This is a genomic window from Microbacterium sp. LWH3-1.2 (genome assembly GCF_040675855.1).
GTDB lineage: Bacteria > Actinomycetota > Actinomycetes > Actinomycetales > Microbacteriaceae > Microbacterium.
This window is the reverse complement of sequence record NZ_JBEGIK010000001.1, coordinates 338,526-451,879: the sequence shown is the minus strand read 5'-3', so window position 1 is coordinate 451,879 and position 113,354 is coordinate 338,526. Positions and strand designations below refer to the sequence as shown.

The window sequence follows — 113,354 nt, the reverse complement described above, 5'->3', positions numbered from 1 at the left end:
GCTGCGCGGAAAGGAGCGCGACGCCGAGATACGTCAGCCCACCGCATGCGGCGGTGAACCCGGCGAGCCAGGACCCCCCGACAGGCGAGCCGCCGCTGAGGAAGGCGGCGGCCACCAAGCCTCCGAGTACGAGGTTCGCGAGCACGCCATGAGCGATCGTCGCCACCGACGGCATCGTTCTTCCCGCGGTCGTCGCCGCGACGAGTTCGAGGCGCCCCGCCTCCTCGTCGCCGCGCGTGTGCCGCACCGCCAGGAACGTGCTCATGAACGCCGCCATCATCACGAGGAACGGCATGAGGAGGAAGACGATGAAAGCCTGCTCGCCCGGCCCGGACGGCAGCCCGCGGAACAGCAGGATCACGGGGTTGGCCATGACGGTGGCGAGGAGGGCCGTGCGCTCCTGCTCCGTGCCGTAGGTGCTCGCGGCACCGGAGAGGCCTGCAAGCGCGAGCGCCATCGTGCCGGCGATCCACAGAGTCAGCTGCAGCCAGTCCCGCCGCAGCCGCTGCCCGAGCAGCGTCGCGAGTCTGCTCATCGCCCGTTCCTCTCCAGCACGGCGAGGTCGTCGCCGTAGTGGCGCAGGAAGAGCTCCTCGAGCGACGGTGGCGCCACACGGAGCCCGGCGACGCCGAGGCGCGAGAGCTCGGGGAGCATGCCCGAGACCTGATCGCTGTCGACGGTGAAGCGCACGCGGCCGTCCTCGACGAGGGCGTCGTGCGCCGCCGCGAGTGCGGCGACAGGCGCGGCATCCGTCCCCTCGTACGAGACCTCAGTGCGGGTGAGGTGACGCATGTCGGTGAGCGTTCCGCTCTCGACGACGCGACCCGCGCGGATGATCGAGACCCGGTCGCACAGCTGCTCGACCTCGGACAGGATGTGGCTCGACAGCAGCACGGTGGCGCCGTCGGCATGGACCCGGGCGACCTCACGGCGGAACATCACGTCCATGAGCGGGTCGAGACCGCTCGTCGGCTCGTCGAGGATGTACAGGTCGGCCGGCACCGCGAAGGCCGCGATCAGCGCGACCTTCTGCCGATTGCCCTTCGAGTACGCCCGACCCTTCTTGCGGGGATCGAATTGGAACGCCTCCATCAGACGCGCCTTCTCGTCGGCGTATGCCCTCTCGTGCCGCGACGCACCGCGCAGGCGGGCGAGCAGGTCGATCGCCTCGCCACCTGACAGATTCGGCCACACGCTGACGTCGCCGGGGATGTACGCGACCCGTCGGTGGATCTTGACGGCGTCGTGCCACGGCTGAAGACCGAAGACGGATGCCTCGCCCCCTGTCTTCCGCGCGAGCCCGAGCAGGATCCGGATCGTGGTGGACTTGCCGGCCCCATTGGGTCCCAGGAACCCGTGCACCTGGCCCTCGTCGACGGTGAGGTCGAGCCCGTCGAGGGCGTGGACGCGGCCGTAGTGCTTCGTGAGGCCGGTCGTGCGGATGACTGTGGTCATGCCGCAGACGCTACGCCTGATTCACAAATTTCTGAATATTCCTCACGCTTTCCTCACGCTCCGCGCGAGCGTGAGCCGAGATGTATACCTAAAGCGCGTATTCTTCCCGCGTATGGCACCGCGACCGCTCTTATGTATACACTGGCCGAGGCGTCGAACGAGGGGGTGATCCGCATGCGGGCCAGTGACCGTGCGTACGCGACCCTCCTCGACGAGATCCAGTCCGGAGTCCTGCGGCCCGGGGCCGTGCTCGGCGAGGTCGAGCAGGCGGCGCGCCTCGGTGTCAGTCGCACGCCGCTGCGCGAAGCGCTCGGCCGGCTCGCCGCCGACGGGCTCGTGGCGCAGCAGTCGCCGCGCGTGACGGTGGTGACCGCCATCGACGCCGACGACATCCGCGAGATCTTCGAGGTGCGGCGCGCCCTCGAGGAGTCCGCCGCGAGGCTCGCCGCGGAGCGGGGCGATTCGGCCGCGTTCGCCGACCTCGCCCAGGAGTTCGCACAGGTCGACCTCGACGACGGCTGGGCGGCCGCCGACGGGCGCGACGCCTACTACGCCCTCATCGCGGACTTCGACCTCGCGCTCGACGCCGCCGTCGCGAACGACTACCTCACTGCAGCGCTGCGCACGGTGCGCACCCATCTCGTCCGGGTGCGGCGACTCGCGCGCGACAATCCCGCTCGGCTCGCAGCATCCGTCGCCGAACACCGCCTCATCGCGGCGGCGATCTCGGCGCGCGACGCGGATCTCGCCGCCCACGCCACGCATGTGCATCTGCACAATGCGCTCCACAGCATCCTCGAGTCGCTCACCGCGGCGGCTCCGGCGAACCCCCGCGACTCCGCGCTCGACCTGAAAGGCCAGCTATGACCGTCATCCACCACCTCCGCGTCCACCGCAGCGACGAGCACCTCGCGCGCGAGGGGCAGCTCGCGTGGCACATCGCCGAAGTCGCCGCCGACCCCGTCGAGGTCGACCAGGACGTCGTCGACATGATCATCAACCGCGTCATCGACAACGCGGCGGTGGCGGCAGCATCCCTCACCCGCCCGCCGGTGAGCGCTGCGCGCCAGCAGGCGCTCGATCACGCGGTGTCGGTCGGCGGCTCGGGCGCCACGGTGTTCGGCTGCGCGCTGGACCGCAGGACGAGCCCGGAGTGGGCGGCGTGGGCGAATGGCGTCGCCGTGCGCGAACTCGACTACCACGACACCTTCCTCGCGGCGGACTACTCGCACCCGGGCGACAACATCCCGCCGATCGTCGCCGTCGCGCAGCACGTCGGCGCCGACGGCCACGCGCTGGTGCGGGGTCTCGCGACCGGCTACGAGATCCAGATCGACCTGGTGCGTGCGATCAGCCTGCACAAGCACAAGATCGACCACGTCGCCCACCTCGGTCCGTCGGCCGCGGCAGGCATCGGCACCCTCCTCGGCCTCGACGTCGAGACGATCTACCAGGCCGTCGGCCAGGCTCTGCACACCACCACGGCGACGCGCCAGTCGCGCAAGGGCGAGATCTCGACGTGGAAGGCGCACGCTCCCGCGTTCGCCGGCAAGATGGCGGTCGAAGCCGTCGACCGTGCGATGCGCGGCGAGACGTCGCCGAGCCCCATCTACGAGGGCGAGGACGGCGTGATCGCATGGCTGCTCGACGGACCGGATGCCTCGTACGAGGTGCCGCTGCCGGGTCAGGGCGAGCCCAAGCGCGGCATCCTCGACTCCTACACGAAGGAGCACTCGGCCGAGTACCAGGCGCAGGCGTGGATCGACCTCGCCCGCAAGCTGCACGGCGAGCACCCCGAAGTCGCCGACCCGGCGAATGTCGAGGCGATCGTGCTGCACACGTCGCACCACACGCACTACGTGATCGGCTCGGGCGCGAACGACCCGCAGAAGTACGACCCGACCGCGTCGCGCGAGACGCTGGACCACTCGATCCCGTACATCTTCGCCGTCGCGCTGCAGGACGGCGGCTGGCACCACGTCGACTCGTACCTGCCGGCGCGGGCCGGGCGGGAGGACACTGTCGCGCTGTGGCACAAGATCACCACCGCCGAGGACGAGGAGTGGACCCGCCGGTACCACTCGGAGGACCCGGACGAGAAGGCATTCGGCGGTCGCGTCGAGATCCGCCTGACGAACGGCGAGACCATCGAGGACGAGATCGCCGTCGCCGACGCCCACCCCCTCGGCGCCCGGCCCTTCGTCCGCGAGGACTATGTGCGCAAGTTCCGCCTGCTCGCCGAGCCCGTGCTCACGGCTGACGAGATCGAGCGTTTCCTCGACCTCGCCCAGCGCCTGCCCGAGCTCACCGCCGAAGAGGTCCAGCAGCTCACGATCGTCGCGGACTTCGGCGTGCTCGCCGGCGCTCCGGCTCCGAAGGGGCTGTTCTGATGCTGTACTCCACCGTGCCGGCGCACGAGAAGCGGCGGCTGTTCCGCGAGCGGCTGGCATCGGGCGAGCTGCTGCGGTTCCCCGGTGCCTTCAACCCGCTGAGCGCCCGGCTCATCGAGCGCAAGGGGTTCGAGGGCGTGTACATCTCGGGCGCCGTGCTGAGCGCCGACCTGGGTCTACCCGACATCGGGCTGACGACCCTCACCGAGGTGGCCGCTCGCGGCCAGCAGATCGCGCGCATGACGGACCTGCCGGCGATCATCGACGCCGACACGGGCTTCGGCGAGCCGATGAACGTCGCCCGCACGATCCAGACGCTCGAGGACGCGGGCCTCGCGGGCACGCACATCGAGGACCAGATCAACCCGAAGCGCTGCGGTCACCTCGACGGCAAGGCCGTGGTCGACGAGGACACCGCGATCAAGCGCATCCGTGCCGCCGCCGACGCCCGTCGCGACCCGAACTTCCTCATCATGGCGCGCACCGACATCCGCGCCGTGGAGGGGATGGATGCCGCCGTCGACCGCGCGAAGGCGCTCGTCGACGCGGGTGCCGATGCGATCTTCCCGGAGGCGATGCGGACTCTCGACGAGTTCGCCGCGATCCGCGCCTCCGTGGACGTGCCGATCCTCGCCAACATGACCGAGTTCGGGAAGTCGGAGCTCTTCTCGGTCGACCAGCTGCAGAGCGTCGGCGTCAACATCGTGATCTGGCCCGTCTCGCTGCTGCGGATCGCGATGGGCGCAGCGTCCCGTGCCCTCGATACGCTCATCGATGAAGGACACCTCGCCTCCCGGCTCGGCGAGATGCAGCACCGCGCCGACCTCTACGACCTCATCGACTACGAGCATTACAACCATTTCGACCAGGACGTCTTCAACTTCCAGATCGTCGCTCACGATCGTTGAGCGAGGAGCGCAGCGACGAGACGAAGCGCGTTTCGACTCGCTACGCTCGCTCAACGACCGGTCCAAGCAAAGGAGCAAGGCTGTGACCGAACCCGACATCAAGAAGGGCCTCGCCGGCGTCGTCGTCGATTACACGGCGGTCTCGAAGGTGAATCCCGAGACGAATTCGCTGCTGTACCGCGGTTACCCGGTGCAGGAGCTCGCGGCGACGCAGCCGTTCGAGGCTGTCGCCTATCTGCTGTGGCACGGCGAGCTGCCGACCGACGTGCAGCTCGCGCAGCTGCGTGCGACCGAGCGCGCGTACCGGCACCTGCCCGCCGACGTGCGCGCCGTGATCGACCTCGTGCCGATCGACGCGCACCCGATGGACGAGGTGCGCACCGCGGTGAGCCTCATCGGCGCGAAAGATCTCGCGGGGACCGGCTCGGTGCTCGATGCAGCCGGGAGCGCCGAGGAGAACCTGGCGCGCAGCGTGCGTCTGTTCGCCGTCCTCCCCGCCATCGTCGCCTACGGTCAGCGCCGCCGCCGCGGCCTGCAGCCGGTCGCTCCGCGCGACGACCTCGACTACGCCGCGAACTTCCTGTGGATGACGTTCGACGAGACCGCCGACGACGTCGTCGTCGACGCGTTCAACCGATCGATGATCCTGTACGCCGAGCACTCGTTCAACGCCTCGACGTTCACGGCGCGGGTCGTGACGTCGACGCTCAGCGACCTGTACTCGGCGGTCGTCGCGGCGATCGGCGCGCTCAAGGGGCCGCTGCACGGCGGCGCGAACGAGGCCGTCCTGCACATCTTCGACGAGATCGGCGACGCCTCGAACGTCGGGCCGTGGCTCGATGAGGCGCTCGCGGCGAAGCGCAAGATCATGGGCTTCGGGCACCGCGTGTACAAGAAGGGCGACTCGCGCGTGCCGACGATGAAGGCGGCGCTCGACAGCCTCGTCGAGCACTACGACAGGCCCGACGTGGCCGCGCTGTACGAGACGCTCGAGAGCGAGTTCGTGAGCCGCAAGGGCATCTACCCGAACCTCGACTACCCGTCGGGCCCGGCGTACAACCTCATGGGCTTCGACACGCTGACCTTCACGCCGCTGTTCGTGGCGGCCCGCGTGACCGGCTGGACCGCGCACATCATGGAGCAGCTCGCCTCGAACGCGCTCATCCGCCCGCTGTCGGAGTACAACGGCCCGAACGAGCGCCACATCGAGGGCTACGTCGCGGATGCCGCGCACCAGGCCGCCGCCGACCGTGAAGAGGAAGCCGCGGGGTGAGGCCGTGAGCCTCTGGTTCGGCGACGTCGCCGCGATCGACCTCTCGGCGATGGCGCCGGGCACGCTCATCGAGAACCTCGGCATCGAGATCGTCGCGATCCGCGATGACGCGCTGGTCGGGCGGATGCCGGTGGACCGCCGCTCCGTGCAGCCCGCGGGGGTGCTCCACGGCGGGGCATCGGTCGCGCTCGCCGAGACGCTGGCGTCGTGGGCCGGCTACCTCGCGGTGGACCGCGAGCGGTTCCACGTAGTGGGCATGGAGATCAACGCCAACCACCTGCGCCCGATCTCGTCGGGCTGGGTCGTCGGCACGGTGACCGCGATCAACGTCGGGCGCCGCGTGCACGTGTGGGAGATCCGCATCGTCGACGAGGCCGGCCGCCTCGTCTGCATCTCTCGCTGCACTCTCGCGGTGATCGAGCAGCGCAGCACCTACGCGACCCCGGACGAGCGCGCCTGATCGACGGATGCCGCGGCCCGCAGCATCCGCCATCGTCTTAGGCTTCTGAGCAGGAGGTTCTCCATGCCCCACGCCGTCATCGTCGATGTGGTCCGCACCCCGTCCGGGCGTGGCAAACCCGGGGGAGCGCTGAGCGCGGTGCACCCGGTCGACCTCGCGGCGCACGTGCTCACGGCCCTGCTCGAACGCAGCGGTCTGGAGTCGCGACAGGTCGACGACGTCCTCATGGGCTGCGTGAGCCAGGTGGGCGACCAGGCCATGAACATCGCGCGTCACGCCGTGCTCGCCGCCGGCTTCGACGAGACGGTGCCCGCCGTCACCATCGACCGCCAGTGCGGCTCGAGCCAGCAGGCTGCGCACTTCGCGGCCCAGGGCGTGATCGCGGGCGCGTACGACATCGTGATCGCCGCGGGAGTCGAGTCGATGAGTCGCGTGCCGCTCGGCTCGTCACGTGTCGGCGGCACGAAGGCCCCCGGGCTCGTGCATCGGTACCCCGGGGGCCTTGTGAACCAGGGGGTCTCCGCCGAACTCATCGCCCAGAAGTGGGGCTTCACCCGCGAGCAGCTCGACGCATACTCTGCCGAGTCGCACCGGCGAGCAGCGGATGCGTGGAGCCGCGGTGCGTTCGACTCGCAGGTCCTACCCGTGCGGGGCGGCGCCGAGGCTGTCGCGTTCGACGAGACCGTGCGCACCGGCACGACCGTGGAATCGCTGGCCGGGCTGAAACCCGCGTTCCGCACCGACGAGCTCGCGGCCCGGTTCCCCGACCTCGATTGGCGCATCACCGCAGGCAATTCGTCGCCGCTCACGGATGCGGCATCCGCTGCCCTCATCATGAGCGAGGAGAAGGCGGCCGAGCTCGGCCTCACGCCCCGGGCGCGGTTCCACTCGTTCGCAGTGGTGGGGGACGACCCGATCATGATGCTGACAGGGCCGATTCCCGCGACGCGACGCATCCTCGAGCGCAGCGACCTGACGATCGCCGACCTCGACGCGTATGAGGTGAACGAGGCGTTCGCCTCGGTGCCGCTGGCCTGGCAGCAGGACCTCGATGCCGACCCGGCGAAGCTGAACCCGTGGGGCGGCGCGATCGCCCTCGGCCACGCGGTCGGGGCATCGGGCACACGGCTGCTCGGCACCCTCGTGTCCCACCTCGAGGCGACCGGCGGGCGTTATGGGCTGCAGACGATGTGCGAGGGCGGCGGCATGGCGAACGCGACGATCATCGAACGGCTCTAGGGGACAGGGCCACGATCGACGGGCTCCTGCACCCGGGCTTCGGGAGCGCCTGCGCGGTCGCGGGCGACTGACCCTACGGTGCCTGCAGGCCCGCCTGCCACCGGTGGTGCTCGCGCACCAGGAGCAGGGCGAGGATGCTCCACACGCCGAGGTCGTCGGTGAATCCGAGGGGGCCGAGCACGAGCTCGGGGATCAGGTCGATCGGCGAGACCGCGTAGACGACCGCGGCGGTCGCGGCGATCCACGTCGTCGGCGCGACGCGGTGCTCACCGCCCTTGAGTGCCTTGAGGAACCTCCACCACATGGATCAAGTGTGCGTTGTGGCGGGGCGACCGGGGGCGTCGGTATCAATTCGTGATACTCGGGCCTTCGCCTGGTCGGCGGCCGGATTGGCGCCCTGACGCCGGCGCTCCGCTGCGCGGGCCGCGCGCGGAGTTCAGCTGACGCTGCCGATGCGCACCAGATCGCCGCTGCGGTCGACGACTAATGCCGTTCCATCAGCTGCGGCCCGAACACCGCGACGGCCGCGACGGCGACACCGGCGACCGCGAGCGCGGCGATCGTGACGACGAGGATGTTGCCCCCGATGGTGAGAAGCAGCGCCGCGGCAGCGGAGAGCTCGCGGCGACGGGTGACCGGGATCGTGGACGTGGTGCTGACCATGCCTTCGACGCTACGGAGCGAGGCGCGCCACCGCGTCAGCCCGGAGTCTCATCCGGGTCCACCCGGAGGATGATTCCTCGGGCCACTTGACAGCCATCGCATTCTTCAACAAAGTCGGCGACGTGAGCCGGCTCGACGAACCCGAGGGCGTGGGGACCGTTCCCCGCTCCCGACGGATCCATCCCGCCTGGTTCGTCGCGGCGACCGCGCTCGTCGCGCTGATCGGAGCAGCGGGGTTCCGGGCGGCGCCCGGCGTGCTGATGCTGCCGCTCGAGGAGGAGTTCGGCTGGTCGCTCACCGAGATGTCGGTCGCGGTCACGCTGAACCTGCTGCTGTTCGGGCTCACCGCGCCGTTCGCGGCCGCCCTGATGCAGCGGTTCGGCATCCGGGCGGTCACGGCGACGGCGCTCCTGTTGATCGCCGCGGGAGCCGCGCTCACCGTGTTCGTCACCGCGCCGTGGATGCTGCTGCTCACGTGGGGGCTGCTGATCGGCCTCGGCACGGGCTCGATGGCGCTCGTGTTCGCCGCGACCGTGACCGACACATGGTTCGCGAAGCGACGGGGGCTCGTTTCGGGCGTTCTGACCGCCGGGAGCGCGACCGGTCAGCTCATCTTCCTGCCGATCATCGCCGTCGCGGCCGAGGACTACGGCTGGCGGATCGCCTCCCTCATCATCGCGAGCGGTGCGCTGCTCGTCGTGCCGCTCGTGCTCGCGCTGCTCCGGGACCGGCCGTCGGATCTGGGGGTGGGGCGCTACGGAGAGCCCGACGCTCCGATCGAGAAGGCGCCGGCCGTCCGAACGTCGCGGGGAGAGGGAGCGGCAGCACTCGCGCTGCGGGCGTTGCGCGACGCGTCGAAGGTGCGCGCGTTCTGGGCTCTCGTGGCCGGCTTCGCCATCTGCGGTGCCACGACGAACGGGCTCGTCGGCACCCACTTCATCCCCAGTGCACATGATCATGGGATGCCGCAGACCACCGCGGCCGGATTGCTCGCGGTCGTCGGCATCTTCGACATCGCCGGTACGGTGCTGTCGGGCTGGCTCACCGACCGGATCAATCCCCGCGTCCTGCTCGCGGTCTACTACGCGGGCCGCGGGATCAGCCTGCTGTTCCTGCCGAGCCTGCTGTCGTCGACCGTGGAGCCGAGCATCGTCGTCTTCATCGTCGTGTACGGGCTCGATTGGGTCGCGACGGTGCCGCCGACGATCGCCTTGTGCCGCGAGATCTTCGGCGACCGCGGGCCGCTGGTGTTCGGGTGGGTGTTCGCAGCGCACCAGATCGGTGCGGGCATCGCGTCGGTGCTCGCCGGGATCGTGCGCGATCAGACCGGGCAGTACACCGTCGCATGGTTCGCGGCGGCCGGGCTGTGCGCGGTCGCCGCGGTGATCAGCGGCGCGATCGCCCGCCGGCCGCACTCGCGCACCCTGCGGTGAGGACGCGTCGGAAAAGTTCTGTGCCGGAGTGTCGACTTCGCCGTCGGCCGCGCGACGACCGGAGTGAGGCTGGCGGACGGCCGCCCACAACCGGAAGGATCACCCCATGAAGTACATGATGTTCGTCGTCACGTCGCTCGAGCCCGACGCGGAGGCCGACGAGTCGGACGTCGACCTGTGGGTCGATCCGCTCGACGCCAGCGGCAAGCGGGTCATCGGCGAGGTGCTCGCGCCGCAGGCCGACTCCACGGTGGTGAAGGTGCGCGGCGGCAAGGTGCTCACGAGCCGCGGGCCGTTCGTCGAGACGGCCGAGGTGATCTGCGGCTTCGACATCCTCGAGGTCGAGAACCTGGAAGAGGCGATCGAGATCGCGTCGCGGCATCCGATGGCCCGCAACGGACAGCTGGAACTGCGCCCGTTCATGGTCTGGGACCAGTGACGCGCAGAGGCGGCCCCATCCGAAGTGGGGCCGCCTCGCTGTCGGTGCACGGATTACCGAACAATTACATGGATGTCCTAGTATTCTGGACGTCGTGACGAAGCCGTCACCCTGACTCACCGGAGAGACGTAATGGACGCCACCCCTGTCCCCGTGCTCGCTCCCGTCGCCATCAGCGAGGACGAGCGTGCAGCCATCATCGAAGCCGTGCGCGATTTCGCGCAGTCAGAACTGGCGCCGCACGCCCTGGAGTGGGACGCGACGTCGCATTTCCCCCGCGAGACACTGCACCTCGGCGGCGAGCTCGGCCTCGGCGGCATCTATGTCCGCGAGGACGTCGGCGGCTCGGGCCTTTCGCGCTCGGACACGGTGCTGATCTTCGAGGAGCTCGCGAAGGGCGACCCGGCGATCGCCGCGTACATCTCCATCCACAACATGGTCGCGTGGATGATCGACACCTACGCGACCGACACTCAGCGCCACGAGTGGCTTCCGCTCCTGACGTCGATGCAGGGGTTCGGCAGCTACTGTCTCACCGAGCCGGGTGCGGGCTCCGATGCCGCCGCGATCGCCACGAGCGCGATCAGGTCGGGCGACGAGTACGTGCTGACCGGCGTCAAGCAGTTCATCTCCGGCGGCGGCGAGGCATCCGTCTACATCGTCATGGCCCGCACGGATGCCGATGCCGGCGCTCGCGGCATCACCGCGTTCCTCGTGCCGGCTGACACCCCCGGGCTCTCGTTCGGTCAGCTCGAGCACAAGATGGGCTGGAACGCCCAGCCGACGCGGCAGGTGATCCTCGACGAGGTGCGGGTGCCCGCGGCGAACGTCCTCGGCGGTGAGGGGCAGGGCTTCAAGATCGCGATGTCGGCGCTCGACAGCGGCCGCATCAACATCGCTGCGTGCTCGCTGGGCGGCGCGCAGTGGGCGCTCGACCGCGCGGTGGCCTACGTGCACGAGCGGTTCACGTTCGGCGAGCCGCTCGCCGAGAAGCAGGCGGTCGTGTTCGCGCTCGCCGACATGGCCACCGAGCTGCGCGCGGCGCGCGCCCTCGTGCGGGACGCCGCCGCAGCCCTCGATGCGAAAGCACCCGGCGCTCCTGATGACGATGTCACCGCGCAATGCGCGATGGCCAAGCGGTTCGCCACGGACGCGGGCTTCACCGTCGCCAATCAGGCCCTCCAGTTGCACGGCGGATACGGTTACCTCCACGAGTACGGGATCGAGAAGGTGGTCCGCGACCTGCGCGTGCATCAGATCCTGGAGGGGACCAACGAGATCATGCGCGTGATCATCGGCCGCCAGCTGCTCGCGCACTGACGATCTCAGGACGAGGAGGTCCGACATGAAGATCGCATTCCTGGGGCTGGGCCACATGGGCCTGCCCATGGCGCGGAATCTCTCCGGCACCGGCCACGAGGTGGTCGGCTTCGACGTGTTCCCCGCCGCGGTCGATGCGGCACGGGACGCGGGGCTGGCCGTCGCGGATTCGGGAACGGATGCCGCCACCGCCGCGGACGTCGTCATCACGATGTTCCAGACCGGCGCGCAGGTGCTCGACGCGTATCGCGGAGACGCTGGAGCCGAGGGTCTGCTCGGGGTCGCGGCATCCGGTGCACTGTTCATCGACTGCTCGACGATCGCCGTGGATGAGGCACGCGCCGCGCACGCGCTCGCCGAGGCGGCCGGGCACCGCTCGCTCGACGCCCCGGTGTCTGGCGGTGTGGTCGGCGCCGAGAACGCCACGCTCGCGTTCATGGTGGGCGGGACGGACGACGACTTCGAGGCGGCCAGGCCGCTCCTCGAGGCGATGGGCCGACGGGTCGTGCACTGCGGCGGGGCAGGGCTCGGCCAGGCCGCGAAGGTCTGCAACAACATGATCCTCGCGGTGTCGCAGATCGCGGTCGCCGAGGCGTTCGTGCTGGGGGAGCGGCTGGGACTCTCACACCAGGCCCTCTTCGACGTGGCTTCGAACGCGTCCGGTCAGTGCTGGGCGCTGACGACGAACTGCCCCGTGCCCGGGCCGGTGCCCACGAGCCCTGCGAACCGGGAGTATCGCCCCGGCTTCGCGGGCGCCCTCATGAACAAGGACCTGGGTCTCGCCGAGCAGGCGGTCCAGCTCACCGGAGTGGACGCCCGCATGGGCATGCTCGCGCGCGAGATCTACGCGCACTACGCCGACGGACCCGGAGCGGTTCAGGACTTCTCGGGCATCATCAACTCGATCCGCGAGTTCTCCGACTGACCCGAGCTCCGCCCCGACCGCTCACCTGTGAGCAGCATCCCCTTGGCCCGGATTCCGTTCACCTGTCACGAACTGCTGCCGGGGGCGACACAATGTGACAGGCGAGCAGCAATCCGCAACCGAGGAGAGACATGACCGAATACGAGACGATCCTGGTCGAGACCCGCGGCCGGGTGGGGTGGATCACGCTCAACCGGCCGGAGGCGCTCAACGCGCTGAACTCACAGGTGTGCCGCGACGTCGTGGCCGCAGCATCCGTCTTCGATGCCGATGAGGCGATCGGCGCGATCGTCGTGACCGGCTCGGAGCGCGCGTTCGCCGCGGGCGCGGACATCAAGGAGATGGAGTCCAAGTCGGGGCTCGAGATGCTGATAGGCGACCACTTCGGCGGCTGGACGCAGTTCGCCGCCGTGCGCACGCCGGTGATCGCGGCCGTCTCGGGCTACGCCCTGGGCGGCGGGTGCGAGCTGGCGATGATGTGCGACATCATCCTCGCCGCCGACACCGCCAAGTTCGGCCAGCCCGAGATCAACCTCGGGGTCATCCCCGGCATGGGCGGTTCGCAGCGCCTTCTCCGCGCCGTCGGCTATTACAAGGCCGCCGAGCTCATCCTCACCGGTCGGATGATGGATGCTGCGGAAGCCGAGCGGTCCGGACTCGTCTCGCGGGTCGTCCCCGCCGCCGACCTTCTCACCGAGGCGCAGAAGACCGCCGAGACCATCGCGTCCAAGAGTCTCCCGTCGCTGTACGCCGCGAAGGCCGTGCTCGACGCCGCGCTCGAGACCCCCATGGCTGAGGGCCTGCGCCTCGAGAAGCACGTGTTCGCGAGCCTCTTCGACACCGAGGACCAGAAGGAGGGCATGGCCGCCTTCCGCGAGAAGCGCGCGCCCGACTTCACGGGCCGGTGACCGGGTCAGAGAGGGTCGGGCTGGGGCCTCGGCTCGGTGAAGTCGCCGGCGTCCTTGCGCAAGCGCGCGATGATGCGCACGAGTTCGGTCGTGTCGGCGTCCGACAGCCCCGGGTCCTCGAAGACCTCGGTGTTGAGCGCCGCGGTCGCGCGCTCCACGAGCTCGCGGCCGGAGTCGGTGAGGACGAGCATCGCCGCGCGCCCGTCTCCGGGGTGCGGCTCGCGCGAGACGAGGCCGTCCCGGGCGAGGCGGTCGACGGTGTTCGTCACGCTGGTCGGATGCACCTGCAGGCGGGCGATGGCGCTGGCCATCGGCATCCGTCCCTCTCTCGTGAAACCGAGGAGACGCAGCATCTCGTATCGCGCGAACGACAGGCCGAACGGCTTCAGCGCGGTGTCGATGCGCGCGAACAGCAGCTGCTGCGCGCGGATGATCGAGGTCACGGCGGTCATGCCCGCGGCGGCGTCCTCCCAGCCATGGGCGATCCACTGGCGTTTGGCTTCGGCGATCGGGTCGACCGGGAGACGCCGGGGTGCTGCCATGTCGACCTCCTCGTCCCCACCGTATCGGTCCGGTGGCGTCTCGATGGACGACGGATGCCGCGGATCGGTGCTCTATGTATACACACGGCGGCTCCGGGGTCGGTCGTGGTCGGTGCATTTCGCGGGATTGGGTACATTGCGGCGCGAGCCATAGACTCATGCCCAGCGTGAGGAGATCGTCATGAGGATCGTCGTCCTGGTCAAGGAAGTCCCGGATACGTACGGGGATCGCAAGCTGTCGCTGGAGACGGGGCTTGCGGATCGTGGCGCGAGCGAGACCGTGATCGATGAGATCGGCGAGCGGGCGCTTGAGGTGGCGTTGTCGTATGCGGACAGGACGCCGGGCACCGAGGTGGTGGTGTTGTCGATGACGCCGGGGTCGGCGGCGGGGACGGTGCGTAAGGGGCTCGCGATGGGTGCCGCGTCGGCGGTGCAGGTCGTTGACGATGGTCTTCTGGGGGCGGATGTGGGGTTGACGGCGGAGGTGCTGGCGGCGGCGTTGCAGCGTATCGGGTTCGATCTGGTGATCGGTGGGAACTTGTCGACGGACGGGGTGGGCGGGGTCGTTCCGGCGATGGTGGCTGAGATCCTTGATGTGCCGTCGGCGACGTATTTGAGCGCGGTCGAGATCGGCGAGGGTGGGGTGTCGGGCACGCGGGTTTCCGACGGGGCGGTGTTGCAGGTGGCGGCGGTGCTGCCGGCGGTGATCTCGGTCACTGAGGCGTTGCCTGATGCGCGGTTCCCGAATTTCAAGGGCATCATGGCGGCGAAGAAGAAGCCGTTCGAGATCCTGTCGCTCGCTGAGTTGGAGATCGATCCGCACGATCCGGGTGCGTCGCGGTCGATCGTGATCGGACTGAGTGAGAGGCCGCCGCGTGCGGCCGGTGTGAAGATCGTGGACGAGGGGGATGCGGGGCTGAGGCTCGCGGACTTCCTCATCCAGAACCGGCTCGCGTGAGGGGACGTGCACATGGCTTTTGCGGATGACTCGATCCTGGTGCTGCTCGACACCACGCCCTCGGGCGTGCTGGCGAAGTCGGCGGCTGAGCTTTTGGGTGCGGCCGCGCAGGTGGGTACGCCGGTCGCGGTGATCGTCGGCGATGCGGCGTTGGCGGCGGATGCTGCGGCTGTGGGTGCTGCGGTGGTGCTGGTCGCGCCGGCCGGTGACTCTCTGACGGTTCCGCGGGTGGACGCGCTGACGGAGGCTGCGGATCTGGTGCGGCCGGACGCGATCCTGGTGGCGAACTCGGTGGAGGGTCGTGAGGTCGCGGGCCGGTACGCCGCCCGCACCCGTTCGGGTGTCGCGGTCGATGCCGTCGGGGTGTCGCGCGATGCGGAGGGCGTGGTCGCGCACCACTCGGTCTACGGCGGGGCGTATAACGTCGATTCGGCGGTCACGTGGGGTGCGCCGGTGATCACGATCCGGCAGGGTTCGGTCGATGCTCGTGCCGAGGCGGTCGCGGGTGTGGAGGCTGAGCCGCTCGAGGTGCGCGCCTCCGGCCGGAAGGCGGCGACGGTGACGTCGGTGGATGAGGCCGTGGTGTCGTCGTCGCGTCCGGAGTTGCGGGGGGCGGCGAGGGTGGTGTCGGGCGGGCGGGGTCTGGGGTCGGGGGAGAAGTTCGTGCTTGTCGAGCAGCTGGCTGACGTGCTGGGTGCGGCGGTGGGCGCGTCGCGTGCCGCGGTCGATGCGGGCTTCGTGCCGTATTCGTATCAGGTGGGTCAGACCGGGGTGTCGGTGGCGCCGCAGCTGTATGTGGCGCTGGGCATCTCGGGTGCGATCCAGCACAAGGCCGGTATGCAGACCGCGAAGACGATCGTCGCGATCAACAAGGACGCGGACGCCCCGATCTTCGAGATCGCGGACTTCGGCGTCGTCGGCGATCTGTTCACGGTGGTGCCGCAGCTGATCGCCGCGCTCGAGGCGAAGAAGGCGTAGCCCGTTATGGCGACGTTCGGTTCCTCGGTGCGGCGGGGTCTGCCGCGTGTGCCGGGCGGTGAGCCCTGGCCTCCGGCGGGCGCCGCGCCCGGCACGAACGGCAACGGTGTCGCGCCCGCGGAGGCGCCCCTCGTCGAGGTGGTGGCACGACCCGCGGGAGCCGACGCGTCGACCCCGCGCCTCGCGACCCCCGAGGTCGCTGGGGTGGCGTCGGCTGGGCGCGCGATTCGCCGTGGCCTGCCGCGGGTGTCGGGGGGTGAGCCGTGGCCGCCGGCGGGCGTTGTCCCGGCCGCTGCGGCCGGTGCCACCACGGACGTGGCAGCCGTCGTCGCCACCGAGACCGCCACGCGAACAGAAGCGACACCTTCGGAGGCGGTGACCCCCGTCAAGGTGCCACCTGTGGTCGCCGCGGGCGCGGAGGCCGGGCAACAGGTGACACCTTCGGCTGCGGGTGAGGGTGCGAAGGCGCTCCGCCGCGGGCTTCCGCGGGTCGCCGGTGGTGAGCCGTGGCCGCCGGCTGGGTTCGCGCCGACCGCGACCGCCGCTGCGGTGACGGATGCTGCGCCCGCGCCGGCTGCGGAAGCGCCGGCGGAGCGCGTGGTGCGCGCCGGTCTTCCGCGCCCGGCCACTGCCGCGCCGACTCCCGTCGTCGCGGCCGCGGTCGAGGCATCCGTCGAGACAGCCCGGACTCGCGCCATTGCGGAGACCCGAATTGCCGAGGTCGTCGCCCCCGCTGCGCCCGCCACCGCCACCGGAGTCCCGCTGTCTCAGCCGCTGCCGTTTCACCGCACCGTGTGGGCGGGCAGGGCCGCGCGCACCCGACCGGCGGCCAGGCCGGAGCCGAAGCGCATCGGCCCGTTCACCCGTGGCCAGTGGGTCGGGGCGGTGATCGTGGGTGGCGCCGGGGTGCTGTACGCGGCGGGCATGGCGGTGTTCGCGGTGCGCTGGCTGCTGTCGACCGAGTGGGGTGTGGACTTCCTCGCCGCCTACCCGGGCGAGTATCACCTGCCCGAAGGGGCCCCGGTCGGTGTCCCCGCGTGGCTCGGGTGGCAGCACTTCTTCAACGTGTTCCTGATGGTGCTGATCATCCGCACCGGTCTGCAGGTCCGCACCGACAAGCGGCCGAGCGTGTTCTGGTCGCCGCGCAGCAACGGCCGGCGCAAGATGAGCCTGAGCCTGTGGTTCCACCAGTCGCTCGACATCCTGTGGATCGTGAACGGCGTGATCTTCGTGGTGCTGCTGTTCGTGACCGGGCAGTGGATGAAGATCGTGCCCACGTCGTGGGAGGTGTTCCCCAACGCGGTCTCGGCGGGGCTGCAGTACGTGTCGCTGGACTGGCCCACCGAGAACGGCTGGGTGAACTACAACTCGCTGCAGCAGCTCGCGTACTTCGCGACCGTGTTCCTGGCCGCGCCGCTCGCGATCGCGACCGGCGTGCGGATGAGCCACGTGTGGCCGAAGAACGCGGCCGGGCTGAACAGGGCGTACCCGCTCGAGTGGGCCCGCGCGGTGCACTTCCCGGTGATGCTGTACTTCGTCGCGTTCATCGCCGTGCACGTGTTCCTGGTGTTCGCGACCGGGGCGCTGCGCAACCTGAACCACATGTACGCCGCGCAGGGCTCGATCGACCCGGACGCGTACACCGACAACTGGACCGGCTTCTGGTTCTTCGCCGCCTCGCTCATCGTGATCGCCGCCGCCTGGGTCGCCGCGCGCCCGCTCGTGCTGGCGCCGATCGCCCGCCTGTTCGGCAAAGTGACCGGCCGCTGACGCGACCGGCCTACTCGACGACGATCCCGGCGAGGCCCGCGAGGGCCGGTGCCATGAGCTGCAGCTGATCGGGTGAGATGGTCGCGCCGCGAAGCCCGTCCATCCCGATCACCTCGCCGAGGTCGGCGCCGCGCAGATCGACGTCGGTGAGCCGGGCGCCGCTCGCGTTCAGCGTGCCGATGCGGACGCCGTCGAACGCGACGCGGCGGGCCGCAGCATCCAACAGGTCCAGCTCGTCGATGGTGCAGTCGACGAAGGCGACGTCGAGCAGCTCGGCTCCGCGGAGATTCACGTAGCCGAGCTTGCAGCGGGTGAAGCGGATGCCGCGCCACGCCGCGTCGAAGGCCTCGAGCGAGCCGAGCCTGCTGCCCTGGAACTCCAGGTCGCGCCAGCCACCGCGCGCCGCCGAGACGGCGGGCACGTTCGCTGCGGCGAACACGGACTCGACGAGGTGGGCGCCGCGCAGCGTCCAGGTGCTGAGGTCGAGGCCGTCGAACCGGCAGGCCTCTACTGTGGCGCCCGACTCGAGCTGCCAGGTGTCGCGGGTGATGCCCGCGTACGCGACGCCGTCGAGGCGGCCGGCGTCGAGCATGTCGTCATCGCCGGCGTCGAGCGCGCCGAGCGCCGATGCGTCGAAGTCGAAGGAGGGCGGCTGCGTGCCCTGGGTCTTGCGGGATCTGGCGGCTGGCATCGTCGACACCGTAGCGCGAGGAACCGACGTCCCGCGCCCGGGCGTTCCGGTTTGGGGCGCGCCCCGTGCATTCGGGGCGCACGGCACGCGCCCCAAGCGAGCGGGGCGCGCCCCAAACCGCGACAAGACCCTCAGGGGAGGAGCAGGGGAGGGGGATAACCCGAAGCGAAGTCTCCGGATGCCTCGGGCGCGCGGCGCCGCGCACGCGCCTAGCTTTGGTGACATGACCTCCTCGGACTCCCCTCCCGTCCGCCCAGTGACGCGGCCCGCCCAGGTGGCGGGCGCCATCGCGCAGCTCGCAGCGCTCGGCGTTCTCGGCGCAGCGGCCTTCTCCCTCCTCTTCACGCTGCTCGGCGTCGGCATCGGCCTCGTGTTCGTGCTGGGCATCGGCCTCGTGGTGCTCGTCGGGCTCGTCTACGTGCTCTTCGCGCTCGGCTGGCTCGAGACCGAGCGCGTCGAGGGCCTCTACCGTTTCGGGCTTGTGCGGCTGCATCCGCGATCGAGCGGTCGCCCCGGATTCGGCGGCTTCCTCCGCACGCTCTGGATGCAGACGATCGATCCCGGCACATGGCGCGCCATCGCGAACCTGGCGATCGCGACGATCCTCGGCTGGGTCGTCGTGGCCCTCGCCGGAATCCTCGTGTCGGGCGCGGTGCTGGCGTTCGCGCCGCTCTTCGCCGACGCGAGCGCCGTGCGTCTCGCCCGCACCGGCATCGAGGTGCCGCTCGCGTGGGCCGTCCCCGTCGGCATCTTCGCCGCGCTCTTCTCGGCCGCCGCGCTCATCGGACTCGGCGTGCTCCACGGCATCATCGCGCGGGCGATCATGGTCCCCTCGCGGGAGGCGCAGCTCGCCGCCGCTGCCCGCATGTCGAGCCAGCAGCACGCCGGTGCCGTGCGTGCCGCCGACGTCGAGCGCACGCGCATCGAGCGCGACCTCCACGACGGCGTCCAGCCGCGGCTCGTCTCCGTCGGCATGACCCTCGGGCTCGCGCAGCAGAAGATCGACGCCGACCCCGAGGCCGCGAAGGCCCTCATCACCGAGGCCCATACCTCGACGAAGGCGGCCATCACGGAGTTGCGGCAGCTGGCACGAGGCATCCACACCTCTGTCCTCGATGATCGCGGACTCGACGCGGCCATCTCGGCGCTCGTCGCACGTTCGGTCGTGCCGGTGCACACCGACGTCCGCCTGGACGGCCGATGCAGCCGCGACACCGAGGCCGCCGCGTACTTCGTGATCGCCGAGGCGCTCACCAACGCCGCCAAGCACTCGCGGGCGACCGAGGTACGCGTGGTCGCGCGGCTGCGCGAGCCCGGCACGCTGTGGGCGCGCGTCGAAGACAACGGCATCGGCGGCGCACGGGTCATCCCCGGCGGCGGCCTGGACGGCATCGTCAACCGCGTGCTCGCGGCCGGCGGCGAGGCGCGCATCGACAGCCCGGCCGGCGGACCCACGAGCGTGGAGGTGAGCATCCCGTGCGCGTCCTGATCTGCGAGGACTCGGCGCTGCTGCGCGCCGGCCTGGTGCGGGTGCTCGAGGACGCCGGCCACGATGTGGTCGCGGCCCTTCCCGACGCATCGCGTCTCGACCACACCGTGGACGAGACGGCGCCGGACCTCTGCATCCTCGACGTGCGGCTGCCCCCGACCTGGGTCGACGAGGGCATCCGCGCAGCGCTGTCGCTGCGGGCGCGGCTGCCCCAGCTCGCGGTGCTGGTGCTCTCGCAGTACGTCGAGGAGCGGTACGCCGCCGACCTCATCTCCTCCAGCGGCGGGGCGCTCGGCTACCTCCTGAAGGACCGTGTCGCCGACGTCGCCGACTTCCTCGAGGCGATCGAGCGCATCGCGGCGGGTGCCACGGTGCTCGATCCCGAGGTCGTCGCGCAGTTGCTCAGCCGGAGGACGAGGGACGAACGGATGCTGCGCCTCACCGACCGCGAGGCCTCGGTGCTCGCGCTCATCGCCGAGGGCCGGTCCAACCAGGCCATCGCCAAGGCACTGCATGTCACGGAGGGCAGTGTGGAGAAGCACATCACCGCGGTCTTCCAGAAGCTGGACCTCGAACCCGACGAGTCGGGCAACCGGCGTGTGCTCGCCGCGATCGCCCACCTCGAGCACGGCGGCCCGACGCCGCCGGCTCCCCCGACACCCAGCGGCCGTGGGCCGCAGACAGGAACGAACCGATGAGCACGACCCTGACCCCTCCTCCCGTGACCCCCGACAACCCCGTCGAACCGCCGCGGCCCTCCTCCGGCGGATCGCGCGCCGTCGCGATCGTCGTGATCGTAGTGGGCGGGATCGTTCTCCTCGGCGCGACGATCTCGGCGGCCGTCGGGACGATCGCCTCGGCGTCGGTGCACACCTCCACCCGCACGGTCGACGCCGCCGGCGTCGAAGAGCTGGACGTCGATGCCGCCGCCGGCACGCTGCGCGTCGAGTTCACCGATGTGCGGGAGGCAGAGCTCGAGGTGACGAGTTCGTGGGACGCCGACGCCTGGCAGCTCGAGCGCGACGGCGACTCGCTCCAGGTCTCGTCGCCCGATCGATTCGGCTGGTTCGTCTGGCGCGGCTGGTTCGGCGACGGGAGAGCAGACGCCGTGCTGCGGCTGCCGTCCTCGCTCGACGGCCTCGACGCGGACGTATCGCTCGCGGCCGGCGAGTTCGTGACCGACGGCGAGTTCGGCGATCTCGCGCTGTCGCTGGCCGCCGGGTCGTTCGATGTCACGGGTTCGGCGGAGTCTCTCAGCGCCGACGTGAGCGCCGGACGGGGCACGCTCGAGCTCGAAGGTGTGCGCCAGGCCGACCTCACGGTGAGCGCCGGCTCCCTCGATGCGACGCTCACGGGCACACAGCCGGATGCGATGGATCTCGACGTGAGCGCCGGCTCGCTGCGGCTCACGGTCCCCGAGGGGGAGTACGACGTGCGCTCCCAGGTCTCGGCCGGCCGGTTCGACAACAACGTCGGGTCCACGCCCGGTGCGTCGAGCGCCATCAGCGTGCAGGTGTCGGCTGGCGAGGCCGTACTCTCGTCCGGGCGCTGAGCCGCCTCAAGCTCCCACCCGCCCAAACCACCCCTTTTCGCCGAAGCCACCCGTCCTGGCCCGTCCGGGATGGGTGGGCTCGGCGAAAAGGGGTGGTTTGGGTGAGAGAACAGTCAGGGAGCGAGGGATGCTGCGCCCGCGGCGAATCCTTCGGCGTAGGCCTCGTCGGCACCGAGGCGGAACATGTCCTTCTCGAGGGGGCGCACGATCGAGCGGGCGCCGGGCAGGTCCAGAGCGCCGACGAGGTCGGCGCGCCCGCGCACGACAGCGACGGGGCGCCGGGCCGCCTTGCCCTTGACGAGGTCCGCCGCGGCGGCGAGCTCGTCCCCGACGCACGGCATGGTGACGACGAGCGGGCGGCCCTCGGCATCCGTGCCCCCGCGGAGGTCCTCGAAGACGTGCACGCCGCCGGCGCCGATCGCGTGATCGGTCTGGCCTTCGCGCCAGGCGCGGCCGAGCGTGTCCGACACGATGACGCCGACCTCGACGCCGAGGCGCTCGCGCAGGCCCGCGGCGATCGCGCGGGCGGAGGCGTCGGGATCGACCGGCAGCAGCAGCACGGTGCCCTCGGGCGTGTTCGACGCGTCGACGCCCGCGGCAGCGGAGACCATGCCGAGGCGGTTCTGGACGATGCGCGTGGTCGCGCCGTTGGGCGTGCTGCGGGATGCCACGACCCGCACCGTCTCGGACGTGATGGCGTCTTCGCGGTCGTCGGCGACGACGAAGCGTCCCTCGGCCTTCGAGACGATCTTCGAGGTCACGACGAGGATGTCGCCGTCCGCCAGGTCGTCCTCCACCGCGCGGGCGATGATGTCGACGAGGTCGGCACCCGCCTCGATCTCGGGGATGCCCTCGAGAGGCCAGACGGTGAGCGCGGTGCGAGGCGGCATGCGTCCAGTCTTCCGGATGCGCGACGGGTCGGCGCACGCGTGGCGAGATGCCGAGGGGCGTGCCCGGTGAACCGGACACGCCCCTCGGGACAACGTGGATCAGCGCACGAAGCGCACCTCGGTCAGGGTCTCGCCGAGGAAGGGCTCGGTGTGCGTCGCGCCGTCGAGCGTGAAGCCGTTGCGCGTGTAGAAGCGGTGCGCACGCGGGTTGTCGTCGGCGACCCAGAGGTACAGCCCCTCGGCCGGCTCGACGACGGCGTCGAAGAGCCTCTGGCCGATGCCGGTGCCGTGGTAGGCGTCGAGGAGATAGATGAAGTACAGCTCGCGGAAACGCGGAGCATCCTTGTCGCGGGCGGGGCCGGAGCCGGCGAATCCGACGATGTCGCCGTTCACGAGGGCGGCGAACATCTTGAACTCGGGACCCTGGACGGCCCAGTGCGTCCAGAGCTCCGCGAGGCGCTTGGGGGAGACGGCCTCGAGGGCGGCCTTGCTGATGAGGTGGTCGTACGTCTCGTGCCAGGCGGTCGCGTGGACGCGACCGAGGGCCTCCGCGTCGACGTCGCGCACCGGACGGACGACGATGTCGGTCTGGGTTTCGGCTTCCATGGCCAGACTCTACGCGCGTCGGCGCGAGACCCGAAATCGGGGGAACGCACGGTGAACAGGCAGTGGCGAGCGGATGCTGCGGCCCTGGCTGTCGGGATCCGACAAGCGAATCTGCATGGCGATCGAGGGTCGCTACGATCGCACCTCGTGAACGTGATGTGGCGCACCCTGATCGTGATGGTGACCGCGCGGCGGCGGCTGCGGCGAGGCGGGCGACTCGGCCCTGACGAGATCAGCCGCATCCGGCTCACCACGCTCCTCACCGACATCGACCTGCTGCGTCACATGAACAACGGGCGATATCTGTCGCTGTTCGACCTCGGCCGGTGGGACCTGCTCGTGCGGACGGGCCTCTGGGATGTCATGAAGACGTACGGCTGGTACGCCGTCGTCTCGAGCGAGACCGTGACGTTCCGCAAGTCGCTGAACCTCTGGCAGAAGTTCGACGTCGAGTCGCGCCTGATCGGGCACGACGACAAGGCCGTCTACCTCGAGCATCGCGCCGTCGTGGGCGGCGAGGTCTATGCCCGCGCGATCATCCGCGCCCGAATGATGAAGCGCTCCGGAGGAACGCTGTCGCACGAGGAGCTGTTCGCGGCGATAGGCCGCCCCGAGGGCGTTCCCGAAGTGGATGCATGGGTTCACGACTGGGCGGCAGCATCCGCTCTCCCTCCCACGCGTGCGGAAGCACCCAGCGTCTGGAACTGACGCGTCAGCCTATTGCGGAGCTGAGGGGTTCTCGGGCTCGGGCACGATCGTGAGGCCCGCGGGGGAGTTCGCCGCCTTCGCGAGAGCGTCCACCCATGCGGGGTTGAGCCGCGGCTGGCGGCCGCCGAAGTACTCGAACGCGAGCGAGACGTTCGGACTCAGCCACACCGACGTGCGTCCGAGACCGGCTCGGGTCGGGTCGCTCCAGGTGAACGGGAAGGACTCGCCGCGCCGCAGCTTGGCCCAGATCACCGCCTGCAGATGCGCGAGGATCCGATCGTCGATCGACGTCGTGACGCGGGTGTCGTAGGTGAGCGTGCCCATCGACCCCACCTTAGCCCCGCGGCGCCGGATCCCGGCGATTCGCGTGGGGCCGGAGGGACGGCGCGCGCATTATACGCAGTTCCTCCGTCCGTGTCTGGTGTTGCGCCTGGTTGCGAACGTCGTCGACTCTGGTGGCATGCCCCGCACTCCCCCACTCACCCGTGATCTGCGCGCTGCGCTTTCGACCGGGGAGCTGTGGATCGCCTTCCAGCCGCAGTACGATCTGTCGCCGCTGTGGTCTCCCGATGCCACGTCGTCGATCCAACCTGTCGCCGTCGAGGCTCTCTGCCGCTGGAATCACGCGCTCCTCGGCGCCGTTCCGCCGGACAGGTTCATCCCCCTCGCCGAGGAGGGCCATTTCCTCGATGAGGTCGACCTGCACGTGTTCAGTGTCGCGGTGGACCAGGTGACGCAGTGGCGTGAGGCGGGTCATCCGCTCGGGCTGGCGGTGAATGCGTCACCGGCGCACTTCTCGCAGCGCTACGCAGACCATGTCGTCGCGCGCTTGGACGGGCTCGGGATCGACCCGGTGGGAGTGACGGTCGAGATCACCGAGGCGCCGACGCCGCAGCTGCGTCCGGAGATGCTGACGGCGATGGAGTCGCTCCGATCGGCGGGGATGTCGATCTCGGTCGACGACTACGCGGGCGGCGACACCACGGTGAGCATGCTGGAATACCTGCCGATCGACGAGGTCAAGATCGACCGATCGCTCACGCAGCGCAACGACGCCGGAGCCGACGACGCGATCGCGGCAGTGGTGGAGAGCAGCGCCGCGCACGGCTGGCGGGTCGTGGCCGAGGGCATCGAGACCATCGCGGACCTCGAGCGTTCCCGGCGGCGCGGCTGCGACCGCGGACAGGGCTACCTCTGGGGTGTGCCGATGCCTTCCGAGGAGATGGATGCGCTGTTGGCAGCGGGCTGACACTCGTGGGATCGAGCGCCGGGGTGTGACCCTCGTGGCCGGCGTCAGAGCTCGTAGTCGGCGAGTTCGTCGTCGGGCTCGTCGATCGGAGCCGGCGCCTCGCCGACCTCGAACTGCGACCACGTCACCGGCATGCCGGGGGAGAAGAGGATGTCGACTCCCGGACCGCCGCGCAGCGGCGGGATGTTCACATAACCGCCCCCCGCCTTGATCGCCTCGAGGATGTTGGTCTTCAACTCCGCCACAGGGTCGGGCAGGAAGTAGTCGCGTCCATCCACGGTGAGCCGGTTCACGATCGCCATCGCCCCAGCGTACCTGCGCCCAGCCGCCCGTAGGATCGAGGAGTGGGCAAACTTCACTACGGCGCGCCGCCGGCGTCTTTCACGATCGACGATCGCACGCTCGCTCACCTCGAGCTGGTCATCATGGCGAAGCTGCGGCGTCGGGAGAACCTCTCGTTCGCGCACATCGACGAGGACACGTCTCTGCGTCAAGCCGTCTGGATCTCGCCGGTGACCCCCCTCAGGTTCGAGTACGAGGGGCCCATGCCCGAGATCAACCGGCTCTGGCTTCAGGATCTGGTCGACGCGGCGAACTCGTCCGCGGGGCTGAGGGTCCTTCCGGAGCCCGACCTTCCGTCACGCTGAGACGCGGCCGCCGCCCCCGCGCTTCGCGCGGTACATCGCCGCGTCGGCGGCGTTCAGCAGTCCTCCGGGTGAGACACCGCGCTCGGCAGCCACGACGCCGGCCGAGGCGTTGACGGTGACCTCGACGCCCCGCACGATGATCGGCTCGGTGATCGCGGCCAGCGCGCGCCCCGCGATCGCGGCGGCCTCCTCCGGCCCCGCGCTGACGCACACGATCACGAATTCGTCACCGCCCAGCCGCACGACGACGTCGGAGCTGCGGGCCACCCCGCTCAGTCTGCGGCCGATGGCGGCCAGGACCGCGTCGCCCATCTCATGGCCGTAGGTGTCGTTGATGAGCTTGAAGTCGTCGAGGTCGAGGAACACGACCGCCACCGCGGCTTCTGAGCCGTGCAGCAGCTCATCCAGCCGGTCGTCGAGGAAACGCCGGTTGTGCAGACCCGTGAGGGCGTCGCGCAGCGCGAGCTCGGCGAGCTCGGCCTGCGTGCGGGCGATCATGGCAGACCTGATCTCCTCGCCGAGGTCGAACGCGTCCTGCGCATGCTCGCCCCAGGGGAGGCTGCGGCCAGTGACGCTCTCGCGCCAGGCCGAGAAGGATCGGCGAGGAGACAGCGGGGTGTCGCGGTTCTCCGGCCGCTGGTCGCCGAGCCAGTCCACCGTGCGAGACACCTCGCTGCGCACGAAGGCGAGTGCATCGCCGTCGCCGCCGAGGGGTACGACGAGCAGGCCGGTCACGCCCGGCACCTCGACAGCGAACTCCGGTCGTTCGATCGGCAGCGCCTCCCACAGCAGCCTTCCCGGACCGAGCTCGTCGACGACCGCGAACAGGCGGGCCGGAGCAGGCACGACGCCCACGGTGTGGACGGCGTCGCCCATCCGCAGCAGGGCGCCGTCGGCCGGGATCACATCGAGCACGGTCCGCTCGCCGCTCATGAGGACGGCGCCGACATCGCCGCGCCCGTACAGCGGTGCGATGAGGGCGATCCGCCGCTCGCGCGCCTCGAGCTGCCGGCGCAGGCGCCGGATCTGATCGGCGGCAGCGAGCTGCGTGACGATCTGGGTCGCCATGACCTCGAGGGCCCGACGCAGCAGCACCGGGATGCGTCGGGGGGTGCGGTGAGCACACGTGAACATGCCCACGAGGCGGTCCTCGATGACGAGGCCGAACGACACCGTCGACGCCTGCCCCATGTTCCGCATGAACTGAAGGTGGTGCGGCGACACGGCGCGCAGCTCGGTTCCCCCGAGGTCGAGGCGCGCCTCCTCGGAGAGGAGCGTGTGCAGGGCCAGTCCCGGGTCCTCCGTGTCGGCGATCGCCCGTGAGCGCTTCTCGATGTACAGGGCGCGCGCTTGCGCGGGGATGTCCGACGCGGGGAAGTGCAGCCCGAAGTACGGCTCCATGTCGGGTTCTCGCTCGTCGGCGACGACCTGTCCGTGCCCGTCATCGTGGAACTCGTAGCACATGACCCGGTCGTAGCCCGTGATGGCCTTGATCTCGCGAGCCGCCAGCTGGCGCAGCTCGTCGGGGTCGGTGACTCCCGCCAGCCGCTGGATCGCGCCGACGACCCCGGTGCGTACGTAGTCCAGCTCGGGCACGACGGGCTCGAGCTCGACGACGAGCGGCACGGTGCCGCGATGCGCGATCACGTCGTAGACCGAGCCCTCGAACTCCGCCCGCACGGGATCGACGGCGAGCCCCTGGCCGATCGCCCAGGACAGGGTGTCGCTGCCGGCGTCCCGCAGATCACGTCCGAGCCAGTGCTCGACGTTCTCGCTCGCGACGACCACGACGCCCGTCGCCTCGTCGATGCCGAAGAGCACGCCATGCGCCTGGATGCGCCCGATCGTGCGGATCTGCTCCTGCGAGCATTCCTGCAGCCGGAGCGCCTCCGCGTCATCGCGGGGACGGTCGGGGTCGAAGAGGAGTGCGGGGGAGTCTGTCAACGCGAGTCCTTCGGAGGCGTGGCGGATGGAGGGGAACTGCGTTGGCGAGAGCCTCATCCTATGCGCGCAGGCATCGGCAGCCTAAGCGCCCACGGTGCCAGGCGTAGCGCAGCGACAGCGCCCGCGCAATGGGTTTGCGGCCGAGGGGCGTGCGGAGTTGCCTGACAGCGGTGGCGTCGGTACCCCGCCGGCGTCGGAGGGAGAAGGAGGAGCCGTGGATACGACCACCCTCATCTGGATCATCGTCGGCATCGTCGTCGTGCTCGCCATCGTCGTCGTCGCGCTGCTGCTCACCGCACGCGGGCGTCGCGAGCGCCGTCGACGGCACCAGCACGATCGTGCCGAGAAGCTGCGCGAAGACGCGCGCCAGACGGAGCTGCAGGCCCGGCAGCACGAGGCCGAGGCTGCCCGTGCGCAGGCGGATGCCGCCGCCGCGGCGGCGGCCGCGGAAGACGCCAAGGCCCGCGCCGCCGAAGCCTCGATCGACGCGGAACGCCGTGCGGGACGCGTCGACGACCACCGCGCCGAAGCCGAAGACCTGCGCCGGCAGCACGCGGAGGCGATGCGCAAGGCCGACGACGTCGACCCCTACGTCGACGGTTCCGGGAGCGGCGACGGCGCGAACCCCTCGGCCGCCGCCGACGCCCGAACGACCGCGCGGGCTGACACCGGCCGGCCGGCCGATGCCCGCGACGTCGTCGCCGACGCCCGTCATGACGGCCACGCCGACACGCGCGACGAGGTCGCGAGCGACGAGATCACCCGGCCGCCTGCCCCGCCGGAGCGCCGCGAGCGCACCGAGCGTGCCTGAACGGGAGACGCCTGAACGGGAGACGGATGCTGCAGCCCGCCGCTGCGCGATCGCCGGCGGTTCAGCCGACCAGGGCCGCAGCATCCGTCTTCCGCGGGGGGAACGCGTCGTGCAATGCGCGTCTCACCTCGAGGATGCCCGCACGAGCGTGTGAGGCCGTGCGCTGAGCCGTGAAGATCTCGCGCGCCGGTCGACCGGGCAGCTCGAGCAGTGACACCGGGATCGCCGATCCGTCCCACAGCAGATCGGGAAGCACGGCGACCGCCTGCCCCGCTGCGACGAGGCGCGCATGGGCCGAAAGGTCCGCGAGCTCATACCGCACATCGGGCTCGAACCCTGCTGCCCGGCACTGCTGGACGGCCCACAGGCGGGCGGCGGTGCCGGCGGGCTCCATGACCCACGGGCGCTCCCGCAGAGCGTCGAGTGAGCGAGCGGGATCGACGGATGCCACGGCCAGATGGATCGGGTCGGTGCCGAGCCGGTCGCGCTCCAGGCCTTTCGCGTGGGCGCGTGTGTGGCCGGGGTACTGCTCTGCGATGACGAGGTCCACGCCGCGCGCCGAGAGTTCGAACAGCCCGAGCTCCGGCGGCATCTCGACGAGCTCGACGCGCAGGTCGGGGGCGCGCTCCGCGAGGAGCGCGAGCGCCGCGGGAACGATCGCGAGCGCGGCCGTCTGCATGACCGCGACGCGCACCGGCGCGAGACCGGGGTGCAGCGACTCGAGCTCGCCGCGCGCCTGCTCGACGAGATCGAGCGCTCGCGCCGCGTGCGCCGCGAGGACGCGGCCGTGCTCGGTGAGGCGAACGCGGCGTCCTTCCGGGGCCAGCAGGGCGACGCCGGCCTCCTTCTCGAGCTGCGCGAGCTGCTGCGAGATCGTGGACGGACTGTACGAGAGCGCCTCGGCGACCGCCGCAAGCGTGCCGCGCAGGGCGAGCTCGTGGAGCAATCGCAGGCGTCGCAGCTCGAACATCGGCATCCCATCGAGAATCTCGAATGATATCGATCGTAGATGATCGCTTTTCATGAATGAATGGATGCCTCACCCTTGACCTCATGCAGCATGTGAGGCCGATGACGCACGATGGGGTGCAGGCTGGAAGCACGGAGTCCGACGAGGTGACAGCTGGAGTGCGAATGGAAGACCGATCCGACGAGCGCCTGGCCGGCGAGGCCGTCGCCCTGGCGCAGCGGTGGATCGCCGAGAGCGCCGAGGCCGAGGTCGACCCGGCCGCCGAGCGACTGGCCGGTGTGCTGAAGGACCCGAACGGCCTGCCGTTCACCATCGGGTTCGTCGACGGCGTGATGCGTCCCGAGAGCCTGTCGGCCGCGGCATCCCATCTGCATCGCGTCGCGCCTCTCGTGCCCGAGTTCCTGCCGTGGTACCTGCGCGGCGCGGTCCGCGTGGGCGGCGCGGTCGCACCGGTGCTGCCGTCGCCCGTGGTGCCGATCGCGCGCCGGGTGCTGCGCGAGATGGTCGGGCACCTCGTCGTCGACGCGCGCCCTGACAAGCTCGGCCCGGCCATCGCGGCGCTGCGCGAGAGAGGCGCGCGACTCAACCTCAACCTGCTGGGCGAGGCGGTGCTCGGCGAAAAGGAGGCGCTGCGGCGGCTCGAGGGGATCCACGAGCTCATCCGCCGCCCCGACGTCGACTACGTCTCGGTGAAGGTGTCGGCGATCGCGAGCCACATCTCGATGTGGGCGTTCGACGAGGTGGTCGACAAGGTCGTCGAGCGGCTGCGCCCGCTGTACCTGACCGCGGCTTCGCCGACGAGCTCGGTGAGCGGCCCGACGTTCATCAACCTCGACATGGAGGAGTACCGCGACCTCGACCTCACCATCGCGGTCTTCACGCGCCTCCTCGAAGACCCGCGGCTGCGGGGCCTCGAGGCGGGCATCGTGCTGCAGGCGTACCTCCCCGACGCGCTGCCGGCGCTCGAGCGGCTCACCGCATGGGCGCAGGAGCGCGTGGCGGCGGGCGGCGCGCGCATCAAGGTGCGCCTCGTGAAGGGGGCGAACCTCGCGATGGAGCGCGTGGACGCCGTCATGCACGACTGGAGCCTCGCCACCTACGGCGAGAAGGTCGACTCCGACGCCAACTACGTGCGCTGTCTCCGTCTCGCTCTCGACCCGGCGCGCACCCGAGCGGTGCGGATCGGCGTCGCCGGGCACAACCTCTTCGACATCGCGTACGCCTGGCTGCTCGCCGGCACGGCTGGGGTCCGGCCGGATGTCGAGTTCGAGATGCTGCTCGGCATGGCGCAGGGCCAGGTCGAGGCCGTCACACGCGAGGTCGGCCACGTGCTGCTGTACGTGCCGGTCGTCCGCCCGGACGAGTTCGATGTGGCCATCAGCTACCTCGTGCGACGCCTCGAGGAGAACGCCTCGAGCGACAACTTCCTCTCGGCGGCCTTCGACCTCGCGGACGATCCGGCGATGTTCGGCCGCGAGCGCGACCGGTTCCTCGCCTCGCTCGCCCGCGCCGACGACCCCGCCCTCGCGACGGGCCCGAACCGGGACCAGGACCGCGCCGCCGAGGCGACCGCCACCACGGAAGCCGCCTGCGCCGGGGCCCCGCGGGCTCAGGCGCGTCTTCGGCGGGCCGCCGGGGCTTCCGACGAGGCCGGCCTCACGCAGGCCGTGATCGGCATCGCGCGCTCGGCCGTGCCGGGCGACACGGCTCCGCTCGAGCGGTCCGTCCCCGAGCAGGTCTTCGGCGCCGAAGCGTTCGTCGAGACGGCCGTCTTCTCGCCGCGCGAGTCCGGTGTCCGGGTTGCCGGCGCCCCGGGCTTCCGCAACGCCCAGGACAGCGATCCCTCCCTGCCGGCGAACCGGACGTGGGCGCGCAGCATCCTGTCGCGCATCGAGACTTCGCGCGCGGGGGATGCCACTGTCGAGGCGGCCCGCGTCACCGACGAGCCCGCGCTGCAGGGCATCGTGGCGCGCGTGCGCGACGCGGCACCGGCGTGGGGCGCGCTCCCCGCGGCGGAGCGCAGCCTCGTGCTGACCGCCGCCGCCCGCGCGCTCGAGGCGCGCCGCGGCGAGCTCATCGAGGTCGCCGCTTCCGAGACGGGCAAGGTCTTCGCCGAGGCCGACGTCGAGGTGAGCGAGGCCGTGGACTTCGCGAACTACTACGCCGCCACCGCGCGCGAGCTCGACCGCGTGAGCGGTGCGGTGTTCGAGCCGGCGCGGCTCACCGTCGTCACGCCGCCGTGGAACTTCCCCATCGCGATCCCCGCCGGCGGCGTGCTCGCGGCCCTCGCCGCGGGATCCGGCGTCGTCTTCAAGCCCGCTCCCCAGGCGCGCCGCTGCGCCGCGGTCGTCGCCGAGGCGCTGTGGGAGGCGGGCGTGCCGCGCGACGTGCTCGCTCTCGTCGACATCGACGAGGGGGCCCTCGGGCAGACTCTGCTCTCGCACCCTGACGTCGACCGCGTGATCCTCACCGGTGCGTGGGAGACGGCGGCGATGTTCCGCTCGTGGCGTCCCGACCTGCCGCTCCTCGCCGAGACCAGCGGCAAGAACGCGATGATCGTCACGCCGACGGCCGACCTCGACCTCGCGGCATCCGATCTCATCAAGAGCGCGTTCGGCCACGCCGGCCAGAAGTGCTCCGCCGCGTCGCTCGCGATCCTCGTGGGTCCGGTCGGCCACTCGCAGCGCTTCGCGCGTCAGCTGGTGGATGCTGCGACCTCCCTGCGCGTCGGACCGCCATCGAACCCGCTCAGCGAGGTGGGCCCGGTCGTCGAGGTGCCGCGCGGCAAGCTCGAGTGGGCGCTCACCACCCTGGAGGAGGGGGAGTCCTGGCTCGTCGAGCCGCGGCGCCTGGACGCGGCCCCCGAGTACGACGGACGGCTCTGGACTCCCGGCATCCGCACCGGGGTGCAGCCCGGCTCGCGCTTCCACCGCGAAGAGTTCTTCGGGCCCGTGCTCGGGATCATGCACGCGTCCTCGCTCGCGCGGGCGATCGAGCTGCAGAACGCCGTGGCCTACGGGCTCACCGCAGGCCTCTACACGCAGAACCCGGACGACCTCGCGCTGTGGCTCGACCGCGTCGAGGCGGGCAATCTCTACGTCAACCGCGGCATCACCGGCGCCATCGTGCAGCGCCAGCCGTTCGGCGGCTGGAAGCGCTCGTCGGTCGGCGCCGGCGCCAAGGCCGGCGGCCCGAACTACCTTGTGGGTCTCGGTCGCTGGCGCGCCACCTCGGGCGCCCCGGCGTCGGCGACCCTGCACCTGCGCGGTCTCGACACCCGGATCGCCGCCCTGATCGAGGCCGCGCAGCCGTCGCTCGACTACGAGGCGTTCGAGTGGCTCCGTCGCGGCGCCCTGTCGGACGCGATCGCGTGGGACCGCGAGTTCGGGCAGGTGAAGGATGTCTCGGGCCTCGGCGTCGAGCGCAACCTCTTCCGCTACCGCCCGATCTCCGCGGTCGCGCTGCGCGCCACCGCGGACGCGTCGTGGCAGGCCGTGCTCCGGGTCGTCATCGCGGGCCTTCGTGCCGGCTCGCGACTGACGCTGAGCGCGCCCGTCGGATTGCCCGCGGCGGTGCGCCGCGTGCTCGCGGAGGAGGACGTCGCCGTCTTCGTCGAGACCGACGAGCAGTGGCTCGAGCGGCTTACCGCCGTCGACATCGTCGCGGCGGCCGCCGATGCCGACCCCGAGCCGCGGCCCCCGCGCGCGCGACTCATCGGCCAGGCCGAGTCGGTCGCGGCGCTGCACGCTGTCGTCGCGCAGGCGATGGGCGGCGACCCCGATCTCGCGGTCTACGACAACGAGGTCACCACCGCCGGCCGGCTCGAGTTGCTGCCGTTCCTCCATGAGCAGTCCGTCACGATCACCGCACATCGATTCGGCAACCCCGACCCGTGGTCGGAGGAAGTGATCTGACGGACGGACGAGGGAGTGCACGCATCGCAGGCGAACCCACGCCGGTCATCCTCGCACCCCGTCTGACACGGTGGCGCGACTCCTCGACCCGGAGCCCGCATCATCCATTACAACGTTGAAAATTCCTCTTGACACACGTCTCACCCGTTGGCCACGATGGTTCTCGGAATTTACGACGTTGTAAATCGCAGCCACACCGTGCGAATCGCACACGTCGTGACCGTCCACAGCGATGAGGGGCGACCCTCTGCAATGCGAGTCCACCGCGCATGTCAATGTGCACGACGCAGTGAGGAACCAATCGAATGAGTGTGAAGGAACAGCGGCGACGGGGCCGCCAGGGGCGGCGCCGGGCGTTGCCCGCAGTGCTCGCCGCGGCGGTCGTGGTCGGAGGAACTCTGGTCGCTGCCACGCCCGCGGCCGGAGCCGGAAGCGACCAGTGGGTGTCGTTACCGCCGAACGCCCCCGGGGTCGAAGACGTCTACCGCTTCACGGTGCCCAGCTCGGCCATCCAGCCGGCGACGGGCATCAACGGCGGCGTCGTCGCGGTGGAGGGCAACTTCGCCCCCGGCAAGACATGGACCACGCTGAACATGGGGTTGAGCGGCGGTAACTGGACCTCGACGATCGGACCCCTCGAGCCCGGCCTGTACTACTACCAGTACTCGGCCAGGTCGGCCTGGAACCAGGATGCGTTCCCGTTCCGCAACCCGGCGAGCCCCCAGGAGGTGACCTCGAAGCCCGCGTGGAACACGCTGTTCGTCGACGGCCCTGGCGCCGAATGGTTGGCTGACGTCCCCGACGGGGGGGCGCTGGAGGATCTCACCTACCAGAGCTCCGTCACCGGCGCGGAGCGTTCGGCGCTGGTGTGGACCCCACCGGGCTATGACGAGAGCCGTGCCGAGCCTTACCCGGTGCTCTACCTCCTGCAGGACGCGGGCCAGAGCTATCGCGAATGGGTGGAGCTCGGGCGACTGAAGCAGATCCTCGACAATCTCGCGGTCGAGGGCGACGCAGAGCCGATGGTCGTCGTGATGGGCGACGGCGAGTCCGATGAGATCCGCGGTGAGGTCGTCAAGAATCTCCTCCCCGCCGCGGAGGGAGCGTTCAACGTCTCCAGAGACGGCGACGATCGCGCGATCGCCGGTATCGGGAGAGGAGCCGAGCAGGCGCTCAGCCTTCTTGTCAGCGCCACGGGAGAGTTCTCGAGCGTCGGCTCGTTCTCGGGTGACCTCGAGCAGAACGTCGGCAAGGGCAAGGCGCGGCAGATCAACGACGCGACCGACCTCATCCGTCTCTACGTCGGCAACGTCACCGACCCGAGCTACGACTCGACGGTGAACCTCGCCGCCTCGCTCAGCGCAGCGGGCGTCGAGTTCCAGTCGGACGGATCCGACCCCGAGACGGGCGGCACGTGGGACACGTGGCAGAAGAACCTGCATGATTTCGCGCAGCGCGTGTTCCGGACGCCGGGTGACACCGGGCCGAGTGAGGGGCACCTCGCGCTCGAGCCGCACTCGCTCCCGGCCGCCGGCACCACGCCGACGCCGTGGATCGACGGGAACGGTGTCGTGACCTTCGAGACCGGCACGGAGTTCGCCGGCGCGAACAATGTCACGGTGTGGGGCAACTTCGGCCCGGCGGGCAGCTGGCCGCGCACGCCCATGACCAAGCAGGATGACGGGCGCTGGCGTCTGACGATGCCGGTCGAGGCGGGTTCGTACTACTACAAGTTCGTCGTGGAGGGGTCGGACCGCAAGGACACCACCAACCCGACGACCGTGCTCTCGGAGCCGAACTGGAGCACGTTCCAGGTGCCCGGCGATGACACGCTCCGTGGCGAGTACACGACGCCGGTCGCCCCCGAGGCTCGCGGCAACGTCGAGGTCATGGACTACACGAGCGGCGCGAACGGCAACCCCACTCGCTCCGCCTACGTGTGGACGCCCCCGGACTACGACCCCGATCGCGCCGAGGCCTACCCGGTCTTCTACCTCCAGCACGGCGGCGGACAGACGTGGACGGACTGGATCGAGGTCGGCTTCGCCGCCCAGATCCTGGACAAGCACTACGCCGAGGGAGACATCGTTCCCATGGTCGTCGTGATGGCCAACGGCAACGGCGTGAACTTCCCCAACGAGATCACGCAGCGAATCACGGTGGCCGCCGAGGCGCAGTACAACGTCAGCAACGACCCCGAAGAGCGAGCCCTCGCGGGCCTCTCGATGGGATCGCAGGCGGCATTGAGCACCTTGTACACGTTCCCTGGCCAGTTCGCCTACATCGGGGCCATGTCGGCGTTCACCAACCCCCCAGCCAACGCGAACGTGGCGGCGATCAACGAGGGCACGAAGCTCCTGCGCATCTACTCGGGTGACATGCAGGACTTCACCTACCAGAACACGTTGAGTCTCGTCAGCGCGCTGAACAACCGCGGGATCGAACACGAGTTCGCTCCGATCATCCCCGGTCCGCACAGCTGGGACGTCTGGCAGAAGGCGTTGATCGATCTGCTGCCGCATCTGTTCAACGGCTGACGCCTCAACCGGCGCTCCCGCGGAGTGACACCGTCGTCGACTTCGGCGACGGTGTCACTCCGCCGGCACGTGAGAGCCGGCCTCCGGCCGTGGCCGAGCGCTGACGCCGGGGTCTCCTCAGTCGCCTGCGCTGGTGAAACCGGTCGACTCGCGCTTGATGATGCGGAAGTCGGGCTTGAAGGTCTCAGGCGGCCGGCGCTCGTGCTTCTCGTTGATGCGCTCGATGAGCCGGTCGACCGCGATCGCGGCGATCTCGTCGCGGCCCGGATCGACCGTCGTCATGGAGGGCACCGACCACTTGCTCTCGTCGATGTTGTCGAAGCCGATCACCGCGACGTCGTCGGGGACGCGCAGTCCCTCTTCGCCGAGCGCTCGCAGCACACCGAGTCCGAGGGTGTCGCTCAACGCGAAGACGGCGTCGAACTCCACGCCCTCGCGAACCAGCAGATGTGCGGCGGCCGCGCCTCCGGGCCGGTTCCATCGGGACAACCTACTTCACCCCCCTACAAACTTGGTATCAATATACCACAAAATACACTAACACACACACCAACACTCAATTACACACCAACAACCCAAAACCACACAACACACATACAACCCCCACAACCACCACCCCAACAAACCACAATTATTAATAACACACACACCCCCCAACAAACACCACAACAAACCCCAAACCACCCAACATTAACTACACAAACAAACCAACCAACAACCACCCCAAAATCCAAAAAAACACCTACACAACACACACCCCCACACCACACAACAACAACCACCCACACCCCAAACAAACCAAACCACAACCAAACACAAACCACACCCCACCCAAAAAAAACCAACACCACCACATCACCACCCAAACCAAACACCCCCCCACCCACCCCACCCCCACCCCCCACAACCCCCACCACAAACCAACAACCCACCCACCCAACCACCAACACACAACCCCCCACCCCCAAACACACACCACCCACCCCACCCCCCAACAACAAAACACACCCCCATAACCACCCAACAACAACCAACCCCCCCACCCCCCCACCCCCCCCCCCCCAACCCCCCCCCCCCCCCCCCCCCCCCCCCCCCCCCCCCCCCCCCCCCCCCCCCCCCCCCCCCCCCCCCCCCCCCCCCCCCCCCCCCCCCACCCCCCCCCCCCCCCCCCCCCCCCACCCCCCCCCCCCCCACCCCCCCCCACCACCCAACAAAACACAACCACACAAACCTTGCCCCACCTTCTCCCTCATCTATTTCATCCTAAACCCCATTTCCCCCCCCCACACTCCTCCCCCACCACATCCCCCCCCCACCCCTCCCTCCCACTTCTCCTTTCTCTCTTTTATATATAATATCTCATACCTTCCCCCCAACATTTCCTTCCCCCCCCCACCAAACCACAACACTCCTCCCCTCCATAATTTCCTACACTTCCCCCCCCACATATCCCACAAACCCACCCACACATACATTTTTCTCACTCGTTCTTCTCCAATCCCAACTCCCAACATTACTATCATCACACCTTCTCTCAATATCATCTTACATACCACTCTACCTCTACTCATATATTTTACCACACCACAACTCCTCCTTATACCTCACTTCAATCTTCATAAACCCTTTTACACATATATTCTCACCTTTTACTACATTATCTTATCTCTCCCCTCCAACAACCACCCCCCACCCTCCCTATCAATAACCCCTCTTTATCTACAATCCCCCCCTCCCCCTCTCTCTCATCTATTCTCCTACTTTTCTCTATTCTTTATCCTCTTTTCTCTACATTTCCTCCTCCCCTCCCCCCCCCCCCCCCCCCCCCCCTTAAATACTCCTCCTCCACCTCTCAAATCTCTCGCCACTCGTCGATTATAAACCACCACATATTACCCTATTTTCTCCCCCTATCACCTCTCTATCACTTACGCGTTCTTATCCTTATTCCTTACTTTTCCCACCCCTTCAACCTCCCTTAAAGAGGGGACGGGCCTGGCGGCAGGCGCCGTGTGCGGCAACGTCTTCACCTCGCCGTCGACTGCTCAGGCGCTGCGCGTGGCACATGCCGCCGACGCGGGCGGCGGCATCCTGTTCACCTACGGCCGGTATGCGGGCGACGTGATCCATTTCGGTGAGGCCGAGCGGCGCCTGCGCGACGAAGGGATCGATGCGCGCACGGTGCTCATCACCGACGACGTCGCGAGTGCCCCGCAGGAAGCGGCCGACGAGCGGCGCGGGATCGCCGGGATCGTGTGCGTCTTCCATATCGCCGGTGCCGCAGCCGAGCGCGGGGACCCGCTCGACGAGGTGGAGCGTCTCGCCGCGCGCGCCAACAGCCGCACCCGCAGCCACGGCGTCGCCTTCGCCGGCTGCACGCTCCCCGGCGCGGATCACGCCCTGTTCGAGGTTCCCGCGGGGCAGATGTCGATCGGCCTCGGAATCCACGGTGAGCCCGGCGTGCGCGACGTGCCCCTGCAGTCAGCGTCCGAACTGGCCGTCACGCTCGCGGCGCCCCTCCTGGAGGAGCGGCCCCATGGCGGGCGCCGCGCCGCGGTGATCGTCAACGGACTCGGCTCGGTCAAGTACGAGGAGCTGTTCGTGCTCTTCGGGAACGTCGTGGAACACCTCGAGGCGCAAGGCGTGGAGGTCGTGGAACCGCTGTGCGGCGAATTCGTCACCAGCCTCGACATGGCGGGCGTCTCGCTCAGCCTGCTCTGGCTCGACGACGAGCTCGAAGAGCTGTGGCGGGCTCCGGCCTCCTCGCCGGCCTTCCGGAAGGGGCGCGTTTCTGCGGATGCGCCGTCCGCGAGAGCGACCGCCGCCGGCAGACCGGGCGCAGCCGACTCGCGGCCCGCTGGCGGGCAGACCTCGGCACCGGGGATCCCGGCACCGGCCACCCCCGCCGCGCGGAGGGCCGCCGCGATCGCGCGGCGCTCGCTCGTCAGCGCGCGGGAGGCGATCGCGGCGGAAGCGGACCGCCTGGGCGAACTCGACGCGATCGCCGGCGACGGCGATCACGGCATTGGGATGACACGAGGCCTCACTGCCGCCGTCGAGGCGGCGGAGTCCGCGGACGAGTCGATCGGTGTGAAAGAGCTGCTCGAGCGCGCCGGCGACGCGTGGTCCGAGACGGCGGGCGGGACGTCGGGGGCCCTGTGGGGCACTGCGCTCGCGCAGGTCGGGCGCTCGCTCGGGTCGCCCGAAGCCTTCACCGCCGCCGATGTCGCGGCGGCGGTCGCGGCAGCGCACGCCGCAGTGGCGGCCCTCGGCGGGGCGGAGCCGGGCGACAAGACCATGCTCGATGCGATGGCACCCTTCGACCAGACGCTCACGGAACGGGTGTTGGCGGGGACCGGCATCGCGGCGGCGCTCGCCGCCGCAGCGGCCGCGGCCCGCTCAGGCGCCGACGCGACATCGGCCATGACGCCCCGACGTGGGCGGGCGCGTCCACTCGCCGAACGCAGCATCGGGCATCCCGACCCCGGTGCCGTGTCGTTCTCAATCATCGCCGCCGACCTCGCGCGGTGGGTCGCGGACTTCGAAGGATCGGAGTGATCAATGGGCTGGAGAATCGTGATCGGCGCCGACGACGCCGGCTTCGCATACAAGGAGGAGCTGCGAGAGCTGCTCGCCGCCGACTCGCGAGTGGACAGCGTCGTGGATATCGGGGTGGCGAGCGCGGAGGCGACGCCGTACCCGCGGGTGGCGGTGAAAGCGGCGTCGATCGTCGCGAGAGGTGACGCCGACCGCGCGCTGCTCATCTGCGGCACGGGGCTCGGGGTCGCGATCACCGCGAACAAGGTGCGCGGGATCCGCGCCGTGACCGCCCACGACAGCTACTCCGTGGAGCGGTCGGTCAAGAGCAACAACGCGCAGGTTCTCACCCTGGGGGCGCGGGTTGTCGGCCTGGAGCTCGCCAAGAAGCTCGTCGACGAATGGCTGGAGCACCGCTTCGACCCCGGCTCGGCATCCGCGGCGAAGGTCCGCCTGATCGACGAATACGAGGAGGAAGCATGATGATCTCGACGGTGGCCGTCGTCGGCTCCGGCTACATGGGCGGCGGGATCGCCCAGGTCCTGGCGCTCGCGGGCAGGGATGTCGTTCTGGCCGATGCCAGCGCCGAGCTCGCCCACTCGAACCGAGAGCGCCTCATCCGCGAGGCGGACGACTACGGCCGGCGTGGGATCTTCCCCCCGGACGCCGCCGACCGGGTCGCGGAGCGCGTCTCGGCGTCGACGTCGATCGAGGAGGCGGTGGCCGACGTCGACCTCGTCGAAGAGGCCGTGCCCGAGATCCTCGAACTCAAGCACGAGACGCTGCGGCGCATCAGCGAGAGCTGTCGCGCCGACACGCTCATCGGGAGCAACACCTCCACGATCTCGATCGGCACACTCGCGCAGGCCGTCGAGGACCCGACACGGTTCCTCGGCGTGCACTTCAGCAACCCCGCCACCTTCATCCCCGGAGTCGAGGTCATCCCGCACGCGGAGACCGACCCGAGCGCCGTGGAGAGGATCGTCGAGCTCCTCGGCGAGTGCGGCAAGGTGGGAGTGCCCATCTCCGACGTGACGGGTTTCGTGCTGAACCGCCTGCAGTACGCGCTCTTCAGTGAGGCGGCGCGCCTCGTCGACGAAGGGGTGGCGACTCCGGAGGCGGTGGATCTGATCGCGCGGACGACCTTCGGGTTCCGGCTGCCCTTCTTCGGCCCGTTCGCGATCGCGGACATCGCGGGACTGGATGTCTACGAGTTCTGCTATAGATCGCTCCACGAGGCGTATCCGGAGCGGTTCACCTCGCCCGGAATCCTCAACGAGCGCGTCGAGCGCGGCGAGAAGGGGGTGAAGTCCGGCCGTGGGTTCCTCGCCACTGCGCCGGACCGCGCCCCCGCGCTCGCCGCCTACCGGGACGAGGCCTACGCCGCGCTGTCGGCTCTCCTCCGCGAGCTGGGACGCGCTCCCGTCGACTACTGAGGCGTAAGTTTCGCCCGCAGGGCAGAAATTGCCGCCGCTCTCTTGACACTCCCGTGCCGCGATGGGAAAGTGTCTACAACGTTGCTCTACAACGTTGTAGACCACGCGGAGAAAGAGTTGCTCCCGAGTGACCCTGAGCACCCGCAACGGTCGCGCACCGACGAAGAAGTCCCGCAAAACCGAAAGGAACTCCAGTGAAGACGAAGCCTGTCCTTGCTGCGATCACGATGCTCGCAGTGGCCGGTGCCCTCGCAGCCTGCACCGCCGGCGGTGACGGTGGCGACAACGGAGGCGGTGGCGACGCATCCAACTGCTCCAACGAGATCAAGAACCCCGACGCCCCCGTCGTCACCCTGTGGGCGTGGTACCCGAACTCCGAGACCGTCGTCGACAACTTCAACGAGGCGAACGACGACGTTCAGGTGTGCTGGACCAACGCCGGTGCGGGCGGAGACGCCTACGACAAGTTCCAGACGGCGATCTCGGGCGGCAGCGGTGCTCCTGACGTCATGATGGTCGAGGCCGACCGCATCGCGGTCTTCCAGGCCCAGGACGCCCTCGTCGACCTGAGCGACCTCGGTTATGAGGACGTCAAGGCCAACTTCAGCGACGGCGCGTGGAAGGACGTCTCCGTCGGCGACGGCGTCTACGGCGCTCCGATCGACGGCGGGCCGATGGGCATGATCTACCGCACCGACATCTTCGAGCAGTACGGCATCACGCCGCCCACCACGTGGGAGGAGTTCGAGGCGACCGCGCAGCAGGTCAAGGACGCCGGAGGTCCGGTCTTCGCGAGCTTCGCTGCGAACCAGCCCGCAGCGGTGACGGCGTACATGTACCAGACCGGCGCCGAGCCGTTCACGTACGACCCCGCCAACGAGGGTCAGATCGGGATCAACCTCAACAGCCCGGAGATCAAGGAAGTCCTCGACTACTGGGCGGGCCTCGTCGAGAAGGGCCTCGTGGGCACGGAGGACCAGTTCACTCCCGAGTACATCGCCGGTGTCATCGGCGGCGATTACGCCACCTACCTCTCGGCGGCCTGGGCTCCCGGCTACCTCCAGGGCGCGGGCGTCGGCGAGGGTGCGGACGAAGGCGTGTGGGCGACCGCTCCGCTGCCGCAGTGGGATCCGGCCAACCCCGTCGCGATCAACTGGGGCGGCTCGGCGTTCTCGGTGAGCAGCCAGGCGGACGACCCTGAGCTGGCGGCGAAGGTGGCCTTCGGGGTCTACGCCGACCAGGCGTCGCTCGATCAGGGCTGGCAGGAGCAGATCATCTTCCCGCTCAACGTGGACGTGCTGGAGGACCCGGCGTTCCAGGACTACGAGGTGCCCTTCTTCAGCGGCCAGCAGGCCAACAAGGAGGTGTACGTCCCGGCGGCGAATGCCTACAAGGGCATGGTCTACACGCCGCTCCAGCAGTTCTACTATTCGACCCTCACCGAGCAGATCCAGAACATCAACGACGGATCCGCTACGGGTTCTGAAGCCGCGGACGCGCTCCAGGAGGCTGTCGTGGCCTACGCGGAGGAGCAGGGCTTCACCGTCGAGTGACATGGCACGGGGGGCCGGTCCGTGCTCGCGCGGACCGGCCCCCCGGTCATTCCCTTCTGACCCGGAGAAATCATGACCACCTCAACCGCAAGTCCCCCAACGAAGAAGGGGTCGAGCCCCTTCACGAAGAAGGGCGGTCGTCGCTCGACCGCCGCTCGTCAGAACCTCTTCGGATGGCTCTTCGTCGGACCGTTCGGGATCGTCTTCCTGGCTCTGCTCGTGCTGCCGATCGGCTACGCGCTCTACTTGAGCCTCTTCCAGAAGTCGCTCATCGGCGGCACCCGGTTCGTCCTCTTCGGCAACTACACCAAGGCGTTCACAGACCCGAACTTCCTCGACGGCGTCTGGTTCGTCATCCGGTTCTCGCTGGTGCTCATTCCGCTGCAGATGGCGATCTCGCTGGCCATCGCCCTGATGCTCGACATCATCGTGACCCGGTTCGCCCGGTTCTCGCGGCTCATGATCTTCATGCCGTATGCGATCCCGACGGTGATCGGCGCGCTGATGTGGGGGTTCCTCTACAGCGAGAACTTCGGCCCGCTCGCGGACATTTTCGGAATTTTCGGAGCTGAGGCTCCTGATTTCCTGAGCAAGAGCCTGATCTTCTACGGCCTCCTCAACATCGTCACGTGGCAATGGGCCGGCTATTACATGATCATCCTCTATGCAGCGCTGCAGGGGATCGACCCGACATTGTACGAGGCGGCACGCATCGACGGCGCCTCGCAGTGGCAGATCATCCTGCGGATCAAGATCCCCCTCCTCTCGCCGGCACTCCTGCTCATTCTCGTGTTCGCCCTCATCGGAACCCTGCAATTCTTCAATGAGCCGAAGATCCTCCAGGAGCTGGCGGCAGGATCCATCCCGAACGACTTCACGCCCAACATCTACGCCTTCTACCAGGCGTTCTCACTGGCGAACTACAACTACGGCGCGGCGATCTCGTTCGCCCTCGGTGCCGTCGTCTTCGTCTGCGTCTACATCTTCCTGTTCGCAACCCGCAAGCGAGGGAGCTTCTTCGAATGAGTGCCACGCCTATCGAGATCACCGAGACCCGCGGCAAGCCGCGAAAGCTCGTCGAGCGACGGTCGGCCCCGCGCCCCCGCGGGCGTGCGTCGCTGAACATCGTGCTGGCGCTGCTCGTGGTCTACTTCCTGGTGCCGTTCTGGTGGCTGATCGTCAACAGCTCCAAGACCGCGGCCGGCCTGTTCGGTGGCGACAATGCCCTGTGGTTCGCGGACGACATCAACTACCTCGGCAACCTCGTCGACCTGTTCACCTACGGCGGCGGGATCTACGCGCGATGGCTGGCGAACACCGCCCTCTATGCCGTCCTGGGCGGGGTGGGCGCCACGGTGCTCGCGGTCCTCGCGGGGTACGGCTTCGCGAAGTACCGGTTCGCGGGGCGCCGGGCCGCCTTCGCGATCCTGCTCGGCGCCGTCATGGTGCCGACGACCGCGCTCGTGATCCCCACCTTCGTCCTGTTCGCGCAGGTGGGCTGGACGAATACGATCTGGGCCGTGATCTTCCCCTCGCTGCTCAACCCCTTCGGTGTCTACCTCATGAACGTGTACGCACGCGATGCCGTGCCCGACGAGCTCCTCGACGCCGCCCGCGTGGATGGCGCGGGGGAGTTCCGCACGTTCTTCCGGGTCGCACTGCCGATGCTGCGGCCCGCGATCGTGACCGTGCTGCTGCTGTCGGTCGTGGCCGTGTGGAACAATTACTTCCTTCCGCTCGTGATGCTCTCCGACAACCGGCTGTTCCCCGTCACCGTCGGCATCGGCGTCTGGCAGTCGACAGCGTCCACGTACGGCGCGGCGGGCGGGCAGACGCTGTGGAGCATCATCATCCTCGGCTCGCTGGTGTCGGTCATCCCGCTGATCATCGCGTTCCTGGCCCTGCAGAAGTACTGGCGAGGCGGACTCGCCATCGGAAGCCTCAAGTGATCTGACGAGCCGTGCGTCCCTGGCGCCGGTTCGCCCCTGCCCTGAAAGAGAAGAATGATCCGCGCACACCTCACCGTCGACCCCCATTTCGTGGTCGGACCGATCAACCGACGTCTCTTCGGCTCGTTCGTCGAGCACCTTGGCCGATGCGTGTACGACGGGATCTACGAGCCTTCGCACCCGACGGCCGACGAGGACGGGTTCCGCTACGACGTGATCGAGCTGGTTCGTGAGCTCGGTGTCTCGACGGTCCGCTATCCCGGTGGCAACTTCGTGTCGGGTTACCGGTGGGAGGACGGCATCGGCCCGCGCGAGGAGCGTCCGCGGCGACTGGACCTCGCCTGGCACTCCACCGAGACCAACGAGATCGGGCTGGACGAGTTCGCGACCTGGATGGAGAAGGTCGACGGCGAGCTCATGTACGCCATCAACCTCGGCACCCGGGGCGTCCTCGAGGCGCTCGACGTGCTCGAGTACGCGAACCTGAGGTCGGGAACGTTCTGGGCCGACAAGCGCGTCGCGAACGGACGCCGGGAACCGCATGACATCCGCATGTGGTGCCTGGGCAACGAGATGGATGGCCCGTGGCAGCTCGGCCACAGCACCGCCGCGGAGTACGCGCAGCTCGCGGCGACGACCGCCGCAGCCATGCGGCAGGTCGATCCCGACCTCGAGCTCGTGGTGTGCGGCAGCTCGGGTGCGCAGATGCCGACGTTCGGCGAGTGGGAGCGGGTCGTGCTGGAGAAGACGTATGACGACGTCGACTTCATCTCCTGCCATGCCTACTACGAACCGGTCGACGGCGACTACGCCAGCTTCCTCGCGTCGGGCGTCAACATGGACCGCTTCATCGAGGCGGTCGTCGCGACGGCCGACTCCGTGAAGGCGGTCGTTCGCAGCGACAAGAACATCAACATCTCGTTCGACGAGTGGAACGTGTGGTACCAGTCCCGCTACAACGACGTCGATCGGATCACGGACGTCCAGACGTGGCCCGTCGCGCCACGCCTGCTCGAGGACTCGTACTCGGTGCTCGACGCGGTCGTGTTCGGCAGCCTCATGATCTCGCTCATCCGTCACGCGGACCGCGTGACCTCGGCGAGCCTCGCGCAGCTGGTGAACGTCATCGCGCCCATCATGACCGAGCCGGGCGGGGCGGCGTGGCGGCAGACCACCTTCTACCCGTTCTCGCTCACGTCGAAGCTCGCCCGCGGCACCGCGCTCGAGCTGCGTCTGGACAGCCCCACATATCAGACCGAGCAGTACGGCGAGGTGAGCGTCGTCGACGCCGTCGCGACGCACGACGCAGGTGGTGGGACGACGATCTTCGCCGTCAACCGCAGCCTGACCGACGAGGTGACCCTCGAGATCGACACCCGCGCACTCGGCGGCGTCAGCGTGGGCGAAGCGATCTCTCTCTTCGACGACGACATCCACGCCGCGAACACGCTGGCGCACCAGGATCGTGTGACGCCCACGGCGAACGCCTCCGTCGAGATCGGGGAGGCGACCGTGACGATCACCCTGCCACCGGTGTCGTGGACGGTTCTCACCCTGGCCTGAGCCGCCGCAGACCCGATACGCTGCGGCGCACTCTCGAGAGGACTCCATGACACACCGGGGCCCCCTTCGCGTCGACGGGACGCGCATCGTCGCGGGGGACACTCCCGTCATCCTCCGAGGCTTCGGTCTCGGAGGGTGGATGAACATGGAGAGCGTCATCACCCGCTACGCCGGGTCGGAGGCGCCGCAGCGGCGGGCGCTGCGGCGCGTCTGGGGCGACGAGGGGCACGAGCGCCTCTTCGCGGACGAGTTCCCGAAGGGGCTCGCGACGCTCCTGCGACGCGCGGCGGATTGAACCACGGGAGGCGGGATGGCGCAGACCAAACGGGTGACCCTCCACGAGATCGCTGCCCAGACCGGCGTCTCGGTGACGACGATCTCGAAGGTGCTCAACGGGGCGGCCGACGTGTCGTCGGCGACGCGCGAACTCGTCGAGGACCACCTCCGCACGAGCGGCTATCGGCGCAGGGGCAGCGCGCAGCGCCGGGAGTACATCGAGGTGGTGCTCCACGCGCTCGGCGGGGACTGGGCGCTCGCGGTCATCGAGGGGGTGCGCGAGAGCGCGGCGCGGGTGGGCATGGCGGTCTCTCTCTCGGTGAGCGGCGACCGGCATTCCCCCGGTCCCGAATGGCTGGATGCCGTCATCCGACGCCGACCGACGGGGATCATCCTGCTGTTCGCCGACGTTCCCGCAGAGGGTCGCGCGGCACTGAAGGCGCGAGGCATCCCGTTCGTCATCATCGACCCGGCCGGCGACCCCGCCCCGGGGATCCCCGCCGTCGGCTCCGCGAACTGGTCGGGGGGCGTCGCCGCCACCAGGCATCTGCTGGAGCTGGGACATCGGCGCATCGCCGCGATCACGGGCCCGGAGCAGGTGATGTGCTCGCTCGCCCGGCTGGACGGCTACCGCGCGGCCATGATGTCGGCCCGGACGGCCGTCGAGCCGGAGTGGATCCGCTTCGGCGACTTCCAGCGCGACGGCGGCGAGCGGCACGCTGCGGCGCTGCTTCGCCTGGCGGTCCCTCCGACGGCGATCTTCGCCGGGAACGACCTCCAGGCCCTCGGTGTGCTGCATGCGGCCGCCGCAGCGGGCGTGGCGGTGCCTCGCGATCTGTCGGTCGTGGGATTCGACGATCTGCCGATCGCGGAACTGGCCAGTCCGCGACTGACGACGATTCGCCAACCGCTGCGTGAGATGGCCGAGCAGGCGACCCGCCTGGTGCTCGAATCGCTCGAGAGCCCGCAGCCGAACGTGACGCGCGTGGAACTCGCGACGTCGCTCGTCGTCCGGGACTCGACAGCCGCTCCTGCGCAATCCTCCTGAGGGCGGCGTCCCGTCGAGCGGGTCGGCCGGGAGGTTCCGACACGCACGGAGGACGGGTGCGTGTAAAAAATTCTTGACATCGGCGATACGCGCCCATATCTTTGATGTCAAGAATTTTTTACACACACCCCTGGGAGGGGTCATGGTCTACGAAGAGCGCAACATCTGGGCGAGCCTCATCGTCAGCGTGATCGGCATGATCGTCTACGTCGTGATCGTGCTGCAGCAGGCTGCGGGTGGCCCGCTCACCGACGTGGACTGGGTCCCGATCATGCTGTGGATCATCGGCGCGAGCATCGTCGGGGCCATCCTGGTGAGCATCGTGTGGGGCATCCTCGCGGGCATGCGCGACCCCGATGGCGTGGGCAGGTCCGATCAGCGCGACCGCGACATCGCGCACCTGTCGACGCGGGTCGGCCAGGCGTTCCTCGTGATCGCGGGGCTCGGTGTCATCCTCCTGTGCGCGTTCGAGGCGGACTGGTTCTGGATCGCCAACACCATGTTCTTCGGCTTCGCGCTGTCGTCGATCGTCGGCGGCATCGCGAGCGTCGTCGCGTACCGCCGCGGGCTCGTCTGATGGTCAAGCCCACCAAGGTCACGAACTCCATCCGCGCAGTGCGCGAGGCGGCGGGGGTCACGCAGGCCGAGCTCGCGCGCCGGGTCGGCGTCACCCGGCAGACCCTCATCGCCATCGAGCAAGGCCGCTACTCGCCGACCCTCGAACTCGCCTTCCAGCTCGCCCGCGCCTTCGGCGTCGGCCTCGACGACCTCTTCGACTACCCGGAGGAATGACATGTCCGAGACACGTCACGGATCCGCGTCCCTGCGCACGGACTCGATGCCCGCATGGACGCAGCACCGATACGGCGAGGCCGACACGGTCGCACTCGAGAACATCGACGTGCCGGCGCCGCGCCGTGGCGAGGTACTCCTGCGCCTGCGAGCGACCGCGCTGAACAACGGCGACATCCGCGTCATGCGCGGCGAGCCCCTCCTGGTGCGCCTCGCGTTCGGCCTCCGCCGCCCACGCCAGGCGGTGAGGGGGATGGATGCCGTCGCCACCGTCGTCGCGCTGGGCGAGGGCGTCAGCGGGCTCGCGGTCGGCGACGAGGTCGTCGGCGAGCTGCCCGCCGGCGGCGGGCTGGCGAGGTATGCGGTGTGCCCGGCGTCGCGGCTCGTGGCTCGGCCCGCAGCGCTCGACCCGGTGATCGCCGCGACCCTGCCGGTGGCGGCCGGGACGGCCTGGCAGGCGCTGGAGCTCGGAGGAGTCACGGATGCTGCGGTACCGGGTGCGTCGCCGCAGCGGGTGCTCGTGATCGGTGCGTCGGGCGGCGTCGGCACGTTCGCCGTGCAGCTCGCGGCGGGGCGCGGCGCCGAGGTGTGGGCACTGTGCGGCGAGCGCAACCGCGCGCTCGTCGAGGGCCTCGGGGCGTCGCGAACCTTCGACTACCGCGGGGTGCAGCCGGGATCGCCCGAGCTCGGGGAGGGACGGTTCGATGCCGTCCTCGACATCGCCGGCACCGCGCCGCTGCGGGTGCTGCACGGGCTGGTGCGGGGCGGCGGCCGCGTCGTGCTGGTGTCGGGGGAGGGTGGGCGCGTCCTCGGTCCGATCGGGCGCATCGCCGGAGCATCCGTCCGATCGATCGGCTCGAAGCGGCCGCTGCGGCCGCTCGCCGCCGTCGCCAAGCCGGACGTGCTCGCCGAACTGGTCCGGCTCGCGGCCGACGGAAGCCTCCGCCCCGTCATCGCGGCGCGCTACCCGTTCGCCGAGGCGGGTGCCGCGCTGGCACGCGTGGCCGACGGCCACGTGGCGGGCAAGGTGGTCGTGCTCGCGGAGTGATCAGGTGGCAGCATCCGGTGTCCGCATTTCCCGGCCGTGTGCAGCGTCCGTGAGACAATGGACGTGGCGTGCCCGGTTGACGGCTTCCCCAGCCCCGCCGGGCCTCTGGACAGCGTCCGCCGCGCCTCTACAGGAGCAAGATGTCCACGCAGAACACCGCGCCGGCCACCGCCCCGGCCACCGGATCCGCCTCCGGCCGGATCCAGCAGATCCGCCGCTACCTCATGTGCCGCCCCGAGCACTTCACGGTGAGCTACACCATCAACCCCTGGATGGAGCCCGCCAACCCGACCGACACCGCACTCGCGGTGCGCCAGTGGGAGACGCTCTACGACACGTACGTCGCACTGGGACACGAGGTGCATCTCATCGATCCGATCGACGGTCTTCCCGACATGGTCTACACGGCCAACGGCGGCTTCGTCATCGACAACGTCGCGTACGGTGCGAAGTTCCGCTTCCAGGAGCGGGTACCCGAGGGCCCCGCCTTCATGGACTGGTTCCGTGCGAACGGCTTCGAGGTCGCCGAGCCGGTCGAGGTCAACGAGGGCGAGGGGGACTTCCTCCTCGTCGGCGACACGATCCTCGCGGGCACGGGCTTCCGCTCGACCGGCGACAGCCACCGCGAGCTCGGCGACGTGTTCGGCAGGGAGGTCGTGAGCCTCACCCTCGTCGACCCGCGGTTCTACCACCTCGACACCGCGATCTCGGTACTCGACCCGGTCGAGGGCCCCGGCGGCGTCGAGAAGGCCAACATCGCCTACCTCGAGCACGCGTTCGACGAGCGCAGCCAGGCGATCCTCGCCGAACGCTATCCCGACGCCATCCGCGTGGCCGACGCCGACGGCGCCGTGTTCGGTCTCAACTCGGCCAGCGACGGGTTCAACGTGATCATCTCGCCGCGTGCGACGGGCTTCGAGGCGCAGCTGCGCGAGCGCGGCTACAACCCGGTGCTCGTCGATCTGTCCGAGCTGCTGCTCGGCGGCGGCGGCATCAAGTGCTGCACGCTCGAGCTGCGACGCTGACCCGCGCGAAAGAGGAGTCCCTGATGACCGCCGCCTCCACCTCACTCGATGCCGCGATGAGCCAGATCATCGCCGCCGAAGAGGAGCACGTCGCCCACAACTACCGCCCGCTCCCGGTCGTGATCTCGCGCGGCGAGGGAGCGTGGGTGACGGATGTCGAGGGCAAGCGCTACCTCGACCTGCTCTCGGCCTACTCGGCCCTCAACTTCGGGCACGGGCATCCCGCGATCCTCGCCGCCGCGCAGGAGCAGCTGAACCGACTGACGCTCACGAGCCGCGCGTATCACAACGACCGCCTCGGGCCCTTCGCCGCCGCCCTCGCCGAGCTGTGCGGAAAGGACCTCGTGCTGCCGATGAACACCGGCGCCGAGGCCGTCGAGACCGGGATCAAGCTCGCCCGCGCGTGGGGCTACCGCGTGAAGGGCGTCGCTCCCGACGCCGCGAAGATCGTCGTCGCGCACGGCAACTTCCACGGGCGCACCACGACGATCGTCGGCTTCAGCGACGACCCGCAGGCGCGCGCCGACTTCGGCCCGTTCACACCCGGCTTCATCTCCGTGCCGTTCGGCGACGCCGCGGTCATCGACGCCGCGATCACCGCCGACACGGTGGCCGTGCTCATCGAGCCGATCCAGGGCGAGGCCGGTGTCATCCTCCCGCCCGAGGGCTACCTCAAGAGGGTGCGCGAGATCTGCACCCGGCGCGGCGTGCTGTTCATCGCCGACGAGATCCAGTCCGGCCTCGGCCGCGTCGGCGAGACGTTCGCGTGCGATCGCGAGGGCGTCGTGCCCGACGTCTACCTCCTCGGCAAGGCGCTGGGCGGCGGCATCCTTCCGCTCTCGGCCGTCGTCGCCGACCGCGATGTGCTCGGGGTCATCCGGCCGGGCGAGCACGGTTCGACGTTCGGCGGCAACCCGCTCGCCGCCGCCGTCGGGCTGCGGGTCGTCGAGATGCTGCAGACCGGCGAGTTCCAGAGCCGCGCGAAGCTCCTCGGCGAGCACCTCGAGGCGAAGCTGCAGGAGCTCGTGGGACAGGGCGTCACGGCGGTGCGCGTCGCGGGCCTCTGGGCCGGCGTCGACATCGACCCCGAGGTGGGCAGCGGCCGCGAGATCGCCGAACGCCTCATCGCGCGCGGCGTGCTCGTGAAGGACACGCAGGGTCAGACCATCCGCATCGCACCGCCGCTCGTCGTGCGTGTGACGGAGCTGGACTGGGCGGTCGAGCAGCTGCGCTTCGTGCTCGCAGGCTGACGGAGCGCGGGCCCGGCAGGGTGCAGGCCGGCGGTGCGGACTCAGGCCACGTCGACGTTGAGCTGCTGCCAGCCCGTGGCGCCGTCGGGTGCAGGCCACGCGTCGGTCTCGATCTGCAGCTCGCCCTTCGTGTTCGTGGCGCGGCACCGGATCGTGTGGGAGCCGGTCTCCGCCTTCCAGGGGATCGACCACTGCACCCAGGTGTCGTCCGAGATCGCTGTCGCGAGGGTGGCCTCGCGCCACGGACCGCCGTCGATCTGCACCTCGACCTTCGCGATCCCGACGTGCTGGTGCCACGCGACCCCGGCGATCGTGGTGTCGCCGGGCGCGAAGCCGTGGCCACGGCGCGGAAGGTCGATGCGCGACTGCAGCTTGATCGGCCCCTTGGCGGACCAGCCGCGCGTCGTCCAGTACGCGTTCGCCCGGTCGAACCGCGTCACCTCGAGTTCGGTGACCCATTTGGTCGCCGACACATAGCCGTACAGCCCCGGCACGACCATTCGCGCCGGGAAGCCGTGCTCGGGCGGCAGCGGCTCGTCGTTCATGCCGATCGCGAGGATCGCGTCGCGGGTGGTCTCCTGCAGCACCTCGAGCGGGGTGCTCGCGGTGAAGCCGTCGATCGATCGGGACAGCACCATGTCGGCCTCTGCCGTCGGTCGTGCCCGTTCGAGGAGCAGCCGGATCGGATAGCCGAGCCACTTCGCGTTGCCGATGAGATCGCCGCCGACAGGGTTGGACACGCACGCGAGCGTGGTCCAGCTCTCCTCCAGGGGGAGGGCGAGCAGTTCGTCCCACCCGATCTCGACCTCGCTCTCGACGAGGCCGTGGATGCGCAGCGTCCAGTCCGCCGGGTCTATCTGCGGCACGACGAGGGCCGTGTCGATGCGGTAGAAGCTCGCGTTCGGGGTGACGACGGGCGTCATCCCGGTGAGCTCCAGCTGAGCCCCGGCAGGGACCGGCGGTGCCGCGATGGCGGGCGCGGGCAGTCGAAGCGCCTCGCGCACGGCTGTGACGGTGCGCGAACCCGCCTGCAGCGCCGTCCCCGCGATCGCCGCGATCACGCCTGCGGCGGTCGCGACGCCGGCCCACACGAGGAAACGGCGGCGCGACGGGTCTTCGTCGCCGGGGCGGTCGTCGCCTCCCTCTGCCGCCGGCGTCGGGGACGAGGCATCCGTGGTCCCTGTCGCGAGCCGGGTCAGCAGCCGCACGGCGCCCGCGGCGACGACCCCTGCAGCGAGCGAAGGCAGCCACGCCAGTCCGGTCGACCCGGCGCGGGTCATCGCGAGCACGGCCACGGCCGCACCGAGCGCGGTGAACACCGCGGCGCCGAACCAGGGGCGCCGCAGCTCCAGGACGCCGACGCCGGCAGCCGCCGCCAGGAGGACGACGGCGATCCCGACGAGCAGGGCGAGCTTGTCGGCCGTGCCGAACAGCGAGATCGCGGCATCCTTCGCCCATGACGGCGCGAGGTCGATCAGCACTCCGCCGACGACGGAGATGGGGCTCGACGACGGCGCGACCACCGCGGCGACCAGCTCGCCGATGCCCGCCCCGAGCACGACGGATGCCACGCCCGCGGCCGCACCGGAGAGGGCCGAGGCCTCCGCGGCGACAGGCGTCGCGGCACTCGCCTCACGCGTCATAGCGCGAGCATACGTCCGATCCGCCGCGGCGTGGTCCAGGAGAACAGCTCGGAAACACGAGCGCAACGAAGGCCGCATTAGGCTCTTCGCATGGGTGATCTGTTCGACGGCTACGGCTCCACGTTGGCGCCCCGCAAGACGCCCTCGGGGGTTCCCGCGTTCGACGAGATGTTCGGGGGCCCGGCTCATCCGGGTGCGCCCGCCGAGTCGCGCGAGGCCTATCGAGAGCTGTACCAGGCGCTCGCGCAGATGACCCAGGAGGAGCTGCGCGGCCGCACCGATTCGCTCGCGAGCTCGTACCTCGCGCAGGGCGTGACGTTCGACTTCGCGGGCGAGGAGAGACCCTTCCCGCTGGACGCCGTGCCCCGCGTGATCACGTACGACGAATGGTCGCGCATCGAGTCCGGCGTCAAACAGCGCGTGCGGGCGCTCGAGGCCTTCCTCGACGACGCGTACGGGCACCAGTTCTGCGTGCGCGACGAGATGCTGCCCGCCGGACTCATCGCGAGCTCCCAGTACTTCTATCGCCAGGCCGCGGGCATCCATTCCGCCAACGGGGTGCGCATCCAGGTGTCGGGCATCGACCTGATCCGCGACGAGCACGGCGAGATGCGCGTGCTCGAAGACAACGTGCGCGTGCCGTCCGGCGTCAGCTACGTCATCTCGAACCGCCGCGTCATGGCGCAGACCCTCCCCGAGCTGTTCGTCTCGATGCGGGTGCGTCCCGTCGGCGACTACCCGAACAAGCTCCTCGCGGCGCTGCGCGCCTCGGCGCCGGCGGGGATCGAGGACCCCAACGTCGTCGTGCTGACGCCGGGCGTCTACAACTCCGCGTACTTCGAGCACACGCTGCTGGCGCGCCTCATGGGCGTCGAGCTCGTCGAGGGCCGCGACCTGCTGTGCATCGGCGGCAAGGTCTTCATGCGCACCACGCGCGGGCCGAAGCGCGTCGACGTCATCTACCGCCGCGTCGACGACGAGTTCCTCGACCCGCTGCAGTTCCGGGCCGACTCCATGCTCGGGGCCCCCGGCCTCATGCTCGCGGCGCGCCTGGGAAACGTGACGATCGCGAACGCCGTCGGCAACGGCGTCGCCGACGACAAGCTGCTGTACACGTACGTGCCCGACCTCATCCGGTACTACCTCGCGGAGGAGCCGATCCTCAAGAACGTTGACACGTGGCGCCTCGAGGATCCGGGCGCGCTCGAGGAGGTGCTCGACCGGCTCGACGAGCTCGTGGTGAAGCCGGTCGACGGGTCGGGCGGCAAGGGACTGGTCGTGGGGCCGGATGCCTCGCCCGCCGAACTCGAGAAGCTCCGCCGGCGTCTGCTCGCCGACCCGCGCGGCTGGATCGCGCAACCCGTGGTCATGCTGTCGACCATCCCCACGCTCGTGGAGGACGGGATGCGGCCGCGCCACGCCGACCTGCGACCGTTCGCGGTCAACGACGGCGAGGACGTGTGGGTGCTCCCGGGTGGCCTCACCCGCGTCGCGCTGCCCGAGGGGCAGCTCGTCGTCAACTCCAGCCAGGGCGGCGGCTCCAAAGACACCTGGATCGTCGGCGGTGCCGCACCCGGGCAGGTCGAGTACGGCCAGGGCCACAGCGTGGCCGGCCTCGTCGCCGACCAGGCCGCCACCGTGACCGCGGCGATCCCCATCATCTACGACGCACAGACCGAGCCCACGCACTCACCGCAGGACCGCCCGCGCTCGCGCGTCGAGCAGCAGGAGCAGCAGCAGCAGCAGGCCGCCGAGCAGAACGGGGGTGTGACGTGCTGAGCCGCATCGCCGAGAGCCTGTTCTGGATCGGGCGCTACATCGAGCGCAGCGACGGCACCGCCCGCATCCTCGACGTGCACCTGCAGCTGCTCCTCGAGGACCCGTGGATCGATGAGGACACGGCGTGCCGGTCCCTCCTCAGCGTCATGGGGTCAGCGCCACCGACGGGCGTCGACCAGGTGCGGCGCGAAGACGTGCTCGCGCGGCTCGCCGTCGACCGTACGAACCCGTCGAGCATCGCCTACGCCCTCACCGCCGCGCGCGAGAACGCCCGCCGTGCCCGCGAGATCGTCTCGACGGAGCTGTGGGAGACCCTCAACACGACGAGCGCACGCATGCCGCGCCGCCTGCAGAACGACCGCGTTCACGAGTTCTTCCAGTGGGTGCGGGAGCGCGCTGCGCTCGCCGTCGGCATCGTGGACTCGTCGACGAGCCGCGACGAGGCCTGGCAGTTCTTCACGCTGGGGCGCAGCATCGAGCGCACCGACATGACCGCGCGCCTGCTTGCGACGAGGTCGCTGACGGAGGCATCCGGTCCGTCGTGGACGACCATCCTGCGTTCGTGCGGCGCGTACGAGGCGTACCTGCGCACCTACCGCGGCATGCCGAGCGCGCGCAATGCCGCCGAGTTCCTGCTGCTCGATCGCCTCTTCCCGCGCTCGATCATCTACTCGATCCAGCGCGCCGAGGAGTGCATGAGCGCCATCGATCCCCGCGCCGACCGCGTGGGACACTCCAACACGGTGCTCCGGGCGCTCGGCCAGATCCGCAACGACCTCGAGTACCGGCCGATCTCCGAGATCCTCGGCGAACTGCCGACGCACATGGACCGTGTCCAGACCGTCACGCGCGAGGCATCCGAAGCCATTCGCGGCCGGTTCTTCCCGACGCAGGCCGAGCCCAGCTGGATCGGAGAGATCTCATGAAGCGCCTCCGGATCGAGCACCAGACCGGCTTCCGCTACCAGGGCGACGTGAGCGCGTCGTACAACGAGGCGCGCATGCTGCCGGGCTCCACCGACAGCCAGTTCGTGCTCAACTCGTCGCTCGACATCGAGCCGTCGACCTCCGTCAACCAGTACGTCGACTACTTCGGCACTCGGGTCGCCGCGTTCGATGTGCTGTCACCGCACTCCTCGCTCACCCTCACCGCGCGCTCGCTGGTGGAGGTGCGCCCGCGGCCGCTGGAGCACGTCGACGTCACGTGGGAGGGTCTCGCACGCGAGGCGGGCCGCTCGCTGGAGACCGTCGAGCAGATGTCGCAGACCCGGCGCACGCGGCCTCACGAGGAGGTCGCCGAGCTCGCCCGCTCGATCGCCGCTCAGCACGATCACCCCGGTCGGGCCGCGCACGCGATCGCCGTCGCGATCGGTGACGCCGTCGAGTACATGCACGGCATCACGGGTGTGCATTCGACCGCGGCCGACGCATGGGAAGCGCGCAAGGGCGTCTGCCAGGACATGGCCCACATCGCCCTCGGCGCGCTGCGCGAGGTGGGGATCCCGGCGCGATACGTGTCGGGCTACCTGCACCCGCGGCCCTCGGCCGAGGTCGGCGTGGCGGTCGCCGGCGAGTCCCACGCGTGGATCGAATGGTTCGCAGGGGAGTGGCAGGGTTTCGACCCCACGAACAACATCGAGATCGGCGATCGCCACGTCCTGGTCGGCCGCGGCCGGGACTACGGCGATGTCCCACCGCTGCGCGGCGTCTATGCCGGTCCGTTCAAGAGCAACCTGCACGTGAAGGTGACGATCACCCGCGAGGCCTGACCTCGGCAGAGCGGGCGGCAGCACGCCTGCCGCGCTGCCGCCAGGCCGCGCAATGGCACGGTGTCCGGCTCAGGCCGGAGGGTTGTCGGGGTCGAGCGTCTCGAGCGTGTCCTCTTCGACCGGGTTGTCGGCCTCGAGCTGCTCCTCGGTGGTCTCGTCGCCGCCGACCGGGTCGTCCTGGTTCAGGGGCTGGTCTTCTGCGCTGCGCTCGTCCATGCGCCCCACGGTAGGCCGACGCGCGCACGGAACGACAGGGGTTGACTCCGGTGGAGGAAGCGGGGACGGATGCCGCAGCATCCGTCCCCTCGTGGACTCAGAGCGCAGTGATCACCGCGTTGTCGAGCTCGTCGATGTTCACGGGCCGATCGACCCGATTGGTCAGCAGCACCCAGGCCACGCCCGCGGTCGGATGGATCCAGAGCTCGGTGCCGGCCCAGCCACCGTGTCCGTAGGCGTCGCGATCGATCAGGCTGGGCGCCCGCGTGCGCAAGTTCCAGGTGAAGCCCCAGTCCTGCCCGACCGCCGCAGGATAGGGTTCGAGCCGCGGGATGTCGCCCGTCAACGGGCGGAGCATCATCTCCAGCGTGCGCGGGTGCACCACACCGCCGGTCTCGCCGCGGCCGATCCGCAGCAGCGCCGAGGCGAGCGCGAGCAGATCGCCCGCACGCCCGATCAGTCCGGCGCCGGGGTGGCGGAGCGCCGCGAACGCCTCGATGTCGAGGCCGTTGGCCGCCGCATCCGTCACCACATGCGGGTCGGAGGCCTCGTCGAGGGTCAGCCCGCCGGCGCCGAGCGCGGACGCCCATTCGGCGAGGTCCGCCTCCCACGTCCTTCCCGTGGCGTACTCGGTGAGGGCTGCGATGCCCTCGAACGCGATCGTCGAGTAGCGCGACATCGTGCCGGCGACGAAGTCCCTGCCGCCGCTCACGAGTCGGTCGCGAAGGCCCGGCGCGTCCATCGCCGGTTCGGCGATGCCCGAGGTGTGACTCGCGAGGTGGCGCAGCCGCACGAGGTCGTCGCGGTGCTGCCCGAAGTCGGGCACTGCGGCCGCGAGCGGCGTGCCGGGAACGAGCAGCCCCCGCTCGATCGCGCGCGCCGCGACGAGTCCGACGAGGGGCTTCGTGATCGAGAAGAGCCGGTAATGGTCGTCGACCTTCGCGGCACGGCGACCGGTCGCTCCGAACGCGTCGAGTGCGACGACCCCCTCGGCTGTCGCGATCCCCAGCACGGCGGTCGGCAGGCGGTCGGCCTCGACCGCACGACGGGCCCAGTCGAACGCGGCGGCGTATTCGGTCATGCGGAGTCCTCTCGAGCGTGAGGTTCTATCCTGCCCGGGGTTCGAACCGTTCGGGCGGGAACACCGCCGCGACCGCCATCCGGAGCGTCTCGAGCGAGGCGTCCCCTCCGAACCAGCCGTGCGCGCGCGCCTGCACCAGGACGTTGCCGAGGGCGGTCGCCTCGACCGGGCCGGCGAGCACCGGCAGCCCGGAGCGGTCCGCCGTCGCCTGACACAGCAGCCGGTTGAGCGCGCCGCCGCCGACGATGTGGATCACGTCGATGTCGCGGTCGGTGAGCCCGCCGGCGGTCGCCACGGCGTCGGCGAACGCCTGCGCGATGCTCTCCACGATCGTGCGCGCGAGCGCCTCACGCGTGGCAGGTACCGGCGCGCCCGCTTCTGCGAGTGCGGCCGCGATGCGAGCGGGCATGCCGCCGGGCGCCGACAGGCGCGGATCGTTCGCGTCGAACAGCGGGATGTCGCCGGAGACGGATGCTGCCGACTCCAGCAGGCCCGGGAGGTCGATCGTTGCGCCGTCCTCGGCCTCCCAGGTGCGCACGGCCTCGCTCAGGAGCCACAGGCCGGTGACGTTGTGGAGGAAGCGCACGCGTCCGTCGACGCCGCCCTCGTTCGTGAAGTTCGCCTCGCGCGCCGCGTCGCTCACGACGGGCTCGTCCAGCTCGACGCCGACGAGGCCCCACGTGCCGCAAGAGATGTACGCCGCGTCCGGAGTGCTGAGCGGCACCGCGACGACGGCCGAGGCGGTGTCGTGCGAGCCGACCGCGATCACGGCGAGGGGTGCGCCGATGCGCTCGCGCGCCTCGCCCTGCAGTGCACCCAGCCGGTCGCCCGGATCCACGAGCGGGGGGAGCACGGTTGCCGGGATCCCGAGTCGCGCCGCCAGCTCGACGTCCCACTCACCGGTGCGGACATCGACAAGTCCCGTCGTGGAGGCGTTCGTGCGCTCGGCGGAACACGCACCGGTGAGGAGGAACGCGACCAGGTCGGGGATCAGGAGCGAGACGTCGGCGTCGGCGAGACGCTGCTCGACCGCGTACTGGTACAGCGTGGTGAAAGGCAGGAACTGCAGGCCGTTGCGCCGGTAGAGCTCGTCGAACGGCGCGGCGCCGTGCACCGACTCCACGCCGCGCGCGGTGCGCTCGTCGCGGTAGTGGAACGGCTCGCCGAGCAGCTCGTCGCCGTGCACCAGGCCGTAGTCCACGGCCCACGAGTCGATGCCGATGCTCGCGATAGCGGGCTCTCGGCGGAGCGCCTCGGTGAGGCCGTCCACGATGTGCCGGTACAGCGCCGTGAAGTCCCAGTGGAGGCCGTCGGGCCCGGGGACCGGTCCGTTCGGGAATCGGGACACCTGCTCGAGGCGCAGCATCCCGTCGTCCACGTAGCCGAGCATGACGCGGCCGCTGGTCGCGCCGAGATCGACGGCGGCGACGACCCCGCCGGTGGGGGGCGTCATCGGAGGAACGCCGCCGCCACCCCGGAGTCCACCGGGATGTGCAGGCCGGTGGTGCGAGAGAGCTCGGGACCCGTCAGCACGAAGACCGCGTCGGCGACGTTCTCGGGCACGACCTCGCGCTTGAGGATGGTGCGGTTGGCGTAGTACTGGCCGAGGTCCTCTTCCTTGACGCCGTAGGTCGCGGCGCGGTTCGCGCCCCAGCCGGCGGCGAAGATGCCCGAGCCGCGCACGACGCCGTCGGGGTTGATGCCGTTCACGCGCACGCCGTGCTCGCCGAGCTCGACGGCGAGCAGGCGCACCTGGTGGGCCTGGTCGGCCTTGGTCGCCGAGTACGCGATGTTGTTCGGTCCGGCGAAGACCGAGTTCTTCGACGAGATGTAGACGACGTCGCCGCCGAGCTTCTGCTCGATGAGGATCTTCGCGGCGGCCTTCGACACCAGGAAGGAGCCCTTCGCCATGACGTCGTGCTGCAGGTCCCAGTCGTTCTCGGTGGTCTCCAGCAGTGGCTTCGACAGCGACAGGCCGGCGTTGTTGACCACGAGGTCGACCCCGCCGAATGCGAGCACCGCGGCATCGAACGCGGCCTGGATCTGGTCGGCGTCGGCGACGTTCGCGGCGACGCCGATGGCGACGTCCGTGTTGCCGAGCTCGGCCGCGGCAGCCTGCGCCTTCCCGAGGTCGAGGTCGGCGATCACGACGCAGGCGCCCTCGGCGGCGAGGCGGGTCGCGATGGCTTTGCCGATGCCGGATGCCGCGCCCGTGACGAGGGCGATCCGGCCCTGGTGCGTCTTGGGCGTGGGCATCCGCTGCAGCTTCGCCTCTTCGAGGGCCCAGTACTCGATGCGGAACTTCTCGGCGTCGGAGATGGGCGTGTAGGTCGAGAGCGCCTCAGCGCCGCGCATCACGTTGATGGCGTTGACGTAGAACTCGCCCGCGACCCGGGCGGTCTGCTTGTTCGCGCCGTACGAGAACATGCCGACGCCGGGGATGAGCACGATGAGCGGGTCGGCGCCGCGGATGGCGGGCGAGTCGGCCGTCGCGTGCGCGTCGTAGTACGCCTGGTAGTCGGCGCGGTACTCCTCGTGCAGCTCCTGCAGGCGCGCGATGCTGTCCTCCACCGACGCGGAGGCCGGCAGGTCGAGGATCAGCGGCCTCACCTTGGTGCGCAGGAAGTGGTCGGGGCAGCTGGTGCCGAGCGCCGCCAGCTCGGGGGCCCTCTCGGAGGCGAGGAAGTCCAGGACGACGTCGGAGTCGGTGAAGTGGCCCACCATCGGCTTGTCGGTCGATGCCAGCCCACGGATGGTCGGCGCCAGCGCGGCGGCCTTGGCGCGGCGCTCGGTCTCGGGCAGGGCGTCGAAGCCGGCGCGGACACCGCCGAACGGGTCCGCCTTGCCGTTGGCGTCGATGTACGTCTGCGCGGTCTCGATGATCCACAGCGAGTTCTGCTCCGCCTCCTCCGACGTGCCGCCCCACGCGGTGATGCCGTGGCCGCCGAGGATCGTGCCCAACGCCAGCGGGTTCTGCTTCTTGATCTCGGAGATGTCGAGACCCAGCTGGAAGCCGGGGCGGCGCCACGGCACCCACACGACCTTGTCGCCGAAGATCTTCGCGGTCAGCTCCTCGCCGTCCGCGGCGGTCGCGATCGCGATGCCCGAGTCGGGGTGCAGGTGGTCCACGTGCGCGGCGTCCACGAGACCGTGCATCGCGGTGTCGATCGACGGGGCGGCGCCGCCCTTGCCGTGCAGGCAGTAGTCGAACGCGGCGACCATCTCGTCCTCGCGCTCCACGCCCGGGTAGACCCTGACGAGGGCGCGCATGCGGTCCAGGCGCAGCACCGCGAGCCCGGGCTCGGTCAGCGTGCCGAGGTCTCCTCCCGAGCCCTTCACCCATAGAAGCTCGACGGGCTCGCCCGTGACCGGGTCTGTCTCGGTGCCCTTCGCGGAGGTGTTGCCGCCGGCGTAGTTGGTGTTCTTCGGGTCGGCGCCGAGGCGGTTCGACCGCGCGATGAGGTCGGTGACGGCCTGGTTGGTCATGATGCGTTCCTTCGTTCGGTTTGTTCACCTGTCACGATGTGCCGGTCGCGGCGGCCTTCTGCGACAGGGGAGCGGAGTACTTTCGGCTCGCCTGTCACGATGTGCCGGGTGTGCTGGCAAGTCGTGACAGGGGAGCAGGGGGAGGAGGGGAATCGGCATCCCCCGCCCCGGTGGGTCCGGATGCCCGGGGCTACGCGCCCCAGCCGGCCAGCGTGCCGCCGACACGGTCCGCAGCGATCTGCTGCTGGTAGCCGGATGCCGCGTACGCGGCCATCGGGTCGGCCGCGAGTCCGCGCGACTCACGCCACTCGGCGAGGGCCGGACGCACGTCGGTGTAGAACGCGTCCATGAAGACGGCGTTGGCGGCCAGCACGTCGTTCTGCTGCTGGGCTGCGGCGAGGGCGTCGCGGTCGACGAGCAGGGCACGGGCGGTCATCTCCTGGACGTTCAGCACCGAGCGGATCTGGCCGGGGATCTTGTCCTCGACGTTGTGGCACTGGTCGAGCATGAAGGCCACGTCGGGGTTGTTGAGCCCGCCGCCGCGCACCACCTCGAAGACGATGCGGAAGAGCTGGAACGGATCGGCGGCGCCCACGATGAGGTCGTCGTCGGCGTAGAAGCGGGAGTTGAAGTCGAACGAGCCGAGCTTTCCGAGGCGCAGCAGCTGCATCACGATGAACTCGATGTTGGTGCCCGGCGCGTGGTGGCCGGTGTCGAGGCAGACCATCGCCTTGTCGCCGAGCGACGCGACCTGCGCGTAGGACGTGCCCCAGTCCGGAACGTCGGTGTGGTAGAACGCCGGCTCGAAGAACTTGTACTCGAGCACGAGGCGCTGTTCGTCGGACAGACGGTCGTAGATCTTCTGCAACGAATCCTGCAGGCGGTCCTGACGGGCACGGATGTCGGCCTGCCCCGGGTAGTTCGAGCCCTCGGCGAGCCAGATCTTCAGGTCGCGCGAGCCGGTGGCCTCCATGATGTCGATGCACTCGAAGTGGTGGTCGATCGCCTTCTGGCGGATCCGGTCGTCGTGGTGCGTGAGCGCACCGAACTTGTAGTCCTCGTCCTGGAACGTGTTCGAGTTGATGGTGCCGAGGCTCACGCCCAGGTCCTCGGCGTGGCGCCGCAGGTCGGCGTAGTCCTCCACCTTGTCCCACGGGATGTGCAGCGCCACGCTGGGAGCGAGCTTCGTGTAGGCGTTGACCTGAGCGGCGTCGGCGATCTTCTCGTACGGGTTGCGCGGGGTGCCGGGTGTCGTGAACACGCGGAAGCGCGTGCCGGAGTTGCCGAACGCCCAGCTGGGCAGTTCGATGCTCTGGCCTTCGAGCGCGGACCGGATGTCGGGTGACAGCGTCGTCATGATGCGGTGCCTTCTTCGGTGGTATCGGTCGCCGTGTCCCTGGTGGCGGCGAGTTGGTCGTGGAGGTTGAAGACTTCGGCGAGGGGAGTGGCGGCCTGATCGGGGCGGCCGTCGAGGCCGACGAAGAAGCGCGCCATCTCGGCCTCCCAGCGTGCGGCGACCTCGGAGTTCGCGAGATAGGCCTGAGCGGCCGCGTCGTCGTCCGTCTCGTAGTAGCCGATCAGTCGACCCGCTTCGCCGAGGAAGAGCGTGTAGTTGCGGCGGCCGGAGGCGGCGATCTCGTCGAGCATCTCCGTCCACACCGGGGTGTGACGGGCGATGTATTCGTCCAGCAGATCGGGCCGCACCATCAGCTGGAAGCAGACTCTCGTCATCGAAGTCCTCGCAGGGAGTGTATGAATCGTTTCAAAGCGTAGCCTCTCTGTATCGTTTCATGCAACAGCGACCGGGAGGGGCGATGGTGGTGAGTGTGCGGGATGTCGCGGCTGCGGCATCCGTCTCGGTCGGAACCGTCTCGAACGTGCTCAACAGGCCCGAGAAGGTGGCGGCGGCTACCGTCGCGCGGGTCACACAGGCGATCGAAGAGCTGGGCTTCGTGCGCAACGACGCCGCGCGGCAGCTCAGGGCCGGACGCAGCCGCAGCATCGCCCTCATCGTGCTCGACGCCGGGAACCCGTTCTTCGCCGAGGTCGCCCGCGGCGCCGAGGACCGTGCGGCGGAATCCGGCATGAGCGTGCTGCTCGGAAGCAGCGATCAGCGCTCCGATCGAGAGGACGCCTACCTCGAGCTGTTCCGCGAGCAGCGGGTCAACGGCGTGCTCGTCACTCCCGTGGACCGCGATCTCGACAGACTCGCTCGTCTGCACGCCGCCGGCGTGCCGGTGGTACTCGTCGACCACGAGGACGCCGAGCGGTCTCTCGGCTCGGTCTCGGTCGACGACGTCGAGGGCGGCTACCTGGCGGTCTCCCATCTGTTGTCGACGGGGCGTCGTCGCATCGCCTTCATCGGGGGGCCGCACACGATCCGTCAGGTCGCCGAGCGCCTCGAGGGGGCGCGCCGCGCCGTCGCCGCGGTCGACGGGGCGACGCTCGAGGTCGTCGAGATGTCGGCGCTGTCGGTGCTCCAGGGGCGCGCGGCCGGCGAGTTGCTGCGCGAGCGCGCCGCCGCGGAACGGCCCGACGGGGTGTTCGCGGCGAACGACCTGCTCGCTGTCGGCGCGCTGCAGGCATTCACCCTCATGGCCGATCTGCAGGTGCCGCGCGACATCGCTCTGATCGGGTACGACGACATCGACTTCGCCTCGGCGACCGTCGTTCCGCTCAGCTCGATCCGCCAGCCCGCGCACCTCATCGGCTACACGGCGGTCGACCTGCTCCTCAAGGACCTGGAGGAGCCGGAGGGCGACCACGAGCGCACGGTGCGCTTCCACCCGGAGCTCGTCGTGCGCGAGTCGACCGGCGGCTGACGCGCCACGCGCCGGCGACGGATCAGCGCGCGGGGAACCCGTGGCGCAGCAGTGTCGCGGACGCGCCCGCCCGCAGGGCGGTGAGCGCCTCCCGCTCGTACGCGGGCATCCGCTCCGGGAGGGAGTCAAGGTCGAACCACGCGAGCTCTGCGCACTTGCGGGGCTCGAGGATCCGCGGCTCGCCCACCCACTCGTCGCACACGAAGAACCAGTCCACGCGCTGCTCGATCGGGTCGTCCGTGCCGTCCGTGCGCTGCATGACGGCGACCGGCGTCAGCGCGGTGGGTGCGAGCGACAGCCCGAGCTCCTCGCGCACTTCGCGGATCGCGGCGTCCACCGCGGTCTCGCCGAGCTCGACGTGCCCCGCGGCGCCGGCTGCCCAGCATCCGTCCATGTATCCGGTGTTCTGCCGCAGCTGCAGCATCACCGAGTCGCCGCGGCGGAGATAGACATACGACGAGGGGACGACGAAGAAGCTGGTCACGGCGACCCAACCTACCGCGGGCGTCGCTCAGACCCGCATGAACGTGCCCGGTGCGAGCTCGACGTGACGGACGGTGCCGTCCGGGAGGCCGATCTCCACGCGGCGGGCGCGGCGGTCGAGGCTGGCCACGAGCACGACATCGTCGTCGGCCCTGCGGGCGCCCAGCGCCCACACGAGGCCGTCGGGGGAGTCGCCGCGCAGGCCGGGCTCGCCCGTGAGGGCGGCGAGCGCCTCGACGGCGTCGAGGGCGGGCAGGGCCGCGCCGTCGGCCGTGCGCAGGCCGCGGGGTCCCCATTCCTCGAAGTAGGCGAGGGTCGTCACGCCGGGCACGGCGAGGGCGGCCGCGCTCGCGATCGTCCACGCGGCGAGCTCGGGCGCTGACTGGCGCGGGTCGGAGCCCTCCGCCAGCGCCGGACCGTACCCGTCGCGGAGGTCGTCGTGCTCGGGCATCGGCGGCGGCGAGGTGGCCGCGCTGTTGAAGTGCGGGCGCAGCGAGATCGGCCCGATGTGCAGTGGCCGCCCGCCGGCGAGGCGGACGCCCTGGTTCGCGACGAGACGCTGCATCGCGATCGACTCGATGAGCTGAGCCGAGCTCAGGCTGTGGAACAGCGGCGTGATGCTGAACACGATGCCGTCGAGCCCGCGGGGCAGGCGGTGGTGCTCGCGGTTGAGCTCGGTGAAGTGCGAGCGCACGCCGCCGACGACCTCGGCCGCGATCCCCGCCTCGGTGAGAGCGTGGCGCAGGTGGCCGATGGCCGCGAGATCCGAGACGTGCTGCGCCGGGCCCGTCGGCGGGAACGCCGTCGCCCGGGCGACGGGCAGATCGCGGAGAGCGAGCGCGGCCTGATCGATCGCCGCCGGGTCGTCGTCGGCGAGCACGAACCTGACGTCGAGCAGGAGACCGGATGCCGCCGCCCGGTCGAGGGCGGCGCGCCAGTTGCGGGTCGCGAGGTCGAGTTCCACGAGCACCGCAGCACCCACCGGGGCGAAGCCTGGAGCGGGATCGGGCGCCGTCGACGCCGACACCGCGATCGCGGGAAGCGGCGGCCCTTCCTCGAGCCGGATGCGCGTGAGCGGGTCCTCGGCCGCAGGTGTCGGCGTTCCCGACACGGCGATCTCGATCGACTGCACGACCCGCTCGTCAGGGGCGAGCGCGTACGGGAACTGCAGCGCGAGGGGACGGCTGTAGGTCTTGTACGAGGCATCCGTCCAGTTGCGCTGGTCCTCCATCTCGAACACGTCACCGGCGAAGCGCACGTCGACCGCGACGCCATCGTGCGACCACGACAGGCCGGCGATGTCGAACGCGGGCTGGTGCGGACTGATGTCGGCGGGGAACCGCGAGCGCGTCACGCCGCCGTCGGGGTGGCGGACGTCCATCGCGGTGCCCGCGAGCGCGGGCGGGTGCAGCGCGACGAGACCGGTGCGGTTCGTCTCGAACTCGGAAGCGGACTCGAGGTCGGCGAGGACGCGCAGGCGCCGGGCGCCTCGAACCTCGGCGCGGACGATGCCGCGGAGGGCGGAACCGAGCCCGGTCGAGTGGACGTGCAGCGTCAGGGCGATGCCGGACGAATCGACGCGGTCGACCACGAGGCGCGCGGTGTCCCAATTGCGGTCGCGCACGACGGCGCGGATCGAGCGAAGCACGACGCTGCCCTCGTACGCGATATCGGCGAACTCGTCGTCGCGCAGCTCGAGCGACCACGGCCCGCTCGTCCACTCACGGGCGGGTTCGCCGTTCCACAGGTCCGTCATCGTCCCATCCTCGCCTCGCCTGTCGCGATGCGCCACAGATGGCGGCAGTTCGTGACAGGCGAGCGGGGCGCAGGAACGGTCGACCGGACTTCTTCGCTGCCCGTGCGCACAGGATAGGTTGTTCCCACACCCGCAGCCTCCGCGATGGCGTTGCACATGGCGACCGCCTCGCAACGGCTCGCCGCCGAAGGCGCGCACTGGACCGCATATCCGAAAAGGAGGCGCGATGCCGCGCAATTGGGCTGGAACCTACGAGTACACAGCGCCCCGGATCGTCGAGGCGACCGCTGTCGACGACGTCGTGCGGGTGCTGCGCGACCCCGGACGGGTGCGCGCGCTCGGCACCCGGCATTCGTTCACCGACCTCCCCGACACCCCCGGCACGCTCGTGGACGTGACGGGGTTCGCGGCCGAGTTCGAGCTCGACGAGACGGCGCAGACCGTCACCGTGCCTGCCGGCATCCGCTACGGCGTGCTCGCCGTCTGGCTCGATGACCGCGGGTGGGCCCTGCGCAACATGGGATCCCTCCCGCACATCAACGTCGGTGGCGCGACGGCCACGGGAACGCACGGCTCGGGCGATGCGAATCCGGTGCTGTCGGCATCGGTCCGGGCGCTGCGCTACGTCGGGGCGGATGCCGAGGTGCACGAGGTGCGCCGCGGCGACCCCGACTTCGACGCGCTCGTGGTGGGCCTCGGCGCCTACGGCGTCGTGGTCTCGCTGACGCTCGACGTCGTGCCCGCGTTCCGCGCCCGGCAGGACATCTACTCCGGCGTCTCGTGGGAGGCCGCGCTGGCCGACTGGAACGCGCTCACCTCCGTCGGGTACAGCGTCTCGGTGTTCTCGCGCTGGGAGGAGCCGTCGCTCGGCTTCGTGTGGGTGAAGTCGCGGCTGGACACGGACGAGGACGCCGTGCCCGACACGATCCTCGATGGAGTGCGCGCTCAGGTGGAGGAGTCGCCCCTCGGGGTGGGGGACAACGTGACGGAACTGGCCGTGCCGGGACCCTGGATGCTGCGGCTCCCGCACTTCCGCCTCGACGCCGAGCCGTCGTTCGGCGACGAGATCCAGAGCGAGTACTTCGTCGCCCGCGCCGACGCGCCCGCGGCGCTGAACGCGGTGCGGACGCTGGGTGACAGCATCCGTCCGCATCTCATCTGGACCGAGCTGCGCACCGCCGCCGCCGACGAACTGTGGCTGAGTCCGGCTTATCGGCGCGACGTCGTGATCATCCACTTCACGTGGCACAACCACCCCGACGACGTCGCCGCCGCGGTCGCCCGCGTCGAGGCCGCGCTCGAGCCGTTCGAGGCACGCCCGCACTGGGGGAAGCTCCACGGGTTCGACCGCGCGGGGATCGAGCGCGTGCACCCGCGCCTGGCCGACGCCCGCGCCGTGTTCGAGCGCCTCGATCCCGAGGGGCGCTTCTCGAACGCCCACCTCGAGCGTCTGGGAGTGCGCGAGCGCCGGTGATCTGCCACGGGAACGCGCCGGGACGGATGCTGCGTCCCCGGGCGTTCTCGCATGTGAGGGTCAGTCGGCGACGCGGATGGCTCGCACGGCCATGAACTGGCGACCCGGCAGCGGCACGCGGACCGTGGCGCGGAAGGTGTCGTCGAGGCGCTCCACCGTCATGTTCCAGGTGTCGATGACGTCGATCGTCCACTCGCCGTCGCCGAGCACGACGTTGCGGAAGCGCGGGCGGTTGAAGCCGAAGTAGCCGACCCGGTGGGTGTCGGTGCCGCCCCACGGGACGTCCCAGTCCGAGGGGAGCGGGTCCCACACGCCCTCGGGCGCGTCGGCGAGCAGCTTCTCGAGGAACCCGATGCGGTCGGGTGACGTGCCGTGCAGCGCCCCGCCCTTCGCCCACCACAGCACCTCGTCGTCGAGTCCGAGCGCCGAGGGGAGGTAGGTCTCGCCGTGGCCGACGTAGCCGCCGCGCACCGCGCCCTCCCAGAACCGGCGCACCATCTCCTCGCCGGTGATGTTGCCCCAGCCCTGGTCGATGTCGCCCTCGTAGGCGCACTCGTCGATCACGACGGGCTTGCCCCACCTCTCACGCCACTCGTCGGTGTTCTCGGCCGTGCGGTAGACGTCGACGCGCTGGATGCTGACGTGTGTGATCCACGGCTTCGCGTAGTCATAGGGCGGGCGGCAGTTGTGGATCGAGTTGAGGTGGCCGAAGGGGTCCTCCTCGCCGACGACCGCGGCCAGGCGCTCCCAGTCGGCGCCGGTCTTCGACCACAGCAGGTCGTACTCGTTCGCCATCGACCACCACACGTTCGAGAACGCGGCGAGACGGCGCACCGCGTAGCGCAGGTAGCGCTCGTCGACGGCCGGACCGAGGTCGGCGAATCCCCACCGGTCGTATGCGTGGAACAGGATGAGGTCGGCCTCGATGCCCAGCTCGCCCAGCTGCGCGATGCGCTGCTCCAGTCGGCGGAAGTGCCCCGGGTCGAACCGCTCGAGGTCGAAGCCGTCCTCGAGGGAGCCGGGGAACACGAAGTCGGCCGGCTCGTTCGCGTTGAAGAGGTACGACTTGGGGAACAGGCACATCCGGATCTTCATGAACGGCGCTTCGGCGAGCGTGTGCAGGGTCTGCTCCTGCAGCTCGTCGCTCTGGTGCGTCCACCCATACGCCGTGGTGCCGAGGGGGCGGTGGCGGGTGCCGTCGGCGTGCCGGAAGTGGAAGCCGTCGACCCGCACCGGCCCGTGGGCGCCCTCGCGCGCCGCCGTCACGGTGACCGTGCCGCCGAGACCGTCGAGCGACCGCGCCGTCGAGCGCGTGACGAAGGTCCAGTCGCCCTCCGCGTCGGCGAGGGCGCGCACGAGATACCGGCCGTCGCCGTCGTAGAAGCCGCCGACCCGCACGGTTGACCCGTCGGGCCGCGCGAATACGGCGTCGAGCTCGACGTCGACGAACGGATTGCCGTGGTTCGGCCCGTCGAAGCGCACCTCGAGCACGTCCCACTTCGGCGTCGCGGAGGGAAGGAGGACGGATGCCGAGCCCCGAGCGACCTCGTCGCCCTCGTAGGCGAGGTCGGGGCTGATCGCCGGCGCGTACGGGGCACGCGCGTCATCGCCATCGTCGAGGGCGGCGAGGGCATTCCAGAGACGCTCTTGCGCATCGGGGTCCTCCAGTTCGGGCACGAGCGCCACGAGCTGGCCGAGTCGCGCGCCGCGGAACTGCGCCGCCATCGGCGACGCGGCGATGCCGGGGAGGTGGGTCTCGAGCACGGCGCGGCCGCCGGGGCTGTCGAGGGTGTCTCCGAAGGTGGAGGCGCGGTCGAACATCGTGGGTCGTTCCTTCTGTGTCGTGTGCGGATCGGCGGCGTCAGCGGGCCGTGGCGGAGCGGATGGCGGTGTCCACAGCGTCGAGCAGCGCCGGCGGCGTGAACATGAGGACGGTCGATACCGGGCGTCCTGTGGCCCAGCGGGTCTCGGTGCGCACGGTGCGCGCGAGATCCCCGTCGGCCTCGTCGAGCGTGTCCAGCAGTGCCTGATAGGCGCGCGGGTCGTCGATCACGTCCGCGAGGGAGGCGGTGACGCCGGGCAGGGGCTGCGGAGCGGGCGCCGGCTCCGTCGGGACGCGCCATTCGTGCCATCCCGAACCCACGTCCGCGAGACGCGAGCCCCGGGGCAGGTCCACCTGGGCCGTGGTGTTCGGCGGAACCACCGCGGTCACGACGACGTCGTCGCCGTCGCGGTGCCACGAGACGGATGCCTCGCCGTACGGCGTCACGTGCCGTGCCGACGCGTGGTCGAGCCCTGCGAGCGGCCGGGGCGCGATCCGCAGCCGGCGGTACCCCGGCTCGGCGGCCGCGAGGCCCGCCACCGAACGGTGCAGCCAGTCGGCGACCGCGCCCAGGGCGTAGTGGTTGAACGAGGTCATCTCGCCGGGGTTCACCGAGCCGTCGGGCAGGAGGCTGTCCCAGCGCTCCCACACGGTGGTCGCGCCCATCGTGACGGGGTAGAGCCACGATGGGCACTCGGTCTGCAGGAGCAGGCGCTCCGCCGCGGCGAGCCGGCCGGCGCGGGTGAGGGCGTCTGCGACCAGCGGTGTTCCGACGAAGCCGGTGCCGATCCGATAGCCGCCCTCGCGCACGAGTGCCGCGAGACGTCCGGCGAGGGCGTCGCGCACACCCGGGTCGGTGACGAGGTCGAACTCCAGTGCCAGCGCGTAGGCGGTCGGGGCGTCGCTCATCATGCGACCGGCAGGGGTGACGTACTCGGCGACGAAGGCGGCGCGGCTGCGTTCTGCGAGTGCTGCGTAGTCCGCGGCATCCGTGTCCTCTCCGAGAACTGATGCGGCGTCGGCCACCTGGCGCAGCGACCGGGCGAGGTACGCCGTCGCGACGATGTCGCCGTCGACCTTCGCCTGCCCGGGCTTGTCGGGCGGGGCCGCCGGGTCGAGCCAGTCGCCGAGCTGCATCCGGCCGGCCCACAGGCCGCCGTCGCCCGCGTCGCGGAGCACGGCGTCGACCCAGGCCTTCATGCTCGGGTACTGCGCGGCCAGCAAGCCGGTGTCGCCGAAGCGCTCGTGCAGCACCGTGGGTACGACGGTGGCCGCGTCGCCCCATGCCGCGGTGGGCCCGAGCCCGCCGGACGAGGGGAGCGCGGCGGGGACGACGACGGGCACGGTGCCGTCGTTGCGGGCCTGCTCGAACGAGAGGTCGCGCAGCCACGACGTCAGGAAGCCGTCGACGTCGTAGAGGAAGCTCGCCGTCGGCGAGAACACCTGGATGTCGCCCGTCCAGCCCAGCCGCTCGTCGCGCTGCGGGCAGTCCGTCGGAATCGACAGGAAGTTGCCGCGCATGCCCCACACCACGTTCTCGTGCAGCCGGTCCAGCTGGGCGTGCGATGAGGCGAACCAGCCGGTGCGGACGAGGTCGGTGTGCAGCACGATGGCCTCGACCTGGGACGGTTCGACCTCGAGCCCGGTCACCTCGGCGTAGCGGAAGCCGTAGAACGAGAACCGGGACTCGAGCACGTCGTCCGCGCCCGAGAGGTCGAACATGGCGGTCGCGCGCGCATTGCGGAGGGGACGGATGCCGAGCTCGCCGTCCTCGAGGACCTCGGCGTGACGCACCACCGCGCGTGTGCCGGCGGCGCCCGTCACCCGCACCCGCAGCCGGCCGACGAGGTTCTGTCCGAAGTCGAGGATTCGCCCGCCGGACGGGGTCTCGATGACATCGACGACCGGCAGCGTGTCGATCCGCCGCACGGGCGGTGCGATGCGCGCTTCGGGCACGGGCACGTTCTCGTACCCGCCGAGCGCGGCCGCGCCGACCCGGACGGGATTCCACGTGGCCGCCGGCACGTCGATGCCGTCCGGTGTGGACCACCCCGGGATCTGCCGCCCGAGATCCTGATGCTCGCCGGCGTAGATGCCGCTGTCGACGACGGGACCGTCGCCGGTCGCGGTCCAGGTGTCACCTGTCGCCGCCACGGTCTCGATCGTGCCGTCCGCATACGTGACGCGTAGCTGCGCCAGGAACGACGGCTGCGTGCCGTAGAGGCGGTTCGTGAAGGTGAAGAAACCGTACTTCTCGGTGTACCAGGCGCCGGCGATCGACGCGCCGATCACGTTCTCGCCCTCGCGGACCAGGGCGGTCACGTCCACGGTCTCGTGTACGACGCGGTCGCGGTAGGCGGTCCACCCGGGGGAGAGCACGTCGTCCGAGACGGGCGCGCCGTTCAGCTCGGGCTCGGCGACGCCGAGCGCCGTCCAGAACAGCAGGGCGCGTTGGACGCGACGGTCGAGGGTGAACCGGGTGCGCACCAACGCGGGCTGCGCGTCGCGCGCCGGTGCGCCCAGCCCGATGGGCTGCGCGACCCACTCGCCATCGGCGAGGAAGCCCGCCGAGACCTCGAGCGGCGCACTCCAGTCCGTCGAGCGGCCGTCGCCGGCGTGCACCCGCACCTGGACCTCGCGGGCCTCACCGGCGGTCAGCGGCGCGAACGGCCACGCGACGAGCACCGAGTCGGGTCCGTCGAGCGACACCGTCTCGATGCCGTCGGTGACCTCGGCGCGGTCCTGGAGCCAGCCGGCCGCGGCGGAGACGGTCCAGGTAAGCCGGGGTGTCGGAGTCGCGACGAACGCGGTGTCGTCACGCAGCTCGGCGCGCAGCGTCGCGACGCGCGAGCCCGCGTGGTCGATCGTGGTCAGGGGCGCAGCATCCGTCATTCGTCGTCTCCCTCCGCCGTCCAGCGCAGCACGGCGACGTCGCCTTCGACGGCGTACACGCCGATGACCCGGCCGGTGAACGAAATGATGAGGGGGTTGGAGAGCGTGGTCACGAAGCTCCTTCGGAGGCGAGCATCAGGACGAGAGACGGATGCCGAGTTCCCGGGCGAGTGCCACGGCGCGCGGGTCCGCGCCGCCCGGCCACGGGCCGCGCGCGATCGTCCACGCGAACGCCAGCCCGGTGTCGGGGTCGACGCAGGCGAGCGCTCCGGCGGCGCCGTCGTGACCGAACGCACGCGGGCCGCCGAACGCGAGCTGCTGCGACGGCTTCTGGAACACGATCGCGTGCGCGCGGTCCTGCTGGTGCAGCACCTCGTCATAGCCGCGGATCTGCTGCTGGCCGATCTCGGCCACCGTGTCGGCGCTGAGGAACGGATCGGCGCCGTCGACCCCGGTGACCGCCGCGGCGAAGAGGCGCGCGAGGCCCCGCGCGGTGCCGGTGCCGGAGGTGGCAGGGTGCCCGTACCCCCAGCTGCGTCGCGAGTTGGCGAGGTCGACCCCGCCGCCCATCGATCCGAAGACGACCGGGCCGAGCGCTGAGAAGGTCGGCGTGGAAGTGTCGGACACCGGCTTGATCATCGGCAGCACGTCGACGCGGCGGGACTCCTGGTCGTCGGGGAGCCCGAGGAAGAAGTCGATGCCGTGGGGTGCGCGGATCTCCTGCTCGTAGAACTCGTGCAGCGTGCGGCCGGTCACCCGGAAGACGAGCTCGTCGCCGAGGTTCCCGATCGTGACGGCATGGTAGCCGAAGGCGCTCCCCGGGTGCCAGAACGGGCGGCTCGTGGCGAGCCGCTCGGCCGCCGCGTGGTGGTCGAGCAGCTCGTCCCAGGTGAGCGCGGGCGCGGTCTGCGGCAGACCCGCCTGGTGCGACAGCAGCTGGCGCACCGTGACGTGCTGCTTGCCCTTGGCGGCGAACTCGGGCCAGTAGGTCGCGACGCGCTCGTCGAGGTCGAGCTCGCCCCGCTCGACGAGAAGGCCGATCGCGAGCCCGATCGTGTTCTTAGTGACCGAGTACGGCACGATGACCGAGTCCTCCACCATGTGCGGCCCGCCCCACGCATCGAGCACGGGGTGACCGTCATGGAACGCGGCGACCTGGAACGAGAGGTCGGGATCGGCGGCGAGAAAGGCGTCGAGGCGCTCTGTGACCTGCTCGAGTCGGGTGTCCGCCCTCCCATGGAGGCGTTCGGTGATCAATTCGTTCATGGCGTTCGTCTCCGTTGCTGCCACGGGTGTCATCGGGGCTCGACGGTCCAGTCGATCGACAGCGGCAGGTCGGCCACCGAGGCGCCGGCGCGGAGCGTGAACGCGCCGGGCTCGACGACCCATTCGCCCGCCCAGTGCGCGAGGCGGCGCGCCGGGACCGGCACCGCCGCGGTCACGGTCTCTCCGGGAGCCGCGTGCACCGTCGCGAAGCCCACGAGCCACCGCTCGGGTCGCTCCACCGCCGAGTCCGGGCGCTCGGCGTAGACCTGCACGACCTGCTTTCCGGCGCGGTCGCCGGTGTTGGCCAGCGTCACCTCGACCGTGTCACCCTCGCGTTTCGCGGCGCCCCACGACCACGTCGTGTAGCCGAGGCCGTGGCCGAACGGGAACGCCGGCTCGACCTGCGCCTTCAGCCACGCGCGGTAGCCGATGTGCAGTCCTTCGCGGTACTCGAGGCGGCCGTCTGCGGGCGCTACCTCGGTGACCGGCACGTCGGCGAGGGCGGCCGGCCATGTCGTGGGGAGACGCCCGCCGGGCTCGGCGGCGCCCGTGAGGACGTCGGCGATCGCGTGCCCGAACTCCTGCCCACCGAAGTACCCCTGCACGACCGCGGCGACCTCGTCCGCCCAGGGCAGCACGACCGGCGAGCCTGCGTTGACGACGACGATCGTCGGGGTGCCGGTGGCGGCGACGGCGCGGACCAGGTCGTCCTGGCGGCCGGGGAGGTCCAGGCTGGTGCGGTCGTACCCCTCCGACTCGACCTTCGAGTTGGTGCCGACGACGACGATGGCGATTTCGGATGCGGCGGCCTGTGCGGCGGCGCGGGCGATGAGTTCGTCGGGGTCGGTGCGTTCGGGCGCGATCCCCAGTGTGGCGCTCAGGGCGCCCGACTGTGCGCTGGCGCCTCCGCGCGTGAACTCGACGCGCACTGCTGTCGGGCGGCCGGCCTCGACGGCGATGGTCGCCGAGACCGACTGCGGGTGCAGGAGCGCCGCGCCGAGGTCGGTGCCTTCGACGACGGGGGCGTCGTCGAGCACTAGTCGGCCGTCGACGTAGAGTTTGCCGGGGTTCGCGCCGGAGAAGCCGAGTCCGATCTCGCCGGTCTCCTGGGGCGTGTACAGCGTTTCGAACACCACGGTGGCGCTCGCGGCGATGGGTGCGTCACCGCCGAACCAGACCAGAGCAGTGGAGCGACGGTTCTCGGCGAACAGCTCGGTGCTGTCGCCGTCGAAGAACGCCACACGGATGCCGGCCTCACCGGTGGCGGGGTTGGTGAGCTGGGCGAGCGGGATCTCGGCGACTCCTTCTTGTACGACGGCGCCGATCTCGAAGCGCACGTCGGCGCCGGGGATCGCGGCGCGGATCGCCTCCAGCGGCGAGACGACGGCCTCGGGGATCACGGTGGCGCTGCCGCCGCCCTGGGTGCGGGCTTCGCGGGCGTTGTGGCCGATCACCGCGATGCGACTCACAGACGAGGCATTCAGTGGCAGGACGCCGGTGTTGCGCAGCAGCACGGTGCCGGCGATGGCGGCCTGGCGTGCGAAGGCGGGCCCGTCGACGGGAGAGGGTTCGAGGGGGGTGGCGTCGGCGAGGGCGCCGACGCGTTCGGCGAGCAGCAGCAGGCGCAGGACCTTGCGGTCGAGGTCGGCTTCGTTCACGCGGCCGTCGCGGACGGCGTCGACGAGGTGGGTGTAGGCGGGTGCGGGGCCGGGCATGGCGAGGTCCTGTGCGGCCGCGATGGCGTCGAGGGAGCGCACGGCGGTCCAGTCGCTGATGACGACGCCGTCGAAGCCCCACTCGGTGTTGAGCGGGGTGTCGAGGAGGGCGTTCTCGGTCATGGTGGTGCCGTCGACGGCGTTGTAGGCGCTCATGATCGCCCAGGCTCCGGCTTCGACGGCGCGTTCGAACGGGGCGAGGTACAGCTCGCGCAATGCGCGGTCCTCGACGTGCACGTCGACGGTGAAGCGGTCGGTCTCGGAGTCGTTGGCGACGTAGTGCTTCGGAGTCGCGGCGATGCCGTTGTCTTGCAGGCCCCGCACGTACGCGGCGGCGAGCTCGGCGCTCAGCTCGGGGTCTTCGCTGAAGCATTCGAAGTGCCGGCCGCCGAGGGGCGAGCGGTGCAAGTTGATGGTGGGGCCGAGGACGACGTCGACGCCCTTGCGGCGGGCTTCGGATGCGGCGGCCGCCCCGTACCGGTAGGCGAGGTCGGTGTCCCATGACGCGGCCAGTGCCGACCCCGAGGGGAGGTTGAGGGACGGTTCGCGTTCGTCCCAGCGGGGGCCGCGGACGCCGGCGGGTCCGTCCGAGAGGGTCATCGCCCGCAGCCCGATCTCGGGGAGGGGGATGGTGCTCCAGAAGTCGGCGCCCTGCACCAGGGCGGCCTTCTGCTCGAGGGTGATGCGCTCCAGCAGCGGCAGCAGGTGCAGCACCGAGTCGGGATGGGTGGAGGTGGCGGTGGCGGTGTCGGTCATCGAGGGAGGTTCCTTCTCACGGGAAGTTTCAGGGGACGGGTGCAGGGCCCGGTGTCCCGTGGGAGCGGGCCGGGCCGCAGCATCCGGTTTCGTCAGGCGACGCTCGCGGACGCTTCGGCATCGAGGAGGGCGCGCCGGGCGATGCGGCGCTCCTCCTGCTTGTCGGGGTCGGGGACCGGCGCGGCCATGAAGAGACGCTGGGTGTACGGGTGCTGGGGCTCGGAGGTCACCCGGTCGCCGTCGCCCGCCTCGACGATCTCGCCGCGGTACATCACGGCGACGCGGTGGCTGATGTGGCGCACCACTGCGAGGTCGTGGGTCACGAAGAGGTATGCGACGCCGGTGCGGTTCTGGATGTCGATGAAGAGGTCCAGGACGCGGGCCTGGGTCGACAGGTCGAGCGCCGACACCGGTTCGTCGCACACGATGAGTCGCGGCTGCAGGGCGAGCGCCCGGGCGATCGCGACGCGCTGGCGCTGCCCGCCCGAGAACTCGCGGGGCAGGCGTCCCCGCGCGTCAGCGGGCAGGCCCACCTGGTCGAGCAGGTCGCGCACGCGCCCTTTCGCCTCGCTCGTCGACACGCCTGCGGCGGTGAGTGGCTCGGTGAGGATCTGCTCGATCGTCATCGACGGGTTCAGCGAGGAGTACGGGTCTTGGAAGACGACCTGGATCTCGGAGCTGAGCGCGCGGCGCTCCTGACGCTTGAGGTGAGAGATGTCCTTGCCGTCGTAGACGATCGACCCCTCGGTCACGGGGGCGAGGCCGAGGGCCGCGCGGCCGAGCGTCGTCTTGCCCGACCCGGACTCGCCGACGAGGCCCACCGTCTCGCCCGGCAGGATGTCGAGCGAAACGCCCTGGAGGGCCCGGAACGGCTGCGCGCGGAACCCCTTGCCCGGGTACTCGACGACGAGGTTCCTGATATCCAGCAGCGCAGTGCCCGGCGCCTGGGTGTTCAGCGGGGTGCTCATGCTCGTGCTCCGTTCGTGACGAGCGGGCCGCGGGCGGGACCCTCGTCGAGGATCGCGTCCAGCAGTGCCTGCGTGTAGGGGTGCTGTGCGTCGTTGAAGATCGCGCGCACCGGGCCCTGCTCGACGAACCGGCCGCTCTGCATGACGGTGACCCGGTCGCACAGGTCGGCGACGACGCCGAAGTTGTGCGTGACCAGGAGCATCGCCATGTGGCGTTCGGCCTGCAGGTCGCGCAGCAGCTCGAGCACCTCGGCCTGCACCGTGACGTCCAGGGCCGTGGTCGGCTCGTCGGCGATGATCAGGTCGGGGTCGGTGGAGACCGCGCCGGCGATCAGCACGCGCTGCGCCATGCCGCCGGACACCTCGAACGGGTACGCGTCGAAGGTGCGCTTCGGATTCGGGATGCCGACGCGTGCCAGCAGCTCCAGCGAATGGTCGGTGGCGGCCTTCTTCGACAGGTTGAGGTTCTTGCGCAGTGGCTCGACCAGCTGGCTGCCGATCGTGAACGACGGGTCGAGGTTCGACATCGGCTCCTGCGGGATGTAGCCGATGCGCTTGCCGCGCAGGCCCGCGTAGCCGCGGTCGTCCGCGCCCGCGAGCTCGGTGCCCTCGTACAGGATCGAGCCGCCCGTGACGTGGCCGCCGCGGGGGAGCAGCCCCAGCACGGCGAACGCGGTCTGCGTCTTGCCCGATCCGGACTCGCCGATCAGGCCGTGGATCTCGCCCTTGCGGATGTCGAGCGAGACGCCGTGGACGACCTCGATATGCGAGCCGTCCGGCTGGTCGTAGCCGACGTGCAGGTCGCGGACGTCGAGCACCTTTTCGGTGGCCTTGGTGCGCGCGTCGCCCTTGTGGACGATGACGCCGTCGCTCTCGAAGATCGGCGGCTCGTCGAGGTCGACGACGTCGCCGCCGCTGAGGCCGACGGAGGTCGTCACCGCGGCCACGGAGCCGCTCGCGGTCGCGACCGCGCGGCGGCGCTTGCGGCGCATGCGGCGCACCGACACAGTGCGCTCGATCTCGTCGCGCATCACGTTGGCCAGGAGGGTCAGCGCGATGCACGTGAGGGCGATCGCGAGCGACGGCCAGAGCATGAGGAGGGGCTCTTTGTAGATGTTCTTGAAGCCGTCGTTGAGCATCTGGCCCCAGGTCGGCACGGCGATGTCGCCGAGGCCCAGGAACTCGAGTCCCGACTGGATCGCGATGGCGATACCCGCGATGATCGCGGACTGGATGATGATCGGGGCTCGCACCACCGAGAGCACGTGGCGTCCGATGATGCGCGTGTCGCTGAGACCCGACACGCGGGCCGCGTCGACGTACAGCTCGGTGCGCACGGCCGTCACCGACGCGTACACCAGCCGATAGAAGGCCGGGGCGAGCAGGATGCCGAAGATGAACATCGAGATCCACACCGACGGGCCGAGCACGGCGCGGGCCGCGAGGAGCACCACGATGCCGGGCAGGGCCATGGTGAGCTCGGTCACCCAGGTGGCGGTGCTGTTGAACCAGCCCTGGTAGTACCCCGCGATGAGGCCGCTCACGACACCGAGGACGAGCGCGACGACGAGCGCGAGGAGGGCGGCCACCACCGTCGTCTGGGTCGCGACGAGGAGGCGCGAGAAGACGTCGCGCCCGCTGCCGTCGGTACCGAGCAGATGCGCTGCGCTGGGCGGGGCGAGCACATTGCGGATGTCTGCGTAGTTCGGATCCTGCGGTGCGATCAGCGGGCCGAAGATCGCGATCACCGCGAGGAAGACGAGGAAGATCAGCGAACCGAGGCCGACGGGGCGTCGCAGCAGGCGGCGCCAGAGCGAGACGCGTACCGGGGCGACCGGTACCGCGAGGGGGACGTCGATGGCGGTCATGAGAGTCGCACCTTCGGGTTCAGCGCCGCCTGGGCGAGATCGATCAGGAGGTTCACGATGAGGACGATGATCGCGTAGGCCATCACCAGCCCCATCACGACGGGGATGTCGCCGAGCGTGGTCGCGCGGACGGTGAGCTGGCCCATGCCGGGAATGGCGAAGACCTGCTCGACGATCACCGCGCCGCCGAGCAGGCCGATGAACTGGACGGCGAGGACGGCGAGCGCGGGGCCCCCGGCGTTGCGCAGCACGTGGCGGTAGACGACCGAGTTGGTGCCGAGGCCGCGGGAGCGCAGCGTGCGCACGTAGTCGCGGGACATCGCATCGATGACCGAGCCGCGCACCTGCTGCGATACGGCCGCGATCGCGCCCAGCGACAGGGCGACGATCGGCAGGGTGACCGACGAGAGCCACCCCGACACGGAGGTGGTGAGGGGGACGTACCCGGTGGCCTTGAACCAGCCCAGGTTGATCGCGAAGACGAGCACGAGGCCGAGCGCGATGAGGAAGCCGGGGATCGCGAAGCCGATCAGCGAGATCAGCTGGACCGTGCCGTCGACACCCCCGCCGCGGCGCGCGGCGAGAACGCCGAGCACGACGGCGAGCACCGCCGAGACGATCGTGGTGCCGATGACGATGGAGAGCGACACCGCGACGCGGTTGGAGACGCTCACCGAGACAAGCTCGCCGGTGAACCAGCTGCGGCCGAGGCTGCCGGTGAGCGCCGAGGTCACCCAGTCCCAGTACTGCACGAGGACGGGGCGGTCCAGGCCGAGCTGCTCGGCCTTCTTCGCGACGGTCTCTGCGGTCGCGTTCTCGCCCAGGATGCGGCGGGCGATGTCGCCGCCCGACGCGTAGAGGAGCACGAACGCGAGGAATGAGATCACCGCGATCAGGACGACGCCCGACAGCAGGCGCCGGAGGATGAATGTGAGCATGTCGCTTTCCCGTAGGTGGTGTCTCCCCGTCCGCCCGCGGAGCGCGGGCGGACGGGGAGAGGATTCAGTTCTTCGGGGAGAAGTCGAAGATCGACGGGTAGGCGTTGGTGGGCCAGAACTCGAGGTTCGTGTTCGCGTCGGTCGCGTACGTGCCCTGGACCCGGAAGAACGGTGCGAACCAGGCGTTCTCGACGATCCACGCGTTGAGGTCCTTGGTCGCCTGCTCGGCCTCCTCCTGCGTGCCGTTCTGGATCGTCGAGATGTACTCGTCGACCTGCGGGTCCTGCGAGTGGAACGGGTTGAACGTGGCCTCGGGGGCGATCATGAAGTTGATCAGCTGCCAGTCGGGGTTCTGCTCCAGGCCCATCCACGTCGCCGGGTACTTCGGCGCGAGCATGTCGGTGATGAAGTTGGCGGCGCCGGGGTCGGTGTAGTTGACGGTGATGCCGATGTCGGCAAGCTGCTGTGCGACGAGGTCGAAGGTGCTCTGGAGTATCGGCATCGAAATCATGTCGATCGAGAACCCGTCGGGGTAGCCGGCCTCGGCGAGCAGCTTCTTGGCGCCTTCCGGGTCGTACCCGTATGTGCTGTCGAGGGCGTCGTCGTAACCGACGGACGACGTCGGGAACACCTGCTCGGTGACGGTGCCATAGCCGGCCTGCAGCGCCTCCAGCAGTGCCTCGCGGTCGAACGCCATGTTGATCGCCTGGCGGACCCGGACGTCGGCCAGCTCGGGAGCCATCGTGCCGTTGCGGTCGAAGAGCAGCAGGCCGTGGAAGTCGAGCTCGTTGGACTCGATCGTCCAGCCGGTTGCCTCGATCTCGGGGATGGTGTCGTTGTTCACGATCTTCGCGCCGTTGGCCTCGCCGGCCTTCATGGCGTTGAGCGTCGCCGTCGGGTCTTCGATGACGTTGATGGTGAGGTTGTCGTACTTGACGGCATCCGCGTTCCAGTAGTCGGGGTTGGCCGTGTAGACGTAGGTCGTTCCGGTGACCGTCGACGCGGTGTCGAGAACGTACGGGCCTGAGCCGATCGGCTCAGTGGCCGAGTCGGGGTCGTCGAAGGTCGACGGGGCCTGGATGAGGCCGGGGGCGATCGACAGGAGGTCGATCAGCGACGGGTCGGGTGCCGTCTGAGTGATGGTGACGGTGGTGGCATCGACCGCCGCGAATTCCTTGCCGGCGAAGGTCGCGGCCTGCGGCGACGTACCGTCGCGGAAGCGCTCGAAGCTGGCGACGACGGCGTCCGCGTCGAGCGGGGTGCCGTCGGTGAACTCGACGTCGTCGCGGAGGGTCAATGTCAGGACCGTGTTGCCCTCGTTGTACTCCCACTCGGTTGCGAGCCACGGCTCGATCTCGCCCGCGGGGTTCTTCTGCAGCACGGTGTCGAAGACCGCCTGGAAGAAGGGGCTGCGGTTGCCGTACTCGGCGCCCTGGCCGATGTCGTAGCTCGTGGGGGCGGTGACCGCGGTGAGCGTGAGCCGGTCGGCTCGACCGGACTCGCTCCCGTCTGACCCGTCATCTGCTGCGCTGGCACAGCCGGTGAGAGCGAGAGCGGCGATCGCGAGGGTGGCTGCTGTGGCCTTCCAACGGAACATCCATGTTCCCTTCATCTGTGGCGATGCCCCTGCGGATCGCCTACTGCCGGGAGACGCTAACAGCAATATCTAGTAAGCGCTAGGTTTTAGAGCTAAAAGACTAGCGATCATTAGGAATTCGTTATAGAACGGGAGCGAAGGATCCCGGCGCCCATCGACCGAGGTGAACGAGATGACACGGGGATACGGTGTGAGGATGACCGAGACGACTTCCGCTGCAGCACAGGCGGGGACCGCTCGCAGGAAGGCGCGCAAGCCGCGCGGCGAGTACGCCAAGTCGAGCCAGACACGCACGGCGATCCTCGACGCCGCCCTCGAGGTGTTCTCGCAGTCGGGATATCGCGCGGGCTCGCTCCGCGAGGTCGCTGAGAGGGTCGGTATGAGCGAGGCGGGGCTGCTGCACCACTTCCGCAGCAAGAGCGCGCTGCTGCTCGCCCTGCTCGACTACCGCGACAACCTCTCGCGCGCCCGCGTGGACTTCGATCTGCCCGACGGCGTCGAGGTGCTGCGCGCGCTCGCTGAACTCGCCCGCTTCAACGCGGCGCAACCTGGCATCGTCGAGCTCTATACGACGCTCTCGGCGGAGGCGACATCGCCCGCCCACCCCGCGCACCAGTACTTCATTGGCCGCTACAACTACGGGCGCAACGGCGTGACCGGTGCGTTCGAGCGCGTCGCCGCGGCCGGACGCCTCGTCGCCGGCGTCGACCCCGGCCGGGCCGCGGTCGCGACCATCGCGCTGATGGACGGCCTGCAGGTGCAGTGGCTGCTCGACCCCGAGTCGACCGATATGGCCGAGGCGCTCCATGAGGTCTTCCGCAGTCTGATCCGAGGGTACGACCTCGTCTCGATCGAGAACGCGCTCGACGCGCCGGCGGCGGGGGGTGAGCCGGCGGGCGACGAGGCATGATCCGCGAGCCCTTCCTCGAAGGCTGGGCCACGGGCGCGAAGGTCGGCGCCTTCGAGACGCCCACCTCGGAGTCCGTCCCGCGCCCGGTGCGGCTCCCCCACGACGCCGTGCTGAACCTCCCTCTCCACGGGGAGCGATCAGGGCGTGCACACCGGCTACTCGGTAACGACCACGACGGCCGCGCACTGGCGATCGTGCGACCCGACCCGGCCCGGCGTCGCAACAGTGACGGTCGCCGCCGCCGGCCTGGCCGCGGCATCCGTCTCGCTCGCCGTCACCTGACGTCGGGGAATCGGCAGTTCAGCTCGCGCGAGCGCGGTCTCGGAGCTTGTCGACCTCGTCGCGCGGGAGCACGCGGATCGGCGTGGTTCCGGCGACCTCGTCGCTGAACTCCTCGGGAGCGACGATCGCGAGCGGGCGCGTCTCATCGAGGGTGAGGCGGAACCGCTTCTGCTCGTGGCGGTGCAGACGGCCCGACCACAGCAGCCATGTGGCGCCGATCGCGAAGGCGACGAAGGCGGCGACGGCGCCGACGAGGATCGCCATGCGGGGGCCGAACTCGGCGGCGACCCAGCCGACGATGGGCGCGCCGATGGGCGTGCCGCCCATGAGGATCGCCATGTACAGCGCGAGCACGCGGCCGCGCAGCACCGGGTCGGTCGTCGTCTGCACGTACCCGTTCGCCGTGGTCATCATCGTGACGACCGCGAATCCGGTGAACATGAGCGTGATGGCGTAGAGCCAGTACGTCGGCATGAACGCCGACACCACTGCGGCGACGCCGAACATCGCGGTGCCGATGATGAGGACGCGCAGGCGTGCGCGGTCGCGGCGGGCGGCCATCAGCGCACCCGCGACCGAGCCGATCGCGAGGATCGAGCTCAGCAGGCCGAAGCCGTCGGCCTCCTTGCCGAACTCGACCGCCATCGTCGAGGCGAGGATCGGGAAGTTCATCCCGAACGCGCCGATGAGGAACACCATCGCGCAGGTCACGATGAGGTCGGGGCGGCCGGCGACGTACCGGAAGCCGTCGGCGAGGCGGGATGACTGCGGCGCCTTGACGCGGGGCACGAGCTCCCGCGTGCGGATCAGCAGGAGGGCCGCGAGCATCGCGAGGAACGTCACCGCGTTGGCGACGAACACCCATCCGGTGCCGACCGCGACGATGACGATGCCGGCGACGGCCGGACCGATCATGCGGGCGCCGTTGAACGACGCCGCGTTGAGCGCGACCGCGTTCGAGGCGTTCTCGCGGGCGACGAGGTCGGAGACGAAGGCCTGGCGCGCCGGGTTGTCGAACGCGGCGACGACGCCGAGCGCGAGAGCGAAGAGGTACATGACGGGCAGCGTCATCATGCCGGCGAAGATGAGCACGCCGATCGCGACGCCGAGCAGAAGCAGCAGGCCCTGGGTGACGAACAGGATCCGCCGGCGGTCGAAGCGGTCGGCCACGAGCCCGGTGACGCCGACGAGGAGGAGGGGCGGCGCGAACTGCAGCGCCATCGTGACGCCCATCGCGGCGGCGTCGTTGTCGGTGAGCTCGGTGAGCACCACCCAGCTGATCGCGGTCGACTGCATCCACGCGCCGATGTTCGACACCAGCGCGCCGATGAACCAGACGCGGTAGTTGAAGGCCGAGAAGGACCGGAACATCGCGCTCACCTCGCCACCATCCGCTCCATGATCTCGGCGGCGGCGGCCAAGGTCTCGCGTTCGGCCGGCGTCAGTTCGGCGAGCGACGCCTCGACCCACGCATCGCGGCGACGGGCGGTCTCTTCGACGACCGCGACGCCCTCGGGGGTGAGCGCGATCACGACCTTGCGGCCGTCGCGCTCGTCGGCGCCGCGCACGATGTAGCCCGAGTCCTGCAGGCAGTTGACGGTGCGGTTCATCGATGGGGCCGAGACGCGCTCCCGCTCGGCGAGATCGCCGAGCGTGTGAGGGCCGTGCACCTTGAGCGCCGCCAGCACGGCGAACTGCCCGTCGCTCATCGAGTCGACGGCGCGCTGCGTGCGCATGCGTCGAGCGAGCCGGAAGGTCGCGATGCGCAACTGGGAGGCGGCTGGGGAGAGGTCTGCGTGAGTTCCGGCGTCGGGGCCGGTGTCTGTATCTGAAGTCTCGTTGCTGCTCATCCGATTAGTTAGCATAGCTCATTAGTCTTGCTAAAGAAAGTTCGTACGGGACGGATGCTGCGTCCCCGCGTCGGGCCGGGGTGAGATGTTCCGCGCCCATAGACTTCTCGGCATGCCCGAGTTCATCGACGCGCATGACATCACGATCCACTACGACGTCCACCCTGCCCAGGCGTCGCCGCGGGCGATCGTGCAGCTGCTGCACGGCATCGGCGAGCACGCCGGACGATACGGCGCGCTGATCGCTGCCCTCGTCGCCGAGGGGTACACCGTCTACGCGGCCGATCACCGCGGCCACGGCCGCACCGGCATGGCCCAGCACGGCGGCGACGTGACGCGTCTCGGGCGTCCGGGCAAGGGCGGGCTGCGCGGCGCCCTCGCCGCCATGTGGCAGTTCACCCAGCAGATCCGCGGGCAGAATCCCTCGCTGCCCCTCGTGCTGCTGGGGCACTCGGGCGGTTCGGTGCTCGCCCAGATGCTCGTCAACGAGCACCCCGATGCGTACGACGCGGTCGTGCTGACGGGCACGGCGCTGCGCATGCCGGGATCGATCCACACCAAGAACCTCAACAAGCGCTGGGACGGTCCCGGTGCGATGGGCACCGAGTGGCTCTCGAGCGACCTGTCGGTGGGCCGGGCCTTCCTCGACGATCCGCTCACCACGAGCGAAGACCCGATCAAGCTCATCGGGGTGGTCGACTCCATCCGCATGTACGGACTGCCGCGCAAGAACCTCGGCCGCGACATCCCGACCCTCCTCATGATCGGCCGCGACGACACCGTGGGAGGACCCCGCAGCGTGCACCGTCTGGCCGACGCGTACCGCACGCGCTCGGGCTTCACCGACGTGACGACCCTCATCTACCCCGATGCGCGCCACGAGATCTTCAACGAGGTCATGCAGGCCGAGGTGCGCGCCGACCTTCTCGCCTGGCTCGACAGGCACATCGCGGACCGCACCTGACAGCGGCGGCCGTCTGGTCGCCAGGTGGGGCTACGCCGTCCACGGCGGTGCCCTCCGTTCAGGCGTGGCGCGTTTGACTGCAGGTCGATGCGTACGCCATCCTGGCGGCAGTGATCACGGTGGGAGCGCTCCCATAGCATTGTGCGCCCGCCGATGAGGCTCCCCGGGCGATGGCGCCCGGCGGCCGAGAAGTCCAAGGAGGACATATGACTCTGGCACCCGCTCGACTCCGTGGCGGTCCGCCGACCAGACGGGCCCTCGCCCTCGGTGCGGCGGCCGCACTGGTGGCCGCTCTCGCCGTCCCGCTGACGGCGACCGCGGCGATCGCCGATGACGACACCGGCCTCGCGGGCTCGGAGCTGTACGTCGATCCGTGGAGCACGACGCTCGAAGCGGCGCAGTCGCTCAGCGGCCAGGCGCGCGATGACGCCCAGCTGCTCGGATCGATCGCCTCGGCGACGTGGTTCACCGACGGCACCCCGGCCGACGTGGAGGCCGAGGTCGACGCCGTCGTGACGGCGGCCGCCGCTCAGGGGCGCATGCCCGTGCTCGTCGCGTACAACCTCCCCTTCCGCGACTGCGCCCAGTACTCCGCGGGTGGTGCGGCAGACACCGCTGCGTACGAGGCATGGATCGACGGGTTCGCCGCAGGCATCGCCGGGCGCGACGCGACCATCATCCTCGAGCCCGACGGACTCGGTGTCATCCCGCACTACGTCACGATCGACGGGCAGACCGAGTGGTGTCAGCCGGCCGAGGTGCCCGCCAGCACCGCCACGGCGGAGCGCTTCGCCCAGCTGAACCACGCCGTCGACGCCTTCGCCGCACTTCCGGCGACCTCGGTCTACCTCGACGGCACCAACGCGGCGTGGCTCAACATCGGCGAGATCTCCGACCGCCTGATCAAGGCCGGCGTGCAGCGCGCCGACGGGTTCTTCCTCAACACGTCGAACTACCAGTTCACCGCCAACTCGACCGCCTACGGCACGTGGGTGTCGCAGTGCATCGCGTACGTCACCGAGGTGAACCCCGGCGACTTCGGCTCGTGCGGGAACCAGTACTGGAACGGCGGCCCCGCCACGAACTGGCAGGGCGTCGGCATGTCGCAGCACGGCCAATGGAGCGCGGATGCCGCCGACCCGGCCCTCAACACCTCCGGGGTGGACTCGCGCTACGCCTCGATCCTGGGTGCCACCCAGCCGACGACGCACTTCGTGATCGATACGAGCCGCAACGGGCTCGGGCCGTGGAACCACGAAGGAGCGTACGGCGACACGCACGAAGACTGGTGCAACCCCCCGGACCGAGGCCTCGGTGCGCGTCCGGACACGACCATCGACGTGCCGCTCGTCGACGCGTACCTCTGGATCAAGGTGCCCGGCGAGTCCGACGGCAAGTGCTACCGCGGCACGGCCGGTCCGAACGATCCCGAGCGCGGGTACGAGGACCCCGCGGCCGGACAATGGTTCACACAGCAGGCGCGTGAGCTCATCGCGTTCGCCGAGCCCGGCATCGCACCGCTGGACTGCCACGTGGAGTGGACGCCGAGCCTCGACGGCGAGTCGGCCGCCGTGCGGCTCTCCGGTGAGGTCGGCTCGCCCTTCGCGCTCGGCTTCGCGGTGCCCGACGGGCAACAGATCACGAAGGCGACGCGCGCGACGGTCGCGCAGGCCGACGGGATCGTCACGGTGACCGGCGCCGCCAAGCGCACGGGCAACGCCCCCGACACGGTCGTTCACGCGGACGGCGCGGTGAGCACGCCGTGGCAGTTCCTGCTCGACGGGCGTGCGTGCACCTCGTGACACGCAGCGCGACGGCGTAACAGGCGCACGCCCGACGACCGGGACGACGGCTTCCGGTCGTCGGGCGGAGCGCGGTCCCGCCGCGCGCGCCAATAGGCTGAAGCCCATGCACGGCGAATACAAGGTGCCCGGCGGCAAGCTCGTGGTCGTCGACCTCGAAGAGCGCGAGGGTCGCATCGCGGACTTCCACCTCGCGGGGGACTTCTTCCTCGAACCCGACGACGCCCTCGCCGACATCGACGCCGCCGTCAACGGACTGCCGGTGGAGGCGGATGTCGCGACCATCGCCGCCGCCGTGCGCACGGCGCTTCCCGAGGGCGCGCAGCTGCTCGGCTTCACGCCCGAAGCAGTGGGGACGGCGGTGCGGCGGGCGCTCGTCACGGCTCCCGGGTGGCGCGACTTCGACTGGGAGATCGTGCACGAGAAGCCGGTCTCGCCGCGCATGAACCTGGCGCTCGACGAGGTCCTCACCGGCCGCGTCGGCGACGGCCGCCGACGCCCGACGCTGCGTATCTGGGAGTGGGACGAGAACGCCGTGGTCATCGGCTCGTTCCAGTCCCTCCGCAACGAGGTCGACCCAGAGGGCGCCGCGACGCACGGCTATGACGTCGTCCGCCGCATCTCCGGCGGCGGCGCCATGCTCATGGGAGCGAACTCGATCGTCACCTACTCGCTGTACGTGCCGGCATCCCTCGTCGCCGGACTCACGTTCGCCGACTCGTACGCGTTCCTCGACGACTGGGTGCTGCAGGCGCTGCGCGCCCTCGGCATCCAGGCGACCTACCAGCCGCTCAACGACATCGCCTCGCCTCAGGGCAAGATCGGCGGCGCGGCGCAGAAGCGCCTCGCCAACGGCGGAGTTCTGCACCACGCGACGCTGAGCTACGACATGGACGGAGACGTCATGACCGAGGTGCTGCGGATCGGCCGCGAGAAGCTCAGCGACAAGGGCACCGCGTCGGCGGCGAAGCGCGTCGACCCTCTCCGCCGCCAGACGGGCCTGCCGCGCGAGGCCATCATCGCCACGCTCGAGGAGACGTTCACGAACCTCTACGGCGCGGTTCCCGGGCACATCACCGACGACGAATACGCCGAGGCAGAGGCCCTCGTGGAGTCGAAGTTCGCGACGGACGCATGGCTTCGCCGGGTTCCATGACCGGGGCGACGGATGCCGGCGCCCCGGGGTCCGTCGAGATCCACCACGGCGACAACCTCGTGGTCTCGCGCACGCTGCCCGATGCGTCGTTCACGCTCATCTATCTCGACCCGCCCTTCAACACCGGTCGCCCGCAGGAGCGGTCCATCGAGACTGCGCGGTCTGCGGCATCCGTCCCCCCTCCCGGTGAGGCGATCGTGCGGCGTGGGTTCCATGGGCGCGAGTACGAGCGGATCCGCGGCGACCTGCGGGCGTACGACGACACCTTCGACGACTACTGGGGCTTCCTCGAGCCGCGATTGCTCGAGGCGTGGCGCCTTCTCGCGGACGACGGCACGCTGTACCTGCACCTGGACTACCGCGAGGCGCACTACGCCAAGGTGCTCATGGACGCGCTCGTCGGGCGCGGGCGGTTCCTCAACGAGCTCATCTGGGCCTACGACTACGGGGCGAAGACCCGCAAGCGATGGCCCACGAAGCACGACACGATCCTGGTGTACGTGAAGGATCCGAAGGCCTACTGGTTCGACTCGGACGCGGTCGACCGCGAGCCGTACATGGCGCCGGGGCTGGTCACGCCCGAGAAGGCCGAGCGCGGCAAGCTCCCGACCGACGTGTGGTGGCACACCATCGTGCCGACGACGGGCCGAGAGAAGACGGGGTACCCGACGCAGAAGCCGGAGGGCGTCCTTCGGCGCATCGTCCAGGCCTCGTCGCGCCCGGGTGACCGCGTGCTCGACTTCTTCGCCGGCAGTGGCACGACCGGCGCGGTCGCCTCCGCTCTCGGCCGCGACGCCGTCCTCGTGGACCACAACCCTGCCGCGATCGCCGTGATGCGCGAACGGATGCCGCACGCCCGGGTCGTGGAGAACGTTCCCTGAACGGCGGATCCAGGCCCGTCGCGCGCCCCTAGGCTGGGGCCCATGCGCTTCGGAACCTTCATCCCCCAGGGCTGGCGATTCGACCTCGTCGGCATCGATCCGTCAGAACACTGGGCGGTGATGAAGGGGCTCGCGCAGCACGCCGACGCCGGTCCGTGGGAGTCGCTCTGGGTCTACGACCACTTCCACACCACGCCCGTGCACTCGGACGAGGCCACCCACGAGGCCTGGACGCTGATGGCGGCCTTCGCAGCCTCGACCGAGCGCATCCGTCTCGGCCAGATGTGCACGTGCATGGGTTACCGCAACCCCGCCTACCTCGCCAAGGTCGCCGCGACGGTCGACATCGTCTCGGGCGGACGCACCGAGATGGGCATCGGCGGCGGGTGGTACGAGCACGAGTGGGAGGCGTACGGCTACGGCTTCCCGCCGGTGCCGGAGCGGCTCCGGATGCTGCGGGAGGGCGTCGACATCATGCAGCAGGCGTGGACCACCGGGCGTGCGACCCTCGACGGCACGCACTACCAGGTCGACGGCGCCATCGTGCAGCCGCTTCCGCTGCAGGACGGCGGCATCCCCATCTGGGTCGCCGGCGGCGGCGAGAAGGTCACGCTCAAGATCGCGGCGAAGTACGCGTCGTACACGAACTACGCCGGCTCGCTCGACGACATCGACCGCAAGAGCGCGATCCTCCGCGACCACTGCGACGCGCTCGGCCGCGACTTCTCGGAGATCACGCGCACCTCGAACTTCAACACGATCGTCGGTGCGACCGAGGCCGAGGCCCGCGACCGCCTGGCTGCGGTGAAGGCGCGCCTGCTCCCGCACGTCGGGCAGGAGCGTGCCGACCACATCGAGCACGACTACCTGACCTCGCCGGCCTTCGGCACGCCCGAGCAGGTGGCGGAGCGGCTCGCCGAGCGCGAACACCACGGCATCGCCTACGCGATCCACTACTTCCCCGAGGCCGCCTACGACCTGTCGGGCGTCGAGCTGTTCGAGCGCGAGGTCATCGCCGCACTCAGCTGATCCGGCGGGGTCAGCGCCCGGCTCCTCGAGCCGGACGCGACCCGAGGTGCCGGTGACACGAGCGCGCGGACGCTCGCGTAGCCGTCGGGCAGCACGTCGACGACGGATGCCTCGCCGCCGAAGATCCGGGTGGTGCCGGGCGCTTCGGACCACGGGCGCCAACCCGGGTCGTCGCCGCGCACGAGCGCCACTGCGCTGCCGTGCACGGCGGCTGCGAGACTGCGGGGCGGGGCGTCCCCGGCGATCGCGGCGACGTGCTCGTCGTCGAGGCAGTCGAACCAGAACGGCACGTCGAGGCAGTGCAGCGCCCAGCGGCGGGTGGGAGAGGGCCACATGAATCGGTACACCCACGTGGGCGCGGCGCCGCGCGCCTCAGCGACCCGAACGACGGTGGAGCGGAACACGACATCGGTGACGTAGCGCCCGAGGACTGCGGCCGTTCCCTTGCGCCGCTGCGCCGCGTTGTCGGCAAGGTACTCGCGCCGCCGCGCTCGGGACACCCCGAGCCGGCTGAGGGCGACGCTCGCGGGTACGAGCCTCAGCGCCCGCTTCGCGCCGTCGGTCACCATCGTGAACTCGTCGTCGGTCGTGCCGAGGACGAGGGGCTTGTCCGCGCCGACTCCGGCGCGAAGCGAGTCGATGGTCGGTTGCGGCAGCAGGTCGCCGTCGATCGCGGGACCCCACGAGAGCCCCTCCTCCAGCAGTGAGCGAGCGCCGGCCAGCCGGTCCGACGACTCCGGCTCGCCGGCCTTCGTCTGCAGCGCGTGGAGGGCCTCCTCCGCCACCGAGGCGAAGCCTTCGCGCGTCGGGGCGACGCCGGCGAGACGTGCGAGCCTCGCCGACGCGGACCGGGAGCGTTCGACCGAGACGTCGGCAAGAGCACCGGAGAGCGACCACGCCGCGTGGAAGAGGTGCTGCGCGACGGGCATGCCAAGCAGCGTCAGCACTGCGCCCCCGCCTGCGGACTGCCCGGCGATCGTCACGCGGGACGGATCGCCGCCGAATTGCGCGATGTTCTCCTGCATCCACTCGAGGGCGGCCAGCCAGTCGCGCACGCCGCGGTTCGGCGGGGCGCCATCGATGTGTCCGAAGCCGTCGAAGCCGAGCCGGTACGAGATCGTCGCCGTGACCACGCCGTCGCGGTTGAATGCGCGGCCGTCGTACCAGGGGCTGGCGGGTGAGCCCGAGATGAAGCCGCCGCCGTGGATCCAGACGAGAACGGGGAGCGCAGCATCCGTCTGTCCCGGAACGGGCGTGAAGACGTTGACGTTCAGCGTCGACTCGCCCGCGACCGACGGCTCGGGGATGAGGGTGATGCCGGTGTCGCCGCGCTGCGCCGTCGCGCCGTGCTCGAGCGCGTCGCGCACGCCGTCCCACGGCTCCGGCGGCTCGGGCGCCGCGAACCGCCGTTCGCCGACCGGCGGCTTCGCGAAGGGGATGCCGAGGAACGCTGCCGATCCGCCGGCTCCGGGTTCGCCCCGCCACCGGCCCCGCACCCGGCCGGCAGAAGTGCTCACCTCGATGAACGTTGTTGCGGTGGTCTCGGTCATGAACTCTCCTTCGGCGCGAACAGCCCGAACACGGCACTCGCGCCCGCCGCCCTGTCGAAGGGACCCGTGGGCGGGGTGCTCGGGCTCGGCTGCGTCGATGGACAGCCGGGCGAAGGGGTGAACGAGAGCGGCGACATCCGCGTTGTGACGCAAGACGTCGAGGTGGCCGGAGCGGATGCCGTGACCCGTCGCCCCGTGCCGCTGTACTCTCGCGGTCCGGGGATGGGTCTCAGCTGTGCAGGAAGGCGAGCAGCGCCTCGTTGACCTCGGCGCCGTGCGTCCACAGCAGGCCGTGCGGCGCACCCTCGATCTCGACGTACGTGGCGTCGGGGAGCAGGTCCTTGAAGCGGCGGGCCGTCTTGTCGATGGGGAGGATGTTGTCGGCGGTCCCGTGGAGGATGAGTGCGGGCACGTCGACGGCGGGGATGTCGGCGCGGAAGTCCGTGGGCCACGTCAGCGGCGCCGCGGCGAGCGCGGTGTTGCCGGCGTACGTCGCGACCTGCACGCTCGCATCGACCGCCTCCTGCGAGATGCGGGAGCCGAGGTTGTCGTCGAGGTTGTAGAAGTCCTTGTAGAACCCGGCGATGAAGGCATAGCGGTCGTCGCGCACCGACTGCGCGATCCCGTCGAAGAACTCCTGCGGCCCGGCGCCGTCGGGGTTGTCGTCCGTGATCAGCAGGAACGGCTCGAGCGATCCGAGGAACGCCGCCTTCGCCACGCGGCCGCTGCCGTAGCGCGAAAGGTAGCGGGCGATCTCGCCGGTGCCCATCGAGAAGCCCACGAGCACCACGTCGTGGAGGTCGAGGTCTTCGATCAGGGCGTGGAGATCACCGGCGAACGTGTCGTAGTCGTACCCGGAGCCCACCTTGCTCGACTGCCCGAAGCCGCGGCGGTCGTATGCGATCACGCGGTAGCCGGCGTCGAGCAGCGCGGCCTGCTGCTTGCCCCACGACTCGCCGTCGAGGGGGAAGCCGTGGATCAGCACGACCGGCTGGGCATCCGACGGGCCCTGGTCGGTGTAGTAGAGGTCGATGTCCACCGAGTTCTCGGTCCCGACGGTGATGTACGCCACGATCGCTCCTTCCGGATCGCGGGCGGATGCCGCGACCCTGCGTACGACGCTAGGCCGCGGCATCCGTCATCGCCAGTGGCCTGCCGCGCGCGGCACGAGCGTTCACGCGGCGTTCAGCCCCGCTCGGGGTCTTCGACGTCGGCGAAGGGCACTGAGGCGCCCGCAGTCGGACGGCGCGGACCCGCGAGCGAGGCAGGTGCGAGAACGTCAGTCGCGCGCTGCTCCCGCGGACGGAGTCACCGTGAAGATGGTGGGAGCCGCGAAGCCGGCGGCCGCGAAGGCGGCGGTGGCGGCATCTGTCACCGCCGGCACGAGATCATGCGCGACGAGTGCGATCGCGGCGCCGCCGAAGCCGCCGCCTGTCATGCGGGCGCCCACTGCGCCGGCCGACAGCGCGGCCTCGACCGCGGTGTCGAGCTCGGGGACCGAGATCTCGAAGTCGTCGCGCATCGACACGTGCGAGGCGACGAGGAGGCCGCCGATCGCGCGGGGCCCCTCCTCGCGGAGGGTGCGCACCGTGTCGAGCACGCGCTGATTCTCGGTGACGACATGGCGGACGCGGCGGAAGGTGACCTCGTCCACGAGCTCCGCGAGGCGCGGGAGGTCGTCGACGCTCACGTCGCGCAGCGCCGGTACGCCCAGCGCCGCAGCTCCCCTCTCACAGGCCGCCCGGCGCTCGCCGTAGCCGCCGGTGGCGTGGGAATGCTTCACGCCGGTGTCGATGACGACGAGCTCGAGGCCCGCGTCCGCGAAGCCGAGGTCGACGACCTGAGCGTCGAGTGACCGGCAGTCCAGGAATATGGCCGCGTCAGCCCGGCCGAGGAGCGACGCCATCTGGTCCATGATGCCCGTGGGCGCGCCGACGGCCTCGTTCTCGGCGCGACGGCCGACCTTCGCCAGCGCGATGCGGTCGAGATCGATTCCCCAGATGTCGGCGAGGGCGACGGCGGTCGCGCCCTCGATCGCGGCGGACGACGACAATCCGGCGCCCACCGGGACGTCCGACGCGAAGGCGAGATCGACCCCCGACACCGCGGACGGATCGGTTCCGGATGCCGCGAGCAGCGCCCACGCGACTCCCAGGGGGTAGCGCGCCCACTCGGGGACGTCGTCACGCTGCTCGGGGAAGAGCGCGTCGAGCTCGTCGAGGGCGACCTCGACGGTCGCGTCGTCGAACGTCGAGGCCACGCGCACGCGGAAGACGCCGTCGGCGCGCGGGGCGAGGGCGGCATGGGTGCGGTGCTGGATCGCGAACGGCAGCACGAAGCCGTCGTTGTAGTCGGTGTGCTCGCCGATCAGGTTCACGCGTCCGGGCGCAGACCACGTGCCGGTGGCGTCGGCGCCGAACCGGGCGGCGAAGAGCGCACGCGCGATGGCGGCGGTACGGATGTCGGTGGCGGTCACAGGGTCTCCTCGGGGATGGATGCGACGGCGTCGCGCAGCTTCGCCGCTGCCGTCTCGGGCGGGATGTCGCCGATCCAGGCACCCATGGCGGCCTCGGATCCGGCGAGGAACTTGAGCTTGTCGGCCGCGCGGCGGGGCGACGTGAGCTGCAGGTGCAGGCGCGCGGTGTCGCGGCCACGGTGCACCGGCGCCTGGTGCCATGCGGCGATGTACGGCGTGGGGGAGTCGTAGAGCGCGTCCACGCCGCGGAGCAGCCGCAGGTACAGGGGCGCCAGCTCGTCGCGTTCGGCCGCCGTCGTCTCGGCGAAGTCCGCGACGTGGCGGTGCGGCAGCAGGTGGATCTCGATCGGCCAGCGCGCTGCGAACGGCACGAACGCCGTCCAGTGCTCGCCCTCGAGGATCACGCGCTCACCGGCGCGCTCGAAGTCGAGGATGCGCCCGAACAGGTCCGGATCCTCGCGATCGATCGACGCGAGCAGGCTCGTCGTGCGCGGCGTGATGTACGGGTAGGCGTAGATCTGGCCGTGCGGGTGGGGCAGCGTGACGCCGATCGCCTCGCCGCGATTCTCGAACGGGAAGACCTGCTCGATGCCGGGCAGCGCCGAGAGCGCGGCGGTGCGGTCGGCCCACGCCTCGATCACGGTGCGGGCACGGGTGGCCGACAGCGATCCGAACGAGCCGGAGTGCTCGGGGCTGAAGCACACGACCTCGCATCGGCCGACGCTCGTGCGGGTTCGGCCGAGGCCGGGGGCGGCGAGGTCCTCGAGATCGCGCGCCGCGTCGATCCCCGCGGGTGCGTCGCCGTGGGCGACCGTGAGAGCGGGGCCGAAAGACGGCGACTTGTTCTCGAACACCGCCACGTCGTACAGCGACGGGATCTCCGACGGATTCGAAGGCGTCTGCGGGGCGAGCGGATCGAGGTGCGCCGGCGGGAGGAACGCGCGGTTCTGGCGGGCCGCTGCGATCGACACCCAGTCGCCCGTCAGCACGTCGCGCCTCATGGTCGCGGTCTCGGGCCGGGGTGCGAGGTCGCGCGCGTCGAGGGCGCGTTCGGCGCCGAGCGTCGTGCCGGGGTCGTCGTAATAGATCAGCTCGCGCCCGTCGGCGAGGCGGGTCGGGCGCTTCACGACGCCGGCGCCGAGGGTCTCGGCGGGCAGATCGCGGGCGGACACCACGGTGTCGTCTGGGGGCGTGTTCACGTCAACACGATAGCAAGTCGGCTATGTTATCGTCAACACGGATGCCGCAAGCCGACCTCACGTCGACGGCTCCGGCGGATCGGGGTGGGGATGACGGCAAGACGCGTGTCGATGGCGGACGTCGCGGAGCGCGCGGGCGTCTCGGGCCAGACCGTGTCGCGGGTGGTCAACGCCAGCCCCCGTGTCGACCCCGAGACGCGGGCCCGCGTCGAGGCGGTGATGAGGGAACTCGGCTATCGTCCGCATCGCGCCGCGCGCGCTCTGCGCACCGGCCGCACCCAGACCATCGGGCTCGTGGTGTCGACCCTCGCTTCGGTGGGCAACTCCCGCATGCTGCAGGCGGTGGCGGATGCCGCGGCCGCCCGCGGCTACGCGCTCACGGTCGTGACGCTCGGCGCGGCGGGCGACGTGGCCGCGGCCTTCGAGCGGCTGGTCGAGCAGGGCGTGGATGGCGCGATCGTGCTGAACGAGGCCACAGCGCGGGTGCGCGGTGCCGACGTCGGCGCCCCCGGGCTGCGCCTCGTGGTCGTCGACTCTCCGCGTGACGACCGTTTCGGCGTGGTCGAGACCGATCACGCGGCAGGCGCGAGGTCAGCGGTCGAGCACCTGCTCGGGCTCGGGCACGCGACCGTCCAGCACCTGTCCGGCCCCGAGGGCTCGTTCGCCGCGGCGGAGCGCGAGCGCGGATGGCGCGACGCTCTGGGGGCCGCCCACGCCGCGGTGCCGCCCGTGGTGCGCGGTGACTGGACCTCCGCGTCGGGCTTCGCCGCAGCATCCGCTCTTCTCGGACCGGGCGCGACCGCTGTCTTCGCCGCCAACGATCAGATGGCGCTGGGGGTGCTCCGCGCCGTCGCGGAGTCAGGCCGCGCGGTGCCGGGCGACGTCAGTGTGGTCGGCTTCGACGACGTGGCGGATGCCGCGGACTACCGCCCGCCCCTCACCACCGTGCGGCAGGACTTCGACGCGCTCGGCTCCCGCGCGGTCGCGGCGCTCATCGACGGCATCGAGGCCGGCGCGCCCGCGGCGTTCGAGACCGTGCCGACACGCCTCGTCGTCCGCGAGAGCACCGGGCCCGCACGCTGAGAAGACCCCGCTCTGGGGGCGGATCGCCGGATCGCCGGATCGGCGGATCCGAGATCCGGACTCTGCCTGTGTGTGCGGACTCAGTGGCGCCGCCGCGTCCGGAACGGTGCGAACGTCCGAATCCGGAACCGCTCGGGGGTGGGACGGATGCCTCAGCCGGCGGCCCGGCGGGCCTCCCAGCCGGTGCGGACCATCTCGTCGACGGTGTAGCGGTTCTTCCAGTCCAGGTCGCGCGCCGCGAGCTCGCCGGTCGCGACGATGCGGTCGGGGTCGCCGGGGCGTCGGGGGGCGATCTCGGGCGTGAAGTCGATGCCCGTGACGCGGGCCATCGCGTCCATGATCTCGCGAACGCTCAGGCCGTTCTGCGAGCCGAGGTTGTAGGCGGGCTCGATCGGGCGGTTCGCGAGCAGGCGCTGAGCGGCCGCGACATGGGCCGCGGCGATGTCGGCCACGTGCACGTAGTCGCGCACGTTCGTGCCATCGGGGGTGTCGTAGTCGTCGCCGTTGATGCGCGGCGTCTTACCCGCGAGCAGGGCCTCGAACACGAGGGGGAAGAGGTTGTGCGGGCTGGTGTCGTACACCGACGGGTCGCCCGAGCCCACCACGTTGAAGTAGCGCAGGGCGGTGTAGCGAAGGGCGTGGTCCGATTCGGCGGTCGCGATCGCCTGGTCGCGGATGATCCACTCGCCGATCAGCTTCGACTCCCCGTAGGGCGAGGCGGGGCGCTTGGGCAGGTCCTCGGTGACGAGCGGCACGTCGGGTGTGCCGTACACGGCGGCCGACGACGAGAAGACGAGGTTCGAGACCTCCGCCGCCTGCATCGCGGCGAGGAGGGCGCACGTGCCCTCGACGTTCTGCGCGTAGGTGTGCAGCGGGCGCTGCACCGACACGCCCGCGTACTTGAACCCGGCGAGGTGGATGACGCCCTCGATGCGGTGCTCGCGGAGCGTGCGCTCGACGAGCTCGCCGTCGAGGATGGAGCCCCGCACGAGGGGGACGCTCTCGGGCACGAACGACGCGTGCCCGCTCGAGAGGTCGTCGATGACGACAGAGTTCAGGCCCGCGTCTGCGAGCGCACGGACGATGTGGGCGCCGATGTAGCCGGCACCTCCGGTCACGAGCCAGGACATGTCACTCCGGATTCAGGTGGGGGCGGGTACGCCGGGCGGCGCCGCATCCATTCTGCCCGGTCGGACGGATGCCCCGTTCCCGACCGCGATCGCACGCTCGCCGGGCGGTGCGCGCTGCCTCAGGTGCGCGCCGCCCAGCGCGCAGCGCGCTGCAGCAGAGTCACGTGCGCGGGGGAGTCGTACGAGCGTTCGTCGTGGCCGAGCGCGGAGGCCACGGCGCGCGTCGGATGCTCCCGCACCCACACCGCGGCGTGCTCGGCGCCGTCGACATCGTGCACCGCGAGGACGCGCGCGCCCGCGTCGACCACCAGGTCGCTGTAGCGCTCGTCGAAGACGTCGAGGGGCGGCATCCCTTCGCTCACCGGATGTTCACCGTCGACGACCCTCACCCGCGCGTGTCCGACCGGCGGGTGCCACGAGAATCCCGGCTGCCATTCGCCGCCGATGGCCGCGCGCCAGGCCGGGTGGTCGCGCAGGCTCGAGAGCGCGGCGTGCACCGCGACGAGCCCGATTCCGCGGGCGATCGCCGCCCGCAGGCCCGCGTCGGCGGCGGGGTCGGAGCGATGGCCGATCTCGGTCGCGCCGTCGCGCCACGGATCGCCGGCGTTCACGACGAGCAGGTCGAACCCGTCGAGGTGCGCGAGCGCGCGATCGACGTCACCATCGACCGTGACCTCCCACCCGTCGGCGCGCAGAGCGTCCGCGATGCGGGCCGACGTGGCGGGGAACGGATGCCACGGGTCGGCATACCGGCCGGTGCCGCTGGCGATCACCGCACGGGGTGGATTGGGCTCGGCTGGCAGGTGGTCCATGGATAACATACTCTGCAGGATAACGCTTTCCCGTAAGGAACGAGCCGGAGACGACGAGAACTCGCCCGCCCGAGGAGAATGACGCCATGGCCCATACCGTCGTGATCGCGCCCGATTCGTTCAAAGGAACGATCGGCGCGGCGGCAGCCGCCGAGGCGCTCGCCGCAGGCTGGCGCCGCCAGCGCCCTGACGGCGAACTCCGACTGATGCCCATGGCCGACGGCGGCGAGGGCACGGTCGACGCCTTCGCGGCCGCCGTACCGGGTGCCCGGCGCATGCCGGTGACGGTCACCGGTCCCGAGGACGCACCCGTCGAGGCGTCGTGGGTGCTGCTGCCGGCGACGCCCGACGCACCCCACGGCACCGCCGTCGTCGAACTCGCGAACACGAGCGGCATCGAGCTGCTCGGCACGCCGCCGCGCCTCCGCGCCTTCGATGCGCACACGCGCGGCTTCGGCGAGGCGATCGCCGATGCGCTCGCGCACGGGGTGTCGTGCCTCGTGCTCGGGATCGGCTCGAGCTCGTCGACGGACGGCGGCACCGGCATGCTGACGGCGCTCGGCGCCCGATTCACGGATGCTGCGGCCCGGCCGGTCGCCGGCGGCGCACGCGGTCTCGGCACGCTGACGGCGGCCGACGTGTCGGGACTCTCCCCTCTTCCGTCCGGTGGCGTGACGGTGCTGAGCGATGTGACCAACCCCCTCCTCGGACCCCGGGGAGCTGCGGCGATCTTCGGCCCGCAGAAGGGCGCCGGCCACGAGGACATCGCGGTGCTCGACGCCGGCCTCGCGCGACTCGCCGCGCTGGTCGACGCCGACCCCGAGGCCGCGGGGGCCGGCGCCGCCGGTGGTACCGGGTTCGGCCTACTGGTGTGGGGCGCGCGGCTGGTGCCGGGCTCAGCGGCGGTCGCGGAGCTCGTGGGACTCGACGCGGCAGTGGCCGCAGCATCCGTCGTCGTCACCGGCGAAGGGTCGTACGACGGCCAGTCCGCGGCGGGCAAGGTGCCCGCGCACGTCGGCGCTGTGGCCGCGGCCGCCGACGTGCCGGTGGCGCTGGTCGCAGGCCGCATCGCGGCGGATGCCGACACCTCGGGCTTCGCCGCGACGGCCTCGCTCACCGAGCTCGCAGGCTCCGGCGAGGCCGCGATGGCCGACACCGCGCGGTGGCTCGAGGAGGCAGGGGCGCGGCTGGCGCGCGAGCTCGCTCGCGGCTGAACTGTCTCTTCGGCTCAGTCGTTTCGGCTGCGGGCAATGCAGCGCTCGTTCGCTCAACGACCGGTGGGAGAAGGGCCGCCCCGCGCCGCCGCGTCCAGGCGCGGTTCAGTGCGACGTGTCGCGCTGCCAGGTGATGGTGACTTTGAAGTTCGCCTGCACCGCCGTCGACGCGATCACGGCGCCGAGGTCCGCCGACATCGCGATCCCGAACTCGACGGTGACCTCGCTCGGCGGGTGCGGGCCCGAGCGGGCCGCATCGAGGACGGCGGCCGCCGCGGGCTGGACCCGCTGCACCACCGTCTCGAACGACTCGCTCGCCTGAGTGACCACGGCCTCGGAGACGCGCCCGCGCAGGACCGGCCCATACGGGTCCTGACCACCGCCCGGCCCGCCGGAGGCGACCACCACCGACCCGCCATCGCCCAACGGGAACTCCACCAGATTCGCGACCATGCCCACCCTCCCTACTGATTCAGCGTCACGACAGCGCCGAACTCGCCGCTGTTGTTCTCGAGGTCGGTGTCGTTGATTCCGAGCATCAGGCCACCCTGCGCCGGACACACGTAGGTGGTGCCGGTCCCGACGGGGAACCGCTCCGGTGTCGTGTCGAGCCTTCCGATGACCGACCCCGTGTTGGCGTCGGGGAGGACGCGGGCCTCGGGCCGCTCTTCGGCGGGCAGGCCGTCCGGGCCGATCTGCGAGTCGGCCGTCTCGTCGAGCCAGCCGCGCCCGCTCACCTCGATCACGAACTCGTCGCCGAGGGTGCAGTAGAGCCCGACGTCGACCCAGTCGACGTCGAGAGGGACGGCGAGCTCGGCGGTGCTCGGCTGATCGCCTGACCCGCCGGCTCCGCCCGGGTCGGGGCCGAACGGAATCAGGAGGAGAGCGGTGACGACGGCGCCGATCGCGACCACCGCCGCCCCGCCCGCGAGCGCCCAGCGCCGCCACGTCGGCCGACGCGTCGCGCGTTCCCCGGCGGGGGTGGGGGCCCGCGATCCCGGCACCGACGCGTCGGTCGATGTCCGTGCGGACGCCGCCTGCGTGCGCGGGGGAGCGGCGCCCGGGGGGCGACCGGTCGCGTCGGCGGGAGCGGGCGAACGCGGCTCGGCGCTGTGGTCCGTCGGCACCGATCCCAGATCGAACAGTTGGGCGTCCCCGCGGAGGTAGAGCACGGGAGTGACCCATTCGAGGGTTCCGCGACCTGCGCCGAGGATGCCGATCCGGCCGCTGCGGACGGCCTCATCGATGCCGCGGTTGTGGGCGAGCGCCGTGTAGAACCCCCGCGAGAAGGCGAGCGCGGCGTCGTCGCTGATCGAGAACTGCATGGCCGCGACGGCGTGTATGCCGCTGCGCGCCAGTGCGGCGGCGGTTCCCGAGAACAGATCCGTCGGTCCGCCGGTGCCGGACTGGCAGGAATTGAGCACCACGAGGCGGGGGGTCGGCTCGGCTTCGTCGAGCAGGTCCGCGAATGCCGACGCCGACACATGGTCCGCCCGGCCGTCGCGACCCACGAATGCCAGAACACCTTCGTCGGTCGCCGTGTCGTACGCGCCGTGACCGATGAAGTGCAGCACGTGCCACGATCCCTCGAGCAGCTTCGCGTGCAGGCCGTCCCACGTGAGGTCCTCGAGCCAGCTCAGCTCGACGCGCCCGTCTTCGATGTGCGGCCCGAGAGCCTGCTCGAGTCGCTCGCGCTCCACCTCCACATCGAGCATCGGAAGACCGCGCGGCGACGAGATCATGCCGAGAACCCGGAGGGGCGGCGCGATCCGGAGGACGGGCGTGTGGGCAGCCGGCACGTTCCGGACGAGCGGCTCCTTGCGGCAGAGGTAGCGGTCGGTGTCGGCGTCGTACAGCGCCTCCCACGGCAGTGCGGCGAGTCCGGGCGCCGTGAGGCGCAGGGAGACCTGCACGCTGAGCCCCCGCTCCGAGGCGACGGCGAGGCTCGTGCGGTACGCCGTGCCCACGCTCCCCGCGAACGCCGCATCGAAAAGTCGGCGGCCGACGTCCTGCAGCACCGCTTCGGTGTCGGACATCACCCGTCGGGTCGACACCGCCGACGACAGCACGCTGGCCTCGAGCAGCGGCCGCCGATCCACGAGCTCATCGAGATCGAGGTGGAAGGTCTCGGTCGGCTCGCCCCCGCCGACCGATCGCAGCACGCGCGCGACGTACGAGCCCGGCTCGGGTCCGGGCCCGATCTCCAGCTCCATCACGGCGGGGTCCATTTGCGCTCATTGTCCCGCCGCGCGTACTCCCGCAACAGTGGGCTCAGGAGGGCGCAGGGCCCGTCGTGCCGCGGATGGTCAGCTCGGGGAGGACGGTCAGCGGATGCCCCGGCTCGGTGCCCTCGAGCAGCTCGCGCAGGCGTGCCCACGCCTGCATGCCGAGCTCCGACGCAGGCACGGCCGCGGCGGCCGGGCTGAGCCCGCGCAGGATCGCCTGGAACGTCGGGTTGCCGAGGTCGGGAACGACCACCGCCACGGTCTGCGTCCGTCCGAGCACGAGGCTGCGCGCGACGGGGCTCGGGGTGCAGTCGAGCTCGGCGGCGGCCTCCTTCACGCGCTCGGTGAGAGCGGGATCCACCGTGGGGTTGCCGTTCAGCGCGCGGGACACCGTCGAGAGCGACACCCCCGCCCGGGCGGCGACGTCGGCGATGGTGACGCGCGTCGATCGGTCGGCGCGGGAGGGCGAGGCATCCGTGTGACTCCCTCGGTCTCGGCGCGCTCAGCCTGCCCTGAGGCGTTTCCTCACCCCCGAATCTGCCCGGCCGGCGGCTCCCCGCCTCGCTGGACGACCGCCCGGTCAGCTGCGCGGCGGAGTGCTCCCGCGCAGGATCACCTCGAGCGGGAGCTGCGGCTCGGCCTCCCATTCCGGGTCGGTCGCCGCGTGCAGAGCGTGGTAGCCGAGATCCTCGAGGGGCACGCGCACGGTCGTCAGACCGGGTCGGATGTCGCGACCCGTAGCGATGTCGTCGAAGCCGGCGACCGCGATGTCGGCGCCGACCTGGCGTCCGGCGTCGCGCACGGCCGACATGATGCCGATGGCGACGACGTCGCTGATGCCGAAGATCAGGGTGCCGGCCGGTACGTCGCCCTCGAGCAGCTCCGACGCGGCCACGTAACCGGCGTCGCGGGTGAACCCGGCGCGACGGACCTCGCGCACCGTCCCGCCCGCATCTGCGAAGCCCTCGCTGAAGCCCTGGACGCGGTCGTCGGAGGTGCGGATCCCCTCGGATGCCGCGAGCACGATCGCGTCCCGATAGCCGAGGCCCGCGAGCCGGCTGCCGAGCGCCGCCGCACCGCCGCGGTTGTCGATTGCGACCGAACGCGCGGGGCCCCCGCCGGGACCGACGACGACGACGCGGCCGCCCATGTTCGAGAACGCTTCGAGCTCGCCCTGGAGGCCGGCGGCGTCGGGGCCTTCCACGCGGGAGGCCGCGAGGATGAGGCCGCGGGGCCGTTGTCCGCGGAGGGCCCGCACCAGTCTGACCTCGCGCTGCGGATCGCGCTCGGTGATCGCGATCGTGACGACGAGGCCGGCCTCGTCGGCGCCGCGCGCGACGCCGGAGGCGAGCTGGCCGAAATAGGGGTCGGCGATGTCGGCGACCAGGAGTGCGACGATGGCGGCGGTGCCTCGCGCGGTGGCCTGGGCGGAGAGATTGGCCGTGTAGCCGAGCTTCTCGGCTGCGGTCTCGACGCGCTCGCGGTAGCTCTCGGCGACCTTTCGCGTCGAGCCGTTGAGCACCCGCGACGCGGTCGCGAGCGAGACCCCAGCCTCGCGCGCGACATCGTGGAGGGTGGCGGCGCCTCGGGTAGGCGCGATCATGTCGCTCACAGGCCAGAGTCTAGAGCCTGTGTCCGGTTCCGGCGATAGATTGGCAAGCGATTTCCCTCTGGTTTTCCCCAGTTGAGGAACCGATGCCGCGGGGGCGGTGACGCTGCGGCTGCGCGAGGTGCGTTTGCTGTCCGCGGCCTCCGGCCGCTGGGCAACCTCGGCCCGGGCCCGCGAAGACGAAGCGCCCGCGGGGGCCAAGAACCCCGCGGGCGCTTCGAGCTGGACCCGTCGTCAGCCGGCGACGCGGGCGCGGAGGTGGGGCGAGACGGATGCTGCGAACCCGGCGGCCGTGCGCTGCACGGCGACGAGCGGGTCGGTCGCCCAGATCTCCGCGTTGAAGATCTCGACCTCGATGTCGCGGTCGTAGCCGGTCGCCTCGGCGGCGCGGGTCAGCGACGCGAAGTCGATGACGCCGTCGCCCGGGTAGTGGCGGCTCAGCAGCGGGTCGGCGGCCAGCGGGGTCTTCCAGTCGCACACCTGGTACGTCGCGATGCGGCCCTCGCGGCCCGCGCGCTCGATCGACGACAGCACGTCCGGGTCCCACCAGATGTGGAACGTGTCCACGGTGGCGCCCACGACGGCCGGGTCGAAGTCGGCGGCGATGTCGAGCGCCTGCCCGAGCGTCGTGACGACGCACCGGTCGGACGCGTACATCGGATGCAGCGGCTCGATGGCGAGCGTCACGCCCGCGGCCGCTGCATCCGGTGCCAGCTCGCCGATGGCGTCGCGCACGCGCTCGCGCGCGCCGACCAGGTCGCGGGAGCCGTCGGGCAGCCCGCCGGCCACCAGCACGAGGACCGCAGTCGAGCCGTCGGCGCCCGCGGCCGCCAGCGTCGCGGCCTCCTCGATCGCGACGCGATTGTCGTCGATCGATGCGCGGCGTGCCGGGCCTTCGGGCATCGTGAAGAAGCCCGAGCGGCAGTGCGTCGTGAAGCGCAGACCCGAGTCGGCGAGCATCGAGGCGGCTGTTGCGAGACCCACCTCCTGCACCGGCTCGCGCCACAGGCCGATCGCCTGCACGCCCGCCTCGGCGGTCACGCGCAGCGCGGTCGCGAGGTCGGCGTATTTGATGGTGGCCTGATTGATCGAAAGGCGCGGATCCGCGGTCACGCGATCACCCCCGGAACATCGATCCCGTTGTGGCGCAGCATCCCGTGCCAGCGGATCGCCGCGAGCTCCGGACGCTCGAAGGCGAACGACGCGTTCGCGAGCTCGACGATGCGCGAGAGGTGCGGAAGGCTCCGCGCCGAGTGCAGGCCCCCGACCATCTGGAACGCCGGCTGGTGGCCGTTCAGCCACGACAGGAACGCGACGCCGGTCTTGTAGTAGTACGTCGGCGCGGCGAACACCTGGCGGCTGAGCTCTTCGGTCGGGCCGAGGATCTCGAGGTACCGTGCGGGGTCGCCGGCGTCGAGCGCCTGGATCGCCGCCGACGCCACCGGCGTGATGGCCGCGAAGGCGCCCAGCAGGGCGTCGGAGTGCTGACGCGGGCTCTCGACGCTGCGCTCCGGCTGGGTCGCCTCGGGCACGTCCTGACCCCCGATGAGGCCGACGTAGTTGAAGTCGTCGCCGGTGAACATGCGCACACCCTCGGGCAGGCGCTCGCGCACCGAGACCTCGGACGCGGCGTCGAGCAGGCTCATCTTGACGCCCGCGACCTTGTCGACGTTCTCCTCGATGATCTCCAACAGCACCGCCGATGCCTCGCGCCAGTCGGGGGAGCCGAAGTAGCCCTCGAGCGCCGGATCGAACGCCGCGCCGAGCCAGTGCAGCACGACAGGCACGGTCGCCGACTGCAGCACCTCGCGGTAGACGCGGCGGTAGTCGTCGGCTGATTCGGCGACGCGCGCCAGGTGGCGCGACGCCATCAGCACGGGGCCGGCGCCCTGCTCCTCGGTGAAGTGCAGCTGCTCCTTGTAGGCGCTGATGACCTCGTCGATGGAGATGCGCTCGGCTTCGACGTGGTCGGTGTTGACCCCGACGACGACCGAGCCGCCCTCCTCGCGGGCGACCTCGGCCGACCGCGCGATGAGGTCGCGGGTCGCGGCGGCGTCGAGACCCATGTTGCGCTGGGCGGTGTCCATGGCGTCGGCAACGCCGAGACCCCACGAGTACACGGCGCGACGGAAGTCCAGGGTCGCGTCCCAGTCGACCTCGGCGGGTCGACCCGGGGTGTTGTCGGCCCAGGTCTTCGGCACGACGTGTGCGGCGGCGTACGCCACGCGGCTCTGGAGCGGTCCCCCGGGCTTGAGATAGCCAGGGGGCTCGTTCAGCTCGGCGGCCGAGAGCGCGCCGTCGCCTGCGAGAAGTGTGAGCGTGGGCATTCTGATCAGTCCAGCGACAGCGTGGGCAGTTCGACCTTGCGGCCCTCGCGGCTCGACTGCAGGCCGGCCTCGGCGAGCAGCACGCCGCGCGCGCCCGACAGCAGGTCGAACTCGTAGTCGGTGCCCTCGACGTAGGAGACGAGGAACTCCTCCCACTGCTGACGGAAGCCGTTCTGGAAGACGTCGTTCGTGGGAACCTCGGCCCAGTCGGCGTCGTAGTCGTGGCCGTCGGCCAGGTCGGGGTTCCACACCGGCTTCGGGGTGGCGTTGCGGTGCTGGATCTTCGCGCCGAAGAGGCCCACCACGGCGGAGCCCTGCGTGCCGTCCACGTGGAACTCGACGAGCTCGTCGCGGTTCACGCGCACGGTCCACGACGAGTTGATCTGCGCGACGATGTCGCCCTCGAGCTCGAAGATGCCGTACGCGGCGTCCTCGGCGGTGGCGGTGTAGTGCTCGCCCTTCTCGTCCCAGCGGTCGGCGATGTGCACGGCGGCCTGCGCGTAGACGGTCTTGACCTCGCCGAACAGGTTCTCGAGCACGTAGTTCCAGTGCGGGAACATATCGACGATGATGCCGCCGCCGTCTTCGGCGCGGTAGTTCCACGACGGGCGCTGGGCGGGCTGCCAGTCGCCCTCGAAGACCCAGTAGCCGAACTCGCCGCGCACCGACAGGATGCGCCCGAAGAAGCCGGAGTCGATGAGGCGCTTGAGCTTCTGCAGGCCCGGCAGATACAGCTTGTCGTGCACGACGCCGGTCTTGACGCCGGCCTCTTGCGCGAGCTTCGCGAGCTCGAGGGCCTCGTCGACCGTCTCCGCCGTGGGCTTCTCGGTGTAGATGGTCTTGCCGGCGGCGATCGCCTTGCGCAGCGCCGATGCGCGGGCCTTGGTGACGAGGAAGTCGGCGTAGATCTCCCAGCGGGGGTCCGCCAGGGCGGCGTCGAGGTCGGTCGTGTAGTCCTCGATGCCGTGCTTCGCGGCGAGCTCGGCGAGCTTGGCCTCGCTGCGGCCGACGAGGAGCGGCTTCACCGTGACCTTGGTGCCGTCGGTGAGCTCGATGCCGCCCTGCTCTCGGATCGCGAGGATCGAGCGCACCAGGTGCTGGCGGTAGCCCATCCGGCCCGAGACGCCGTTCATGATGATGCCGATCTCACGCACGGTGGGACGGGCGGACGCCTCGGCTGATGCCGGGGCGAGAGTCGTGTCGGTCATGAGGTCCTGCTTTCTGCTCGGAAGGCTGTGGGCACCCGGGATCCGGCTTCGGGGATCGGACCGATGGGTAAACGCTTTCCAACAGTGTGCCATGCGACCGGATGCTGCGCAAGCGCTTTCCCGGCAGCATCCGGTCACGCGCTGTATCAGGCGCGCAGCAGCTTGCAGCCGTGTGGCTCGAGGGTGATCCGCACAACGGAGCTGCCGGGGGCGACGCTGCGGGCGGCATTCGACTGCTCATGGACGGCTTCGACGGGAACGGATGCCGCGTCCCAGAGGTCGGTGACGGCGGCCGGTGCCGGTCCGAGGCCGAGGGAGCGGGTGTCGAACGGCACTTCGCGTGCGTGATCGGCGGTGTTGAAGACGGCGACCCAGCGGGTGTCGTCGCGCTCGGCGGTCCAGACCACGAGGTCGTGCTCGCGCAGCAGCTCGCGGTTGCCGGTGGAGTCGCGGAGGATCTCGAGCACGTCGTCGTTGGTGAACAGGGCGATCGTCTCGGGTGCGCTGGCGGGCAGGTCGCCGCCGATCATCAGCGGAGAGCGGGCCATGACCCACAGGGTCACGAGGGTCCGGCGCTCCGCGAGGGTGAGCGCGCCCTCGCGGGGCTCGCCGCGCTCGGCACGGATGCCGATGCGGCCGAGCGGGAGCATGTCGGCGTCGGGCCAGCCGTCCGGTCCGGCCAGCGGCGCCCAGCGCGCGAGACGGGCGAAGTTCGCCTCGACGTCGTCCCACCGATCCCACAGGTCGTCGCAGATGCGCCACATCGTGGCGTGGGCGCGAAGGTGCTCGAGGTGTGCGGCCGACAGGTCGCGGCCGGGCGACAGCGACAGCGCGATCTGTCGCGGCGCCGCCTCGATCGCGGCGGAGAGGGCTTCGATCTCGGCAGCCTGGTAGGGCCACAGCATGTCGTCGGCCTTGATGAAGTCGACGCCCCAGTGCGCGTACTGGTCGGCGAGCGAACGGTAGTAGGCCGCCGCGCCGGGCGCGCGGTGGTCCAGGCCGACGTAGTGCGGGTTCCACTCGCAGGCGTTCGCCGGGTCGGCGATGTCGGCGGCGGTCGCCTCCGCGCCCCGCACGGGCAGGTCGCGATCGACCGCGATCCTCGGGATGCCGCGCATGATGTGGATGCCGAACTTCAGGCCCAGCCCGTGGATGCGTGCGGCGAGCGGCCCGAATCCGGCTCCGCCGGACGCGGAAGGGAACCGCACCGGATCGGGCTGCACGCGCCCGTACTCGTCGATCACCAGCGGGGCGGACTCGTTGTAGCCGTGCGCGCGGGCGGTGGGGTCGGCCCAGTCGATGTCGACCACGATCGTGTCCCACCCGTGGCGGAGCAGGTGCGCGGCCAGGAACTCGGCATTGGCGAGCACCTCGGCCTCGGTCACCGTCGTCCCGTAGGAGTCCCAGCTGTTCCACCCCATGGGCGGAGTGGCAGTCTTGCGCAACGTCATCGCTGTCTCGTCTTCCTGTCGTGCTCGTGTCGGCGGATCTCGCGCCACAGGGCGCGCGGGCCGATGCGGGCGTCGTCGAGCGTCAGATGCACGCCGGTGTCGCGGCGCAGCGGAAGGATGCGCACCTCGACGCGGCCTCGCCCCGATGTCGATCCGACAATGGTAGGCGCCTTCCGACGCGGGGGAGCGGCCGAGGAGCGTTCGCCGTCGTCACCTCGGCGTCACGAGGGGACATTTGACGAACGGCGCACGGCGGCCTACTCTTCAATCGAAGCGGTTCGAAATCGAAGCGGTTCGATGGTCGAACCTCGGATCCCGCCCCTCGACGGAGCGGCAGCCACGTACACGAAGGAGTGACATGGAACGGCATGCTCACCCGGCGGCCCCCTCGGCGGAAGCCACGCATCAGGGCACGCTGCGATGACCACTCAAGCGCAGTCGCAGGTCGTCTTCCAGGAAGCGGCGGTCCACAACCTGGATCAGAACGCGAAGAAGGGCCGCGGCCGCAGACGACGCCCCGCGGGCAGCCGGACGTCGTTCACGCTGTTCCTCTGCATCGTCCCGTTCCTGGTCCTCGCGTTCCTCTTCTCCTACCTCCCCCTGTACGGCTGGATCTACTCCCTCTACGACTACAAGCCTGCACTCGGCCTGGAGGGCAGCGACTTCGTCGGCCTGCAGTGGTTCCAGATGCTGGTCTCCTCACCCACCCAGATGACGCAGATCGGCCAGGTGCTGCTCAACACCCTCGCGATCAGCTTCCTCGGGATCGCGACATCCGTCCTGCCGCTCTTCTTCGCGATCCTCCTCAACGAGATCAAGGCGCCGTGGTTCCGCAACTCCGTTCAGACGCTCACGGCCCTCCCGAACTTCATCTCGTGGGTGCTCGTCTACATGATCGCGTTCTCGCTGTTCTCGAGTTCGGGCCTGGTCAACGACGTCCTGACCGACGCCGGGCTCATCACGGCGCCGATCAAGTTCCTCGACACCGACCAGAACGTCTGGATCACCATGACGCTCTGGAGCATCTGGAAGGGCCTCGGCTGGGGCGCCATCATCTACCTCGCCGCGATCGCGGGCATCGACCAGTCGCTGTACGAGTCGGCCCGCATCGACGGCGCCGGCCGCTTCCAGCTGATGCGGTACATCACGATCCCGCAGCTGATGCCCACGTACCTCGTGCTGCTGCTGCTGTCGATCGCGAACATCCTGAACAACGGGATGGAGCAGTACTACGTCTTCCAGAACGCCTTCAACAAGCAGTGGATCCAGGTGCTCGACCTGTACGTCTACAACATCGGCATGACGGGCAACAGCCTGTCGATGGCCACCGCGATCGGAATGCTCAAGAGCCTCATCTCGGTCGCCCTGCTGCTCACCGTCAATGCGGTCTCCCAGCGCGTCCGCGGCGAATCGATCGTCTGAGAGGCCACGACATGACCACGACGATGACCAAGACCCTCACCACGACGCACAGGGGCGACAGCTCGGCCCGCTACCGCGGGACGCTCGGCGACGTGGTCTTCCGCATCGCGAACTACGCGCTGTTCTTCCTCTTCGCGCTGATCTGCGCGTACCCCTTCTACTACCTGATCATCAACTCCGTCAGCGCCAACGACATCTCGGCGCTCGGCGATGTGCGTCTGTGGCCGGTCGGGTTCCACCTGTCCAATTACGCGCAGGTCTTCCAGCTGCCAGGACTGCCGATGGCGACCGTGGTCAGCATCGGCCGCACCGTCATCGGCACGGCGCTCACCGTGCTGGCATCGGCGTTCCTCGGGTTCATGTTCACGCAGACCCGCATGTGGGGTCGCAAGTTCTGGTACCGCTTCCTCATCATCACGATGTACTTCAGCGCGGGCTTGATCCCGGTGTTCATCATCATGAAGACGCTGGGTCTCACCAACAACTTCTGGGTGTATGTGCTGCCGTTCGTCGTGCAGCCGTTCAACGTCATCCTCGCGAAGACCTACGTCGAGTCGATGCCGAAGGAGCTGCAGGAAGCGGCCGAGGTCGACGGCGCCAACATCCTGCAGGTCTTCTTCCGGGTCTATCTGCCCAACATGACGCCCATCCTCGCGACCATCGCGATCTTCAGCGCGGTGACGCAATGGAACAGCTTCCAGGACACCCTGATCTACATCACCGACCAGAGCCTGTACACGCTCCAGTACCTGCTCTACATGTTCATCAACCAGGCGTCGAGCCTCGCTCAGGCGGCGCAGAACGCCGGCGGCAACATCGGCCAGATCGCAGGGCTCGCCACCGAGCAGACGCCGACCTCGATTCGCATGACCGTCTCGGTGCTCGTCGTCCTGCCGATCATCTTCATCTATCCGCTGTTTCAGCGCTTCTTCGTGAAGGGCATCATGCTGGGCGCCGTCAAGGGCTGACGACGGCCACGAACCACCGAGAAAGGAAAGCAATGACGCTTCGAAAGAAGGTGTCCCTGGCTCTCGTGGCGCTCCTCGCCGCGGGCTCGCTCGCCTCCTGCAGCGCGGGCGGCGACGACCAGGGCGCGATCGACCAGTTCCCCGAGAAATGGGACCAGCAGATCACGATCGACGTGTTCGACGGTCTCGCGAACTACATGGGCGTCCAGCAGGGCTGGTTCGCCAAGATCGTCGAAGACAAGTTCAACATGAAGCTGAACATCATCGCCCCGAACGTCGCGGGCGGCGGTGACACCCTCTACAACACCCGCGTCGCTGCCGGCGACCTCGGCGACCTGATCGTCACCGACAAGGGCGAGAAGCTCGACGAGCTCATCGAGGGCGGCCTGGTCGAGGACTCCGCGAACTACTACGGCGCGATGGACAACCTCGCGAAGTTCGACGCTGCGGTCGAGCATCTCAACGACGGCAAGGACGGTGTCTACGGCTTCCCGTCCATGGTGTCGTCGCTGCAGCCGACCGAACCGTCGGAGGGCCTGAACCCCACCTTCGGCCCTTATGTGCGGTGGGACTACTACAAGGAGCTCGGCTACCCCGAGATCGGCACCCTCGAAGACCTCCTGCCGGTGCTCGCCGACATGCAGGCCGCGCACCCCACCGCCGACAACGGCCAGCCCACCTACGCCTTCTCGCTGTTCAAGGACTGGGACGGCAACATGATGGTCACGGCCAAGCAGCCCGCCTGCTTCTACGGCTACGACGAGATCGGCTTCGTGCTGGCCAAGGCCGACGGCTCGGATTACCAGAGCATCCTCGACCCCGACGGCGAGTACATCCGCAACCTGAAGCTCTACTTCGACGCCAACCAGCTCGGCCTCGTCGACCCCGAGTCGACGACGCAGAACTACGACACGCTCTTCTCGAAGTTCCAGAACGGCCAGGTGCTGTTCTCGTGGTGGCCGTGGCTGGGCCAGTCCGCCTTCAACACCGAGGAGAACATGGCCGCCGGCAAGGGCTTCGAGATGGCGCCGCTGGCGGATCAGAACATCTTCTCGTACGGCGCCGAAGCGTACGGAGGCAAGCAGGTGTTCGCGATCGGCTCGAAGGCCGAGGACCCCGAGCGCATCGCGGCCTTCATCGACTGGCTCTACTCTCCTGAGGGTGCGTACGCAAACAGCAGCCAGACCGGGGCGTCCGCGGGCCCGAAGGGCCTCACGTGGGACGTCAACGACGCCGGTGAGCCCGAGCTCACCGACTTCGGCAACGAGGTGTTCCTCCAGGGCAGCGGTACCGTGCCCGAGGAGTGGGGCGGCGGCGAGTACGCCGATGGTGTGTCGGCGCTGAACCTCAGCGCGGTGCTTCCCATCGACACAGACCCGGAGACGAGCCTGCCGTACAGCTACACCTTCTGGCCGACCTACCAGGCCTCGATCGCCAACCCGCTGACGGTCGACTGGTCGGCGAAGATGGGCGACGCGACCTCCACCATGGAGTACCTCCAGACCAACGACCAGGTGCTGGTCGCCCCGGGCGCGAGCTACGCGGCGCCGGCCGACGACTCCGAGATCGAGACCCTGCGCAACCAGGTCAAGGAGATCATCAAGCAGTACTCGTGGCAGATGGTGTTCGCCTCGAACGAGGCGCAGTTCGAGTCGCTCCGCGACGAGCTCATCGAGACCGCGAACGGCCTGGGCTACGAGAAGGTGCTCGACTTCGACATGAGCAACGCGAAGTCCCAGAACGACGCACGCGTCGCCGTGGCTGAGGAGTTCGGCGACTAGCACACACCGGTACGAAGCGAAGGGGCTCGGGACGCAGCATCCCGAGCCCCTTCGTCCTCGCTGTTCGCGCGTCCTCCTCGCGGGCGCCCTCATTTGAGGTGATGGGCCGAGAGGAGGGGCCTGGCGTCGGGGTGTGTCCGCAGCTCGGCTCTCGTCCTCAGTTGAGGATCACGGATGCTGCGGGGCCGGGATCCGTTCCTCGGGTTCCATCCTCATTTGAGGTGATGGGCCGAGAGGAGGGGCCTGGCGTCGGGGTGTGTCCGCAGCTCGGGTCTCGTCCTCAGTTGAGGATCACGGATGCTGCGGGGCCGGGGATCCGTTCCTCGGGTTCCATCCTCATTTGAGGTGATGAGCCGAGATGAGGGGCCTGGCGTCGGGGTGTGTCCGCAGCTCGGGTCTCGTCCTCAGTTGAGGATCACGGATGCTGCGGGGCCGGGGCATCCGTCACCCGCAAAGGGCGGCGCGGGTCAGGCCGAGTGGCGCGTGAAGACGCTGCGGAAGATGAAGGCCGTGGCGTAGGCGCCGACGGAGAAGCCGATCGTCGCCACG

100 protein-coding genes and 1 pseudogene (2 of these 101 cut by a window edge) are annotated in these 113,354 nt (G+C 70.3%); 54 read left to right on the top strand and 47 right to left on the bottom strand.

Translation table 11 applies throughout. The features are described from left to right. On the bottom strand, positions 1-535 hold the 5' end (the start) of the coding sequence (locus tag MRBLWH3_RS02125; protein ID WP_363428239.1) for an ABC transporter permease. The gene continues 1,085 nt to the left of window position 1, outside the view; only the first 535 of its 1,620 coding nucleotides appear in the window; it begins with the start codon at positions 533-535; its stop codon lies beyond the left edge, outside the window. Beyond that, entirely contained in the window at positions 532-1,455 is a 924-nt protein-coding gene (locus MRBLWH3_RS02120) for an ABC transporter ATP-binding protein (protein WP_363428237.1), read from the bottom strand. The genes MRBLWH3_RS02125 and MRBLWH3_RS02120 overlap by 4 nt, the downstream gene beginning before the upstream one ends. A 174-nt stretch (positions 1,456-1,629) precedes the next feature. On the opposite strand from MRBLWH3_RS02120, the gene MRBLWH3_RS02115 reads away from it, so the two are divergent. The 6 genes from MRBLWH3_RS02115 (at position 1,630) to MRBLWH3_RS02090 (ending at position 7,725) form a co-directional block, all read left to right on the top strand. Continuing rightward, positions 1,630-2,322, top strand: a complete 693-nt coding sequence (locus tag MRBLWH3_RS02115; protein ID WP_363428235.1) for a GntR family transcriptional regulator — start codon at positions 1,630-1,632, stop codon at positions 2,320-2,322. Beyond that, on the top strand, positions 2,319-3,845 hold the full coding sequence (locus MRBLWH3_RS02110) for an MmgE/PrpD family protein (RefSeq protein WP_363428233.1): 1,527 nt from the start codon (positions 2,319-2,321) through the stop codon (positions 3,843-3,845). Before MRBLWH3_RS02115 ends, MRBLWH3_RS02110 begins: the two co-directional genes overlap by 4 nt. Continuing rightward, the gene (prpB, locus tag MRBLWH3_RS02105) at positions 3,845-4,753 is read left to right on the top strand and encodes a methylisocitrate lyase (RefSeq protein WP_363428231.1); all 909 of its coding nucleotides are present in this window, start codon (positions 3,845-3,847) and stop codon (positions 4,751-4,753) included. Before MRBLWH3_RS02110 ends, prpB begins: the two co-directional genes overlap by 1 nt. An 82-nt stretch (positions 4,754-4,835) precedes the next feature. Next, a complete protein-coding gene (locus MRBLWH3_RS02100; RefSeq protein ID WP_363428229.1) occupies positions 4,836-6,026 on the top strand; it encodes a bifunctional 2-methylcitrate synthase/citrate synthase in 1,191 nt (396 codons plus the stop codon). Between the two features lie 4 nt (positions 6,027-6,030). After that, positions 6,031-6,486 carry a hotdog fold thioesterase gene (locus tag MRBLWH3_RS02095; protein WP_363428227.1) on the top strand — a complete coding sequence of 152 codons (456 nt, stop codon included), beginning with the start codon at positions 6,031-6,033 and terminating at the stop codon, positions 6,484-6,486. Between the two features lie 63 nt (positions 6,487-6,549). Then, positions 6,550-7,725: a thiolase family protein gene (locus MRBLWH3_RS02090; protein WP_363428225.1), complete on the top strand. Its 1,176-nt coding sequence runs from the start codon at positions 6,550-6,552 to the stop codon at positions 7,723-7,725. A gap of 73 nt (positions 7,726-7,798) precedes the next feature. Here MRBLWH3_RS02090 and MRBLWH3_RS02085 read toward each other — a convergent pair whose 3' ends face one another. Together MRBLWH3_RS02085 and MRBLWH3_RS02080 are read right to left on the bottom strand one after the other, a co-directional pair. After that, complete coding sequence (locus MRBLWH3_RS02085; RefSeq protein WP_116195548.1) at positions 7,799-8,029, bottom strand: DUF1232 domain-containing protein; 231 nt, start codon at positions 8,027-8,029, stop codon at positions 7,799-7,801. Positions 8,030-8,208: 179 nt separating this feature from the next. Then, positions 8,209-8,388, bottom strand: coding sequence for a hypothetical protein (locus MRBLWH3_RS02080; RefSeq protein ID WP_363428222.1), 180 nt, complete (start codon positions 8,386-8,388; stop codon positions 8,209-8,211). Positions 8,389-8,510: 122 nt separating this feature from the next. On the opposite strand from MRBLWH3_RS02080, the gene MRBLWH3_RS02075 reads away from it, so the two are divergent. The 5 genes from MRBLWH3_RS02075 (at position 8,511) to MRBLWH3_RS02055 (ending at position 13,413) form a co-directional block, all read left to right on the top strand. Beyond that, a complete protein-coding gene (locus tag MRBLWH3_RS02075; protein ID WP_363435230.1) occupies positions 8,511-9,821 on the top strand; it encodes an MFS transporter in 1,311 nt (436 codons plus the stop codon). Positions 9,822-9,927: 106 nt separating this feature from the next. Then, positions 9,928-10,260, top strand: coding sequence for a YciI family protein (locus MRBLWH3_RS02070; RefSeq protein WP_363428220.1), 333 nt, complete (start codon positions 9,928-9,930; stop codon positions 10,258-10,260). A 132-nt stretch (positions 10,261-10,392) separates the two neighbouring features. Further along, a complete protein-coding gene (locus MRBLWH3_RS02065) occupies positions 10,393-11,580 on the top strand; it encodes an acyl-CoA dehydrogenase family protein (RefSeq protein WP_363428218.1) in 1,188 nt (395 codons plus the stop codon). A gap of 25 nt (positions 11,581-11,605) precedes the next feature. Beyond that, positions 11,606-12,505 (top strand): 3-hydroxyisobutyrate dehydrogenase, encoded by a 900-nt coding sequence (gene mmsB / locus MRBLWH3_RS02060; RefSeq protein WP_363428216.1) that lies wholly within the window; start codon positions 11,606-11,608, stop codon positions 12,503-12,505. Between the two features lie 131 nt (positions 12,506-12,636). Continuing rightward, complete coding sequence (locus MRBLWH3_RS02055; protein WP_363428214.1) at positions 12,637-13,413, top strand: enoyl-CoA hydratase; 777 nt, start codon at positions 12,637-12,639, stop codon at positions 13,411-13,413. A gap of 5 nt (positions 13,414-13,418) precedes the next feature. Here the strand turns inward: MRBLWH3_RS02055 and MRBLWH3_RS02050 are convergent, their stop codons facing one another. Continuing rightward, positions 13,419-13,955 carry a MarR family winged helix-turn-helix transcriptional regulator gene (locus MRBLWH3_RS02050; RefSeq protein ID WP_363428212.1) on the bottom strand — a complete coding sequence of 179 codons (537 nt, stop codon included), beginning with the start codon at positions 13,953-13,955 and terminating at the stop codon, positions 13,419-13,421. A gap of 181 nt (positions 13,956-14,136) precedes the next feature. Here MRBLWH3_RS02050 and MRBLWH3_RS02045 point away from each other — a divergent pair, with 181 nt between their 5' ends. The 3 genes from MRBLWH3_RS02045 to MRBLWH3_RS02035 are packed head-to-tail and all read left to right on the top strand — an operon-like array spanning position 14,137 to position 17,661. After that, entirely contained in the window at positions 14,137-14,913 is a 777-nt protein-coding gene (locus tag MRBLWH3_RS02045; protein WP_363428210.1) for an electron transfer flavoprotein subunit beta/FixA family protein, read from the top strand. Positions 14,914-14,925: 12 nt separating this feature from the next. Next, the gene (locus tag MRBLWH3_RS02040) at positions 14,926-15,891 is read left to right on the top strand and encodes an electron transfer flavoprotein subunit alpha/FixB family protein (protein WP_363428209.1); all 966 of its coding nucleotides are present in this window, start codon (positions 14,926-14,928) and stop codon (positions 15,889-15,891) included. A 6-nt stretch (positions 15,892-15,897) separates the two neighbouring features. Beyond that, the gene (locus MRBLWH3_RS02035) at positions 15,898-17,661 is read left to right on the top strand and encodes a cytochrome b/b6 domain-containing protein (RefSeq protein WP_363428207.1); all 1,764 of its coding nucleotides are present in this window, start codon (positions 15,898-15,900) and stop codon (positions 17,659-17,661) included. Between the two features lie 10 nt (positions 17,662-17,671). Here the strand turns inward: MRBLWH3_RS02035 and MRBLWH3_RS02030 are convergent, their stop codons facing one another. Next, on the bottom strand, positions 17,672-18,352 hold the full coding sequence (locus MRBLWH3_RS02030; protein WP_363428206.1) for a pentapeptide repeat-containing protein: 681 nt from the start codon (positions 18,350-18,352) through the stop codon (positions 17,672-17,674). A gap of 223 nt (positions 18,353-18,575) precedes the next feature. Between MRBLWH3_RS02030 and MRBLWH3_RS02025 the strand changes: the two genes are divergently transcribed. From MRBLWH3_RS02025 to MRBLWH3_RS02015, 3 genes are read left to right on the top strand one after another with little or no spacing between them, the layout of a single operon-like run. After that, positions 18,576-19,841 carry a sensor histidine kinase gene (locus MRBLWH3_RS02025; RefSeq protein WP_363428204.1) on the top strand — a complete coding sequence of 422 codons (1,266 nt, stop codon included), beginning with the start codon at positions 18,576-18,578 and terminating at the stop codon, positions 19,839-19,841. After that, positions 19,829-20,539 carry a response regulator transcription factor gene (locus tag MRBLWH3_RS02020; RefSeq protein WP_363428202.1) on the top strand — a complete coding sequence of 237 codons (711 nt, stop codon included), beginning with the start codon at positions 19,829-19,831 and terminating at the stop codon, positions 20,537-20,539. The genes MRBLWH3_RS02025 and MRBLWH3_RS02020 overlap by 13 nt, the downstream gene beginning before the upstream one ends. Further along, on the top strand, positions 20,536-21,393 hold the full coding sequence (locus MRBLWH3_RS02015) for a DUF4097 family beta strand repeat-containing protein (RefSeq protein ID WP_363428200.1): 858 nt from the start codon (positions 20,536-20,538) through the stop codon (positions 21,391-21,393). The genes MRBLWH3_RS02020 and MRBLWH3_RS02015 overlap by 4 nt, the downstream gene beginning before the upstream one ends. Positions 21,394-21,506: 113 nt before the next feature. Here MRBLWH3_RS02015 and cofE read toward each other — a convergent pair whose 3' ends face one another. Further along, on the bottom strand, positions 21,507-22,283 hold the full coding sequence (cofE, locus tag MRBLWH3_RS02010) for a coenzyme F420-0:L-glutamate ligase (RefSeq protein WP_363428198.1): 777 nt from the start codon (positions 22,281-22,283) through the stop codon (positions 21,507-21,509). 99 nt (positions 22,284-22,382) lie between these two features. Next, a complete protein-coding gene (locus tag MRBLWH3_RS02005) occupies positions 22,383-22,889 on the bottom strand; it encodes a GNAT family N-acetyltransferase (protein ID WP_363428196.1) in 507 nt (168 codons plus the stop codon). A 147-nt stretch (positions 22,890-23,036) separates the two neighbouring features. Between MRBLWH3_RS02005 and MRBLWH3_RS02000 the strand changes: the two genes are divergently transcribed. Next, positions 23,037-23,597: a thioesterase family protein gene (locus MRBLWH3_RS02000; RefSeq protein WP_363428194.1), complete on the top strand. Its 561-nt coding sequence runs from the start codon at positions 23,037-23,039 to the stop codon at positions 23,595-23,597. Positions 23,598-23,606: 9 nt separating this feature from the next. Here the strand turns inward: MRBLWH3_RS02000 and MRBLWH3_RS01995 are convergent, their stop codons facing one another. After that, the gene (locus MRBLWH3_RS01995; RefSeq protein WP_341996226.1) at positions 23,607-23,921 is read right to left on the bottom strand and encodes an ATP-dependent DNA ligase; all 315 of its coding nucleotides are present in this window, start codon (positions 23,919-23,921) and stop codon (positions 23,607-23,609) included. 136 nt (positions 23,922-24,057) lie between these two features. Between MRBLWH3_RS01995 and MRBLWH3_RS01990 the strand changes: the two genes are divergently transcribed. Further along, entirely contained in the window at positions 24,058-24,846 is a 789-nt protein-coding gene (locus tag MRBLWH3_RS01990) for an EAL domain-containing protein (protein ID WP_363428192.1), read from the top strand. 44 nt (positions 24,847-24,890) lie between these two features. Here the strand turns inward: MRBLWH3_RS01990 and MRBLWH3_RS01985 are convergent, their stop codons facing one another. Next, a complete protein-coding gene (locus MRBLWH3_RS01985) occupies positions 24,891-25,148 on the bottom strand; it encodes a hypothetical protein (protein ID WP_363428190.1) in 258 nt (85 codons plus the stop codon). A 42-nt stretch (positions 25,149-25,190) separates the two neighbouring features. Here MRBLWH3_RS01985 and MRBLWH3_RS01980 point away from each other — a divergent pair, with 42 nt between their 5' ends. Continuing rightward, on the top strand, positions 25,191-25,493 hold the full coding sequence (locus tag MRBLWH3_RS01980; protein ID WP_363428188.1) for a hypothetical protein: 303 nt from the start codon (positions 25,191-25,193) through the stop codon (positions 25,491-25,493). Here the strand turns inward: MRBLWH3_RS01980 and MRBLWH3_RS01975 are convergent. Next, positions 25,485-27,437: a diguanylate cyclase domain-containing protein gene (locus MRBLWH3_RS01975; RefSeq protein WP_363428186.1), complete on the bottom strand. Its 1,953-nt coding sequence runs from the start codon at positions 27,435-27,437 to the stop codon at positions 25,485-25,487. The genes MRBLWH3_RS01980 and MRBLWH3_RS01975 overlap by 9 nt on opposite strands. Positions 27,438-27,651: 214 nt before the next feature. On the opposite strand from MRBLWH3_RS01975, the gene MRBLWH3_RS01970 reads away from it, so the two are divergent. Next, positions 27,652-28,248, top strand: a complete 597-nt coding sequence (locus tag MRBLWH3_RS01970) for a hypothetical protein (protein WP_363428184.1) — start codon at positions 27,652-27,654, stop codon at positions 28,246-28,248. Between the two features lie 61 nt (positions 28,249-28,309). Here the strand turns inward: MRBLWH3_RS01970 and MRBLWH3_RS01965 are convergent, their stop codons facing one another. After that, positions 28,310-29,218, bottom strand: a complete 909-nt coding sequence (locus MRBLWH3_RS01965; protein ID WP_363435227.1) for a LysR family transcriptional regulator — start codon at positions 29,216-29,218, stop codon at positions 28,310-28,312. Positions 29,219-29,382: 164 nt separating this feature from the next. Between MRBLWH3_RS01965 and MRBLWH3_RS01960 the strand changes: the two genes are divergently transcribed. Together MRBLWH3_RS01960 and MRBLWH3_RS01955 are read left to right on the top strand one after the other, a co-directional pair. Beyond that, entirely contained in the window at positions 29,383-33,132 is a 3,750-nt protein-coding gene (locus MRBLWH3_RS01960; protein ID WP_363428182.1) for a bifunctional proline dehydrogenase/L-glutamate gamma-semialdehyde dehydrogenase, read from the top strand. A 305-nt stretch (positions 33,133-33,437) separates the two neighbouring features. Continuing rightward, on the top strand, positions 33,438-35,669 hold the full coding sequence (locus MRBLWH3_RS01955) for an alpha/beta hydrolase-fold protein (protein ID WP_363428180.1): 2,232 nt from the start codon (positions 33,438-33,440) through the stop codon (positions 35,667-35,669). Positions 35,670-35,786: 117 nt separating this feature from the next. Here the strand turns inward: MRBLWH3_RS01955 and MRBLWH3_RS01950 are convergent, their stop codons facing one another. After that, the gene (locus tag MRBLWH3_RS01950; RefSeq protein ID WP_363428178.1) at positions 35,787-36,158 is read right to left on the bottom strand and encodes a substrate-binding domain-containing protein; all 372 of its coding nucleotides are present in this window, start codon (positions 36,156-36,158) and stop codon (positions 35,787-35,789) included. Positions 36,159-37,568: 1,410 nt separating this feature from the next. Here MRBLWH3_RS01950 and MRBLWH3_RS01945 point away from each other — a divergent pair. The 14 genes from MRBLWH3_RS01945 (at position 37,569) to rocD (ending at position 51,146) form a co-directional block, all read left to right on the top strand. Beyond that, positions 37,569-39,227: a dihydroxyacetone kinase family protein gene (locus tag MRBLWH3_RS01945; RefSeq protein WP_363435224.1), complete on the top strand. Its 1,659-nt coding sequence runs from the start codon at positions 37,569-37,571 to the stop codon at positions 39,225-39,227. 3 nt (positions 39,228-39,230) lie between these two features. After that, complete coding sequence (locus MRBLWH3_RS01940; protein WP_363428176.1) at positions 39,231-39,689, top strand: ribose-5-phosphate isomerase; 459 nt, start codon at positions 39,231-39,233, stop codon at positions 39,687-39,689. Then, positions 39,686-40,642: a 3-hydroxyacyl-CoA dehydrogenase family protein gene (locus MRBLWH3_RS01935; protein ID WP_363428174.1), complete on the top strand. Its 957-nt coding sequence runs from the start codon at positions 39,686-39,688 to the stop codon at positions 40,640-40,642. The genes MRBLWH3_RS01940 and MRBLWH3_RS01935 overlap by 4 nt, the downstream gene beginning before the upstream one ends. 194 nt (positions 40,643-40,836) lie before the next feature. After that, positions 40,837-42,195, top strand: a complete 1,359-nt coding sequence (locus MRBLWH3_RS01930; protein WP_363428171.1) for an ABC transporter substrate-binding protein — start codon at positions 40,837-40,839, stop codon at positions 42,193-42,195. A 72-nt stretch (positions 42,196-42,267) separates the two neighbouring features. Further along, the gene (locus tag MRBLWH3_RS01925) at positions 42,268-43,221 is read left to right on the top strand and encodes a carbohydrate ABC transporter permease (protein WP_363428169.1); all 954 of its coding nucleotides are present in this window, start codon (positions 42,268-42,270) and stop codon (positions 43,219-43,221) included. Next, complete coding sequence (locus tag MRBLWH3_RS01920; RefSeq protein WP_363428167.1) at positions 43,218-44,144, top strand: carbohydrate ABC transporter permease; 927 nt, start codon at positions 43,218-43,220, stop codon at positions 44,142-44,144. Before MRBLWH3_RS01925 ends, MRBLWH3_RS01920 begins: the two co-directional genes overlap by 4 nt. Before the next feature lie 54 nt (positions 44,145-44,198). Then, a complete protein-coding gene (locus MRBLWH3_RS01915; RefSeq protein WP_363428165.1) occupies positions 44,199-45,707 on the top strand; it encodes an alpha-N-arabinofuranosidase in 1,509 nt (502 codons plus the stop codon). 46 nt (positions 45,708-45,753) lie between these two features. Next, positions 45,754-46,002, top strand: coding sequence for a hypothetical protein (locus tag MRBLWH3_RS01910; RefSeq protein WP_363428163.1), 249 nt, complete (start codon positions 45,754-45,756; stop codon positions 46,000-46,002). A gap of 15 nt (positions 46,003-46,017) precedes the next feature. Beyond that, entirely contained in the window at positions 46,018-47,031 is a 1,014-nt protein-coding gene (locus tag MRBLWH3_RS01905) for a substrate-binding domain-containing protein (protein WP_363428161.1), read from the top strand. A gap of 142 nt (positions 47,032-47,173) precedes the next feature. Beyond that, entirely contained in the window at positions 47,174-47,608 is a 435-nt protein-coding gene (locus MRBLWH3_RS01900) for a hypothetical protein (RefSeq protein ID WP_363428159.1), read from the top strand. Continuing rightward, positions 47,608-47,823, top strand: a complete 216-nt coding sequence (locus MRBLWH3_RS01895) for a helix-turn-helix transcriptional regulator (protein ID WP_363428157.1) — start codon at positions 47,608-47,610, stop codon at positions 47,821-47,823. The genes MRBLWH3_RS01900 and MRBLWH3_RS01895 overlap by 1 nt, the downstream gene beginning before the upstream one ends. A gap of 1 nt (position 47,824) precedes the next feature. Continuing rightward, positions 47,825-48,871, top strand: coding sequence for an NAD(P)-dependent alcohol dehydrogenase (locus MRBLWH3_RS01890; protein WP_363428155.1), 1,047 nt, complete (start codon positions 47,825-47,827; stop codon positions 48,869-48,871). Between the two features lie 140 nt (positions 48,872-49,011). Beyond that, a complete protein-coding gene (ddaH, locus tag MRBLWH3_RS01885; protein ID WP_363428153.1) occupies positions 49,012-49,896 on the top strand; it encodes a dimethylargininase in 885 nt (294 codons plus the stop codon). Between the two features lie 23 nt (positions 49,897-49,919). Further along, positions 49,920-51,146: an ornithine--oxo-acid transaminase gene (gene rocD, locus MRBLWH3_RS01880; protein WP_363428151.1), complete on the top strand. Its 1,227-nt coding sequence runs from the start codon at positions 49,920-49,922 to the stop codon at positions 51,144-51,146. A gap of 41 nt (positions 51,147-51,187) precedes the next feature. Here rocD and MRBLWH3_RS01875 read toward each other — a convergent pair whose 3' ends face one another. Next, the gene (locus tag MRBLWH3_RS01875) at positions 51,188-52,789 is read right to left on the bottom strand and encodes a molybdopterin-dependent oxidoreductase (RefSeq protein WP_363428149.1); all 1,602 of its coding nucleotides are present in this window, start codon (positions 52,787-52,789) and stop codon (positions 51,188-51,190) included. Positions 52,790-52,879: 90 nt separating this feature from the next. Here MRBLWH3_RS01875 and MRBLWH3_RS01870 point away from each other — a divergent pair, with 90 nt between their 5' ends. From MRBLWH3_RS01870 to MRBLWH3_RS01860, 3 genes are read left to right on the top strand one after another with little or no spacing between them, the layout of a single operon-like run. Then, positions 52,880-54,568 (top strand): circularly permuted type 2 ATP-grasp protein, encoded by a 1,689-nt coding sequence (locus tag MRBLWH3_RS01870; protein WP_363428147.1) that lies wholly within the window; start codon positions 52,880-52,882, stop codon positions 54,566-54,568. After that, the gene (locus MRBLWH3_RS01865) at positions 54,562-55,494 is read left to right on the top strand and encodes an alpha-E domain-containing protein (protein WP_363428145.1); all 933 of its coding nucleotides are present in this window, start codon (positions 54,562-54,564) and stop codon (positions 55,492-55,494) included. Before MRBLWH3_RS01870 ends, MRBLWH3_RS01865 begins: the two co-directional genes overlap by 7 nt. Further along, positions 55,491-56,336, top strand: a complete 846-nt coding sequence (locus MRBLWH3_RS01860; protein WP_363428143.1) for a transglutaminase family protein — start codon at positions 55,491-55,493, stop codon at positions 56,334-56,336. The genes MRBLWH3_RS01865 and MRBLWH3_RS01860 overlap by 4 nt, the downstream gene beginning before the upstream one ends. Before the next feature lie 69 nt (positions 56,337-56,405). Here the strand turns inward: MRBLWH3_RS01860 and MRBLWH3_RS01855 are convergent, their stop codons facing one another. From MRBLWH3_RS01855 to MRBLWH3_RS01830, 6 genes are all read right to left on the bottom strand, one after another. Beyond that, positions 56,406-56,552, bottom strand: a complete 147-nt coding sequence (locus MRBLWH3_RS01855) for a hypothetical protein (protein ID WP_363428141.1) — start codon at positions 56,550-56,552, stop codon at positions 56,406-56,408. A gap of 97 nt (positions 56,553-56,649) precedes the next feature. After that, positions 56,650-57,633, bottom strand: a complete 984-nt coding sequence (locus MRBLWH3_RS01850; protein WP_363428139.1) for a serine hydrolase domain-containing protein — start codon at positions 57,631-57,633, stop codon at positions 56,650-56,652. A 25-nt stretch (positions 57,634-57,658) separates the two neighbouring features. Next, positions 57,659-59,086 (bottom strand): rhamnulokinase, encoded by a 1,428-nt coding sequence (locus MRBLWH3_RS01845; RefSeq protein ID WP_363428137.1) that lies wholly within the window; start codon positions 59,084-59,086, stop codon positions 57,659-57,661. After that, positions 59,083-61,119 carry a bifunctional aldolase/short-chain dehydrogenase gene (locus tag MRBLWH3_RS01840; RefSeq protein WP_363428135.1) on the bottom strand — a complete coding sequence of 679 codons (2,037 nt, stop codon included), beginning with the start codon at positions 61,117-61,119 and terminating at the stop codon, positions 59,083-59,085. Before MRBLWH3_RS01840 ends, MRBLWH3_RS01845 begins: the two co-directional genes overlap by 4 nt. Before the next feature lie 190 nt (positions 61,120-61,309). Then, positions 61,310-62,476: an L-rhamnose isomerase gene (gene rhaI, locus MRBLWH3_RS01835; RefSeq protein WP_363428133.1), complete on the bottom strand. Its 1,167-nt coding sequence runs from the start codon at positions 62,474-62,476 to the stop codon at positions 61,310-61,312. Next, a complete protein-coding gene (locus MRBLWH3_RS01830) occupies positions 62,473-62,850 on the bottom strand; it encodes an L-rhamnose mutarotase (RefSeq protein WP_363428131.1) in 378 nt (125 codons plus the stop codon). The genes rhaI and MRBLWH3_RS01830 overlap by 4 nt, the downstream gene beginning before the upstream one ends. An 83-nt stretch (positions 62,851-62,933) precedes the next feature. Here MRBLWH3_RS01830 and MRBLWH3_RS01825 point away from each other — a divergent pair, with 83 nt between their 5' ends. Continuing rightward, positions 62,934-63,941, top strand: coding sequence for a LacI family DNA-binding transcriptional regulator (locus tag MRBLWH3_RS01825; RefSeq protein ID WP_363435221.1), 1,008 nt, complete (start codon positions 62,934-62,936; stop codon positions 63,939-63,941). 22 nt (positions 63,942-63,963) lie between these two features. On the opposite strand, the gene MRBLWH3_RS01820 is transcribed toward MRBLWH3_RS01825, so the two are convergent. Continuing rightward, complete coding sequence (locus tag MRBLWH3_RS01820) at positions 63,964-64,425, bottom strand: NUDIX hydrolase (protein WP_363428129.1); 462 nt, start codon at positions 64,423-64,425, stop codon at positions 63,964-63,966. Positions 64,426-64,452: 27 nt separating this feature from the next. Beyond that, on the bottom strand, positions 64,453-66,180 hold the full coding sequence (locus tag MRBLWH3_RS01815) for a hypothetical protein (RefSeq protein WP_363428127.1): 1,728 nt from the start codon (positions 66,178-66,180) through the stop codon (positions 64,453-64,455). 226 nt (positions 66,181-66,406) lie between these two features. On the opposite strand from MRBLWH3_RS01815, the gene MRBLWH3_RS01810 reads away from it, so the two are divergent. Beyond that, complete coding sequence (locus tag MRBLWH3_RS01810) at positions 66,407-67,654, top strand: D-arabinono-1,4-lactone oxidase (RefSeq protein ID WP_363428125.1); 1,248 nt, start codon at positions 66,407-66,409, stop codon at positions 67,652-67,654. Positions 67,655-67,714: 60 nt separating this feature from the next. Here MRBLWH3_RS01810 and MRBLWH3_RS01805 read toward each other — a convergent pair whose 3' ends face one another. From MRBLWH3_RS01805 to MRBLWH3_RS01770, 8 genes are all read right to left on the bottom strand, one after another. Beyond that, positions 67,715-69,475 (bottom strand): DUF5605 domain-containing protein, encoded by a 1,761-nt coding sequence (locus tag MRBLWH3_RS01805; protein ID WP_363428123.1) that lies wholly within the window; start codon positions 69,473-69,475, stop codon positions 67,715-67,717. A gap of 40 nt (positions 69,476-69,515) precedes the next feature. Next, on the bottom strand, positions 69,516-72,368 hold the full coding sequence (locus tag MRBLWH3_RS01800) for an alpha-L-rhamnosidase (RefSeq protein WP_363428122.1): 2,853 nt from the start codon (positions 72,366-72,368) through the stop codon (positions 69,516-69,518). Between the two features lie 135 nt (positions 72,369-72,503). Next, positions 72,504-73,634: a serine hydrolase domain-containing protein gene (locus tag MRBLWH3_RS01795; RefSeq protein WP_363428120.1), complete on the bottom strand. Its 1,131-nt coding sequence runs from the start codon at positions 73,632-73,634 to the stop codon at positions 72,504-72,506. Positions 73,635-73,663: 29 nt separating this feature from the next. Then, complete coding sequence (locus tag MRBLWH3_RS01790; protein WP_363428118.1) at positions 73,664-76,105, bottom strand: glycoside hydrolase family 3 protein; 2,442 nt, start codon at positions 76,103-76,105, stop codon at positions 73,664-73,666. Positions 76,106-76,197: 92 nt separating this feature from the next. Further along, on the bottom strand, positions 76,198-77,073 hold the full coding sequence (locus tag MRBLWH3_RS01785; protein ID WP_363428116.1) for an ATP-binding cassette domain-containing protein: 876 nt from the start codon (positions 77,071-77,073) through the stop codon (positions 76,198-76,200). Further along, on the bottom strand, positions 77,070-78,941 hold the full coding sequence (locus MRBLWH3_RS01780; RefSeq protein ID WP_363428114.1) for a dipeptide/oligopeptide/nickel ABC transporter permease/ATP-binding protein: 1,872 nt from the start codon (positions 78,939-78,941) through the stop codon (positions 77,070-77,072). Before MRBLWH3_RS01780 ends, MRBLWH3_RS01785 begins: the two co-directional genes overlap by 4 nt. Beyond that, positions 78,938-79,879, bottom strand: a complete 942-nt coding sequence (locus MRBLWH3_RS01775; protein ID WP_363428112.1) for an ABC transporter permease — start codon at positions 79,877-79,879, stop codon at positions 78,938-78,940. The genes MRBLWH3_RS01780 and MRBLWH3_RS01775 overlap by 4 nt, the downstream gene beginning before the upstream one ends. Before the next feature lie 64 nt (positions 79,880-79,943). Next, on the bottom strand, positions 79,944-81,476 hold the full coding sequence (locus MRBLWH3_RS01770) for an ABC transporter substrate-binding protein (RefSeq protein WP_363428110.1): 1,533 nt from the start codon (positions 81,474-81,476) through the stop codon (positions 79,944-79,946). Between the two features lie 196 nt (positions 81,477-81,672). Here MRBLWH3_RS01770 and MRBLWH3_RS01765 point away from each other — a divergent pair, with 196 nt between their 5' ends. Together MRBLWH3_RS01765 and MRBLWH3_RS01760 are read left to right on the top strand one after the other, a co-directional pair. Beyond that, positions 81,673-82,386 (top strand): TetR/AcrR family transcriptional regulator, encoded by a 714-nt coding sequence (locus MRBLWH3_RS01765; RefSeq protein WP_363428108.1) that lies wholly within the window; start codon positions 81,673-81,675, stop codon positions 82,384-82,386. Between the two features lie 144 nt (positions 82,387-82,530). Continuing rightward, complete coding sequence (locus tag MRBLWH3_RS01760; RefSeq protein WP_363428106.1) at positions 82,531-82,668, top strand: hypothetical protein; 138 nt, start codon at positions 82,531-82,533, stop codon at positions 82,666-82,668. 18 nt (positions 82,669-82,686) lie between these two features. Here the strand turns inward: MRBLWH3_RS01760 and MRBLWH3_RS01755 are convergent, their stop codons facing one another. Together MRBLWH3_RS01755 and MRBLWH3_RS01750 are read right to left on the bottom strand one after the other, a co-directional pair. Then, positions 82,687-84,039, bottom strand: a complete 1,353-nt coding sequence (locus MRBLWH3_RS01755; protein WP_363435219.1) for an MFS transporter — start codon at positions 84,037-84,039, stop codon at positions 82,687-82,689. Positions 84,040-84,044: 5 nt separating this feature from the next. After that, positions 84,045-84,518, bottom strand: a complete 474-nt coding sequence (locus MRBLWH3_RS01750) for a MarR family winged helix-turn-helix transcriptional regulator (protein WP_363428104.1) — start codon at positions 84,516-84,518, stop codon at positions 84,045-84,047. 112 nt (positions 84,519-84,630) lie between these two features. On the opposite strand from MRBLWH3_RS01750, the gene MRBLWH3_RS01745 reads away from it, so the two are divergent. The 5 genes from MRBLWH3_RS01745 to MRBLWH3_RS01725 all read left to right on the top strand — a co-directional run bounded on the left by MRBLWH3_RS01745 (position 84,631) and on the right by MRBLWH3_RS01725 (position 90,350). After that, positions 84,631-85,482, top strand: a complete 852-nt coding sequence (locus MRBLWH3_RS01745; protein WP_363428102.1) for an alpha/beta hydrolase — start codon at positions 84,631-84,633, stop codon at positions 85,480-85,482. Between the two features lie 206 nt (positions 85,483-85,688). Next, positions 85,689-87,284: a glycoside hydrolase family 6 protein gene (locus tag MRBLWH3_RS01740; RefSeq protein ID WP_363428100.1), complete on the top strand. Its 1,596-nt coding sequence runs from the start codon at positions 85,689-85,691 to the stop codon at positions 87,282-87,284. Positions 87,285-87,390: 106 nt separating this feature from the next. After that, positions 87,391-88,440, top strand: coding sequence for a lipoate--protein ligase family protein (locus tag MRBLWH3_RS01735; protein WP_363428098.1), 1,050 nt, complete (start codon positions 87,391-87,393; stop codon positions 88,438-88,440). Continuing rightward, complete coding sequence (locus tag MRBLWH3_RS01730; RefSeq protein WP_414685254.1) at positions 88,419-89,321, top strand: DNA-methyltransferase; 903 nt, start codon at positions 88,419-88,421, stop codon at positions 89,319-89,321. The genes MRBLWH3_RS01735 and MRBLWH3_RS01730 overlap by 22 nt, the downstream gene beginning before the upstream one ends. A gap of 42 nt (positions 89,322-89,363) precedes the next feature. Further along, complete coding sequence (locus MRBLWH3_RS01725) at positions 89,364-90,350, top strand: LLM class F420-dependent oxidoreductase (RefSeq protein ID WP_363428096.1); 987 nt, start codon at positions 89,364-89,366, stop codon at positions 90,348-90,350. Here the strand turns inward: MRBLWH3_RS01725 and MRBLWH3_RS01720 are convergent. The 4 genes from MRBLWH3_RS01720 to galT all read right to left on the bottom strand — a co-directional run bounded on the left by MRBLWH3_RS01720 (position 90,293) and on the right by galT (position 95,533). Beyond that, positions 90,293-91,900, bottom strand: a complete 1,608-nt coding sequence (locus tag MRBLWH3_RS01720) for a carboxylesterase/lipase family protein (RefSeq protein WP_363428094.1) — start codon at positions 91,898-91,900, stop codon at positions 90,293-90,295. The two genes, MRBLWH3_RS01725 and MRBLWH3_RS01720, sit on opposite strands and share 58 nt — an antisense overlap. Before the next feature lie 229 nt (positions 91,901-92,129). After that, complete coding sequence (locus MRBLWH3_RS01715; protein ID WP_363428092.1) at positions 92,130-92,972, bottom strand: alpha/beta fold hydrolase; 843 nt, start codon at positions 92,970-92,972, stop codon at positions 92,130-92,132. Positions 92,973-93,179: 207 nt separating this feature from the next. After that, complete coding sequence (gene galK, locus MRBLWH3_RS01710; RefSeq protein WP_414685253.1) at positions 93,180-94,376, bottom strand: galactokinase; 1,197 nt, start codon at positions 94,374-94,376, stop codon at positions 93,180-93,182. Continuing rightward, positions 94,373-95,533 (bottom strand): galactose-1-phosphate uridylyltransferase, encoded by a 1,161-nt coding sequence (gene galT / locus MRBLWH3_RS01705; RefSeq protein WP_363435210.1) that lies wholly within the window; start codon positions 95,531-95,533, stop codon positions 94,373-94,375. The genes galK and galT overlap by 4 nt, the downstream gene beginning before the upstream one ends. 153 nt (positions 95,534-95,686) lie before the next feature. On the opposite strand from galT, the gene MRBLWH3_RS01700 reads away from it, so the two are divergent. Continuing rightward, the gene (locus MRBLWH3_RS01700; protein ID WP_363428090.1) at positions 95,687-96,658 is read left to right on the top strand and encodes a LacI family DNA-binding transcriptional regulator; all 972 of its coding nucleotides are present in this window, start codon (positions 95,687-95,689) and stop codon (positions 96,656-96,658) included. Positions 96,659-96,810: 152 nt separating this feature from the next. On the opposite strand, the gene galE is transcribed toward MRBLWH3_RS01700, so the two are convergent. Together galE and MRBLWH3_RS01690 are read right to left on the bottom strand one after the other, a co-directional pair. Next, entirely contained in the window at positions 96,811-97,788 is a 978-nt protein-coding gene (gene galE / locus MRBLWH3_RS01695; RefSeq protein WP_363428088.1) for a UDP-glucose 4-epimerase GalE, read from the bottom strand. Positions 97,789-97,907: 119 nt separating this feature from the next. Then, positions 97,908-98,600, bottom strand: coding sequence for a ThuA domain-containing protein (locus tag MRBLWH3_RS01690; protein ID WP_363428086.1), 693 nt, complete (start codon positions 98,598-98,600; stop codon positions 97,908-97,910). An 86-nt stretch (positions 98,601-98,686) separates the two neighbouring features. Here MRBLWH3_RS01690 and MRBLWH3_RS01685 point away from each other — a divergent pair, with 86 nt between their 5' ends. Further along, complete coding sequence (locus MRBLWH3_RS01685; RefSeq protein WP_363428084.1) at positions 98,687-99,814, top strand: glycerate kinase; 1,128 nt, start codon at positions 98,687-98,689, stop codon at positions 99,812-99,814. Between the two features lie 105 nt (positions 99,815-99,919). On the opposite strand, the gene MRBLWH3_RS01680 is transcribed toward MRBLWH3_RS01685, so the two are convergent. The 8 genes and pseudogenes from MRBLWH3_RS01680 to MRBLWH3_RS01645 form a co-directional block, all read right to left on the bottom strand. Beyond that, positions 99,920-100,267, bottom strand: a complete 348-nt coding sequence (locus tag MRBLWH3_RS01680) for a CU044_2847 family protein (protein ID WP_363428082.1) — start codon at positions 100,265-100,267, stop codon at positions 99,920-99,922. A gap of 11 nt (positions 100,268-100,278) precedes the next feature. Beyond that, the gene (locus MRBLWH3_RS01675; RefSeq protein ID WP_363428080.1) at positions 100,279-102,042 is read right to left on the bottom strand and encodes a CHAT domain-containing protein; all 1,764 of its coding nucleotides are present in this window, start codon (positions 102,040-102,042) and stop codon (positions 100,279-100,281) included. A gap of 181 nt (positions 102,043-102,223) precedes the next feature. After that, positions 102,224-102,472, bottom strand: a pseudogene (locus MRBLWH3_RS18430) (LacI family DNA-binding transcriptional regulator); the annotation flags it as partial. 147 nt (positions 102,473-102,619) lie between these two features. After that, positions 102,620-103,642 carry a LacI family DNA-binding transcriptional regulator gene (locus MRBLWH3_RS01665; protein ID WP_363435204.1) on the bottom strand — a complete coding sequence of 341 codons (1,023 nt, stop codon included), beginning with the start codon at positions 103,640-103,642 and terminating at the stop codon, positions 102,620-102,622. Between the two features lie 240 nt (positions 103,643-103,882). After that, on the bottom strand, positions 103,883-104,761 hold the full coding sequence (locus MRBLWH3_RS01660; protein ID WP_363428078.1) for a sugar phosphate isomerase/epimerase family protein: 879 nt from the start codon (positions 104,759-104,761) through the stop codon (positions 103,883-103,885). Then, positions 104,758-105,975: a dihydrodipicolinate synthase family protein gene (locus MRBLWH3_RS01655; protein ID WP_363428076.1), complete on the bottom strand. Its 1,218-nt coding sequence runs from the start codon at positions 105,973-105,975 to the stop codon at positions 104,758-104,760. Before MRBLWH3_RS01655 ends, MRBLWH3_RS01660 begins: the two co-directional genes overlap by 4 nt. Positions 105,976-105,980: 5 nt before the next feature. Continuing rightward, complete coding sequence (locus tag MRBLWH3_RS01650; RefSeq protein ID WP_363428074.1) at positions 105,981-107,183, bottom strand: Gfo/Idh/MocA family protein; 1,203 nt, start codon at positions 107,181-107,183, stop codon at positions 105,981-105,983. 146 nt (positions 107,184-107,329) lie between these two features. After that, positions 107,330-108,634: an alpha-galactosidase gene (locus tag MRBLWH3_RS01645; RefSeq protein WP_363428072.1), complete on the bottom strand. Its 1,305-nt coding sequence runs from the start codon at positions 108,632-108,634 to the stop codon at positions 107,330-107,332. Between the two features lie 420 nt (positions 108,635-109,054). Between MRBLWH3_RS01645 and MRBLWH3_RS01640 the strand changes: the two genes are divergently transcribed. Genes MRBLWH3_RS01640 through MRBLWH3_RS01630 form a run of 3 tightly spaced genes read left to right on the top strand, consistent with a single transcriptional unit; the run spans position 109,055 to position 112,805 of the window. Further along, positions 109,055-110,056, top strand: coding sequence for an ABC transporter permease (locus tag MRBLWH3_RS01640; protein WP_363428070.1), 1,002 nt, complete (start codon positions 109,055-109,057; stop codon positions 110,054-110,056). 11 nt (positions 110,057-110,067) lie between these two features. Continuing rightward, on the top strand, positions 110,068-111,024 hold the full coding sequence (locus tag MRBLWH3_RS01635; protein WP_363428068.1) for a carbohydrate ABC transporter permease: 957 nt from the start codon (positions 110,068-110,070) through the stop codon (positions 111,022-111,024). A gap of 32 nt (positions 111,025-111,056) precedes the next feature. Beyond that, the gene (locus tag MRBLWH3_RS01630; RefSeq protein ID WP_363428066.1) at positions 111,057-112,805 is read left to right on the top strand and encodes an ABC transporter substrate-binding protein; all 1,749 of its coding nucleotides are present in this window, start codon (positions 111,057-111,059) and stop codon (positions 112,803-112,805) included. A gap of 467 nt (positions 112,806-113,272) precedes the next feature. On the opposite strand, the gene MRBLWH3_RS01625 is transcribed toward MRBLWH3_RS01630, so the two are convergent. Further along, positions 113,273-113,354, bottom strand: the 3' portion of a protein-coding gene (locus MRBLWH3_RS01625) for a YesL family protein (RefSeq protein ID WP_363428064.1). 524 nt of this gene lie beyond the right edge of the window; the window shows 82 of its 606 coding nt (coding positions 525-606); the start codon falls outside the window, past its right edge; it ends in the stop codon at positions 113,273-113,275.

Bases quoted from the DNA above. Each gene is read 5' to 3' on its own strand.
- MRBLWH3_RS01750 (WP_363428104.1), bottom strand. From the start codon at position 84,518: ATGAGCAGCAACGAGACTTCAGATACAGACACCGGCCCCGACGCCGGA.
- MRBLWH3_RS01655 (WP_363428076.1), bottom strand. From the start codon at position 105,975: ATGCCCACGCTCACACTTCTCGCAGGCGACGGCGCGCTCTCGGCCGCC.
- MRBLWH3_RS01875 (WP_363428149.1), bottom strand. From the start codon at position 52,789: ATGACGCGTGAGGCGAGTGCCGCGACGCCTGTCGCCGCGGAGGCCTCG.
- MRBLWH3_RS01915 (WP_363428165.1), top strand. From the start codon at position 44,199: ATGATCCGCGCACACCTCACCGTCGACCCCCATTTCGTGGTCGGACCG.
- cofE (WP_363428198.1), bottom strand. From the start codon at position 22,283: ATGCCGCCTCGCACCGCGCTCACCGTCTGGCCTCTCGAGGGCATCCCC.
- MRBLWH3_RS01965 (WP_363435227.1), bottom strand. From the start codon at position 29,218: ATGTTCGAGCTGCGACGCCTGCGATTGCTCCACGAGCTCGCCCTGCGC.
- MRBLWH3_RS01775 (WP_363428112.1), bottom strand. From the start codon at position 79,879: ATGCTCACATTCATCCTCCGGCGCCTGCTGTCGGGCGTCGTCCTGATC.
- MRBLWH3_RS01815 (WP_363428127.1), bottom strand. From the start codon at position 66,180: ATGACGGACCTGTGGAACGGCGAACCCGCCCGTGAGTGGACGAGCGGG.
- MRBLWH3_RS01850 (WP_363428139.1), bottom strand. From the start codon at position 57,633: ATGACCGAATACGCCGCCGCGTTCGACTGGGCCCGTCGTGCGGTCGAG.
- MRBLWH3_RS02015 (WP_363428200.1), top strand. From the start codon at position 20,536: ATGAGCACGACCCTGACCCCTCCTCCCGTGACCCCCGACAACCCCGTC.
- MRBLWH3_RS01630 (WP_363428066.1), top strand. From the start codon at position 111,057: ATGACGCTTCGAAAGAAGGTGTCCCTGGCTCTCGTGGCGCTCCTCGCC.
- MRBLWH3_RS01905 (WP_363428161.1), top strand. From the start codon at position 46,018: ATGGCGCAGACCAAACGGGTGACCCTCCACGAGATCGCTGCCCAGACC.
- MRBLWH3_RS01825 (WP_363435221.1), top strand. From the start codon at position 62,934: ATGGTGGTGAGTGTGCGGGATGTCGCGGCTGCGGCATCCGTCTCGGTC.
- mmsB (WP_363428216.1), top strand. From the start codon at position 11,606: ATGAAGATCGCATTCCTGGGGCTGGGCCACATGGGCCTGCCCATGGCG.
- MRBLWH3_RS01870 (WP_363428147.1), top strand. From the start codon at position 52,880: ATGGGTGATCTGTTCGACGGCTACGGCTCCACGTTGGCGCCCCGCAAG.
- MRBLWH3_RS01935 (WP_363428174.1), top strand. From the start codon at position 39,686: ATGATGATCTCGACGGTGGCCGTCGTCGGCTCCGGCTACATGGGCGGC.
- MRBLWH3_RS01955 (WP_363428180.1), top strand. From the start codon at position 33,438: ATGAGTGTGAAGGAACAGCGGCGACGGGGCCGCCAGGGGCGGCGCCGG.
- MRBLWH3_RS01640 (WP_363428070.1), top strand. From the start codon at position 109,055: ATGACCACTCAAGCGCAGTCGCAGGTCGTCTTCCAGGAAGCGGCGGTC.
- MRBLWH3_RS01725 (WP_363428096.1), top strand. From the start codon at position 89,364: ATGCGCTTCGGAACCTTCATCCCCCAGGGCTGGCGATTCGACCTCGTC.
- MRBLWH3_RS01810 (WP_363428125.1), top strand. From the start codon at position 66,407: ATGCCGCGCAATTGGGCTGGAACCTACGAGTACACAGCGCCCCGGATC.
- MRBLWH3_RS02005 (WP_363428196.1), bottom strand. From the start codon at position 22,889: ATGGAAGCCGAAACCCAGACCGACATCGTCGTCCGTCCGGTGCGCGAC.
- MRBLWH3_RS02035 (WP_363428207.1), top strand. From the start codon at position 15,898: ATGGCGACGTTCGGTTCCTCGGTGCGGCGGGGTCTGCCGCGTGTGCCG.
- MRBLWH3_RS02085 (WP_116195548.1), bottom strand. From the start codon at position 8,029: ATGTGGTGGAGGTTCCTCAAGGCACTCAAGGGCGGTGAGCACCGCGTC.
- MRBLWH3_RS02070 (WP_363428220.1), top strand. From the start codon at position 9,928: ATGAAGTACATGATGTTCGTCGTCACGTCGCTCGAGCCCGACGCGGAG.
- rhaI (WP_363428133.1), bottom strand. From the start codon at position 62,476: ATGACGACGCTGTCACCCGACATCCGGTCCGCGCTCGAAGGCCAGAGC.
- MRBLWH3_RS01685 (WP_363428084.1), top strand. From the start codon at position 98,687: ATGGCCCATACCGTCGTGATCGCGCCCGATTCGTTCAAAGGAACGATC.
- MRBLWH3_RS02065 (WP_363428218.1), top strand. From the start codon at position 10,393: ATGGACGCCACCCCTGTCCCCGTGCTCGCTCCCGTCGCCATCAGCGAG.
- MRBLWH3_RS01675 (WP_363428080.1), bottom strand. From the start codon at position 102,042: ATGGACCCCGCCGTGATGGAGCTGGAGATCGGGCCCGGACCCGAGCCG.
- MRBLWH3_RS01845 (WP_363428137.1), bottom strand. From the start codon at position 59,086: ATGACGCCCCCCACCGGCGGGGTCGTCGCCGCCGTCGATCTCGGCGCG.
- MRBLWH3_RS01765 (WP_363428108.1), top strand. From the start codon at position 81,673: ATGACCGAGACGACTTCCGCTGCAGCACAGGCGGGGACCGCTCGCAGG.
- MRBLWH3_RS01680 (WP_363428082.1), bottom strand. From the start codon at position 100,267: ATGGTCGCGAATCTGGTGGAGTTCCCGTTGGGCGATGGCGGGTCGGTG.
- MRBLWH3_RS01755 (WP_363435219.1), bottom strand. From the start codon at position 84,039: ATGTTCCGGTCCTTCTCGGCCTTCAACTACCGCGTCTGGTTCATCGGC.
- MRBLWH3_RS01700 (WP_363428090.1), top strand. From the start codon at position 95,687: ATGGCGGACGTCGCGGAGCGCGCGGGCGTCTCGGGCCAGACCGTGTCG.
- MRBLWH3_RS01895 (WP_363428157.1), top strand. From the start codon at position 47,608: ATGGTCAAGCCCACCAAGGTCACGAACTCCATCCGCGCAGTGCGCGAG.
- MRBLWH3_RS01665 (WP_363435204.1), bottom strand. From the start codon at position 103,642: ATGATCGCGCCTACCCGAGGCGCCGCCACCCTCCACGATGTCGCGCGC.
- MRBLWH3_RS01860 (WP_363428143.1), top strand. From the start codon at position 55,491: ATGAAGCGCCTCCGGATCGAGCACCAGACCGGCTTCCGCTACCAGGGC.
- MRBLWH3_RS01795 (WP_363428120.1), bottom strand. From the start codon at position 73,634: ATGAACGAATTGATCACCGAACGCCTCCATGGGAGGGCGGACACCCGA.
- MRBLWH3_RS01855 (WP_363428141.1), bottom strand. From the start codon at position 56,552: ATGGACGAGCGCAGCGCAGAAGACCAGCCCCTGAACCAGGACGACCCG.
- MRBLWH3_RS01635 (WP_363428068.1), top strand. From the start codon at position 110,068: ATGACCACGACGATGACCAAGACCCTCACCACGACGCACAGGGGCGAC.
- prpB (WP_363428231.1), top strand. From the start codon at position 3,845: ATGCTGTACTCCACCGTGCCGGCGCACGAGAAGCGGCGGCTGTTCCGC.
- MRBLWH3_RS02045 (WP_363428210.1), top strand. From the start codon at position 14,137: ATGAGGATCGTCGTCCTGGTCAAGGAAGTCCCGGATACGTACGGGGAT.
- MRBLWH3_RS02080 (WP_363428222.1), bottom strand. From the start codon at position 8,388: ATGGTCAGCACCACGTCCACGATCCCGGTCACCCGTCGCCGCGAGCTC.
- MRBLWH3_RS01805 (WP_363428123.1), bottom strand. From the start codon at position 69,475: ATGTTCGACCGCGCCTCCACCTTCGGAGACACCCTCGACAGCCCCGGC.
- MRBLWH3_RS01645 (WP_363428072.1), bottom strand. From the start codon at position 108,634: ATGACGTTGCGCAAGACTGCCACTCCGCCCATGGGGTGGAACAGCTGG.
- MRBLWH3_RS01720 (WP_363428094.1), bottom strand. From the start codon at position 91,900: ATGACCGAGACCACCGCAACAACGTTCATCGAGGTGAGCACTTCTGCC.
- MRBLWH3_RS02110 (WP_363428233.1), top strand. From the start codon at position 2,319: ATGACCGTCATCCACCACCTCCGCGTCCACCGCAGCGACGAGCACCTC.
- rocD (WP_363428151.1), top strand. From the start codon at position 49,920: ATGACCGCCGCCTCCACCTCACTCGATGCCGCGATGAGCCAGATCATC.
- MRBLWH3_RS01780 (WP_363428114.1), bottom strand. From the start codon at position 78,941: ATGACCGCCATCGACGTCCCCCTCGCGGTACCGGTCGCCCCGGTACGC.
- MRBLWH3_RS02090 (WP_363428225.1), top strand. From the start codon at position 6,550: ATGCCCCACGCCGTCATCGTCGATGTGGTCCGCACCCCGTCCGGGCGT.
- MRBLWH3_RS01910 (WP_363428163.1), top strand. From the start codon at position 45,754: ATGACACACCGGGGCCCCCTTCGCGTCGACGGGACGCGCATCGTCGCG.
- MRBLWH3_RS02055 (WP_363428214.1), top strand. From the start codon at position 12,637: ATGACCGAATACGAGACGATCCTGGTCGAGACCCGCGGCCGGGTGGGG.
- MRBLWH3_RS01920 (WP_363428167.1), top strand. From the start codon at position 43,218: ATGAGTGCCACGCCTATCGAGATCACCGAGACCCGCGGCAAGCCGCGA.
- MRBLWH3_RS01900 (WP_363428159.1), top strand. From the start codon at position 47,174: ATGGTCTACGAAGAGCGCAACATCTGGGCGAGCCTCATCGTCAGCGTG.
- MRBLWH3_RS02025 (WP_363428204.1), top strand. From the start codon at position 18,576: ATGACCTCCTCGGACTCCCCTCCCGTCCGCCCAGTGACGCGGCCCGCC.
- MRBLWH3_RS01840 (WP_363428135.1), bottom strand. From the start codon at position 61,119: ATGACCAACCAGGCCGTCACCGACCTCATCGCGCGGTCGAACCGCCTC.
- MRBLWH3_RS01925 (WP_363428169.1), top strand. From the start codon at position 42,268: ATGACCACCTCAACCGCAAGTCCCCCAACGAAGAAGGGGTCGAGCCCC.
- MRBLWH3_RS01790 (WP_363428118.1), bottom strand. From the start codon at position 76,105: ATGACCGACACCGCCACCGCCACCTCCACCCATCCCGACTCGGTGCTG.
- MRBLWH3_RS01940 (WP_363428176.1), top strand. From the start codon at position 39,231: ATGGGCTGGAGAATCGTGATCGGCGCCGACGACGCCGGCTTCGCATAC.
- MRBLWH3_RS01800 (WP_363428122.1), bottom strand. From the start codon at position 72,368: ATGACGGATGCTGCGCCCCTGACCACGATCGACCACGCGGGCTCGCGC.
- MRBLWH3_RS02120 (WP_363428237.1), bottom strand. From the start codon at position 1,455: ATGACCACAGTCATCCGCACGACCGGCCTCACGAAGCACTACGGCCGC.
- MRBLWH3_RS01960 (WP_363428182.1), top strand. From the start codon at position 29,383: ATGGAAGACCGATCCGACGAGCGCCTGGCCGGCGAGGCCGTCGCCCTG.
- MRBLWH3_RS01990 (WP_363428192.1), top strand. From the start codon at position 24,058: ATGCCCCGCACTCCCCCACTCACCCGTGATCTGCGCGCTGCGCTTTCG.
- MRBLWH3_RS02050 (WP_363428212.1), bottom strand. From the start codon at position 13,955: ATGGCAGCACCCCGGCGTCTCCCGGTCGACCCGATCGCCGAAGCCAAA.
- MRBLWH3_RS01995 (WP_341996226.1), bottom strand. From the start codon at position 23,921: ATGGGCACGCTCACCTACGACACCCGCGTCACGACGTCGATCGACGAT.
- MRBLWH3_RS01890 (WP_363428155.1), top strand. From the start codon at position 47,825: ATGTCCGAGACACGTCACGGATCCGCGTCCCTGCGCACGGACTCGATG.
- MRBLWH3_RS01745 (WP_363428102.1), top strand. From the start codon at position 84,631: ATGCCCGAGTTCATCGACGCGCATGACATCACGATCCACTACGACGTC.
- MRBLWH3_RS01985 (WP_363428190.1), bottom strand. From the start codon at position 25,148: ATGGCGATCGTGAACCGGCTCACCGTGGATGGACGCGACTACTTCCTG.
- ddaH (WP_363428153.1), top strand. From the start codon at position 49,012: ATGTCCACGCAGAACACCGCGCCGGCCACCGCCCCGGCCACCGGATCC.
- MRBLWH3_RS01740 (WP_363428100.1), top strand. From the start codon at position 85,689: ATGACTCTGGCACCCGCTCGACTCCGTGGCGGTCCGCCGACCAGACGG.
- MRBLWH3_RS01785 (WP_363428116.1), bottom strand. From the start codon at position 77,073: ATGAGCACCCCGCTGAACACCCAGGCGCCGGGCACTGCGCTGCTGGAT.
- MRBLWH3_RS01730 (WP_414685254.1), top strand. From the start codon at position 88,419: ATGGCTTCGCCGGGTTCCATGACCGGGGCGACGGATGCCGGCGCCCCG.
- MRBLWH3_RS01770 (WP_363428110.1), bottom strand. From the start codon at position 81,476: ATGTTCCGTTGGAAGGCCACAGCAGCCACCCTCGCGATCGCCGCTCTC.
- MRBLWH3_RS01735 (WP_363428098.1), top strand. From the start codon at position 87,391: ATGCACGGCGAATACAAGGTGCCCGGCGGCAAGCTCGTGGTCGTCGAC.
- MRBLWH3_RS01830 (WP_363428131.1), bottom strand. From the start codon at position 62,850: ATGACGAGAGTCTGCTTCCAGCTGATGGTGCGGCCCGATCTGCTGGAC.
- MRBLWH3_RS01650 (WP_363428074.1), bottom strand. From the start codon at position 107,183: ATGACCGACACGACTCTCGCCCCGGCATCAGCCGAGGCGTCCGCCCGT.
- galE (WP_363428088.1), bottom strand. From the start codon at position 97,788: ATGTCCTGGCTCGTGACCGGAGGTGCCGGCTACATCGGCGCCCACATC.
- MRBLWH3_RS02115 (WP_363428235.1), top strand. From the start codon at position 1,630: ATGCGGGCCAGTGACCGTGCGTACGCGACCCTCCTCGACGAGATCCAG.
- MRBLWH3_RS01690 (WP_363428086.1), bottom strand. From the start codon at position 98,600: ATGGACCACCTGCCAGCCGAGCCCAATCCACCCCGTGCGGTGATCGCC.
- MRBLWH3_RS02040 (WP_363428209.1), top strand. From the start codon at position 14,926: ATGGCTTTTGCGGATGACTCGATCCTGGTGCTGCTCGACACCACGCCC.
- MRBLWH3_RS02030 (WP_363428206.1), bottom strand. From the start codon at position 18,352: ATGCCAGCCGCCAGATCCCGCAAGACCCAGGGCACGCAGCCGCCCTCC.